Origin of the sequence: Ensifer sp. SSB1 (assembly GCF_016652895.1) — a bacterium.
In the GTDB taxonomy this organism is placed as follows: domain Bacteria; phylum Pseudomonadota; class Alphaproteobacteria; order Rhizobiales; family Rhizobiaceae; genus Ensifer.
This window is the reverse complement of sequence record NZ_JAEPRP010000005.1, coordinates 1-85,354: the sequence shown is the minus strand read 5'-3', so window position 1 is coordinate 85,354 and position 85,354 is coordinate 1. Positions and strand designations below refer to the sequence as shown.

84 protein-coding genes, 2 tRNA genes, 1 pseudogene and 1 riboswitch are annotated in these 85,354 nt (G+C 62.5%); of the genes and pseudogenes, 41 read left to right on the top strand and 46 right to left on the bottom strand.

All coding sequences use genetic code 11. The annotated features are described in order from the left end of the window. The 5 genes from secD to I8N66_RS02275 form a co-directional block, all read right to left on the bottom strand. On the bottom strand, window positions 1-2,102 hold a 2,102-nt coding region (secD, locus tag I8N66_RS02295; RefSeq protein WP_291149193.1), incomplete at its 3' end, for a protein translocase subunit SecD. A 112-nt stretch (window positions 2,103-2,214) separates the two neighbouring features. Then, window positions 2,215-2,622 carry a hypothetical protein gene (locus I8N66_RS02290; protein ID WP_291149190.1) on the bottom strand — a complete coding sequence of 136 codons (408 nt, stop codon included), beginning with the start codon at window positions 2,620-2,622 and terminating at the stop codon, window positions 2,215-2,217. Between the two features lie 228 nt (window positions 2,623-2,850). Beyond that, window positions 2,851-4,458, bottom strand: coding sequence for a 5-guanidino-2-oxopentanoate decarboxylase (locus tag I8N66_RS02285; RefSeq protein WP_291149187.1), 1,608 nt, complete (start codon window positions 4,456-4,458; stop codon window positions 2,851-2,853). Then, on the bottom strand, window positions 4,455-5,645 hold the full coding sequence (locus tag I8N66_RS02280; protein ID WP_291149184.1) for a pyridoxal phosphate-dependent aminotransferase: 1,191 nt from the start codon (window positions 5,643-5,645) through the stop codon (window positions 4,455-4,457). Before I8N66_RS02280 ends, I8N66_RS02285 begins: the two co-directional genes overlap by 4 nt. A 17-nt stretch (window positions 5,646-5,662) precedes the next feature. Next, complete coding sequence (locus tag I8N66_RS02275; protein ID WP_113536491.1) at window positions 5,663-6,286, bottom strand: TetR family transcriptional regulator C-terminal domain-containing protein; 624 nt, start codon at window positions 6,284-6,286, stop codon at window positions 5,663-5,665. A gap of 274 nt (window positions 6,287-6,560) precedes the next feature. Between I8N66_RS02275 and I8N66_RS02270 the strand changes: the two genes are divergently transcribed. From I8N66_RS02270 to I8N66_RS02235, 8 genes are all read left to right on the top strand, one after another. Next, window positions 6,561-7,334: an ABC transporter ATP-binding protein gene (locus I8N66_RS02270; protein WP_291149179.1), complete on the top strand. Its 774-nt coding sequence runs from the start codon at window positions 6,561-6,563 to the stop codon at window positions 7,332-7,334. A gap of 36 nt (window positions 7,335-7,370) precedes the next feature. Continuing rightward, window positions 7,371-8,153, top strand: coding sequence for a transporter substrate-binding domain-containing protein (locus tag I8N66_RS02265; protein WP_113536493.1), 783 nt, complete (start codon window positions 7,371-7,373; stop codon window positions 8,151-8,153). 98 nt (window positions 8,154-8,251) lie between these two features. Then, window positions 8,252-8,977, top strand: a complete 726-nt coding sequence (locus I8N66_RS02260) for an ABC transporter permease (protein WP_291149176.1) — start codon at window positions 8,252-8,254, stop codon at window positions 8,975-8,977. Beyond that, entirely contained in the window at window positions 8,974-9,798 is an 825-nt protein-coding gene (locus I8N66_RS02255; RefSeq protein ID WP_291149173.1) for an ABC transporter permease, read from the top strand. The genes I8N66_RS02260 and I8N66_RS02255 overlap by 4 nt, the downstream gene beginning before the upstream one ends. A 1-nt stretch (window position 9,799) precedes the next feature. Next, window positions 9,800-10,969, top strand: a complete 1,170-nt coding sequence (locus I8N66_RS02250; RefSeq protein WP_291149171.1) for a M20 aminoacylase family protein — start codon at window positions 9,800-9,802, stop codon at window positions 10,967-10,969. A gap of 274 nt (window positions 10,970-11,243) precedes the next feature. After that, window positions 11,244-12,671, top strand: a complete 1,428-nt coding sequence (locus tag I8N66_RS02245) for a cytochrome ubiquinol oxidase subunit I (RefSeq protein ID WP_291149169.1) — start codon at window positions 11,244-11,246, stop codon at window positions 12,669-12,671. Continuing rightward, window positions 12,661-13,665 carry a cytochrome d ubiquinol oxidase subunit II gene (gene cydB, locus I8N66_RS02240; protein ID WP_291149166.1) on the top strand — a complete coding sequence of 335 codons (1,005 nt, stop codon included), beginning with the start codon at window positions 12,661-12,663 and terminating at the stop codon, window positions 13,663-13,665. The genes I8N66_RS02245 and cydB overlap by 11 nt, the downstream gene beginning before the upstream one ends. Before the next feature lie 500 nt (window positions 13,666-14,165). Further along, window positions 14,166-14,474, top strand: a complete 309-nt coding sequence (locus tag I8N66_RS02235; protein WP_113536499.1) for a chorismate mutase family protein — start codon at window positions 14,166-14,168, stop codon at window positions 14,472-14,474. A gap of 27 nt (window positions 14,475-14,501) precedes the next feature. Here the strand turns inward: I8N66_RS02235 and I8N66_RS02230 are convergent, their stop codons facing one another. Beyond that, window positions 14,502-15,668: a pyridoxal phosphate-dependent aminotransferase gene (locus I8N66_RS02230; protein WP_291149164.1), complete on the bottom strand. Its 1,167-nt coding sequence runs from the start codon at window positions 15,666-15,668 to the stop codon at window positions 14,502-14,504. 209 nt (window positions 15,669-15,877) lie between these two features. Beyond that, entirely contained in the window at window positions 15,878-16,306 is a 429-nt protein-coding gene (gene mscL / locus I8N66_RS02225; protein WP_113536501.1) for a large conductance mechanosensitive channel protein MscL, read from the bottom strand. A 261-nt stretch (window positions 16,307-16,567) separates the two neighbouring features. Between mscL and I8N66_RS02220 the strand changes: the two genes are divergently transcribed. After that, a complete protein-coding gene (locus I8N66_RS02220) occupies window positions 16,568-20,071 on the top strand; it encodes a PAS domain-containing hybrid sensor histidine kinase/response regulator (RefSeq protein WP_113536502.1) in 3,504 nt (1,167 codons plus the stop codon). 59 nt (window positions 20,072-20,130) lie between these two features. Here I8N66_RS02220 and I8N66_RS02215 read toward each other — a convergent pair whose 3' ends face one another. Together I8N66_RS02215 and I8N66_RS02210 are read right to left on the bottom strand one after the other, a co-directional pair. After that, window positions 20,131-20,781 carry a response regulator transcription factor gene (locus tag I8N66_RS02215; protein ID WP_113536503.1) on the bottom strand — a complete coding sequence of 217 codons (651 nt, stop codon included), beginning with the start codon at window positions 20,779-20,781 and terminating at the stop codon, window positions 20,131-20,133. A gap of 81 nt (window positions 20,782-20,862) precedes the next feature. Next, window positions 20,863-21,282, bottom strand: a complete 420-nt coding sequence (locus I8N66_RS02210; protein ID WP_113536504.1) for a hypothetical protein — start codon at window positions 21,280-21,282, stop codon at window positions 20,863-20,865. Window positions 21,283-21,451: 169 nt separating this feature from the next. Between I8N66_RS02210 and I8N66_RS02205 the strand changes: the two genes are divergently transcribed. Together I8N66_RS02205 and I8N66_RS02200 are read left to right on the top strand one after the other, a co-directional pair. Beyond that, window positions 21,452-21,799 carry a DUF952 domain-containing protein gene (locus I8N66_RS02205; RefSeq protein WP_113536505.1) on the top strand — a complete coding sequence of 116 codons (348 nt, stop codon included), beginning with the start codon at window positions 21,452-21,454 and terminating at the stop codon, window positions 21,797-21,799. Beyond that, complete coding sequence (locus tag I8N66_RS02200) at window positions 21,796-22,881, top strand: quinone-dependent dihydroorotate dehydrogenase (RefSeq protein WP_291149155.1); 1,086 nt, start codon at window positions 21,796-21,798, stop codon at window positions 22,879-22,881. Before I8N66_RS02205 ends, I8N66_RS02200 begins: the two co-directional genes overlap by 4 nt. Here I8N66_RS02200 and I8N66_RS02195 read toward each other — a convergent pair. From I8N66_RS02195 to I8N66_RS02185, 3 genes are all read right to left on the bottom strand, one after another. Further along, window positions 22,857-24,212: an MATE family efflux transporter gene (locus I8N66_RS02195; RefSeq protein ID WP_291149152.1), complete on the bottom strand. Its 1,356-nt coding sequence runs from the start codon at window positions 24,210-24,212 to the stop codon at window positions 22,857-22,859. The two genes, I8N66_RS02200 and I8N66_RS02195, sit on opposite strands and share 25 nt — an antisense overlap. Before the next feature lie 300 nt (window positions 24,213-24,512). Continuing rightward, a complete protein-coding gene (locus tag I8N66_RS02190; protein ID WP_291149150.1) occupies window positions 24,513-25,016 on the bottom strand; it encodes a CAP domain-containing protein in 504 nt (167 codons plus the stop codon). A 2-nt stretch (window positions 25,017-25,018) separates the two neighbouring features. Further along, the gene (locus tag I8N66_RS02185) at window positions 25,019-25,285 is read right to left on the bottom strand and encodes a DUF6460 domain-containing protein (protein ID WP_113536508.1); all 267 of its coding nucleotides are present in this window, start codon (window positions 25,283-25,285) and stop codon (window positions 25,019-25,021) included. A gap of 162 nt (window positions 25,286-25,447) precedes the next feature. Here I8N66_RS02185 and I8N66_RS02180 point away from each other — a divergent pair, with 162 nt between their 5' ends. Together I8N66_RS02180 and I8N66_RS02175 are read left to right on the top strand one after the other, a co-directional pair. Continuing rightward, window positions 25,448-26,386, top strand: coding sequence for a methyltransferase (locus tag I8N66_RS02180; RefSeq protein ID WP_291149147.1), 939 nt, complete (start codon window positions 25,448-25,450; stop codon window positions 26,384-26,386). Window positions 26,387-26,492: 106 nt separating this feature from the next. Beyond that, window positions 26,493-27,128, top strand: coding sequence for a YitT family protein (locus tag I8N66_RS02175; protein WP_034797123.1), 636 nt, complete (start codon window positions 26,493-26,495; stop codon window positions 27,126-27,128). An 80-nt stretch (window positions 27,129-27,208) separates the two neighbouring features. On the opposite strand, the gene I8N66_RS02170 is transcribed toward I8N66_RS02175, so the two are convergent. Both I8N66_RS02170 and I8N66_RS02165 read right to left on the bottom strand, forming a co-directional pair. After that, window positions 27,209-27,673, bottom strand: coding sequence for a carboxymuconolactone decarboxylase family protein (locus tag I8N66_RS02170; RefSeq protein WP_291149144.1), 465 nt, complete (start codon window positions 27,671-27,673; stop codon window positions 27,209-27,211). Window positions 27,674-27,719: 46 nt separating this feature from the next. Then, the gene (locus I8N66_RS02165; RefSeq protein ID WP_291149141.1) at window positions 27,720-28,223 is read right to left on the bottom strand and encodes an Rrf2 family transcriptional regulator; all 504 of its coding nucleotides are present in this window, start codon (window positions 28,221-28,223) and stop codon (window positions 27,720-27,722) included. A 110-nt stretch (window positions 28,224-28,333) separates the two neighbouring features. On the opposite strand from I8N66_RS02165, the gene I8N66_RS02160 reads away from it, so the two are divergent. Both I8N66_RS02160 and pdeM read left to right on the top strand, forming a co-directional pair. Then, entirely contained in the window at window positions 28,334-30,880 is a 2,547-nt protein-coding gene (locus tag I8N66_RS02160; RefSeq protein WP_291149138.1) for a ligase-associated DNA damage response DEXH box helicase, read from the top strand. A 117-nt stretch (window positions 30,881-30,997) separates the two neighbouring features. Then, entirely contained in the window at window positions 30,998-31,723 is a 726-nt protein-coding gene (gene pdeM / locus I8N66_RS02155; protein WP_162768682.1) for a ligase-associated DNA damage response endonuclease PdeM, read from the top strand. 51 nt (window positions 31,724-31,774) lie between these two features. Here the strand turns inward: pdeM and I8N66_RS02150 are convergent, their stop codons facing one another. The 4 genes from I8N66_RS02150 to I8N66_RS02135 all read right to left on the bottom strand — a co-directional run bounded on the left by I8N66_RS02150 (window position 31,775) and on the right by I8N66_RS02135 (window position 38,122). Then, window positions 31,775-32,011, bottom strand: a complete 237-nt coding sequence (locus I8N66_RS02150; RefSeq protein WP_034797129.1) for an Lrp/AsnC ligand binding domain-containing protein — start codon at window positions 32,009-32,011, stop codon at window positions 31,775-31,777. A 211-nt stretch (window positions 32,012-32,222) separates the two neighbouring features. Continuing rightward, a complete protein-coding gene (locus I8N66_RS02145; RefSeq protein ID WP_113536514.1) occupies window positions 32,223-33,023 on the bottom strand; it encodes a TIGR02186 family protein in 801 nt (266 codons plus the stop codon). Next, a complete protein-coding gene (locus I8N66_RS02140) occupies window positions 33,023-33,949 on the bottom strand; it encodes a sulfite exporter TauE/SafE family protein (protein WP_113536515.1) in 927 nt (308 codons plus the stop codon). Before I8N66_RS02140 ends, I8N66_RS02145 begins: the two co-directional genes overlap by 1 nt. A gap of 339 nt (window positions 33,950-34,288) precedes the next feature. Then, window positions 34,289-38,122 (bottom strand): peptidoglycan-binding protein, encoded by a 3,834-nt coding sequence (locus I8N66_RS02135; protein ID WP_291149127.1) that lies wholly within the window; start codon window positions 38,120-38,122, stop codon window positions 34,289-34,291. 536 nt (window positions 38,123-38,658) lie between these two features. Between I8N66_RS02135 and I8N66_RS02130 the strand changes: the two genes are divergently transcribed. From I8N66_RS02130 to I8N66_RS02115, 4 genes are all read left to right on the top strand, one after another. Continuing rightward, entirely contained in the window at window positions 38,659-40,455 is a 1,797-nt protein-coding gene (locus I8N66_RS02130; protein ID WP_291149124.1) for an acyl-CoA dehydrogenase C-terminal domain-containing protein, read from the top strand. Window positions 40,456-40,526: 71 nt separating this feature from the next. Beyond that, on the top strand, window positions 40,527-41,735 hold the full coding sequence (locus tag I8N66_RS02125; RefSeq protein WP_113536518.1) for an acetyl-CoA C-acetyltransferase: 1,209 nt from the start codon (window positions 40,527-40,529) through the stop codon (window positions 41,733-41,735). 2 nt (window positions 41,736-41,737) lie between these two features. Next, window positions 41,738-42,151 carry a YbaY family lipoprotein gene (locus I8N66_RS02120; protein ID WP_113536519.1) on the top strand — a complete coding sequence of 138 codons (414 nt, stop codon included), beginning with the start codon at window positions 41,738-41,740 and terminating at the stop codon, window positions 42,149-42,151. Between the two features lie 11 nt (window positions 42,152-42,162). Beyond that, a complete protein-coding gene (locus I8N66_RS02115) occupies window positions 42,163-44,379 on the top strand; it encodes an FAD-dependent oxidoreductase (RefSeq protein ID WP_113536520.1) in 2,217 nt (738 codons plus the stop codon). 74 nt (window positions 44,380-44,453) lie between these two features. Here the strand turns inward: I8N66_RS02115 and I8N66_RS02110 are convergent, their stop codons facing one another. Further along, window positions 44,454-45,152: a hydrolase gene (locus tag I8N66_RS02110; protein WP_113536521.1), complete on the bottom strand. Its 699-nt coding sequence runs from the start codon at window positions 45,150-45,152 to the stop codon at window positions 44,454-44,456. Between the two features lie 100 nt (window positions 45,153-45,252). Between I8N66_RS02110 and I8N66_RS02105 the strand changes: the two genes are divergently transcribed. Beyond that, window positions 45,253-45,885, top strand: a complete 633-nt coding sequence (locus tag I8N66_RS02105; protein WP_291149115.1) for a TetR/AcrR family transcriptional regulator — start codon at window positions 45,253-45,255, stop codon at window positions 45,883-45,885. Between the two features lie 149 nt (window positions 45,886-46,034). Then, window positions 46,035-46,868 carry a methyltransferase domain-containing protein gene (locus I8N66_RS02100; protein WP_113536523.1) on the top strand — a complete coding sequence of 278 codons (834 nt, stop codon included), beginning with the start codon at window positions 46,035-46,037 and terminating at the stop codon, window positions 46,866-46,868. Between the two features lie 27 nt (window positions 46,869-46,895). Here I8N66_RS02100 and I8N66_RS02095 read toward each other — a convergent pair whose 3' ends face one another. After that, a complete protein-coding gene (locus I8N66_RS02095; protein ID WP_291149111.1) occupies window positions 46,896-47,780 on the bottom strand; it encodes a DMT family transporter in 885 nt (294 codons plus the stop codon). A 220-nt stretch (window positions 47,781-48,000) separates the two neighbouring features. Between I8N66_RS02095 and I8N66_RS02090 the strand changes: the two genes are divergently transcribed. Further along, entirely contained in the window at window positions 48,001-48,582 is a 582-nt protein-coding gene (locus I8N66_RS02090) for a threonine transporter RhtB (protein ID WP_291149107.1), read from the top strand. A 64-nt stretch (window positions 48,583-48,646) separates the two neighbouring features. On the opposite strand, the gene I8N66_RS02085 is transcribed toward I8N66_RS02090, so the two are convergent. After that, window positions 48,647-49,114, bottom strand: a complete 468-nt coding sequence (locus I8N66_RS02085) for an SRPBCC family protein (protein ID WP_291149105.1) — start codon at window positions 49,112-49,114, stop codon at window positions 48,647-48,649. A 135-nt stretch (window positions 49,115-49,249) separates the two neighbouring features. Between I8N66_RS02085 and I8N66_RS02080 the strand changes: the two genes are divergently transcribed. Then, window positions 49,250-49,759, top strand: a complete 510-nt coding sequence (locus I8N66_RS02080; protein ID WP_291149102.1) for a helix-turn-helix domain-containing protein — start codon at window positions 49,250-49,252, stop codon at window positions 49,757-49,759. Between the two features lie 25 nt (window positions 49,760-49,784). Here I8N66_RS02080 and I8N66_RS02075 read toward each other — a convergent pair whose 3' ends face one another. Then, on the bottom strand, window positions 49,785-50,861 hold the full coding sequence (locus tag I8N66_RS02075; protein WP_162768690.1) for a calcium:proton antiporter: 1,077 nt from the start codon (window positions 50,859-50,861) through the stop codon (window positions 49,785-49,787). A 195-nt stretch (window positions 50,862-51,056) separates the two neighbouring features. On the opposite strand from I8N66_RS02075, the gene I8N66_RS02070 reads away from it, so the two are divergent. The 3 genes from I8N66_RS02070 to I8N66_RS02060 all read left to right on the top strand — a co-directional run bounded on the left by I8N66_RS02070 (window position 51,057) and on the right by I8N66_RS02060 (window position 53,092). Beyond that, window positions 51,057-51,707 (top strand): helix-turn-helix transcriptional regulator, encoded by a 651-nt coding sequence (locus tag I8N66_RS02070; protein ID WP_113536528.1) that lies wholly within the window; start codon window positions 51,057-51,059, stop codon window positions 51,705-51,707. A 13-nt stretch (window positions 51,708-51,720) separates the two neighbouring features. Then, window positions 51,721-52,575, top strand: a complete 855-nt coding sequence (locus I8N66_RS02065; RefSeq protein ID WP_291149098.1) for a thermonuclease family protein — start codon at window positions 51,721-51,723, stop codon at window positions 52,573-52,575. A 106-nt stretch (window positions 52,576-52,681) separates the two neighbouring features. Continuing rightward, window positions 52,682-53,092 (top strand): tellurite resistance TerB family protein, encoded by a 411-nt coding sequence (locus I8N66_RS02060; protein ID WP_223726346.1) that lies wholly within the window; start codon window positions 52,682-52,684, stop codon window positions 53,090-53,092. 37 nt (window positions 53,093-53,129) lie between these two features. Here I8N66_RS02060 and I8N66_RS02055 read toward each other — a convergent pair whose 3' ends face one another. From I8N66_RS02055 to I8N66_RS02045, 3 genes are all read right to left on the bottom strand, one after another. Further along, on the bottom strand, window positions 53,130-53,963 hold the full coding sequence (locus I8N66_RS02055; protein WP_113536530.1) for a transporter substrate-binding domain-containing protein: 834 nt from the start codon (window positions 53,961-53,963) through the stop codon (window positions 53,130-53,132). A 141-nt stretch (window positions 53,964-54,104) separates the two neighbouring features. Then, window positions 54,105-54,179: transfer RNA gene (locus I8N66_RS02050), tRNA-Gly, on the bottom strand. 82 nt (window positions 54,180-54,261) lie between these two features. Further along, on the bottom strand, window positions 54,262-55,359 hold the full coding sequence (locus I8N66_RS02045; protein ID WP_291149093.1) for a 2'-deoxycytidine 5'-triphosphate deaminase: 1,098 nt from the start codon (window positions 55,357-55,359) through the stop codon (window positions 54,262-54,264). 74 nt (window positions 55,360-55,433) lie between these two features. Continuing rightward, a riboswitch (SAM riboswitch) is annotated at window positions 55,434-55,512 on the top strand. A gap of 46 nt (window positions 55,513-55,558) precedes the next feature. Here I8N66_RS02045 and I8N66_RS02040 point away from each other — a divergent pair. Further along, window positions 55,559-56,743 (top strand): O-succinylhomoserine sulfhydrylase, encoded by a 1,185-nt coding sequence (locus tag I8N66_RS02040; RefSeq protein ID WP_291149090.1) that lies wholly within the window; start codon window positions 55,559-55,561, stop codon window positions 56,741-56,743. A gap of 239 nt (window positions 56,744-56,982) precedes the next feature. Continuing rightward, on the top strand, window positions 56,983-57,375 hold the full coding sequence (gene apaG / locus I8N66_RS02035) for a Co2+/Mg2+ efflux protein ApaG (protein ID WP_057248107.1): 393 nt from the start codon (window positions 56,983-56,985) through the stop codon (window positions 57,373-57,375). A gap of 84 nt (window positions 57,376-57,459) precedes the next feature. Here the strand turns inward: apaG and I8N66_RS02030 are convergent, their stop codons facing one another. From I8N66_RS02030 to I8N66_RS02020, 3 genes are all read right to left on the bottom strand, one after another. After that, window positions 57,460-58,449: an Hsp33 family molecular chaperone gene (locus I8N66_RS02030; protein ID WP_113536533.1), complete on the bottom strand. Its 990-nt coding sequence runs from the start codon at window positions 58,447-58,449 to the stop codon at window positions 57,460-57,462. A 290-nt stretch (window positions 58,450-58,739) separates the two neighbouring features. Further along, entirely contained in the window at window positions 58,740-59,657 is a 918-nt protein-coding gene (argF, locus tag I8N66_RS02025) for an ornithine carbamoyltransferase (RefSeq protein ID WP_113536534.1), read from the bottom strand. Window positions 59,658-59,761: 104 nt separating this feature from the next. Further along, window positions 59,762-60,961: an aspartate aminotransferase family protein gene (locus I8N66_RS02020; RefSeq protein ID WP_291149083.1), complete on the bottom strand. Its 1,200-nt coding sequence runs from the start codon at window positions 60,959-60,961 to the stop codon at window positions 59,762-59,764. Window positions 60,962-61,381: 420 nt separating this feature from the next. Between I8N66_RS02020 and I8N66_RS02015 the strand changes: the two genes are divergently transcribed. Continuing rightward, complete coding sequence (locus I8N66_RS02015) at window positions 61,382-61,903, top strand: GcrA family cell cycle regulator (RefSeq protein ID WP_113536536.1); 522 nt, start codon at window positions 61,382-61,384, stop codon at window positions 61,901-61,903. A gap of 69 nt (window positions 61,904-61,972) precedes the next feature. Here the strand turns inward: I8N66_RS02015 and phoB are convergent, their stop codons facing one another. The 7 genes from phoB to phoR form a co-directional block, all read right to left on the bottom strand. Then, on the bottom strand, window positions 61,973-62,656 hold the full coding sequence (phoB, locus tag I8N66_RS02010) for a phosphate regulon transcriptional regulator PhoB (RefSeq protein WP_057248102.1): 684 nt from the start codon (window positions 62,654-62,656) through the stop codon (window positions 61,973-61,975). Window positions 62,657-62,908: 252 nt separating this feature from the next. Further along, complete coding sequence (gene phoU, locus I8N66_RS02005) at window positions 62,909-63,622, bottom strand: phosphate signaling complex protein PhoU (RefSeq protein ID WP_093231848.1); 714 nt, start codon at window positions 63,620-63,622, stop codon at window positions 62,909-62,911. A 50-nt stretch (window positions 63,623-63,672) separates the two neighbouring features. Continuing rightward, window positions 63,673-64,488 carry a phosphate ABC transporter ATP-binding protein PstB gene (pstB, locus tag I8N66_RS02000; RefSeq protein ID WP_113536537.1) on the bottom strand — a complete coding sequence of 272 codons (816 nt, stop codon included), beginning with the start codon at window positions 64,486-64,488 and terminating at the stop codon, window positions 63,673-63,675. 13 nt (window positions 64,489-64,501) lie between these two features. After that, on the bottom strand, window positions 64,502-65,824 hold the full coding sequence (gene pstA / locus I8N66_RS01995; protein ID WP_113536538.1) for a phosphate ABC transporter permease PstA: 1,323 nt from the start codon (window positions 65,822-65,824) through the stop codon (window positions 64,502-64,504). Continuing rightward, complete coding sequence (gene pstC, locus I8N66_RS01990) at window positions 65,821-67,305, bottom strand: phosphate ABC transporter permease subunit PstC (protein WP_291149076.1); 1,485 nt, start codon at window positions 67,303-67,305, stop codon at window positions 65,821-65,823. Before pstC ends, pstA begins: the two co-directional genes overlap by 4 nt. Before the next feature lie 93 nt (window positions 67,306-67,398). Continuing rightward, the gene (locus tag I8N66_RS01985) at window positions 67,399-68,433 is read right to left on the bottom strand and encodes a substrate-binding domain-containing protein (RefSeq protein WP_113536540.1); all 1,035 of its coding nucleotides are present in this window, start codon (window positions 68,431-68,433) and stop codon (window positions 67,399-67,401) included. A gap of 195 nt (window positions 68,434-68,628) precedes the next feature. Beyond that, entirely contained in the window at window positions 68,629-69,897 is a 1,269-nt protein-coding gene (phoR, locus tag I8N66_RS01980; RefSeq protein WP_223726338.1) for a phosphate regulon sensor histidine kinase PhoR, read from the bottom strand. Window positions 69,898-70,129: 232 nt separating this feature from the next. Between phoR and ppk2 the strand changes: the two genes are divergently transcribed. Continuing rightward, window positions 70,130-71,026 carry a polyphosphate kinase 2 gene (ppk2, locus tag I8N66_RS01975; protein WP_113536764.1) on the top strand — a complete coding sequence of 299 codons (897 nt, stop codon included), beginning with the start codon at window positions 70,130-70,132 and terminating at the stop codon, window positions 71,024-71,026. A 105-nt stretch (window positions 71,027-71,131) separates the two neighbouring features. Here ppk2 and I8N66_RS01970 read toward each other — a convergent pair whose 3' ends face one another. Then, window positions 71,132-72,343, bottom strand: coding sequence for a biotin transporter BioY (locus tag I8N66_RS01970; RefSeq protein ID WP_291149072.1), 1,212 nt, complete (start codon window positions 72,341-72,343; stop codon window positions 71,132-71,134). Window positions 72,344-72,678: 335 nt separating this feature from the next. On the opposite strand from I8N66_RS01970, the gene I8N66_RS01965 reads away from it, so the two are divergent. Then, complete coding sequence (locus I8N66_RS01965; RefSeq protein ID WP_291149069.1) at window positions 72,679-73,689, top strand: nitronate monooxygenase family protein; 1,011 nt, start codon at window positions 72,679-72,681, stop codon at window positions 73,687-73,689. A 76-nt stretch (window positions 73,690-73,765) separates the two neighbouring features. After that, a tRNA-Thr gene (locus I8N66_RS01960) sits at window positions 73,766-73,841 on the top strand. Between the two features lie 139 nt (window positions 73,842-73,980). Here I8N66_RS01960 and I8N66_RS01955 read toward each other — a convergent pair. Together I8N66_RS01955 and I8N66_RS01950 are read right to left on the bottom strand one after the other, a co-directional pair. Beyond that, window positions 73,981-74,232: a hypothetical protein gene (locus I8N66_RS01955; RefSeq protein WP_291149065.1), complete on the bottom strand. Its 252-nt coding sequence runs from the start codon at window positions 74,230-74,232 to the stop codon at window positions 73,981-73,983. After that, entirely contained in the window at window positions 74,229-74,639 is a 411-nt protein-coding gene (locus I8N66_RS01950; RefSeq protein WP_291149062.1) for a hypothetical protein, read from the bottom strand. Before I8N66_RS01950 ends, I8N66_RS01955 begins: the two co-directional genes overlap by 4 nt. 91 nt (window positions 74,640-74,730) lie before the next feature. Between I8N66_RS01950 and I8N66_RS01945 the strand changes: the two genes are divergently transcribed. The 6 genes from I8N66_RS01945 to I8N66_RS01920 all read left to right on the top strand — a co-directional run bounded on the left by I8N66_RS01945 (window position 74,731) and on the right by I8N66_RS01920 (window position 77,614). Further along, window positions 74,731-74,970, top strand: a complete 240-nt coding sequence (locus I8N66_RS01945; RefSeq protein ID WP_291149059.1) for a helix-turn-helix transcriptional regulator — start codon at window positions 74,731-74,733, stop codon at window positions 74,968-74,970. An 18-nt stretch (window positions 74,971-74,988) separates the two neighbouring features. Beyond that, complete coding sequence (locus I8N66_RS01940; RefSeq protein WP_291149056.1) at window positions 74,989-75,543, top strand: helix-turn-helix domain-containing protein; 555 nt, start codon at window positions 74,989-74,991, stop codon at window positions 75,541-75,543. A gap of 25 nt (window positions 75,544-75,568) precedes the next feature. Beyond that, entirely contained in the window at window positions 75,569-75,706 is a 138-nt protein-coding gene (locus I8N66_RS01935; RefSeq protein ID WP_291149054.1) for a hypothetical protein, read from the top strand. Window positions 75,707-76,110: 404 nt separating this feature from the next. Further along, a complete protein-coding gene (locus tag I8N66_RS01930) occupies window positions 76,111-77,079 on the top strand; it encodes a site-specific integrase (protein WP_291149051.1) in 969 nt (322 codons plus the stop codon). Window positions 77,080-77,133: 54 nt separating this feature from the next. Then, window positions 77,134-77,325: a hypothetical protein gene (locus tag I8N66_RS01925; RefSeq protein ID WP_058325628.1), complete on the top strand. Its 192-nt coding sequence runs from the start codon at window positions 77,134-77,136 to the stop codon at window positions 77,323-77,325. 4 nt (window positions 77,326-77,329) lie between these two features. Further along, window positions 77,330-77,614 (top strand): hypothetical protein, encoded by a 285-nt coding sequence (locus tag I8N66_RS01920; RefSeq protein ID WP_058325629.1) that lies wholly within the window; start codon window positions 77,330-77,332, stop codon window positions 77,612-77,614. Window positions 77,615-77,624: 10 nt separating this feature from the next. Here I8N66_RS01920 and ligD read toward each other — a convergent pair whose 3' ends face one another. Both ligD and I8N66_RS01910 read right to left on the bottom strand, forming a co-directional pair. Next, a complete protein-coding gene (ligD, locus tag I8N66_RS01915) occupies window positions 77,625-78,551 on the bottom strand; it encodes a non-homologous end-joining DNA ligase (protein WP_365886657.1) in 927 nt (308 codons plus the stop codon). A gap of 82 nt (window positions 78,552-78,633) precedes the next feature. Further along, the gene (locus I8N66_RS01910) at window positions 78,634-78,927 is read right to left on the bottom strand and encodes a hypothetical protein (RefSeq protein ID WP_291149041.1); all 294 of its coding nucleotides are present in this window, start codon (window positions 78,925-78,927) and stop codon (window positions 78,634-78,636) included. A gap of 561 nt (window positions 78,928-79,488) precedes the next feature. Here I8N66_RS01910 and I8N66_RS01900 point away from each other — a divergent pair. The 3 genes from I8N66_RS01900 (at window position 79,489) to I8N66_RS01890 (ending at window position 82,030) form a co-directional block, all read left to right on the top strand. Then, the gene (locus I8N66_RS01900) at window positions 79,489-79,812 is read left to right on the top strand and encodes a hypothetical protein (protein WP_291149038.1); all 324 of its coding nucleotides are present in this window, start codon (window positions 79,489-79,491) and stop codon (window positions 79,810-79,812) included. Between the two features lie 865 nt (window positions 79,813-80,677). Continuing rightward, window positions 80,678-80,950, top strand: coding sequence for a DUF5334 family protein (locus I8N66_RS01895; protein WP_291149035.1), 273 nt, complete (start codon window positions 80,678-80,680; stop codon window positions 80,948-80,950). A 450-nt stretch (window positions 80,951-81,400) separates the two neighbouring features. Continuing rightward, complete coding sequence (locus I8N66_RS01890) at window positions 81,401-82,030, top strand: NYN domain-containing protein (RefSeq protein WP_291149032.1); 630 nt, start codon at window positions 81,401-81,403, stop codon at window positions 82,028-82,030. 42 nt (window positions 82,031-82,072) lie between these two features. Here the strand turns inward: I8N66_RS01890 and I8N66_RS01885 are convergent, their stop codons facing one another. From I8N66_RS01885 to I8N66_RS01860, 6 genes and pseudogenes are all read right to left on the bottom strand, one after another. Next, entirely contained in the window at window positions 82,073-82,444 is a 372-nt protein-coding gene (locus I8N66_RS01885; protein ID WP_291149030.1) for a hypothetical protein, read from the bottom strand. A 101-nt stretch (window positions 82,445-82,545) separates the two neighbouring features. After that, window positions 82,546-82,719 carry a hypothetical protein gene (locus tag I8N66_RS01880; RefSeq protein ID WP_192372506.1) on the bottom strand — a complete coding sequence of 58 codons (174 nt, stop codon included), beginning with the start codon at window positions 82,717-82,719 and terminating at the stop codon, window positions 82,546-82,548. Next, window positions 82,719-83,030: a cell wall anchor protein gene (locus I8N66_RS01875; RefSeq protein WP_291149023.1), complete on the bottom strand. Its 312-nt coding sequence runs from the start codon at window positions 83,028-83,030 to the stop codon at window positions 82,719-82,721. Before I8N66_RS01875 ends, I8N66_RS01880 begins: the two co-directional genes overlap by 1 nt. A 28-nt stretch (window positions 83,031-83,058) precedes the next feature. Then, on the bottom strand, window positions 83,059-83,583 hold the full coding sequence (locus I8N66_RS01870; RefSeq protein ID WP_291149019.1) for an N-acetylmuramoyl-L-alanine amidase: 525 nt from the start codon (window positions 83,581-83,583) through the stop codon (window positions 83,059-83,061). A gap of 679 nt (window positions 83,584-84,262) precedes the next feature. Then, on the bottom strand, window positions 84,263-84,742 hold the full coding sequence (locus I8N66_RS01865) for a hypothetical protein (RefSeq protein ID WP_291149016.1): 480 nt from the start codon (window positions 84,740-84,742) through the stop codon (window positions 84,263-84,265). Next, window positions 84,742-85,354, bottom strand: a pseudogene (locus tag I8N66_RS01860) (hypothetical protein); the annotation flags it as partial. The pseudogene I8N66_RS01860 and the gene I8N66_RS01865, both read right to left, overlap by 1 nt.

Here is an 85,354-nt window from a genome sequence, read left to right as displayed (position 1 = left end):
ACGTTGGCGATCATGGCGCCAAGCGCGAATTGCCATTCGAAGCGGAACCAGATGTAGAGCAGGATCGCGACCATGGCGAGGCCGACCGCGAGGAAGCCCGAGCGGGCAAGCTCGGCGCTGACGGTGGGACCGACGACCTCGGTACGCTCGAAGGTCGCGTCAGGGATCGTCTGCACCACCGCGTCCTTGATGCGGTTCAATGCAGTGGTCTGTTCCTGCTCGCCGCCCGGCTGACGCTGGACACGGATCAGGACCGATTTGTCCTGGCCGAACTCCTGCAGTGCCACTTCGCCGATGTTGAGCGCCTCGAGATTGTGGCGCAGGTTCGGAAGGTCGAGCGTGTTCTTCGACGTAGTTTCCACCTGAATACCACCGACGAAGTCGATGCCGTAGTTGAGGCCAGGCGTGAAGAACAGGACCACCGAGCTTACCGACAGGAAGGCCGACATGCCGATGGCGATGTAGCGACCCTTCATGAAGGAGAAGGTCGGCAGACGCGGAACCCGGCCGAAGAGCGACGGGATTTCCAGCTTCTTCATCTTACGGCGAACGACGACCTCACGCATCATCAGGCGCACGACGGTGATCGAGGTGAACATCGAGATGATGATGCCGAGCATCATGGTGATGGCGAAGCCCTTCACCGGGCCGGAGCCGAAGGCGAACAGCAGGATGGTGCCCGAGAGCGTCGTCACGTTGCTATCGATGATGGTCGCGTAGGCTTTGTTGAAGCCGATATCGAGCGCTTTCATCGCGCCCGCTCCGCCTTCCGTCTCTTCGCGGATACGTGCGTTGATCAGGATGTTGGCGTCCACCGCCATGCCGATGCCGAGAATGATACCGGCGATACCGGGCAAGGTCAGCGTGGAGCCGAGCATCGCCAGGACGGCGATCGTCAGGATCGTGTGCAGGACCAGACCGACGTTGGCGATCATGCCCCAAGCGCCGTAAAGCACGACCATGAGGGTGACGACGAGGGCAAAGCCGGCAAGGCCGGTGTAGATGCCCATGCGGATCGAGTCTGAGCCGAGGTTCGGGCCGACCGAGCGCTCTTCGATGACGGTCAGCGGTGCCGGCAGGGCGCCGGAGCGCAGCAGCGCCGAAAGGACGGTCGCTTCCTGGGCGGTGAAGTTGCCGCTGATCTGGCCGCTGCCCCCGATGATCGGCTCGCGGATGACCGGCGCGGTCAGAACCTTGCCATCAAGCACGATCGCGAAGGGCCGGCCGACATTGGCCTGGGTGATTTCAGCAAACTGACGGGCACCGAGTGCGTCGAAGTTGAAGGAGACGATCGGCTCGTTGCTACGTTGATCGAAACCGGCCTTGGCATCTGCCAGGCGCTCGCCCGAGATGGCGACGCGGCTTTCGACGGCGTATTTGTTGGTGTCGTGTGCACCCGGCAGGATGTCGACGCCACGCGGCGCCGGCTGATTGGGATCCACGGTCTGGTCGACCATGTGGAAGCTCATCTGCGCGGTGGAGCCGAGAAGCTGGCGCAGCGCCGTCGGGTCTTCAAGACCCGGGAGCTGGACGAGAATGCGGTTGGAACCGACGCGCTGGATCAAGGGTTCGGCGACGCCGACCGTGTCGACGCGCTGACGGATGATTTCCAGGCTCTGCTCGACTGCTTTGGTCGTTCGGTCGTTCAGGCCGGCTTCGGTCATCGCGACCGTGATGGTGTCGCCGTCCTCGGTCACCTCGATGTCGGAAGCCGAGCCGCCGAAGCCGAGCGTGCCAACCGGAGCCGCCAGTTCCTTAAGCTTCGGCAGGACCTTGTCGCGGTCGGCCGCGTCCTCGATCTTGACCGTCACGGTATCGCCGGCGATGCGGGCCGACGACGCCGGAACGCGCTCGGCACGAAGCGCTCTGCGCGTATCGTCGAGCAGGGTTTCGAGGCGGGCCTTGCGCAGGCCGGCGGCATCGACTTCGAGGACGAGGTGCGAACCGCCCTTGAGGTCGAGGCCGAGCGTCACCGGCTTGACCGGCAGCCAGCGGCCGAACTGTTCACGCTGCGTTGGTGTCAGCACGTTGGGAAGCGCCGCGATACATCCGAAGATGATCACGACGACATAGACGAGAATCGCCCATTTCGATGTACGCATGTTGTGGTTCCAGAAGAGCCTGCACGGGCACAGGGCGCGCCGTCAGGACTTTGTTTCATCAAAGGCAGTGCTGCGGTCGAATCCGCCAGCCAGCCAGTATGTGCTCGATGGATCAGGCGCGCGGGGGCGCGCGAATATGGGGACCGTGGTTCGCAGTCCCACCGATCTGCTCTGCGACACGGCGCAGGAACCGACCGTCCGACGATTGGGGATATTCCAGCTCGGCCAGTACCGGCAGCAGAGCCGGCAAACCGTCGTCTGCTGCGGACTTGGCGTCCTTGCGTTCGGCCGTAAATCGGAGATCGGAAAGTGGTGTCGCCCGCGACATCTGTCGGGCTGCAGGGCGATCGCTCGAGCCGGTATCGGTGACGTTGCCGGCCTGGGCACCAGAGGACGAGCGAGACGGGATGCTCTGCCCAACCGAGATGACCTGCATAGCGAAGGAGGCACAGAACAGCCACAGCACGGCTAGAAGCCGGCCGGCCTGCATGTTCTTGCTGCCACCACCCAAGCGGTCCATCGAGGACGCAGTCCCTTTCCTTGGCGCCTACTGCATATTTCCTTGAATCCTATTCGATCCGAGGGAAAGCATAAGCAGCAATTCGAAGCGCAACAGCGCCTGCGACACGAAATTCAGCCCGAACCCCAACCGTACCGCAAGAACGTGGCCGGAATCGAGCATGCGCGCCTTTAACACCATTGCGGGCCGGAAAAGTCAAATCCGGCCCGTTGCACCACTCCCGCGCCGTCAGGCCGAAAGGCCCACCGTCCGCCTCTCGTGGATCTCGATGAGCGACGGCCCCTTGCGCCCTGCGGCTGCGGCCAACGCCTGCGCCAGATCGGCAATCGAGGTGAGCCGCTCGCCTTCCACCCCGTAGGCCTTGGCCGCCAGCAGGAAATCCGGCGCCGAAGGCTTGACCCCTTCCGGGGTGACGCCGGCGTCGACCATGTAGGACTCGATTTCCTGGTAGCCGTCGTTGTTCCAGACGAGGAAGATCACCTTCGCTTCGGCATCAACCGCGGATCCGATTTCGGCCAGCGAGAACTGGAAGCCGCCATCGCCGACAAGGCAAACCACTGGCCGCGACGGATCGGCGACCGCAGCGCCGACCGCCGCCGGCGGGGCATAACCGAGCGAGCCGTAGCCGGTCGCGGAATTGAACCAGCTGCGCTGGCGCGGCGCATCACAATAGAGGTTGCCGGCATAGACGGCCTGGGTCGAGTCACCGACGACGGTGCAGTCCGGCAACGTCCCGTAGAGCGTGTCGATGATCGCGATCTCGGCCCGCATCTTCGGCGTCAATTCCTTCTGCGCTGCCCGTCTCGCGGTTTCGGCACGCCCCACGCCGTCCTTGGCGGTGTGGCCGGGCAGGAAGGCGAGGATGCCTGCGGTTGCCGCCTTGGCGCCGGAAAGGATGGAAAGCGCCGCATGCGGTCCGCGCGCAAGCTGGGCGGCGTCGATGTCGGTGCGGATGAGGTTGCGCAAGGCCGGGAAGCCGCCATCGGCATACATGTCGTAGTCCGTCTGGCCCATCTCGGTGCCGAGCGCCAGGACGAGGTCAGCCTCCTTCAGGAGTGACCGTACCGCCTTCAGGCTGGGGCTTGCCGGAACGCGCAAGGGATTGCCGGCGAGCATGCCGCGGGCATTGACCGTGGTGACGACGGGGGCGCCGATCTTCTCGGCAAGCTCCTTCACTTCGGCCTCCGCCGTCAAGGCGCCACCACCGCAGATGATCACCGGTCGCGAGGCATCGGCGCAGAGGATGGCAGCGCGCTGCAGCGTCTCACTGTCGGAGCGCGGGCGTGTGGCGGTGGCGGGCCGTGCTGCCTGCGGCGCGATCTTCGCCGCCATGACGTCAGTCGGGATTTCGATATGCACCGGTCCCGGTCTACCGGAAACGAGCACCGAGAACGCCCGGTCGACGACGAACGGCAGGTCATCCGGATTGAGCAGGGTGTGCGAATAGAGCGCCAGCGTCTTCATCATGCCGTGCTGGTCGGGAAGCTCGTGCAGCAACCCGCGACCATGACCGAGCGAATCGCGGCGATTGACGCCGGAGATCACCAGCATCGGGATCGAATCCTGCCGGGCCTGCGCCATTGCCGTTATCGTGTTCGTCAGTCCCGGTCCGGTGATGACGAGGGCGACGCCCGGCTTGCCGCTGACGCGGGCATAGCCATCGGCCATGAAGCCCGCGCCCTGTTCATGGCGCGGGGTCACATGGCGAATTTTCGATGCCGCCAGTCCGCGATAGAGTTCGACCGTGTGCACGCCGGGAATGCCGAAAACAACCTCGACGCCATTGGCCTCGAGCAGATCGACGAGGACTTCTCCAACCGTCTTTTCCATAGTCATGCGCGGCGCTCCTTACGCAGGCTGGCCCGTTCGGCGAGCGCGGCGATGCGCCGGCAGGCCTCGTCGATGGCGCCATCGGGCACGGTCAGGCTGACGCGCAGATAATTCTGCGCCTGATCGCCAAAGGATGATCCGGGCATGACGGCAACCCCCTCTTCTTCGAGCAGTGCCCAGGCAAACGCGTCGCCATCGAGGCCGGTTCCGGAAACGTCGATCAAAATGAACATGCCGGCTTCCGGCGGAAAGACGTCGATGCCGGGTGCGGCGGCGAGGCCGGAGACGATCTGCGCGGCGCGGGACTTGTACGCTTCACGCATCCGGCGGGCTGTGTCGATGTCATGCGTCAGGGCGTAAGCCGTCATGTCGGCGATGAAGGGCTGGGTGCCGAAGAGCATCGTCTCCGAGACCGGCAGCAGCCGGTCGACAAACTCGCCCGGGCCGACCGCCCAGCCGCTGCGGAATCCCGGCGCCGCGTGAGACTTCGAGATGGACGAGACGACGATGGTGCGCTCGGCAAGATCGGGATTGTCGAAGGGCGAGGCAAACACCGCGTCGAAGACCAGCTCCTCATAGACCTCGTCACAGACGATCCAGAGATCGTGGCGGCGGGCAACTTCGCCGATCGCGGCAATCTCAGCGGCCGTCAGCACGGCACCGGTCGGATTGTGCGGCGTATTGAGCAGCAGCACCCGGCTCTCCGGCGTGATCGCCTTTTCGAGATCTTCGGCCTGCATGTGGAAGCCGGATTCCGGCTTCAGCGGCACCAGCACCGGATGGGCACCGGTAGAGCGGATCACACCTTCATAGGTCGCATAGAGCGGGTCGCCGACGAGCACCGCATCGCCGGCTTCCACCAGGCCCAGCATCACGGCAAAGAGGGCCGTCTGGGTGCCGGGGAAGCACAGGACGTTCGCCGCGGTAACGTCGGCACGACGTCGGCTGTATTTCTGCGCGAGCGCCGCCACGACCGCGGGTTCGCCGCGACCATTGGAATAGCGATAGCGCCCCGCATTCATCGCCCGCTGGCATTCATCAAGAAGCGCGCGATCCGGAGGGAGATCCGGCTCGCCGATCGTCAACTCGATGATGTCGGCGCCGCTCGCCTTCAGCTGGCGGGCACGAATATGCAGCGACCATTTTCCCGAACCAAGATCGGCAAGACGTTCGGTGATGGACGCGTAGCGCATGGTGCTTTCTCCCGTTTTCATTGTTTTGCAGTTCCGATCGACGTGCCGAGCAGCGCTTCGGCCGAGGACATGGCGATTGCGATCAGTTCGCCCTCGCGAAAGAGATCGCCGGCCAGGCATCCCTCGATCCAGAGGCCGTCGACCAGCCCGTTGATGGCGATGGCGAAGGCCCGGCAGGTTTCCGGATCCGCCGGTTTCCCCTTGGCGGCAAGAAAGTCGGCAAGCAGTTCCTGCAGCGTATTGCGGAAAGCGAGATAGCCTTCGCGATGGATCTCGGCGAGTACCGGATCGACCCGCACCTGGCTGATGAACGCCGCCCAGAGCGAGATGCTGCGGCTGTCGGCCACCGGCTCGGTGAGGTTGATGGCGATGAAATCTCGAAGCCGCGTTTCCGGATCGCCCTCCACCTTGCTCGCCTTGTCGGTCAAGGATGCGATCACGGCGCGATAGGCCTCGGCGACCATCTGGTCCTTCGATTCGAAATAGTGGCGCACCAGCCCCGCGGTCACGCCGGCGCGAATCGCGATCTGCCTTACCGTCGCGCCCTTGAGCCCGAACTCGGAGATGCAGTCGAGCGTCGCCTCGATCAGTTCTTGGCGGCGCTCGCCTTCCGGGGCACGGTGAAAACTGCGCCTGTTCATGCCGCGGTCCGCTTGAAAACGTGCCCTGGCGCGGTCGGCAATGGCATCGGCCGGGACGGGGGCATGGGCAGCTCCTTCGGGAAATCGAGACTCAGGGCGGGCGTCAAAAAATCGACGATGGCTGTTATTATACGCTTGAACAATAGCGACACAAGTGCCACGATGTCGGCCAACAAAGACCCGTGACAGGCCGAAGATGCCGCGCGGAAATCGACAGGGGAACTGTTCTCATGCCAACAGCAAATGCTCTGAGAGCCGCCGGAGTGGCGTGCCGATGACGGATACGGCCCAGGCAATCGCGGTCACTGACCTGCACAAGCGTTTCGGGCCATTGGAAGTGCTGAAGGGAGTTTCGCTGACGGCGAAGCAGGGCGACGTGATCGCCATCATCGGCGGCAGCGGCTCCGGTAAATCCACCTTTCTGCGCTGCATCAACCTCCTGGAACTTCCGTCGGCCGGCAGCGTCAGCGTGCACGGCGAAACGATCAAGATGAAATCCGACGGCCGCGGCGGCCTGGTGCCGGAGGACCGCAAACAGGTCCAGCGCATCCGCAGCCAGCTCGGCATGGTCTTCCAGAGCTTCAACCTCTGGCAGCATATGACCATCCTGGAAAACGTCATCGAGGCGCCGATCCACGTGCTCGGCAAGCCAAGGGCGGAAGCGGTTGCAACCGCCGAAACCCTGCTCCGGCGTGTCGGCCTTTACGAGAAGAGAGACGCCTACCCGGCCTTTCTTTCCGGTGGCCAGCAGCAGCGCGCGGCGATCGCCCGGGCGCTTGCGATCCAGCCTCTCGTCATGCTCTTCGACGAGCCGACATCGGCACTCGATCCCGAGCTTGTCGGCGAAGTGCTATCGGTCATCGGAGACCTCGCGCGCGAGAAGCGCACGATGATCCTGGTGACGCACGAGATGAAGTTCGCGCGCGACGTCGCCAACCACATCGTCTTTCTCCACAACGGCGTGATCGAGGAACAGGGCCCGCCAGAGGCCATTTTCGGCGCACCGAGATCGGAAAGGCTCAAGAAGTTCATCAGTTCCATTCACTGAATTCCTGAATGCTAAACAACCAAAAAGGGGAACAGCATGAAGAAGGCATTGAAAGTCCTGGCCGTTGCGGCGGCAATCGCCGTCAGCGGCGGCGTGGCCGCCTCGGCGGAAGCGCTTAAGGTCGGCGTTGCCGCCGAACCCTATCCGCCGTTCACGGCACCCGATGCCAGCGGCAAGTGGGAAGGCTGGGAAGTCGAGTTCATGAACGCGATGTGCGCCGAGGCGAAACTCGAATGCGTGCTGACGCCTGTCGCGTGGGACGGCATCATCCCGGCGCTGACCTCGAAGAAGATCGACATGATCATCAGCTCGATGTCGATCACCGACGAGCGGCTGAAGACGATCGATTTCTCGGACAAGTACTACAATACTCCGACCGGCATCATCGGCACCAAGGGCGTCGACATCAAGCCGACGCCGGAAGGCTTGAACGGCAAGACGCTGGGCGTCCAGGTCTCGACGGTCCATCAGGCCTATGCCGCCAAGCACTTCGCGTCGGCAGGCGTCGAGGTCAAGGAATACCAGACGCAGGACGAGGCCAACAACGACCTCGCCGCCGGTCGCCTCGATGCGGTTCAGGCGGACGCGATCGCGCTCAAGACCTTCCTCGCGACCGACCAGGGCAAGGAATGCTGCGATTACAAGGGTGATGTCGCCGAAGACGTCGCCGTGATCGGCCCGGGTGTCGGCGTCGGCCTGCGCAAGGGCGAAACCGAACTCAAGGACAAGGTCAACGCCGCCATCAAGGCGATCCGTGACAACGGCACCTACGACACGTTCTCGAAGAAGTACTTCGACTTCGACATCTACGGCAAGTAAGGCGCGATCGGCCGGCGTTCGACCCGTTGCAGCGTCGCATGTCTGAAGGACACGCAACGCTGTAGCGACCGCCGGCCGGCGCCATCGGAGCTCGACGTATGGCTGCGGATTCCCTCATCAATTGGGGCCTGCTTTCGCTTACGGCGCCCGGCTGGGGCGGCGTGTTGCTGCAAGGCTTCTTCAATTCCATTCAGATCGCCGTCGGCGGTTTCACGCTGGGGCTCGCCCTCGGTGTCGGCGGCGCCTTCGGCAAGCTCTATGGCGGCCCGGTGCTGCGCGACCTGCTCGAATGTTACACCACGGTCGTACGCGCGGTGCCGGAACTGGTGCTGATCCTGCTGCTCTATTACGCCGGCACCGATCTTCTCAACCAGCTGCTTGCGCTCTTTTCGATCGGCCCGGTCGATATCAGCGGCCTGATGGCCGGCATCTTCGTCATCGGCGTCGTTCAGGGCGCCTATTCGACCGAGGTGCTGCGCGGTGCGATCAAGGCGGTTCCTGCCGGGCAAATTGAGGCCGCGCGTGCCTACGGCATGTCGCCGACCAAGGTCTTGAGGCGCATCACCCTGCCGGCGATGCTGCCCTATGCCATCCCCGGCCTTTCCAATCTCTGGCTGATCGCGACCAAGGATACGGCGCTGCTCGCCGTCGTCGGCTTCAGCGAGCTGACGCTGGTCACGCGCCAGGCGGCCGGAACGACCAAGGCCTATCTCCTGTTCTTCCTTGCCGCCGGCGCGCTCTATCTGATGCTGACGCTCGTCTCCAATATCTTCATCGGCATGCTCGAACGCCATGCCCGACGAGGGTTGGCGGTGCAGCGATGACCGACGAAACCACACACGCGGTTGCCTTCACGCCCGAGGACCTGCCGACGGCCAAGAGCTTCTTCCAGCCCCATCGCATCGTGATGATGCTGGTCTTCGCAGCCTTTGTCGTCTCCATCGCCGTCTTCATGCGCTGGGATTGGCTGCCGCGCTACTTGCCGCGGCTTGGCTGGGGCATTCTCGTCAGCCTCCTGATGCTGTTCAGCACATCGATCCTCGGCTTCCTTTTCGCGGTGCCGATCGGCCTAGTGCAGGTGACCGGCCCCTGGTTCCTGAAGCTCCCTGCCAAGGTCTTCTGCACCGTCATCCGCGGCACGCCGCTGCTCTTGCAGCTCTGGCTGCTCTACTACGGGCTCGGTTCGCTGTTCCCGCAGTTCCCGGCCATCCGACAGTCCTTCCTCTGGCCCTATCTGCGCGAGGCCTGGCCCTATGGCATGGCGGCGCTGACTATCTCGTTCGCCGCCTATGAGGGTGAGGTCATGCGCGGTGCCTTTGCCGGGGTTCCGCATGGAGAGCTGGAAGCGGCCAAGGCCTATGGCATGGGCCGCTGGACGATGTTCCGCCGAATCTGGCTGCCACGCGCCATCCACCGCGCGCTACCGACGCTCAACGGAGAAACCGTGCTGCAGCTGAAATCGACGCCGCTCGTTGCCACCGTGACCGTCGTCGACGTCTATGCGGTGATCTCCAAGGTGCGGCAGGAAACGTTCCTTACCTACGAGCCGCTGCTTTTGCTGGCGCTCATCTATATGTGCCTCACCGGCATTCTGGTGGTGGCCTTCCGCAAGTTCGAAAATCGCATCCCAACCCGCGGTGCCTGACATGAAGCTCTCCTCCTCCATCACCAACGCCATGCCCGAACTCGTCGCCATCCGCCGCGATCTGCATGCCCATCCGGAACTGGGGCTGGAGGAGAAGCGCACCTCTGCCTTCATCGCCAAACATCTCGAAAGTCTCGGCTACGAGGTAACGACGGGCCTTGCGCAAACCGGCGTCGTCGGCACGCTCCGGAACGGCACGAGCACGCGCTCGATCGGTATCCGCGCCGATATCGACGCGCTGCCGATTCTGGAGGAGACCGGGCTCGACTATGCCAGCAAGACCGCAGGGCTGATGCATGCCTGCGGTCATGATGGCCACACGACGATGCTGCTGGGTGCGGCCCGCGCGCTCGCTGAACGACGCAATTTCGATGGCACGATCCACCTGATCTTCCAGCCGGCCGAGGAGAATTTCGGCGGCGCCAAGATCATGATGGACGAGGGCCTGTTTCAAAAATTCCCCTGCGACGCCGTCTTCGCGCTTCACAACGAACCGGGCCGGCCCTTTGGCCAGTTCGCACTTCGCGAAGGGCCGATCATGGCCGCCGTCGATGAGGCGCGCATCACCGTACACGGCCGTGGCGGACACGGCGCCGAGCCGCAAGAAACGGCTGACCCGATCGTCTGCGGCGCCTCGATCATCATGGCGCTGCAGTCAATCGTTTCGCGCAACATTCACCCGATGGATCCCTCCGTCGTCACCGTCGGCGCCTTCCATGCGGGCTCGGCCAGCAACATCATTCCCGAGCGCGCCGAGATCGTCGTCGGCATCCGCTCCTTCGACCCCGCCGTGCGCGACGAACTCGAACGCCGCATCCGCATGATCGCCGAAGCGCAGGCCACGAGTTTCGGCATGCGCGCAACGGTCGACTACCAGCGCAGCTACGACGCGACGATCAACCACAAGGCCGAGACGGATCTCGTTCGCGACCTCGCAGTACGCTTTGCCGGAGCCGACAAGGTGGTCGATCTTGCCCGTCCGTTCATGGGCAGCGAGGATTTCGCCTATATGCTGCAGGAGAGGCCGGGGAGTTACTTCTTCCTGGGCTCGAAGGTCAGCGACGACGACAAGCCGCTGCACCATCCCGGCTACAACTTCAACGACGACCTGTTGCCGATCGGCGCCGCCTTCTGGACCGATCTCGCGGAAGCCTATCTCGCGCGCCGCTGAGGCGCGCTCGCCCTACCGTTCCGCCAATATGCCGCAGCGCAACATTGCCGCAGTGTGACAACCTGGCGGACGCGCTGTCATTGACGTTTGGCAAATTTGGCGCAGATTCAAGCGCATGCTGAGACGCCGGCACAAACACTGAAGTCTGTCCTGGCAAACGCCCAAAGAGGTTCCCTGATCGACGATCGGTCACGGACAACAAGATGCAGCAGCCAGAGCGATACGGCCCGCGTCAACGACGCCGCGCGTCCGTATGTCTGAAAGGATTGCGCCCGTGTTTGAAAGTTTCGATGCGACCCTGCTCGCTCGCTTCCAGTTCGCCTTCACCGTCTCCTTCCACATCATCTTCCCCGCCTTTTCCATCGGTCTTGCGAGCTACCTTGCGGTGCTGGAGGGGTTGTGGCTCCTGAAGAAGGATGCGGTCTATCTTGAGCTCTTCCACTTCTGGAAGACGATCTTCGCCGTCGCCTTCGGCATGGGCGTCGTCTCCGGCATCGTCATGTCCTATCAGTTCGGGACCAACTGGAGCGTCTTTTCCGACAAAGCCGGGCCAATCATCGGGCCGCTGATGGGATATGAGGTATTGACGGCCTTCTTCCTCGAAGCCGGCTTCCTCGGCGTCATGCTTTTCGGGCTCAATCGTGTCGGGCCGAAGCTGCATTTCTTCGCGACGCTCATGGTCGCCGTCGGCACACTGATTTCCGCCACCTGGATCCTTTCGGCCAATTCCTGGATGCAGACGCCGGCTGGCTTTGCCATGAACGAAGCGGGCCAGTTCGTTCCCGTCGACTGGTGGAAGATCGTCTTCAACCCGTCCTTCCCCTACCGCCTCGTGCACATGGTGCTTGCCGCGTATTTGACGACCGCATTCGTCGTCGGTGCCTGCGGCGCCTGGCACCTCATCCGCAAGACGGCGCCGCGGCGCGCGCGCAAGATGTTCTCTATGGCCATGTGGATGGCGGCGATCGTCGCGCCGATCCAGATCTTTGCCGGCGACATGCACGGCCTCAACACGCTGGAGCACCAGCCGGCCAAGGTGATGGCGATGGAAGGCCATTACCAGAGCCACCCGGACGGCGCGCCGCTCATCCTTTTCGGCAACCCGAACTCGCCGGAAAAGCGCATCGACTATGCGATCGAAGTGCCGAAGCTCTCCAGCCTCATCCTGAAGCATGATCTCAACGCCCCGCTCGCCGGTCTCGACACGATCCCGGAAGAGCTACATCCGCCGGTCGGCGTCGTCTTCTGGTCGTTCCGGGTGATGGTCGGCCTCGGCTTCGCCATGCTCGGCATCGGCCTCTGGTCGCTCTGGTGTCGCTACCGCGGCACGCTGGACAGCAATGTCTGGCTGCACCGCGCAGCGATCGCCATGGGGCCTGCCGGTTTCGTCGCCGTGCTCGCCGGCTGGGTCACCACCGAGGTCGGGCGCCAGCCCTACACGGTGTACGGGCACCTGCTGACGGCGAATTCAGTGGCGCCAATCGCAGCACCGGCCGTCGCCGCCTCGCTGATCGCCTTCATCATCGTCTATTTCTTCGTCTTCGGCGCCGGCACTTTCTACATCCTCCGGCTCATGGCACGCCTGCCGAAGGACACCCTGCCGGATCTCGACGAAGGACCATTGCGCAGCTCCGGCATCATGCCCGGCCCTGCCATTCACAGCACGCACGCCAACACCCAGGGAGGTCACCATGGACTTTGATCTGCCGCTCATCTGGGCGGGTATCATCGCCTTTGCGGTGCTCGCCTATGTCATTCTCGATGGCTTCGACCTCGGCGTCGGCATCCTCTTTCCATTCTTCCCTGAGAAGCACGACCGAGACGTGATGATGAATTCCGTCGCCCCGGTCTGGGACGGCAACGAGACCTGGCTGGTGCTCGGCGGCGGTGGCCTGATGGCCGTGTTCCCGCTGGCTTACGCGACGATCCTGCCGGCACTTTACGCCCCCATCATCGCCATGGTCCTCGGCCTGATCTTCCGCGGCGTCGCCTTCGAATACCGCTGGCGCACGCGCCGGGCCGAGTATCTCTGGAACTGGGCCTTCTCCGGCGGCTCGATGCTCGCCGCGTTTGCGCAAGGGATCACGCTCGGGGCGCTGGTCCAGGGCATTCCGGTTGAGAATCGTGCCTATGTCGGCGGCTGGTGGGACTGGCTGACGCCGTTCTCGATCATGACCGGTATTGCCGTCGTCGTCGGCTATGCGCTGCTCGGCGCCACCTGGCTGGTCATGAAGACCCACGGCAACCTTGCGGACCAGGCGCGCGGCCTTGCGCTCAGGTGCTCCTTCGGCACCATCGCTGCCATGGGCATCGTCAGTCTCTGGACCCCGTTCCTGGAGCCGCAATATCTGGATCGGTGGTTCGGCTTTCCGACAGCGATCTTCAGCGTCATCGTGCCGGCCCTCGTTCTCGGCTGCCTCTATGCGCTGATCACGGGTATCCGCAACCGGCTCGACAGCCGGCCCTTCATCGCGGCCCTCGGCCTCTTCGTGCTCGGCTATGCCGGCATCGGCATCAGCTTCTATCCCTATATGGTGCCGCCATCGCTGACGATCTGGGATGCGGCAGCACCGGAGGAAAGCCTGTCCTTCCTGCTCGCCGGCGCGCTGGTTCTGGTGCCGATCATCCTTGCCTACACCGCCTATGCCTATTGGGTGTTCCGCGGCAAGGTCGATCCCGAGGAGGGCTACCATTGACCAGCGAGACGGGTACCGGCCGCAAGCTTCTCTGGTTCGTCGGCCTCTGGTGTGCGGGGGTAGCGACCGTCACCCTCGTCGGCCTTGCGATCAAGCTGACGATCGGAACATGACCGATTCACATAAATTCCGCGCGGGAAGCGCAAGCCCGCGAAGTTTTTCCACTCTAAAAAGCCTCGCTCAAGCTTGGCCGGCTAACTTCTCTCAACACGTCAGCAGGCGATCGCCGCAGACGGAGACAGGACCGCACCCTCCTCCCCTGCAAAGCGATCGCCTGCTGAGGTGACCACCCCGCGCTCAGTCGCCTGCGCATCTTTCCGCCCTCCTTTCGGAGTGGTGATGCCGCAAAGTGCGACCCTGTTGCCCCTTCTCAGAAAGCTCGCCGTTTGTTAGCAGTGCGCCGCAAGGGCGCCCCGCTTGCTGAGAGCCGAGGGACGCTCGAACGCCCTGGATCTGCGCGCGGCCGAAACGGCCAGGCCCCAGGCAATCGGACGAGACAGATGCAGAAGACCCCCGCGCAATGCGAAACCATGGCCGATGTGCGTGCCGAAATCGACCGGCTCGATGAGGCACTGATGACGCTGTTTGCCGAACGCTGGGGCTACATCGACCGGGCAGCCGAGATCAAGGCACCGCTGAAGCTGAAGGCGGATATCCCGGCGCGGGTCATGGAAGTGCGCGAGAACGCCCGCAAGAACGCCGCGAACTTCAATCTCGACCCCGATTTCTACGAGGATATCTGGGCGCGGCTGATTGGCCATGCGATTGCCCATGAGCAGAAAGTTCTGGGCGAGACCGGCGACGAATAGTCGCCTCCTCGGTCATGCGTCCCGGCATCAGCCGCCAAGAATATAGCGCTGCAGGCGGTCCGCCGCTTTCTTCACGTGGGCCGGATCGCGCAGGAAACAGGCGCGCATGAACAGCGAACCGCCGTCGCCGAAGGCGGTGCCCGGTGCCAGGCCGACACCAGTCTTGTCGACGATATCGATCGCCGCCGCACGCGAATCCGTAACACCATCGATCTTCAGGAACGCATAGAGCGCGCCGTCGGGCTTCAGCGTTTCCACCCGGTTGGTGGCAATCAGCGCATCGCAGAAGACGTCACGGTTTTTCGTCGCCTTGGCGACATTCGCGTCCAGGAAGGCATCGCCCTCGTCGAGCGCAACGACGGCGCCGCGCTGCATGAACTGGGCAACACCCGACGTCGAATATTGCACCAGGTTTTCCAGCACCTGCCCCATCTCCGGAGGAGCGACGATCCAGCCGACACGCCAGCCGGTCATCGACCAGTTCTTCGAGAAGGAATTGACGAAGAGGATCCGGTCGCCTTCCTCCATGACGTCGAGGAAGGACGGCGCGCGGGCGCCGACATAGGAGTAGAGCGCATAGATCTCGTCGGCGATGATCCAGAGACCATGCTTGCGCGCCAGCGCCAGGATCGCCGCCAGCTCCTCCCGCGTCGCGGTCCACCCGGTCGGGTTCGACGGCGTGTTGATGAACAGCGCCCTGGTCTTCGGACCGACCGCCGCTGCCAGTCGATCGAGATCGAGCTGCCATTTGCCGTGTTCGAAGCGCAGTTCGACGGAAACCGGACGGACGCCGGAGAGATCGGCGGCAGCGGCAAAGTTCGGCCAGGCCGGCGTCAACAGCACCATCTCGTCTCCCGGCGAAGCGATCGCCTCGATCGAGAGCTTGATCGCCTGCATGCCGGAGCCGACGACATAGAAATGCTCGGGCGAAAGGGATTTCTGGAAGCGCCGCTGATAGTAGCGAGAAAGCGCTTCGCGCAGCGGCGGGATGCCGCGCTGCCAGGTATAGAAAGTCTCGCCAGCCGTGAGCGCCTCGCGCGCCGCATCGCTGATGAAAGCGGGCGTCGGCAGGTCGCCTTCGCCGACCCAGAGCGGAATCAGCCCATCGCGCCCGCGGGCATAGTTCACCACTTCGACGATGCCGCTTTCGGGCGCCGCAAGTGCACGGGGACTGATGCTGCTCAGAATGGTCATCGGCGGGCTCCGGAGGCACGACGGTCCCGGGTCGGATCGCCCAAGATTATCGTGAAAGATACCAATGGACTGGAGCGGAGATGGCCTGCCCCAGGTTGCCCGTCGCTTCTAGCCGCTTTCGTCTGAGCGATCACGCGACTTTATCTGACCGGTTTATCGATTTCTGTGATGTTTTGAGGCCCCGGCGAGCCGGGGCCTCGAAGAAAGAGTTAGGCGCGCTGCTTCAGCAGATCGCGGATTTCGGAGAGCAGCAGGATGTCTTCCGGCGGCGGAGCGGCCGGCGCCTCGTCCTTCTTCTTCTCCATCGACGCGCGCATGCGGTTCACAGCCTTGATCATCAGGAAAATGATCCAGGCGAGGATCAGGAAGTTGATGAGCACGGTGATGAAGTTGCCGTAGGCAAAAACGGCGCCCTGCGCGCGAGCGGCGGCGAGAGACGTCGCGGTCACATTGGCGGAGAGCGGGACGAAGTAGTTGGAGAAATCGAAACCGCCGCCAGTGAGCGCACCAACAATCGGCATCACGAGGTCTTCGACGACCGACGTCACGATCTTGTTGAAGGCAGCGCCGATGATGACACCGACCGCGAGATCCATCACGTTCCCGCGGGCAATAAACTCCTTGAACTCATTCAGCATACGTCTCTCCGTTCTATCCCCGTTGAAAACGACCGCCGGCGCTGTCCCGCGCTGCAACCGTTTACGGAAACTAAACCAAAGCGGGCAGCGAGAAAACCATTCTTTGCCTTTGGTCAAATCGCGCCTGCGAAAAGAAGGAACGAAACCCCTCCGCGTCCGAAAGCGCATTTTCTCTTGCAGCGCCTTGGACTTAAGACTCATGCGCGGGGCAATTCTCAACCTGACGGACTTGTCCTATGCTTCGCGTCGGAGGAGTGAGGCATGCTTTCGGGTTCGGTCATCTTTGCCTCGGCCTTCGCCTATCTGCTGCTGCTGTTTGCAGTCGCGAGCTATGGCGACCGGCGGGCCAGGAGGAAAAGCGCTGCGCTGAAAGGCAGACCGCTCGTCTATGCCCTCAGCCTTGCGATCTATTGCACGTCCTGGACCTATTTCGGCGGCATCGGGCTTGCGGCCGAGCGCGGGCTCGAATTCACCGGTATCTATATCGGGCCGATCCTGATGTTCACGCTGGGTATGCCGCTGATCCGCAAGATCATCCGCCTCGCCAAGACAGAGAAACTGACCTCCGTCGCCGACTTCATCGCCGCGCGCTACGGCAAGAACCCGGCCGTGGCAGCAATCGTCGCGCTGATCTCGCTGGTCGGCGCCATCCCCTATATCGCGCTGCAACTCAAGGCGATTTCGAGTTCTGTCGCGGCGATGATCAACACCAGCGACTACGGCATCGGCGCCGGGCAGAGCTTCATCGACCTGCCGCTGCTCGTGACCTTGTTTCTCGCCTGCTTCGCCATCGTTTTCGGCACGCGCCACACCGACGCGACGGAGCACCAGGACGGGCTGATCCTGGCGATCGCAATGGAGTCGCTGGTCAAGCTCGTGGCACTCGTCACTGCCGGCTTCTACATCGTCTTCGTCATTTTCAACGGCCCGGCGCATCTCTGGTCACTGGCCACCGAAAGCCCGGCGGTACAATCGGCACTGTCCTACGAGACCCCGACGGCGCGATGGATCCTGCTGATCGTCACCTCGGCCTTCGCGGTGATCATGCTACCGCGCCAATTTCACGTCACCGTCGTCGAAAACCGCACGGACGGAGAACTTCGGACCGCCGGCATTCTCTTCCCGCTTTATCTGGTCGCCATCAATCTCTTTGTGCTGCCGATCGCGATTGCCGGCATCCTCACCTTCTCGGGCTCGGGGGACGCGGACCTTTACCTCTTGACCCTGCCACTCGCCAACGGCCTGCCGCTCCTGACGCTGATTACCTTCATTGGCGGTTTCTCGGCAGCGACGGCCATGGTGATCGTCGCGTCGGTGGCGCTGTCGATCATGATTTCCAACGACATCGTCATGCCGGTGTTCCTGCGCCGCAATCTCAGCCAGCGCGGGGGCTTGCAGGAAAACCTTGCGGGGACGCTTCTCAACATCCGCCGCTCGGCGATCTTCGTCGTGCTGCTGCTCGGCTACGGCTATTACCGCTCCGCCGATATCAGCGCCGGGCTTGCATCGCTGGGGCTACTGTCTTTCGTCGCCATCTCCCAGATGGCGCCGGCCATGCTCGGAGGCCTCGTCTGGCGCCAGGCGAATGCGCGCGGCGCGATCACCGGCATGGTCTCGGGCTTCTTCGTCTGGGCCTATCTCCTGTTCCTGCCGAGCCTCGGCGGACCGGACAATTCTCAGGTCGCGGCAACGGTCCTAAGCTTCCTACTGCCATTTACAGACCTGTTCTCGGGTCCCGGCGCCGACCCGCTGGTCAATGCCACGACGCTGAGCCTGCTCGTCAACTGTAGCGCCTATGTGCTGGCGTCACTGACGCGAACGCCGAAGCCGATCGAGCGCTTCCAGGCCGGCATCTTCATCACCCGGCGGTCGCGCACCGAGGGCACCTTCCGCGGTCGCAAGACCAAGGTCACGGTACGCGATCTCAAGGCGACGATCGGCCGCTACATGGGCACCGAGCGCATGCAGCGCTCGTTCCACACCTATGAGCGCCAATCCGGCCGCTGGCTGGACGACAACGCGCCGGCCGACATGGCGGTCGTGCATTTTTCCGAGCAGTTGCTCGGCAGCGCCATTGGCTCATCCTCGGCGCGTCTCGTGCTTTCGCTCGTCCTGCAGCGCGGCGACGACACGTCGTCGGACACGGCCTGGCTGCTCGACCAGGCAAGCGAGGCGCTGCAGTACAATCAGGATATGCTGCAGACGGCACTCTCGCAGATGGACCAGGGCATCGCCGTCTTCGACAATGCCAACAACCTGATCATCTGGAACCGGCGCTTCCGCCAGCTTCTCGACTTGCCTGAAGCCGCCGGCCAGGTGGGCTTCCCGCTGGCCGATATCGTCTCGATCCTCACCAAGCGCGGCGATATCCGCAAGGATCAGGAAAAGGGGCTGATCGCCAACTTCCTGACACTCGACAAACCCTTCCTGCTCGAACTTAGCAATGGCGAGCGCATCATCGAAGTGCGTACCAACGCCATGCCCGACAAGGGCATCGTCACCACCTATACCGACATCACCCAGCGCGTTGCCGCCGACATGGCGCTGAAACAGGCGAACGAGACTTTGGAACTGCGCGTCGAGGAGCGTACTGGCGAGCTGACCCGCGTGAACCGAGAGCTCGCCGAAGCACGGGCTGCCGCGGAAGAGGCCAATATCGGCAAGACGCGGTTCTTCGCAGCGGCCGGCCACGACATCCTGCAGCCGCTCAATGCCGCCCGGCTCTACTCCTCCTCGCTGGTCGAGCGGCTCGGCGATTCCGATGATAGCACACTGGTCGAGAACATCGATTCCTCGCTGGAATCGGTCGAAGCCATTCTCGGCGCCGTGCTCGACATCTCACGCCTCGACACCGGCGCTATGAAGCCGCGGCTGCAATCCGTGCCGCTCAACGACCTGCTCCGCCGCATCGAGACCGATTTCGCGCCGATCGCCCGCGCGAAGGATCTCGAACTGGTGGTCATGCCGACATCGCTCACGGTGCGCAGCGATCCGAACCTGCTTCGACGCGTGGTCCAGAACCTCGTTTCCAACGCGATCAAATATACGCTCGCCGGCAAGGTGCTGGTCGGCGTGCGCAGGCATGGTGCGATGGCGACGATCGAGGTGCTCGATTCCGGCATCGGTATTCCATCCTCAAAATTCCGGACGGTGTTCAAGGAGTTCGCCCGGCTCGACGAGGGCGCGCGCACGGCTTCCGGCCTCGGCTTAGGCCTTTCGATCGTCGATCGCATCTCGCGCGTGCTCAACCATCCGGTCAGCCTGCAATCGACACCGGGCAAGGGCACCGGCTTCAAGGTGACATTGCCGCTGGACATTAGCGCCGGCGAACGGGTCGCCGTCCGCCCGGTCGTTCCCAGCAAGGCAAGCGAGGCGCTCAACGGCTTGCGTGTGCTGTGCATCGACAATGAGCCGCGCATCCTCGAGGGCATGAAGGTGCTGCTGTCCGGCTGGGGTTGCGTCGTCAGTACGGCTGAATCGGTTGCCGCCTGCGCCGAGATGGCCGCACAGCCGGCCGAAAGGCCGCACGCTGTTATTGCCGACTACCACCTAGACGATGGAACGGGCATCGAGGCAATCGCGAAGATCCGGCTCTCCGCGGGTGAGGCGATCCCGGCCTTGCTGGTGACGGCGGATCGCACTCCGGAAGTGCGCGCCGCCGCCGAGCGCGACGGCGTCTCGATCCAGAACAAGCCGGTGCGACCGGCAGCGATGCGGGCGTGGCTGACGCAACTTTCGACGGCTGCACGAACGGCTGCTGAGTGAGCGGCGTCGGCGGTGCGCCGGCGATAGAAGAATATGGCTGTAGCGCTGGGTCAACCGCCTCAGGCCGCGGCGACGGTGCCTATCTTGGAAAGCTGGATGACCGCCTGAGTGCGGCTGTCGACATTGAGCTTCAACAGGATCGCCGAGACATGCGCCTTGATGGTTGCCTCGGAGACGCCGAGCTCATAGGCGATCTGCTTGTTGAGCAGGCCTTCGCCCAGCATGCTGAGAACACGCGACTGCTGCGGCGTCAGCGTCTGCAGCCGCTGCAGCAGATCGGCGACTTCCGGTTCGTATTCCTGGGTCTGGTCATAGCCCGCCGGCACGAAGACCTCGCCGGCCATCACCTTCTCGATCCCCTCGCGGATTTCCTCGATACCGGCCGACTTCGACAGGAAGCCGGAGGCGCCAAGGTCGAGCGCGCGGTGAATCGTTGCCGGATCGTCATGGGCGGAAACCACCATGACCGGCAGGCTCGGAAATTCGGCGCGAAGCGCAATCAGGCCGGATAGGCCGCTGACGCCGGGCATGGTCAGGTCCAGCAGCAGGAGATCGGCATCCGGATAATCGGCAGCGGCCTTGCGGGCGGCGGCAAAATCGCCCGCCTCGACGATGGCGGGCGCGCCGTCCATGCCGCTGAGGGCCTGGCGCATTGCGCCCCGAAACAGCGGATGATCGTCCGCGATGATGATGGTCATGTCCGGCGTCATGTCGCTCCCTCCCAAGAGCCCGGCCTGCGACCTGCACGCCTCCACGCGCCGATCCGCATTCCGCATGGCCGATCCGGCGTCTCAGGTCTTCTGCGGCTCCGTCGCGGGGTCGCTGCCTTCGAGATCCTTCACGATATCCATGAACTTACGCATCATTCTTTCCATGATGCCCATTGTCCGGTCAATCTCTTCGTCGGTCGGAAGGTCCCGTTTCGCGACGCTATCACCGGATTTGACGGCCTTTTCCAAGGTCTCCACCCGTTTGGTCAAGAGGTCGATCTCCAGCTCGAGCGCGGAGCGTTCGTCCGCTGCCATGCGGCAGACGAGTTCGCCGTTCCTTTCCTGGCAGAGTGACACTTCGCCGGTTTGCGTGTCGAGCCGGGCGATGCCCGTCTCGGATTTCTGCATGCTATAGCGGCCGGGCGCCGGATCCTGCGCCGAGGCGATGCCGGCGAATGCCAGGCCGGCACCAATCAGAAGTGCGACAGTTGCTTTTCTCATGACGTCCTCTCCGTTGCGGTCCTTGCCAGATGACGTCCGGCACATGAACGGGATGAGCGAAATCGATCTTCACCACCGATTATGCGCGAATCGACGTCCTTCTGCGATGGACAATCGCCGATATTTGCGGCAAGGCCACGACAGAAGATTACGGGGACAGACGGGCACAATGGGTTCCATCATCTACAAGATCGTTCCGGCCTCGCTGTGGCAGGAAGCCAGGCGCAGCGGGCGCTTCGACGGTGCACCCGTCGATCTCGCCGACGGTTACGTCCATTTTTCGACCGGCGAGCAGGTCGTCGAGACGGCGGCGCGCTATTTCGAAGGACAGGAAGACCTGCTGCTGGTCGCCGTCGATGGCGACGCGCTCGGCGAGGAACTGGTCTACGAACCCTCGCGCGGTGGTGCCCTCTTCCCGCATCTCTACGCCCCCCTCTTCCTCTCCGCCGTGGTCTGGGAAAAACCCCTGCCGCTTGGCGCCGATGGCTCGCATACGTTCCCGGAACTTGACGCATGAACCCGCTTACCAATCTTGCCCGTCGTGGCCTCTTCCTGTTCGATCCGGAGGCCGCACACGGCCTGTCGATCAAGGCGCTGAAGACCGGGCTCGTGCCCAGCTGTCCCGCCAAGGCCGACAAGCGGCTTTCCCAGACGGTCGCGGGCATCGAGTTTCCGAACCCGATCGGCATGGCCGCAGGCTACGACAAAAATGCCGAGGTGCCGGAAGCGCTGCTGAAGGTCGGTTTCGGGTTCACCGAGATCGGCACGGTCACGCCGAAGCCGCAGTCCGGCAACGACAAACCGCGCATTTTCCGGCTGGTCGAGGACGAGGCCGTCATCAACCGGCTGGGCTTCAACAATGAGGGCCATGGCGCGGCACTGGCGCGGCTCAAGGCCTGCTCGCGCAATGCGCTGATCGGCGTCAATATCGGCGCCAACAAGGACAGTGCCGACCGCATTGCCGACTATGTGAACGGCATTCATGCCTTCTACTCGGTCGCCCGCTATTTCACCGCCAACGTCTCTTCGCCCAACACGCCCGGCCTGCGCGACCTGCAGGCGCGTGAGAGCCTCGCCGCCCTGCTATCGGCCGTGCTCTCGGCTCGCGACGAGGAAGCCCGCAGCAGCAACCGCTACGTTCCGGTATTCCTGAAGATCGCACCCGATCTGACGGAAGAGGGCATGGATGACATCGCAGCCGAAGTGCTCGCCCACAATCTCGATGGTCTGATCGTCTCCAACACGACGCTTTCGCGCGAAGGCCTGAAGGATCAGACCCAGGCGAAGGAAGCCGGCGGCCTCTCCGGCAAGCCGCTCTTCGAGAAGTCGACGGCGGTGCTTGCCCGCATGCGCAAGCGCGTCGGACCGAACCTGCCGATCATCGGCGTCGGCGGCGTCGGTTCGGCCGAGACCGCAGCGGAGAAGATCCGCGCCGGCGCCGATCTGGTCCAGCTCTATTCCTGCATGGTCTATGAGGGCCCCGCGCTGCCCGGCCGTATTGTGCGTGGTCTTTCCGATCTCTGCGACCGTGAACGGCTCAACTCGATCCGCGACATCCGCGACAGCCGCATCGACTATTGGGCCGGCCGGAAGGTCTGACGCGCTTTCGCTGGAATTCTCGAAAGCAGAAAGACGCCGCGCATCAGCAGGAAAAGGTTGAGGCCGGCCCAGAGCCCGTGATTGCCGAAGACGGGTACGAGCACGGCCAGGGCCGCCGCGTAGCCGACAAAGGCCGCTACCATCATGTTGCGCATCTCGCGCGACCAGGTGGCGCCGATGAAGACGCCGTCCATCAGGAAGGCGAGTGCGCCCGTGGTCGCGGTTACCGCCGCCCAGGGCAGATACTCGTATGCGGCCGCGCGGACATCGGGCGCCGTCGTCAGCAGATTGACGAGCCTGTCGCCGAGGAGCACGAGGGCGATCGTGGTGACCAGAGCGAGTCCCAGCGACCAGGCGCCCGTGAGGCGTAGCGCCCGATCGAAGGCCGGGCGGTAGCGGGCGCCGATCGAGCGGCCGATCAGTTGTTCGGCAGCATTGGCGAGACCGTCGAGGTAGTAGCCGGCAACCAGGAAGATCGTCATCAGCACCGCGTTTGCCGCTAGCGTCACCGGTCCGAAGGCCGTGCCGATGCGCGTCATCAGCGTGAAAGCGGCCAGCAGCACGAAGGAGCGGATCATGATGTCGCGGTTGAGCCCGAAGAGCGGCTTCAGCCGTTCGCGATCGCAGATCAGCGCCCAGCTCGGCGCGTCCATGCGATCGAAGCGCCCATAAACGATGGCAAAGCCGGCAAGCGCACCGACAATCTCGCCGATGACGGTCGCGAGCGCGACACCCGTCACACCCCAGCCGAGAACGAGACCGAGCAGGATCGAGAGCACAATGTTGATGCCGTTGATCAGTGTCTGCAACGCCAGACCGATGATACCTTCGCCGCGGCCAAGCACGAAACCGAGGATGGCGTAGTTCGCAAGAGCGGCAGGCGCGGAAATGATGCGACAGAGAAAATAGGTCCGGGTGACGGCCGCCACCTCGGGCTCCGGTCCCATCAGCCAGAGGCCGCCGGACAGCAGAAGCGGCGACACGAGCAGGCTGACCGCACCGCAAATGAGCGCGATGATCAGCGATCGCCAGAACACCGCCTGCTGCTCACGGCGGTCACCGCGGCCATAGGCCTGGGCAACCAACCCCGTCGTCGCTGCCCGCAGGAAATTGAAGGTGGTGAAGATCAGGTCGAACAGGATGGCGCCGATCGCAAGGCCTGCCAGCAGCGTCGCCTGCCCCATGCGTCCGACGACAGCCGTATTGACCAGCCCGAGCAGCGGCGTCGTCAGAAAGCCGAGCGTCATCGGCAGCGCAATTGCCAGGATCAGCCGATGGGTGACGTGAAAGGGGCCGGCAGGATCGCTCGGCGAGACGGGAGAGGCGGTCATCGAACGGTCCGGGCGTGATAGGTGAGAGTTGACCGTTTTAGGGAATGAGCATGGGGGGATGCAAGGTGGCAATTGCCGCTGCCGACCGCGAATACATGCGCGGGTCAGCGTATGTGAAGGCCCCTCTCCTCGGATCTAACCGGAGGACTAGCCGTCTCCCCGCAGATGGAGAGAGGGGACGTCGCGACGGACCGAGCAAGCGCCACAGGTCTCCTGCTCCCCATCCCTCTGGGGAGTAGGGCCCGGCAGGGGGATGAGGGGCAAAGCTCAAGAGAGCGGTCGCGGAGTGGTGAGGCCCGCTTAGCCCGAAAGCACCATGGCCCAGAAGGGTCGGTTGCCGGAGGCGGCGTTCTGGGCGACCGCAACGCCGAGGCCGCGATAGTTGCCGAGCATGTTTTCGAGATGCTTGGGCGACTTGAACCAGGCGTCATAGGCGCGTTCTGCGTCGTCCTGGCCCATGGCAATGTTCTCGGCGGCCGGCAGGGTCACGCCCTGGCCCTTCATCCGGTCGTAGAAACTGTCGTTCCAGCCGATCAGATGCTGCATCTTACCAACCTTGGCCATGCGCGCCGCCTGGCTCATTGCAGCGGCCGAAGCCGCGCGGTCGGCCACGAGCTCTGTCAGCCCCTTGCCCTTGCGCAGCTTGTTGACGTAGCCGAGGCTCGCCGCAGTCTGGTCGCTGCCGGTGCCGCTTTCAGGCGTCAGCACCTTGGAGGTCGTGCAGCCGGCAAGCGCGCCGAGCGATAGGATGGCGGTGGCGCGCAGAAGGCCGCGGCGTTCGATGAGAAGAAACCGGTCCTGCATCATCAGCGCCGATAGCTCAGCACGCGAAGGATAACGAAGGCCGGAACGACGATCACGGCACCGAGCAGCAGGTAGTCCCCTACCCGGCCGAGTGCGGCAAAGCCGGTGTACCAGAGGTCGAGCAGGAAGTTTCGGACAGCGAAGTAGATATCGGTCGGATACCAACCGAACATCCTCATCACGAAGCCGACGAGGATCGACACCACGACGAGCTTGACCAGCACGCGCAGCGGCGAGTCACCCAAGAATCTGTCCATTCCGTCCGACATCCTCGAACTTCTCCTGTTTGTCTTCACATAAGCCGCGATCGGCGGCGTCGCAAGTCGGCCAGCCCCTGCATGGCGCCCAAGCTCTCTGTTTGGGCCAGATTCCGCTTGTGTTTTGCCGCATCCGGCGTCAGAAGCGCTGATCGCAACCAACATCTCACATTGATGACGCTCAACCAGCTCTCCTCCGGCGACCTGATCGCCGACCGCCGCGCCGACTACGCAAAAATGCTTGCCGAGGGCGGCGAGCACTCAAGCGCGGCCGAACTCATGGAACAGGCGCTGGAACAGGCACCCAACTGGGCAGCCGGCTGGTTTCGGCTGGCGGACTATGAGGAAAAATCGGGCCGGAAAGAGGCGGCGATCGAAGCGCTGCGGAAAACGCTGGCGCTCAGCCCTCAGGACATCTTCGGCGCCGGCCTGAAACTGGCTCTGCTTGGCGCTGCGGCCATGCCCGAACAGCCGCCGAGCCTCTATGTCGAGCGCCTCTTTGACGACTATGCCGACCGCTTCGACAAGGCGCTGGTGGAAAAGCTCGGCTATACCGTGCCGCAAAAGCTCGCGGCTCTGATCCAAAGCCATACCGGAGGCCTCATCTTCGAGCATGTGACGGATCTCGGCTGCGGCACCGGCCTCTTCGGCAAACGCATCCGGGATCAGGCACAGTTTCTCGAAGGTTTCGACATCTCCATCAATATGCTCGCCAAGGCCGAGGCGAAATCCACCTACGATCGGCTGGCACGCGCCGACCTCTCGCTCTCGCCGGAAATATCCGGCATCTTCGGCAATTTCGCCCCCGCCCGGGCCGATCTCGTCAGCGCCGCCGACGTTCTCATGTATCTCGGCAATCTCGACAGTGTCTTCGACATTACCCTCCGACTGCTTGACGCAGGCGGCCACTTCGCCTTCTCGGTCGAGGATGCGGGCGATGGCGTGGATTTCCTCCTACGCCCCTCGCTGCGCTATGCCCACAGCGAAACCTATATCCGCGGGCTCTGCGCGACGCATGGTCTGGAGTTCAAGGCCATCGAGCGCACCGTCATCCGTATGGATGCCGGCCAACCGGTTTTCGGCATCCTGTTCCTGGCGCGCAAGCCTGCATAAAACGCAAGGCAGAGTCGCAAAAATAGGTCAGCATAACTGACATATTTTTCTTGATTGTTGTTGTGCGTTGCAGCATTGCTGCGGCCATCGCAATCGAGGATTTGCCATGGCTCAGATCAGCAGCGTTTTCGGTCTCTGGAACACCAGCCCGACCCGGCACTCAGCCGTCGAGGACCTGCAGGGCATCTTCACCGGCAGCCTGATTGCCGCGCTCGGCCTCTATTTCCTCGCAAGCGCGGGTCTGCTCACCGGCAGCACCGCGGGCGTCGCCTTCCTGCTGCACTACGCCTTCGGAATCAATTTCGGCCTCGCCTTCTTCCTGCTCAACCTGCCGTTCTTCTACCTGTCGCTGAAGCGGCTGGGCCCGGCCTTCACGGTCAAGACCTTCATCGCCATCGGCGTGACCTCGTTCCTGACAGACATCCAGTCGCGCCTCTTCCAGATCGGCACGATCCAACCGGCCTGGGCCGCCCTGCTCGGCGGCCTGCTGCTCGGCTACGGCCTGCTGGCACTCTATCGCCACCGCGCCAGTCTCGGCGGCGTCGGCATTCTCGGCATCTACCTGCAGGAGCGTTTCGGCATTCGCGCCGGTCTGGTGCAGCTTGCGATCGACATGGTCGTGCTCGTCTTTGCCTTCGGCGTGACCTCACCCACAGTCGTCGCTTGGTCGGTGCTCGGCGCGGTCGTCCTCAACCTGTTCGTGGCCATCAACCACCGCGCCGATCGGTACATCGCCCTCTAGATCGGTTTCCCGCTTGGAAGGCCTGTTGCAAGAGGCAATTCCGGGAGAGCGCCTCATGCTTTTCCCGGAACAGCTGTGACTCAGGCAGCCTTTGACGGCACGTCGACCGGATGCTGGGAGCGGAAGCCGACGGCGATCCGGTTCCAGGTGTTGATCACCCCAATCGCGACCGTGAGCTTGGTGATCTCGGCCTCGGTGAAATGCTCCTTCAGCGGCTCGAAATCTTCGTCCGGCGCACGGGTCTGGGCGATGTTGGTCAGCGATTCCGTCCATGCAAGCACAGCGCGCTCGCGCGCGTCGTAGATCGGCGATTCACGCCAGGTGCAGATCAGGTGGATCCACTGCTCGCTGAGGCCGCTATGGCGCGCCTCCTTCACATGCATGTCGACGCAATAGGCGCAGCCGTTGATCTGCGAGGCGCGAAGCTTGATCAGGTGGATCAGGCGGGGCTCCAGGCCGGAGTCCTTGACGACGTATTTGTCCAGCGCGGCAACGGCCTTATAGGCATCCGGGGCGGCTTCGACGAAATTGAAACGCGGTTGCATGCACTTTTCCTTGGGTTGACGTGATTTATGGGGTTGGCGGACGATCTCAAACGCCGGCGGCTGACCGGCGTTCGTTGATCTCAAGGAACGCATTGGTTCTTGCGGCAATGCTGCCGTCATCCTTGGCATAGAGCTCTTCCATGATGCTGGCGATGGTCACGCGCCTGAGCTCGGCGCGATAGGCCTGCTCGGCCCTCAGCATCGCGGCATTGATGGTGCAGGGCGTCGTCGGCTTGCACGTGTATGGATTGGGACCGCGCAGGCGGATCTCGTTGCAGCGGAACGCCGGCTCCGGGCCCTCGACCGCAAGCACGATGTCGAGCAGGCTTATCTTCTCCGGCTTGTGGGCAAGGCGATAACCGCCCTTCGGGCCCGGCACCGCCTCCAACAACCCTGCCCCCGACATTGCCTGCAGATGCTTCAGGAGATAGCTGGTGGAGACGCCATGGAACTCGGCAAGGGCAGCAGCCGACAGCGTGCTGCCCGGCTGCAGACAGCTCAGCATCGTCACACTGTGAATGGCCTGCTCGACCCCATCACCAAGTTTCATTGGCACCTCAATAATCATAGATATATTTTATCCATGATTCTCAAAAAGAGTCAACGGGACCGCCTGACACCCTCCTGACAGGCTTCTCTTTTGACAGATTTGATCTACCTTTGTTCTCCGTGAACAGGATCGATTCCCCGGAACCGCAAGGCGACGCCCTGACCTTGCCCGCCCCCTTTCTGCGCTGGTTCGGCGAGAAGGGCTGGCGGCCGCGCGCTCACCAGCTCGAGTTGCTGGCGCGCGCCGAGACGGGAGAAAGCACACTGCTGATCGCGCCGACGGGCGCCGGCAAGACGCTTGCCGGCTTCCTGCCTTCGCTGGTCGATCTCACCCGACGCGGCAAGATCCCGCCCGGTTCGGCCTTCGTCGGCATCCACACGCTCTACATTTCGCCTTTGAAAGCTCTCGCTGTCGACATCGAGCGCAATCTGATGAAGCCGGTCGGCGAAATGGGCCTGCCGGTGCGCGTCGAAAACCGAACGGGCGACACGCCGACCGCCAAGCGCCAACGGCAGAAGCTCAATCCGCCCGACATTCTCTTGACAACGCCTGAACAGCTGGCGCTGCTGCTTGCCAACGGCGAGGCCACGCGTTTCTTCAAAGACCTGCGCTACGTCGTCTTCGACGAGTTGCACTCGCTCGTCACCTCCAAGCGCGGTCATCTCCTCTCGCTCGGCCTGGCGCGGTTACGCCGGCTGGCGCCGCGGCTGCAGACGATCGGGCTTTCGGCGACGGTCTCGGATCCGATGGACCTGCAGCGGTGGCTGGCGCCACAGGAACCGGACGCGAACAACCACGCCGGGCTTGTGCTCGTCGAAGGCGGCGCCAAACCGCAGATCTCCATCCTCAAGACGGAAGAGCATGTGCCTTGGGCCGGGCACTCGGCGCGCTACGCCATCGCCGATGTCTACGCCGCCATCAAGGAGCACGGCACCACCCTGCTCTTCGTCAACACCCGTAGCCAGGCCGAACTGCTCTTCCAGGAACTCTGGACGATCAACGACGACAATCTGCCGATCGCGCTGCACCACGGCTCGCTCGACGTCGCCCAGCGCCGCAAGGTCGAGGCGGCAATGGCGGAGAACCGCCTGCGGGCCGTGGTCGCCACTTCGACGCTCGATCTCGGCATCGACTGGGGCGATGTCGATCTCGTCGTGCATGTCGGCGCGCCGAAGGGGGCGAGCCGCCTTGCCCAGCGCATCGGCCGTGCCAACCACCGCATGGACGAACCCTCGAAGGCGATCCTGGTGCCGGCCAATCGCTTCGAGGTGATGGAATGCCAGGCGGCGCTCGACGCCAACTATATCGGTGCGCAGGATACGCCGCCCGTCGGCAAGGGTGCGCTCGACGTGCTCGCCCAGCACGTGCTCGGCATGGCCTGCGCCGCACCCTTCGACCCGCTGTCACTTTACGACGAGATCACCACGGCCTCGCCCTACAAGACCCTTGCCTGGGAGACCTTCGAGCGGGTGGTCGATTTCGTGGCGACCGGCGGCTATGCGCTGAAGACCTATGAGCGCTACGCCCGCATCCGCAAAACCAAGGACGGGCTCTATCGTGTCTCCAATCCGCTGGTGGCGCAGCAATACCGGCTGAACGTCGGCACGATCGTCGAGTCGCCGATGCTGAACGTGCGCATGGTCAAGCGCAACCAGCGCGGTGCGCTCGGTCGCGGCGGTATGCCGCTCGGCAAGGTCGAGGAATACTTCCTCGAAATGCTGTCCCAAGGCGATACCTTCATGTTCTCCGGCAAGGTGCTGCGCTTCGAAGGAATCCGTGAGAACGAATGTCTTGTCAGCCAGGCCTTCACCTTTGATCCCAAGGTGCCGAGCTATGCTGGCGGCAAGTTCCCGCTCTCGACCTATCTGGCCGCGCAGGTGCGCAAGATGCTCGCCGATCCGGCGCGGCGCGCGGCGCTTCCGGACCAGGTGCGCGACTGGCTGTCGCTGCAGAAGGATGTCTCGATGCTGCCGCGCGAGGACGAACTTCTGATTGAGACCTTTCCGCGCGGCAGCCGCCACTACATGGTCGCCTATGCCTTCGAGGGGCGGCTGGCGCACCAGACGCTCGGCATGCTGCTTACCCGCCGGCTCGACCGCGCCGGATTGAAGCCGCTCGGCTTTGTCGCAACGGATTACTCCCTGGCGGTCTGGGCCCTCGACGACCTCGGCGCCACCTTCGAACTCAGTCGCGGCGCCCTCGCCGACCTCTTCGACGAGGATATGCTCGGCGATGATCTCGAGGCCTGGCTGAACGAATCCTTCCTCCTGAAGCGCACCTTCCGCAATTGCGCCGTGATCGCCGGGCTGATCGACCAGAGGCACCCCGGCAAGGAAAAGACCGGCCGCCAGGTCACGGTCTCGGCGGACCTCATTTACGACGTATTGCACGCGCACGAGCCGGACCACCTGCTGCTCGAGGCGACCCGCAACGATGCGGCAACAGGGCTTTTGGACATCGCTCGCCTCGGGGATATGCTGAAGCGAATCAAGGGACACATCACCCATCGACGGCTCGACCACATCTCGCCGCTGGCCGTGCCGGTCATGCTGGAGATCGGCAAGGAGATGGTCCAGGGCGAGGCGCAGGACTTCCTGCTTTCGGAGGCCGCCGACGACCTGATCCACGAAGCGATGGGCGGTTTGGATGCGGATTGATAGGAAAATGGCTTTGAGAATGAGCAGTCTGTGGCGTCGGGCGGGTTACTCCCCTCTGGACGGTCTGCCGCGTCCGGCGGGTAACCCCCTCCGTACACAGCGCGCGAGACCATAACCATGCACCGCCTCGCCCACGCACTATCGGCACAAACGACTGCCCCGCTCCTCCACGCCCAGACAATCATCAACGGCGTCGTTGCGATCTGCGATCCGCTCGGCAGCCTCTATCTGCCGGAGACAAGCACGCTCGTCGTCTCCGACCTGCATCTGGAAAAAGGTTCTGCCTTTGCCCGGCGCGGCATGCTGCTGCCGCCCTATGATACGCTGGCGACGCTGCGCGTGCTCGAAGCCGCGATCGCCCGTCACAATCCGAAACTCGTCATCAGCCTCGGCGACAACTTCCACGATCGCGTCGGCTCGGCGGTGATGCCGGATACGTTCCGCCACATGATCGCGGCGATGGCGCTCGGGCGGGAATGGGTCTGGATCAACGGCAACCACGACCCGGACGGCGCCTTTGGGCTGCCGGGCGCCTCGATGGACGAGCTTAGCCATGCCGGTCTCGTTTTCCGGCACGAGCCGAAGCGCGGCGAAGTCGTGGGCGAGATCGCCGGCCATCTGCATCCGGCAGCAACGGTGGTGAGACGAGAAAGGGCCGTGCGCCGCGCCTGCTTTGCGACGGACGGCACGCGCATGCTGATGCCGGCCTTTGGTGTGACCACCGGCGGGCTCGACCTCAGGCATCGGGCGATGACCGGGCTGTTCGACCGCAGCAAGCTGGTCGCCCACATGCTCGGGCGCGACCGGATCTATTCGGTCCGGTTTGCCAATCTCATCGCCTGACGAGAGCGGGGAACCCGGCGCGGCTCTCCCGTGCAGGGGCTCCGCCTGTGATCAGAACGCGTTGAACGTCAGGGTGGTCAGCGAGCGCGAGATGCCCGGCACCGTGGCAATGTTGTCATTGATGAACTTGCCGATGTCCTGGCCTTCTTCGATGTAGACCTTGATGATCAGGTCGTAATCGCCGCTCGTCGAGTACATTTCCGATACGATCTCCTTGCGGTAGATCTCGTCGGCGACCTCGTAGGTCTTGCCGGGAGCGCACTGCAACTGGACAAAAATCGGTTTCATCGAGCTTCCTCTGTCTGTGTCGCGTCGCTTGCCGTCATCCGGGGGATTGGCGCAAGCAGCATCGCCTTCTCGAACTCACCACGCCCTTTGGCGCGGCGCATTCAGATCAACATGTTCGGGACGCCGGGTACTTTACCCCTAAAGCATCCTGCTGCTCTTTCTTTAAACGCGTGCCGGGCAAAAGCAAACGCAAGGCGAGCTTCTGCCCAAACTATTCCTTGCGGAAGATCACGCTGGCGCCCCAGCCGGTGATGACTGCGAGCAGGACGGCGACGAGGCCGTAGAAAAGCGGCTGCTGATGCGCGGCCTGGGTAATGAACTGCTCCAGGCCCGTTTTGACGACACGCAGCGGCAGCGCCTTCGCGGCGACGAAGACGCCGTCGCGGAAGAGATAGGCACGCACCACGTGGACCCCGTTCGGTACGTTCGCCGGCAGGCGCACCGAGGCCTTGAACAGGCTCGCACTGATGAACTGCACCCCACCCGGATCGCGCTCGTAGACGCCGCTCGTTTCGCGGATGCGACGGAAAGCATCGCGGAACTCGCCGAGATTGCTGCCGTCGCCGACGAAACCGAGCGGCACCAGCCGCATGTGATCGACACCGATGCCCATATTGCCCATCTCGCCGGGCGGCGCGATCGTTTCGATATCGCGCGTGCTCGACAGCGAATAGGATTCCGGCACCAGCTCGAAGGTCATGGAACTGGTGTTCACCCAGATGCCGAAGACGCGCTCCTTCTTGCGCACCGTCGCGTTGTCTTTCGGGCCTTCGAGGGACACGATGATGTTGTACCGGCCTTGGGCCAATAACCCGGAATCAAAACCGTCCACTGCGCCGAAGATCGTCAGATCCGCGCCGCGAAAATCCGAGGTAATGGCGATCTCGTCGGTGGAGATGCCGATCTCCAGCTTCTCTGTGAGATCGGCGTTTTCTTCCTGCAGGGCGGCACCGGCCGGCGCAGCCAGGGCAAGGACGAAAAGAGCGAGTGCTGTGCGGGCAAAACGGATCATCAGAAACCGAACCCCGCGGATACGACCGAATAGACGTCCTTCGGCGGGATGACGAGCTCGATCGCCAGACGGATGCCGACGGCGAGAACGAGGAGCGCCAGCAGCGCGCGCAATTGTTCGCCGCGCAGCTTCTGACCGACGCGCACGCCATACTGAGCACCGATGACGCCGGCGATCATCAGGACGAAGGCGAGCACGATGTCGACAGTATAGTTGGTCGATGCCTGGACGATGACCGTATAGGCCGAGACGAATATGATCTGGAACAGCGACGTACCGACGACGACGTTCGTCGGGATGCGCAGGAGATAGATCATCGCCGGCACCATGATGAAGCCGCCGCCGACACCCATGACCGAGGTCAGGATACCGATGCAGAACCCGAGAGCGATCACCGGAATGACGCTCAGATAGATCTTCGACTTCTTGAAGCGCATCTTCAGCGGCAGGCCATGCACCCAGTTGTGCTGTCCGGGACGGCGCAAGGTCGTCTGCTGGTTCTTGGCCGCCTTGCGCATGGCGGTGATGCTTTCCCAAAGCATCAGGCCGCCGACGGTGCCGAGCAGCACGACATAGAGCAGCGAAATCACCAGATCGAGCTGACCGAGGCGGCGCAGCAGCGAGAATAGCCAGACGCCGACCGTCGCGCCGGCAAGACCCCCGCATAGAAGCACCGTGCCGAGCTTGATATCGATGGTGCCGCGCCGGAAATGCGTGATCGCGCCCGAGATCGACGAGGCCACCACCTGGTTGGCGCCGGTCGCCACCGCCACGACAGGCGGAATATTGTAGAAGATCAGGAGCGGTGTGATCAGGAAGCCGCCGCCGACGCCGAACATGCCGGACAGAAAGCCGACGGCTGCGCCCATACCGAGAATGATGAGTATGTTCACCGACAACTCTGCGATGGGCAGATAGATCGTCACGCCGGGTCCTCGATATGCCAACGGCCCGCAATGCGGGCAAACCGGTTAGTGTGGCAAGCAATTCACCACGAATGAGGGATTATTCGAAAGGCCGGCACCTCTCCCGAGGGCGAGGCGGCTTTCGTCATGCACTCCTGCAGCGTTGCGCTTCCGCCAGGACGTGCCAAGGCCACAGTCGGACCTTGATTGCTGCATCAATTCTTCCTTAGCCTGATTCCGATTAAGGAATTATGCAGCAGGCCTGACATTTCAACCTTTTCAGCCACATGGCAGACGGCTTCGCCACCCGCAACCCGTGTCGCCCGGCTCTGCGGCTTTATTACGGCGCACGTCCAAAGGTCAGGAATTGCGCTTCAGCAATTCCTTGACCAGCTGCTCGGTAATTTCGCCCGTCGGCTCCTGGCCGACCGACTTCTGGAAGGCCTTGATGGCCGCCACGGTCTTCTTGCCCATCTGGCCATCCGGCTTGCCGGCGTCAAAGCCGTTGTTGTTCAGGATCGCCTGGATGTTGCGGACCGCCTTGGTCATGTCGACGCTGGCGGTCTTGTTGGCCGGGCCGACCCAGGCATCCGGAACGTCCACCGTGTTCATCTTGGCGTCGACCGGCTGCGCTTTCCAGGCATCCGCCTTCGCCTTGGCGCTCTCGAGCTGCTCGGGCTTCATCGCCTTGGCAACTTCGTCGCGCTTGGCGGCGGCATCCACATCACCTTCGCGGGCGGCGGCCGAGAACCACTTGTAGGATTCGGTGAGATCCTGCGGTACGCCGTTGCCACGCGCATAGAGGACGGCAAGGTTGAACTGGCTATCGCGAATGCCGAGTTCGGCCGCCTTCGCAAACCACTTCGTTGCCTCGGCAAAATCCGGGGCGCCGTCGCGGCCACTCGCCAGCATGACAGCAAGATTGTGCATGGCGCTGGCGTTGCCCTGGCCGGCGGAAGCGAGATAGAGCGCTTTCGCCTTGGCGGCGTCGCGTGTCACGCCCGTGCCCTTCTCGTACATGCTCGCAAGGCGGTACTGCGCCGGAACGACGCCGGCATCGGCCGCGCGCTGATACCACTTGGCAGCTTCCGCCATGTTTTCCGAAACCCCACGTCCCTCGGTATAGCGAGCGCCGATCTCGTAATAGGCAAGCGGATCGCCCCCCTTGGCGGCCGTCACCAGGGCGGCTGGACCGAAACCTTCAGGCAGGACGACGTCGCCCGGTGCGGCGACCGGCGCCAGCGCCGGTGTCGCCGCGCTCTCGGCGGATGAACTGACAAGGGCAGCACCGCTGGCAGGCGCATTGCCGGCCGGCGTCGGCTGGAACTCGGAAACCGGCGAAGCAGCTTTCGTCTCCGCCACCGGCGCGAGCATCGGTGCCTTTTCCTCGACCGGCGTCCCGATGCTGGTCGTGGGCACGGTCGTCGCCGGGACCGAGATCGAAGCTTCGGATATTTTCGCTGGTGCTCCGGCGGAATCGAGAGGTGCCGCGACCGGGGTCTCGGATGCCGTAAGCGACGTTTCAGCCGGGGACACGGCCGCGCTCTGCGGCAACAGGCCGTCGACGATCTTGTTTTCGCGCGATTCCGGCACCGCCTGATGCTCGATGATCGCGGCCGGCTCCACCGGTGCGCTCTCATGCTTCTTCAGCATGTTGGTGACGAGCGGATAGGACATGATCGCCAGCAGGACCGCGCCGACTGCCATCAGGATCGGCCGGCGGTGACGGGCAAAAGCGCCGCCGATGCCAGAGGTCTTTCCGCCCTGACCGGCCTTGTTCAGGGTGTCGGCCTCTTCGACGGCGAGCTGGGCGGCGCGGCGGGCGGCGGCGATGAAATCCGACTTGTCGCCGTCGGCAGGTTGCACACCCGCCTTGCTCATCTGGCCGGCGCGAACGCGCTCCAGGATCTTCTTGACGTCGGGTACGCCGGAACCCGGCTCCAGCAGCTGGTTGGCTTCCTCGGGCGCAAGCATTTCGGACGGATCGATCGACGGGGTCGGCTCGACGATCTGCCGAGCCTGTTCCGGCGCCGGCTCGGACCGCTTGCCGGAGAAGCGCCGGGTCAAACCTGCAAGCAGGCCGGTGCGGGCCGCAGCGGCCGGTTCGCGCACGTCTTCGACTTCAACGGTCGAGACCTCTTGCTCGTCGGCAAAAGCCGTTGTCGGCTCGGCGACCTGCGCGACCACCACCTGATCTTCAGCCTGCAGGGCGCGGACGTTGCGCTGCAGGTCCTCGTAGCGGTCATCGAGGTCGTTGCCGCCGAATGGATCGTTGAATTCCGGTTGCGCGGCCCTCGGCATCATCGCCGGTTCGCGCATTACCGGCGCTTCGGCTCGCACCGCCATCGTCGGCTCGCGATTTTCGATGCGCTCCAGCTTGTCGGCGATATGCACCAGCGTTTCGTGCAAAGCCTCGAACGTGCGCGCGGTCCGCTCCTCGCTGGAGCGGCTCAGGTCCTCAAGCGTGCGAAGGTCCTCGGCAAGCGCCGAGATTGCGGCGAGATCTCCGCCGGAACCGCGCGGAGAACCATTCTTGGCATAGGCTTCCATCACCGCTTCGGCCGCCTGGCGAGCGGCCTCGACGATGTATTCGTCGCTGGTCGAGAGGTAGTCCTCGAGTGCGCTCATGCGGTTCTCGAAATCGACGGGCATGGCGTTCGCGGCAACATCCGCGCGCGGCTGGCTGACCAGCGTCGACAGATTGGCGATCTGCGCTTCGAGGTTCTGCAGGGCGGCACGATCGTCGAACGGCGCGGCGTGGGTCTCTTCGAGACGCTGTGCGATGCCGACAAGGCGATCTTCCAGCCGATCGAAACGCGGGTCGGAGGCGGGCTGAGCCCCATGCGCGTCAAGTTCGTCGATCCGGCGCGCCAGATAGTCGAGCCGCTCGGCCAGCGCATCGTTGACGCTGCCCTGGTCCAGGGCCTCGATCTTGCGCGAAATGTCCGACAGGTAGTCGTTGAGATCCGACTGCGCGGTCCTGTTGCTGCGCTCCATCAGCAGCGAAAGCTGGTCGAGCCGCTCCTCGAGACGGGCGGCCGCCTTCTCGCCGGCGAGATCCTCGACCCGGCTCGTCAAAGCCTCCAGGCGTGCGCCAAGCCCGGAATCGTTCGGGCGCGACAGGCTGTCGATCTGACGGGAAAGGTCGCCGAGCCGATTTTCCAGGCGATTGACGAAGCCGCCATCGAGTGCGGTCGTCGTGCGGCTGTTGGCAGCGATGGCGCGGCTGATTTCGTCGAGCCGGCTGTCGATATCCGCAAACTGCGAAACGAGACGACGATCGTCGGGCTGGATCTGCCGGCCGAGCATTTCGATCGCCTGCGCGACAGCGATCAGCTTGTCTTCCAGCACGTCGACGGCGGAGCTGTTGTTCAGCGAGCCGATCTGCGACTTGATCTCGTCCAGCCGATAGGCAAGTGCCACCAGCTCGTCGTCACGGTTCTGATCAAACGCGATCAGCCGATCCTCGACGCCGTTCCAGCGGTTTTCCATGCGGCGCATGCTGTCTTCACGCGCCAGGCCGTCGATCATCGCCCGCAGTTCGTCGAAGTCTCCGCGTAGCGCATCGGCCTGCGCGGGAGACGCCTGGCGGCCAAGCTGCTGGATGCTGTCGGCGAGGCGCTGCATGTCGCCACGCACATCTTCGGCAAAGCTGTGATCCTGTGCCTGGTCCTTGATGCCGCGAATTTCGGAGCGCAACGAATTCATCTCGCGCGTCAGCCCGTCGGTGATGTCGCGTTTCAGGTCCTGGCGCAAACCGACGAGGGCTTCCGCGATATCGTTGACGGCTGAGGACGGGCGCTGCGGCTGACTATGGAGCGGCTGGGGGCGCGGCTCTTCTGCGAAGCGCGCAGAGACCGGCCGCTCAGAAGCGATGCGTTCCGGGGCGTAGCGTTCCGGCTCGCGCTGCGACAGCCGATCGCGAAGCGGCGGACGCTCGCGCGAAGCGCTGAGGCTGCGCTGACGCTGCATGATCTCGGCGACGGCGTCACGGGGCGCTATGGGTTCTCTGGCCGGTTCGCGGGCGGGAACGCGCTCGGGCGGCCTTGGGGCCGCGTCGCGGGCAGCGCCGTTCATCAGGCCCTCGATGCGAGCCTCCAAACCTTCGATGGTGCGGTTCAATGCGTCGAGCGACGGCCGCTCGCTATAGGACTGGCTGCCTGCGCGCTGAGGATTTGATCGCGATCCATTCATGGTGTTCTTCGCCCCTGTCGTCGGCCATCTCGAAAGTCGTCACGGAAGAAAACAGCTTTCTTCACCCCTGTGGCGCTTCCGACGCGGGCAAAACTACAACGATGCGACGCCAGGACAGGTTGCAGTTTTGACCATCTCAACACCCACCTTTCACGAAACGTGGTAAACAAGCGGTTAACCTGCGGATGGTTTTTTAACGATTTGGCAGGATCGTGCCGCAAGCGCCGAGTTTACGGCGTTCCTTTCCACTTCCCCGGGAATCAGCGACGAAACTTCACAACCCGCAATTTTTGACGTTTACGCAAACGTCAAAATTTTGTAGCATCCTGCCAACGATGCGAGACCCCCTAGAGCATCCTGCTTTCACGTAGAATCACCGAAAGCAGAAAGATGTTCTAGAATCATAGTTCTAGGGCGTCCCTTGTGCGGTCATCCGAACGCACGGCGCTCTTAGAGGAGGGCGGCGCATCCGGCATCCTGCAACCGGGCGTCGACAACGAGACACGACAGCCCGAAGCACCAAAGGCGAGGAAAGAATGCCCATCTACAAGGCTCCAGTCGACGACACCCTCTTCATCCTGAACGACGTGCTCGGCATCGAACGCTACAACAATCTTCAAGGTTTCGGCGATGCGACGCCTGACATGATCGAGGCGATCGTCGGCGAAGCGGCCAAGCTCGCCGAGGAGGTTCTTTTCCCGGTCAATCTCTCCGGTGACCAGGAAGGCTGCAAGCGCCGCGACGACGCCTCGGTCAGCGTACCGAAGGGGTTCAAGGAAGCCTTCGATCTCTACCGCGAAGGAGGCTGGCTCGGCCTCGCCGTTCCCGAGGAATTCGGCGGCCAGGGCCTGCCCTATACGCTGCACACCGCAGTCGGCGAATATATGTCGTCCGCCAACATGGCGCTGACCATGTATCCGGGCCTCACCCAGGGCGCGATCGCCGCGATCCTCGTTCACGGCACGGACGAGCAGAAGCAGGCCTACCTGCCGAAGATGGTCGCCGGCACCTGGACCGGCACGATGAACCTCACCGAGCCGCATTGCGGCACCGACCTCGGCCTGCTGCGCACCAAGGCGGTGCCCGCCGGCAACGGCGCCTACAAGATCTCAGGCCAGAAGATCTTCATCTCCGCCGGCGAACACGACATGTCCGACAACATCATCCATCTGGTGCTCGCCCGCATCGAGGGCGCGCCCGAGGGCGTGAAGGGCATCTCGCTGTTCATCGTGCCGAAGTTCAAGCTCAATGCCGACGGCGAACCCGGCGAACGCAACGGCGTTTCCTGCGGTGCGATCGAACACAAGATGGGCATCCACGGCAACTCCACCTGCGTCATGAACTATGACGAGGCCGAGGGCTATCTCATCGGAACGGAGAACAAGGGCCTCAACGCCATGTTCGTGATGATGAACGAGGCCCGCCTCGGCGTCGGCCTGCAGGGCCTGTCGATTGCCGAAGTCGCCTACCAGAACGCCGCCAATTATGCCCGCGACCGTATCCAGGGCCGCTCGCTCTCCGGCCCGAAGGCGCCGGACAAGAAGGCCGACCCGATCATCGTGCATCCGGACGTCCGCCGCACGCTGTTGACGATCAAGGCCTTCAACGAAGCCGGCCGTGCCTTTACGCTCTGGACGGCACTGAAGTCCGACATCGCGCACCGCTCCGACAACGAAGCCGACCGCCAGACGGCCGACGACATCCTCGGCCTGATGACGCCGATCCTGAAGGGCGTCTTGACCGACAAGGGCTTCGACCATGCCGTCATGGCGCAGCAGATGTTTGGCGGCCACGGCTATATCGAAGAACACGGCATGAGCCAGTATGTCCGCGACGCCCGTATCGCGATGATCTACGAAGGTGCCAACGGCATCCAGGCGCTCGACCTCGTCGGTCGCAAGCTCGGCCTCAACGGCGGCCGCGCCGTCATGGCCCTGTTCAAGGAGATCGGCGATTTCTGTGAGGAAAACCGCAGCAACGAGAAGCTCTCCGCCTATACGAAGGCGCTGAAGAAGGGCCTCAACGACCTGCAGGCTTCCACCATGTGGTTCATGCAGAACGCCATGGCCAAGCCCGACAATGCCGGCGCCGGCTCGACGGACTACATGCACCTCTTCGGCCTCGTCGTTCTCGGCTACATGTGGGCGAAAATTGCCAAGACCGCCGAGGAAAAACTTGCCTCTGGCGAAACGGCGCGCGCAGACTATCTGAAGAACAAGCTGATCACCGCGACCTTCTTCATGGAAAGGATCCTGCCGGAAACGGCGCTGCGCAAGGCCCGCATCGAAACTGGCGCCGACACGCTGATGGCGCTCGACGCGGCCGCTTTCTAATCTCGTCGCGGAAGCGATCTAACATGTTTGACGGGCAGCACCTGGCGGTGCTGCCGAAAGGGAGATGAGACATGACGAAAGTCTTCGTTTACGACCACGTGCGCACGCCGCGCGGCCGTGGCAAGAAGGATGGATCGCTGCACGAAGTGCCGTCCGTTCGCCTCGCCGCCAAGATGCTGGAAGCGGTGCGTGACCGCAACGACCTCGACACCTCGACCGTGGACGACATCATCATGGGGTGCGTCGATCCTGTGATGGACGCAGGCGCCGTGATCCCGAAGGCTGCCGCCTTCGAAGCCGGTTATTCGACGCGCGCGCCTGGCATGCAGATCTCGCGTTTCTGCGCCTCCGGCCTCGACGCCATCAACTTCGGCGCGGCCAAGATCGCCCAAGGCGCCGACGATATCGTCATTGCCGGAGGCGTCGAGAGCATGTCGCGCGTCGGCCTAGGCATGTCCGGCGGTGCCTGGTTCATGGACCCCTCGGTCAATCTGCCGGCCTTCTTCATGCCGCAGGGCGTTTCGGCCGATCTGATCGCCACCAAATATGGCTTCAGCCGCGAAGACGTCGACGCCTATGCGGTGGAGAGCCAGAAGCGTGCGGCCCACTCCTGGGAGAAGGGCTACTTCAAGAAGTCCGTCGTTCCGGTCAAAGACCAGAACGGCCTGACGATCCTCGACCGTGACGAACACATGCGCCCGGGCACCGACATGCAGGCACTCGCCTCGCTCAACCCGTCTTTCCAGATGCCGGGCGAGATGGGCGGCTTCGAATCCGTCGGCATCCAGGCGCATCCGGAAGTCGAGAAGATCAACTACGTGCACCACGCCGGCAACTCCTCCGGCATCGTCGACGGCGCCGCTGCCGTGCTGCTCGGCTCCAAGGCCGGCGGCGAGAGCATGGGCCTGAAGCCGCGCGCCCGCATCCGCGCCTTTGCCAATATCGGCTCCGATCCGGCGCTGATGCTGACCGGTCCGGTCGACGTTACCGAAAAGCTCCTGAAGCGCGCCGACATGAAGCTGTCGGACATCGACCTCTTCGAGCTCAACGAGGCGTTTGCGGCCGTCGTGCTGCGCTACATGCAGGCCTTCGACATCCCGCACGACAAGATCAACGTCAACGGCGGCGCGATCGCCATGGGCCATCCGCTCGGCGCGACCGGCGCGATGATCCTCGGCACCGTGCTCGACGAGCTGGAACGCCGCGATCTCAACACTGCGCTCGTCACCCTCTGCATCGGCGCCGGCATGGGCACGGCCACGATCATCGAAAGGGTCTGACGATGGACGTGATGCGCCGCACGCTTCTCGGACTGATGGGCCTGGGGCTGCTTGCAGCCGCCGGCTGCGTCTCCGACGAGGAAGAAGGCGGCGACAGCTTCACGCTCACCGGCGCGATCACCAATGTCGCCAGCGGTCCGGTTCCGGCCGGAACCGTCACGATCAGGCTCGAAGAACAGGGCGTGGCTGACGCCGCCGCCAAGCTGATTGCCGAAACTTCGGTCGTCAGCGACGGCAAGGCCAACCGCGTGCCTTTCGTGCTGCAGGTGCCGAAGCCGGCAGTCGACAAGGCCGTCGATGCGGGCTTCACCATCCGCGTCCAGCGCGACGGGCGGCTGATCGCCACCAACACCAGCAAACAACGTTACAGCGGCGGATCCAACGTCTCGCTGCAGATCGAACCCATTCTCTACTGAGGGGGAGAACCATGACGAAATACACCAATTTCAAGATCGAGACCGACGCCGACGGCATCGCACTCGTCACCTGGGACATGCCTGAGAAGTCGATGAACGTCTTCACCCAGGAGGTAATGGAAGAACTCAACGCCATCGTCGATGCGACCACCGCCGATGCAGTGATCAAGGGCGTCGTCTTCACGTCCGGCAAGTCGAGCTTCTCCGGCGGCGCCGACCTATCGATGATCAAGTCGATGTTCACCTTCCAGCAGGAAGAAAAGAAGAAGGATCCGGATAACGCCTCCCAGAAGCTCTTCGATCTGGTCGGCCGCATGACCGGTCTCTTCCGCAAACTCGAGACCTCGGGCAAGCCCTGGGTCTCGGCGATCAACGGCACCTGCATGGGCGGTGCCTTCGAGCTTTCGCTCGCCTGCCACGGCCGCGTCGCCTCTAATTCGAAGTCGGTGAAGATCGCGCTGCCGGAAGTCAAGGTCGGCATCTTCCCGGGCGCCGGCGGCACCCAGCGTGTGCCGCGCCTCACCAACGCGCAGGACGCGCTGCAGATGATGACGACCGGCTCGTCGCTGACGGCAGCCCGCGCCAAGGCGCTGGGCCTCGTGCACGAGGTCGTCGATGCCGACAAGCTGATCGAGGCTGCCAAGGCGATGATCAAGAACGGCCTGAAGCCGGTACAGCCCTGGGACGAAAAGGGCTACAAGGTTCCGGGCGGCGGCATCTGGACGCCGGCCTCGGCCCAGCTGTGGCCGGCCGCTTCGGGCATCCTGCGCCGCGAGACCTACGGCAACTATCCGGGCGCTATCGCCATCCTGAAATGCATCTATGAAGGTCTGCAGGTGCCGTTCGATACGGCGCTCAAGATCGAGCAGCGCTACTTCACCGAGATCCTTCAGACGACCGAAGCCTTCTCGATGATCCGCTCGCTGTTCGTCTCGATGCAGGAACTCGGCAAGGGCGCCCGCCGCCCGGCCGGCGTTCCGAAGTCCGAGTTCAAGCATGTCGGCATCGTCGGTGCCGGCTTCATGGGTGCCTCGATCGCCTATGTGACGGCGGCTGCCGGCATCCCGGTCACGCTGATCGACCGCGACATGGAAGCGGCGACGAAGGGCAAGACGCACTCGGAAGGCCTGGTCAAGGATTCGATCGGCAAGGGTCGCCTGACCAAGGAAGAGGGCGAAGCGCTGCTTGCCCGCATCACGCCTTCGGCCGACTACAACGATCTGAAGACCGCCGGCCTCGTCGTCGAAGCGGTATTCGAGGATCGCCAGGTCAAGAAGGACGTGATCGAGAAGGTGGAAGCGGTGATTGGCGAGGACGCGATCTTTGCCTCCAACACCTCGACGCTGCCGATCACCGGTCTAGCCAAGAACTCCAAGCGCCCGGCCCAGTTCATCGGCGTCCACTTCTTCTCGCCGGTCGAGAAGATGATGCTGACGGAAGTGATCCTCGGCAAGGAAAGCGGCGACAGGGCGCTCGCCGTGGCACTCGATTATGTTGCGGCGATCAAGAAGACGCCGATCGTCGTCAACGACACGCGCGGCTTCTACGTCAACCGCTGCGTCTTCCGCTACATCCACGAAGCCTATGACATGCTGATCGAAGGCGTGCCGCCGGCCATGATCGAAAACGCCGCCAAGATGGCCGGCATGCCGGTCGGCCCGCTGTCGCTCAACGACGAAGTGGCGATCGACCTCAGCCAGAAGATCCTGAAGGCCACCGTCGCCGACCTCGGCGAAAAGGCCGTCGATCCCAAGCACCTGGCGCTGATCAACAAGATGGTCGACGATCTCGACCGTCGCGGCCGCAAGAACGGCAAGGGCTTCTACGAGTACCCGGCCAAGCCCGCCAAAAAGTATCTGTGGCCGGAGTTGAAGACGCTCTATCCGCAGAAGAATGCCGACAAAATCGACGTCGAAGTCCTGAAGCAGCGCTTGCTGGCGACGATCGCGCTCGAGGCCGCACGCACCGTGGAAGAAGGCATCGTCACCGATCCGCGTGAAGCCGACGTCGGCTCGATCCTCGGCTTCGGCTTTGCACCCTATACCGGCGGCACGCTCTCCTACATCGACGGCATGGGCGTAAAGGCCTTCGTCAAGATGTGCGAGAAGCTCGCCAAGGACTATGGCGACCACTTCAAGCCGACGGCGCTCTTGAAGGAAATGGCCGAACGCGGCGAGACCTTCTACGGCCGCTTCGACCCCTATGGCGAGAAGAAGCAGGCCGCTTAAATCCCGCTCAACGCATTGGAAACAGGCCCCCTGCGGGCCTGTTTTCGTTTGGCCACTCATCAGCCCATGGTTCGCTACCACAAGGCGGGTACATCCTCCCGGTTGGCCGGATCGCCCCAATAGAGCGACGGCAGGACCTTCGCAAGATAGCCGAATTCCGTGTAGCAATGCTGCAGCAGCCCGAGGCCCACGGCGTCGGGCACCGCATGATCTGCCCCAGCATCCAGCCCGAGGATGAAGCGACTGCGCAGCACCGCGCCCTGGCTGGTGTCGCGCGCCACGTGCACCATCTGGCCGTCGCAAGGGTCGCCGTTCTCGTCGAGACGCGCACCTTCGCCGAAGCCGATGCGGGCATAGATGGCGGCGGTAGCGTGGCCGGCCAGCAAAGCCCGCTCGAAGTTGCCTTTACCGAAAATTTCGTCAGGGTCATGAAACCTGATGACCGCCGGCACCGGCGGAATGTCGCCGAGGCTTTCGACGGCACGGATCGTCGCGCCGATATAGCGCTCGCCCTTCACCCGGCCCTCGTCCCAGCCGTTATGCGCCACATGGTCGAGCGGGTGCCACCACGAGAGATGCTCGGTCGTCTCGAAATGCTTGAACCACCAATCGAGCATGCGCCCCTTGCAGCCGGGAAGTTCTGTTCTGACGGCGACCACGAGCGCGCCCGTGTCGAGCCTGACGATGCCGGTCTCGATCCGCATCGGCCGCGGGTCGAGCAAGTCGTTGATGTATCGGATATCGGCGCGCGCCTGGTCGGTGCTGGCGAACATTATTTTATCCTCTTCCAAGGTTGACGATTTAGGAAACGTTGAACGTTTCCTAAATCTCGTTTATGCCTCGAAGTGGAGTTTGTCAAAGGGAAGAGTATCCTTGCCGCCCCCCGTATCCGAGGCACAGAAGCAGCGCGGTCGACCGGCGCGACCGGAGTCCGAGCAGGCGAGGGCCATCATTGATGCCGCTACTCGACTGATGCTGTCGCGCGGCTATGCGGCGATGACGATGGAAGCCGTGGCCAAGGAAGCGGGCGTGGCGAAAAAGACGGTGTACCGTTTCGCCAGCGATCGGGACGCGCTGTTTGGACTGATTGTCCGCAATTGGACGGACAGTTTCCTGCCGGCCTTCGCCAGCGAGGCGGCAAGCAGAGAGGATGTCGGCGACGTCCTCGCCTCGATACTCTCGACGATCGCAGCACGCGTGCTTTCGGCCGAAGCAGTCGGACTTTTCCGGTTGATCGTCGGCGGTATCCCGGCGCGGGAGCAAATCCTCCCGATCTACGACCGCAACGGCATCGAGCGCTCGCGCGAACTGCTTGCCGACTGGCTCGTCCGCCACAAGGCGCGCGGCCTTGTCACGATCGATGATCCTGCGGCCGCGAGCGACCTTATCCTCTCGATGGTGATCGCAGAGCCGTTGCGGCAGATCGCCATCGGGCTCACGCCTCCCCTCCCCGACACGGATCTTGCGCCGCGCATCCGGGCAGCCATCGGCCTCCTGTGCCTATGATGCCTGGCGACGCGAAGGCGGCGTCCGCATCCGCGCGGAGACAACCGAGTGACGCTACACTGACCTCTGACATATACTAGAGGGGACGCCTTCTGGTTGACGGCCTCCCGGTGCAGGCGCATCCTTGGCGGGATCAGAGGGGACACGCCATGAGCGAGCCTGATCTCTATCTGCTTGGGCGCGCCGGGCCCGAGGAAGAACGCCTGAAACGGCAGATTGCAAATCTCGCCCCGGACTCCGACCAGCAGCTCGGAAAAGTCGGCATCCGGGCGGGCGAGCGCGTGATCGATCTCGGCTGCGGCCCCGGCGGCGTGCTGCATCTCCTCGGCAAACGCGTCGGACCGACCGGCTCTGTGCTCGGCATCGAACGCGATCCGTATTTCGTCGCGCTTGCCCGCCGCTTCGTCGAAAGCCACGCGCTTCCCCAGGTGGAGGTGCGCGAGGGTGACGCCTATGCCACCGGCCTGCCGCGCCGGTCGTTCGACGGGGCCCACATGCGGCTGGTGCTTGTCAACCTGCCGCGGCCGGAGCTGATCGTGCTCGAAATGGTGTCGCTGGTAAAACCGGGCGGCTGGATCGCCAGCTTCGAAGCCGATTTCCTGGGGCATGTTTGCGACCCGCCGCTTGCGGCCTGGGACCGGCTGCTTGCCGCCTATGTCGCCTATTCCGCAGCAAGGGGCATCGATCTGCATGTCGGCCGACGCGTGCATCGGCTGTTCCGGAAAGCCGGCATTGAGGCGATTTCAGTCGATGCGGTCGAGCATGTCTATCCGCCCGGTCACGACCGCCGCCCGATCCTCAAAGATTTCATCAACAACGTTCGCGACGGGCTCGTCGGCGAAGGCTTCATCGGCCAGGCCGAACTCGATGCCGACATGGAGGCGCTGGACCGGCACCTTGCCGACCCGCACGTGCTCGTCACCTCACATCTGTTCTTCCGGCTGACCGGCCGCGTCCCCGAAACGTTCGTTGTCACGGGTTGAAGCGCTCCGCAGCCGCGTTATCCGCCTTCAGGCGGCTGCACTCGCGCGCCGGTGCGCCAGGCGCTCGCCGACGATGATCAGCAGGCCGGCCGCAAAGATCAGGCCGGCGCCGGCGAAGACGTTAGAGGCCGGGACATCGCCCCAGATCAGGAAGCCGAGGCCGAAGGCCCAGACGAGCGAAGTATATTCGAAGGGTGCAATCACCGAGATCGGCGCGCGGCGCATGCCTTCGAACAGAGCGTACTGGGCAATGCCCGCGATGACGCCGGTGCCGGCCATCAAGGCGACATGGAAGACCGCCGGAGGCGTCCAGAAGAAGCCAACCGCCAGGCCGGTCATGGCGATGAAGAAGACATTGGAGATCGTCATCTGCACCAGGGTCGTTTCCTGGAGCGCGGTCTTGCGCAACATCACCGTGCCGATCGCCCAGAAGACGGCTGCGGTGAGCGCCAGGAATACCGGCATCGACAGCTTCATGCCGGTCCCGAGCGGATCGCAGGCAATCAGCACGCCGACGAAGCCGATGAAGACGGCGAACCAGCGGATCGGCGGCACGTCTTCCTTGAGGATCGGCACCGCGAGCAGCGTCACGATGATCGGCGCGGCGTAGTAGAGCGTCGTCATCTCGGCGAGACCGAGGTCGCGCGCCGCGTTGAAATAGGAAAGCCAGGCGGCGAGCAGCAGGAGGTTGCGCACGAAGAGCGGCTTGATCACCGGGGACGAGACGGCGCTGCGCACCAGCTTGCCACGGCCGATGACGAGGCAAAGCACGAGGATGGTGATGCTTCGGGTAAACAGGATCTGCCAGACCGAATAGCCGACGACGAGCCATTTGACCGACGCATCCTGCAGCGAGAACAGGAAATAGGAAAACGTCGTCATGACGATGCCTGACAATACGGTCTTGTTCATGGGAAAGCCTCGATCGCGCCGGCGGAAGAGAAGCGGCAGCGTCCCGTCTGATAGCGCGGCCGCGACACACGCGGAAGAGGCATTCCGGCGGGCGCCTGTGGCGATTTCTTGCGGGTCGCTTCCGGCACGATCGGATGCCCGCTTGATGGAGATCAAGAGCGGGCGCTTGCGCCGCTGCTAGAAGGCAGCGATAACGGCCACGAAACCCGGGTTCAACGACATGCAGCCGCTCGCCTTCGCCCTTGCCGCCCTGATCCTGCTCGCAACGCCGGGGCCAACAAACACGCTGCTCTGGCTGTCCGGCGCCTCTGTCGGATTCTGTCGTTCCCTGCCCCTGCTCACCGGCGAACTCGGCGGCTATCTCGCCGTCATCGTTCCGGCGGTTGCGCTGCTCGCGCCATTCCTCGCCGCCCATCCGCAGCTTGGCCTGGCGCTGAGGCTCATCGCGGCCTGCTGGGTGCTTTACCTCGCCTATGCGCTCTGGACCACCGATGCCGAGCGCAGCGAAGGCGTTGTCATCTCCGCCGCCCAAGTCTTCGTCACGACGCTGCTCAACCCGAAAGCGCTGATCGTCGCCCTGGTGCTGCTGCCGCAGACCGGACTGGCGGCCGTCTGGCCCTGGATCGCCGGGTTTGCGCTGCTGGTCGTTGCCGTCGGATCAAGCTGGATCGGCGCCGGCGCCATGCTGGTGCAGATGTCGAAAGGCCTGTCGACATCGCATCTGCCGCGTCGGATTGCCGCCGTCTGCCTCACACTGTTTTCGATGGGAATTGCCGGCAGCGCCATCGCCGCCATGCATTGAAATCCCCGGAGATCGGCACCGTCCCGCGGGGGTTCACGGACCTTTTGAGCGAGGCTGCCGCGCGTCAGGCGGAGACAGCCGCCTCGCCAAGTTCCTTGGCCAGCGCCCCGAACAACTGTTCCCAGCCATCGCGGCGGTATTCGAGCTTGTCCAGCCCATCGAGAAACGCAACCTGTTCGGTAAAAACCAGGCACGTGCCGCTGCCCTCCGGCCGGATATCGACCGTGGCTAGGGAAGCGGAAATCCTCCTGTCGTTCTGCGCCATCGTGTAGGCAAAGACGATCCGGCGGTTTTCCACGATATCGAGATAAACGGTGTCGTCGTAATAGGTCGTCTCTTCGTCCTGAACGAAACGCCCGCTTTCCCGACCGCCGACGCGGAAGTCGTGCGTGATTTGAGCCCCGGCGTCGACATTGACGAACCAGCGCTCCTTCGCCGCCGGCTCGGAGAAGGCCCTGAACACCTGTTCCGGCGTCGCCTTGAAGCTGCGCTCGATGGTGAAGCTCGTATGTTCCACGGATCTGTCAGTCATGTGCTTGTCTCCTCTGGACCGGAAAACCGGTGGCAATTGCAAAACTGATTTCTTTTAAAAACTGCTATAATTTTGAAAGCAGTTGCACGTTAGCTTCACTGATGCGATAATGCAAGCGGTTTTGAAGAGGTGCCAATGAAGGACGACATTCGCTCGGGTTGCCCGATCAATCTTTCGCTCGAGGTGTTCGGCGACAAATGGAGCCTGCTGATCATTCGCGACATGATCTTCGGCGGTAAAAGGCATTTCCGGGAATTGCTGCGCTCCCAGGAGGGCATCTCGTCCAACATCCTGGCCGACCGGCTGAAGATGCTGCTCGAACAGGGCATGCTGACCAAGGCCGACGACCCCACGCACAAGCAGAAGGCGATCTACAGCCTGACGGAGATGACGATCGCGCTGGTGCCGATCATGGCCCAGCTCGGCGCCTGGGGACGGCGCTACCTGCCGGTCAGCGAAGAGCTCAGCATCCGCGCCGAGCTGATGGAACAAGGCGGGCCTGAGCTCTGGGACCGCTTCATGGACGAGCTGCGGCACGATCATCTCGGCGCGCTGCTCGATGGTCCGCCGCGGGTGCGCGCCACGCTACAGGCTGCCTATGAAGAAGTAGTGGCAAGAAAGGCGGGAGAGAAGGCGACGGCCTGACACACGCCAAGCGTTCGCCACCCGTTCAAAGCCCGATCACCGACAGCATGACGAAGGTGGCGAACAACACGAAATGGGTCATGCCTTCGATGGCATTGGTCTGGCCGTCGTTGAGGTTGATCGCCGCGACGATCAAGGTGATCGTCACCATCACCGTCTGCACCGGCGACATGGCCATTGCGAAAGGCTGGCCGGTATAAAGTGCGATCGCCTCCATCACCGGCACGGTCAGGATGACCGTCGAAAGCGAGGCGCCGAGCGCGATATTGACCACGGCCTGCATGCGGTTGGCGAGAGCTGCGCGCATGGCGGTCATGATCTCCGGCGAGGCGGAAATCGCGGCAACCACGACGGCCGTGACCGCCGGCGGAGCACCGCTCCCCTTCAGGCCCGATGTCAGCAGCGACGACATCACTTCCGCCAGCACACCGATCAGCACGATGCCGAGGATCAGGATCACGATCGACGGCAATACCGGCTGGTCCGAACTGCCCTGTCTCGCGCTCCCCTCGCCCTTCGCCTTCGGATAGCTGTAGCTGAAGAAATAGCTGTGCACCCCCACCTGCATGCGCAGGAACAGGGCGTAGAGCGTGATCATCGCGCCGATGGTGAAGACCGAGTAGAGATGCCATTTCGCCGCCGGTACGAATTCCGGCACGATCATCGAAATCCCCATCGCCGTCAGGATCATCACACTGTAGGTGCGGGCGGAATCGTCGTTATAGGGCTGCTCGCCGTGTTTCAGGCCACCGAGCAGGGCAGCCAGTCCCAGAATGCCGTTAATGTCGAGCATGACGGCCGCATAGATCGTGTCGCGCACGAGCGTCGGCGAGGTCTCGCTCGTCATCATGATCGCCAGCACGACGACCTCGACCAGTACCGCCGAGAGCGTCAGGATCATGGTGCCGTAGGGATCGCCGACCTTGGATGCCAGCACTTCGGCATGGTGCGACACCCGCAGCGACGCCAGCACGATCGCGACCACCAGACCGCCAGCACCGAGGAGCGTCGCGAGCCGTCCCATCTCCAGAAGCTGATGCTCCAGCGCGATCCCGGCAACCGCGGCAGCAACGGCAACGAACAGCAGACGCTCCGATGTCATGCGCGCCAACAAAACGTTCCCTCCGGTGAAAGCCTGCTCTGTCCGTCAGGCGAACTATAGGGCCCGTCGTCCCCAATGCAAATGATGGGAAAAGGACTATTTTCCTTCGGATTCTTTACCGGTCCCCCGCGTTTCGGTAGTGTTGCGTTGAACAAACCCAGCAAGCGGCCGCCCTGTTCGGCCCGGACCTTTCGCATGTTGTCTCACGGCACGATCTGGCACGCCATCGATGCATTGGCCGAGCGCAATCAGCTCTCGCCTTCTGGTCTCGCCCGCCGCGCCGGGCTCGACCCCACCTCCTTCAACAAATCCAAGCGCCACTCCGCCGACGGGCGGGAACGCTGGCCTTCAACGGAATCGATCGCCAAGGTGCTGGAGGCGACCGGCGCCACCATGGATCAGTTCACCAGCCTGTTGAGCCCGGATGGCGCTCAACCCGTCCCGGCGGCTGCAAGCGCGGCAATCCCGCTGATCGGTTTCGCCCAGGCGGGGGCGGGCGGCTTCTTCGATGACGGCGGCTTTCCGGCTGGCCAGGGCTGGGACGTCATCGACTTTCCAACGACGGTCGAACGGCGGCCCGGCATCTACGCGCTCGAGGTCCAGGGCGACAGCATGCTGCCGCTGTATCGTGACGGTGACACGCTCATCGTCGACCCCGGTGCGCAGGTTCGGCGCGGCGACCGCGTCGTCGTAAAGACGCGCGAAGGCGAGGTCATGGCGAAGGTCCTGACCCGCCAGACCCCGCGCACGATCGAACTCCTCTCTCTCAACCCGGAGCACCCGAACCGGAGCTTCGAGATCAGCCAGATCGAATGGATCGCCCGGATCATCTGGGCCAGCCAATAGGACGTTCTTCCTGATGCGGCAGCATTTATACACTCTCGCCGGCGGCATCGCCGCGATCGCGCTTTTCACCGGCATCCTCTATGCAGGAGCAGCCGCCATTCGCGACCGTGAGAGCGCGGCAACGCCGGACCTCGTGCTCGAAACGCCCGACATGACGGAATTCGAGACGGCACCGGATCAAGGCGAGACGGGCGAAGACGTGCCGCTCGATCCCGACACGTCCTCTGGCGGCGCCCCGGAACCCGGTGCGGCCACGACCGGCGAGCAACCGCAAAACCCCGCGACGGAAAACGCCGGGCGCGCCATCGAGCCACAACAGTTCGGTTTGCCGGATACGGTGACCAGCACGCCGCTCGAACGGGTGGAGCCGCGCGCACCGCTGTCGGAACAGGACAAGCAGGCGAAGTCGGCGGCCGAGCCGACCATCCTCTACCGCCCGGTGGCGGTCGCCGCCGGCGTGATCCAGTTCGACAAGCTGACGCTGCAGATCGGCGGCATCGAGCCCGAGCAGGCGGACAGGACCTGCGAAACCGGCGGCAAGAGCTGGCCCTGCGGCATCGTCGCGCGGACGGCCTTCCGGAACTTCCTGCGCGCCCGTGCGGTCAGCTGCGACATGCCGGAAGGGAGCGCAGGTTCTTCGGCCACTGCCTCTTGCTCGCTCGGCGGGCAGGATCTCGCTGCCTGGCTCGTCGACAATGGCTGGGCGACGCCGTTGCCCGGCTCGCCCCTCGAGACGCGGGCCGACGCCGCGCGCCAGGCAAAGCTCGGTTTCTACGGTGAGGATCCGCGCGATCTCAGCCACACGCCGATGACGCTTGACGATCCAACGTTCGGCACCGGCATGGACGACCCGCAGCCGGACTTGTAAACAGCCACGACAATTCCCAGCTCTCAACCGTCTGGATCATCTCACTCTTTCGGTGAAACATGGAGATGATCCAGCTCCTTGAAACGACGCATTTCCGGAAAGCCCCATGCCGCCAAGCCTGAGCCACCACGAAGCCCTCGTCTATGTCATGGTGATGATGTCGGCAGTCGACCGCGAAATGAGCGACGACGAATTCGCCCGCATCGGCCGGCTGGTGCAGTTCCTGCCCGTCTTCGAGGGGTTCGATGAGGACCAGCTCGTGCTCATCGGCCACGAATGCTCGGCCCAGCTCGCGGCTCCCGAAGGGCTGGACATCGCCTTGGAAATCGTGCGCGAGGCGCTTCCGGAAAAATACCACGAGACGGCCTATGCGCTCGCGGTCGAAATCGCCGCGGCGGACCAACGTATCCGCAACGAGGAGATCCGCCTGCTGCAGTTGCTGCGCGATCGCCTGGGTCTCGACAAGCTCACCTGCGCGGCTATCGAGCGCGGGGCGCTTGCCCGCTTCCGTCGATAGCCTATCCCACCCTGGCCTAACCCAGGGTGCATTGCCCTCAGTAGATGCCGTTCGGGAAATAGCGCAGGTAGATTTCCTCGAGCCGACCGCTGCGCGACAGCGCCAGCAGAGCGTGGTCGATGGCCTGGGTCAGGGCCGGTTCGGATTTGCGGTTCATGATCGTCAGGCCTTCGCCGAGAAAGCGCTGCGAGAAATAGGCGCCGTCGACAAGCGAGCAGCACCCGCCGGCGGTCGTGCCTGAGACCCAGAAGGAAAGCTGCAATCCGTCGGAAAAGACCGCCGGCACTTCACCCTTCTGCAGCGCCGTCAGCATGGCGTCGCGATCCGGGAAAACCTTGGCCTCGATCTTCGGGAAGAACGCCTTGAACATGGCCTCATGCGTCGTCCCCGCCACGACCCCGACCGCTTTCTTCCTGAGATCCTTCGGACCCGCCACGGCACCGGCTGCCTTGGCGTTGATGGCGAACCGGGCGGGCAGCCGCATGAAGGCGCGCGAGAAGCCGAAGCGCTGGCGCAGCTCAGGGCCGACGGCGATGCCGGCGGCGACCGCTTCGCCCTGCCCCTGTTCCAGCGCCGGCAGGAGTTCCGCATAGGTCACGGCCTGGATCTGGCATTTGGCTTCGATGTCGAGCTCGCGGCAGATCTCGCGCACCAGATCGACGTGAAAGCCGGAGAGCTTGCCGGACTGGTCGATGAAATTGAACGGTGGAAAGTCCACCGTCGTCAGGAAACGCAGACGCGCCAGACCCGTGAGATCGGGCTTGGCGATGCGTTCGCGCGCATCGAACAGGATCGGCAGATCCTTCGGCTGCGCCGCCAACGGCGTTGCGATCAAGGACGCGCAGAGAGCGAACAGGGAAAGAAATCTCATGGGCAGCGGGCCGGCATGTCTCATGTGGCAGGGGCGGCCCTTAGAACCGCGGGATGATTCATCGAGCGGTAAAGTAACCGTCCGCAAGGCAACTGGCCATAGGCCTCGCGCGAACGCGGCAAGAGAGGCTTCAGGAAGAATTGGAGCGGGTGATCGGGATCGAACCGACGACATCAAGCTTGGGAAGCTGGCGTTCTACCACTGAACTACACCCGCGATGCCTGCGAAATTTCCCGAACCGAGACGATCTGTCAAGGACCCTTGCGCGGTATCGCACGAGGGTCCCACGCAAAATCTCCTACTCGGCGCGGAAATGCTTCGAAAGCTTGAGGCCTTGCGCCTGGTAGTTTGAGCCGACGCCGAGACCATAGAGGCCCTCGGGCCGTTCCAGCATGTGTTCATAGACGAGGCGGCCGACGATCTGCCCGTGCTCGAGGATGAACGGCACCTCATGGCTGCGCACCTCCAACACCGCGCGGCTGCCGGTGCCGCCGGCCGAGGCATGGCCGAAGCCCGGATCGAAGAAGCCCGCATAGTGCACGCGGAACTCACCCACCAACGGATCGAACGGCGTCATCTCGGCGGCATAGAGCGGCGGGACATGCACTGCCTCGCGCGAGACAAGAATGTAGAACTCGTCCGGATCGAGGATCAGTTCGTCGCGTCCACGGCTATAGAGCGGCTCCCAGAAGTCGAAGATCGCGTGCTGCGCCTTCTTGTCGACGTCGATGACCGCGGTATGGTGCTTGCCGCGGTAGCCGATCAGGCCGTCCGGGCCAGTGCCCTTGAGGTCGATCGACAGCGCAATGCCGCCACCGCTGACATTCGGGCGCTCACTCGCCACGAGAACGTCGCTCTCGTGCAGCGCCACCAGCGCTTGCTCCGACAGCAGCGATTGGCCCACGCGGAAGCGGATCTGAGACAGGCGCGAGCCACGGCGAACGACGATCGGGAAGGTGCGCGGGCTGATTTCGAGATAGAGCGGGCCGCTGTAGCCGGCTGGGATCTTGTCGAATTCCTGGGCGCGATCGGTGATGACGCGGGTGAAGATGTCGAGACGGCCGGTCGAGCTCTTCGGATTGGCCGAAGCCGACATGTCCGAAGGCAGCGCCAGGCTTTCCATCAACGGCACGATGTAGACGCAACCGGTCTCCAGCACTGCGCCATCGGTGAGATCAACCACGTGCAGCTTCAGGCGGTCGAGCTTGTCCGCGACCAAGTGTGACGGGCCCGGCATGAAGCTCGCGCGGACGCGGAAGGCCTTGGCGCCAAGACGCAGGTCGAGGCTCGCCGGCTGGATCTGATCGGCGTCCAACGGCCTCTCGCTCTTCAGGCGCCCCGTTTCGAACAGCGCGGCAATCGCGCGGTCGGCCAAAATCCCAGTGTCGCGGCCCATTGCAGTCCTCTTTTCAGTTGCGAGACAAAACCAAACTCCGGGAATTGACGCAAGCGCACCCTAGCAGTATTGAAGCTTTATCCCGTGGTGATTTGGCCGGTCGGCTTGCAGCCACGTTAAACAAGTAGCTAAAAAGGCCGGGTGTCAAAACCGGCCCGTTTACGCGGCCGGTTTTTTTGTTTTTGAAGGTGATCGTCCCATGAGCAAGAACTGGCGCCCGGCAACCCAACTCGTCCACGGCGGAACCACCCGCTCCCAGCATGGCGAAACGTCCGAGGCAATCTTCCTCACCCAGGGCTTTGTCTACGAGACGTCGGAAGCTGCGGAAGCCCGTTTCAAGGGCGAGACCGAAGGCTTTATCTACGCCCGCTACGGCAGCCCCACCAACGACATGTTCGAAAAGCGCATGTGCATGCTGGAAGGCGCTGAAGACGCGCGCGCCACGGCATCGGGCATGGCCGCCGTCACCGCCGCCATCCTCTGCCAGCTGAGGGCCGGCGATCACATCGTCGCTGCCCGCGCCCTCTTCGGTTCCTGCCGCTGGGTGGTCGAGACGCTGGCACCGAAATACGGCATCGAATGCACGCTGGTCGACGGTCGTGATCTCAAGAACTGGGAAAAGGCGATCCAGAAGAACACCAAGGTCTTCTTCCTAGAAAGCCCGACGAACCCGACCCTCGAAGTCATCGACATCGCCGGCGTCGCGAAGCTCGCCAACCAGATCGGCGCCAAGGTCGTCGTCGACAACGTCTTTGCAACGCCGCTGTTCCAGAAGCCGCTGGAACTCGGCGCCCATATCGTCGTCTATTCCGCGACCAAGCACATCGACGGCCAGGGCCGGTGCCTGGGCGGCGTCGTGCTTTCCGACAAGGAATGGATCAACGAGAACCTGCACGACTACTTCCGTCACACCGGCCCGGCTATGTCGCCGTTCAATGCCTGGACCCTGCTGAAGGGCATCGAGACCCTACCGCTGCGCGTGCGCCAGCAGACGGAAACGGCCCGCCGGATCGCGGACTTCCTGGCGGAACAGCCGCAGGTCGCCAAGGTCATCTATCCCGGCCGCAAGGATCACCCGCAGACCGACATCATCGCCAAGCAGATGACCGGCGGCTCCACGCTCGTCGCGTTTGAACTGAAGGGCGGCAAGGATGCAGCCTTCGCGCTGCAGAACGCGCTCGAGATCGTGCGCATCTCCAACAATCTCGGCGACAGCAAGAGCCTGATCACTCATCCGGCGACGACGACGCACAAGAACCTGACGGACGAGGCCCGCGAAGAACTCGGCATTTCGGCCGGCACGGTGCGCTTCTCGGCCGGCATCGAGGACAGCGAGGACGTGGTGGAGGATTTCGCCCGCGCGCTCAGGGCTGTCAAAGCCTGAGGCAACGAAAGATACGGCCGCCGCGACAGGACGGCGGCCGTCGATCCCCCGCGGCGCTCATGCTGCTGCAGCGCTGCCATCCCAGGTGGCGTCACCTGCGGGATCGAGAGGGCCCAAACAGCCGATCGGGATTCTCGCAAGCCATTGCCCAGGAATGGGTATGCACAATCTTGCCGTTATTCTTGACGAAACCATCTTGCTGTAGAATACCCTGAAAGACCTGAAGCAAGGTGTTGCCCATGTATCGCGCTTTGACCCGCGACATAGAAGTTACGGTGGAGCCGTACTATCTCGAAGAGCAGTCGGATCCCGATGACGGCCGCTATGTCTGGGGCTATCGCATCGTCATCTCGAACCATTCGGACGCAGCCGTCCGGTTGATGACCCGCTACTGGCATATCACCGATGAGAATGGACAGGTCGACGAGGTCAGCGGCCCCGGCGTGATCGGCGAACAGCCGCTGCTCAATCCCGGCGACACCTATGAATATTCGTCGGGCTGCCCGCTGGATACGCCGTCGGGCGTGATGTTCGGCCACTACAGCATGGAAGCGGAAGGCGGAGAGACCTTCAACGTGGCCATTCCCGCCTTCTCGCTCGATTCACCCGGGCTCGTGCGCACCCTGAACTAATTCCAGGATTAAGTGTGAGGCGCTTGTCCGTCCGGAATTGCGCCCCTCAAATAGCGACCCCGGCCAAATGACCGGAGGCGCCCGCTACTGCGGACGCACTTCGCTTGCTTCGAAACGGTAGGTGGTGGAGCAGAACTCGCAAGTCACCTTCACAACACCATCCTCGAGGGTGCTTTCGAGATCGTCCGCTTCCAGATTGGCGAGCACGGAACGAAGCTTCTCGCGCGAGCAGCTGCAACGGTCAAAGACCGCCTGCGGCTCATAGACGCGAACGCCGCGTTCGTGGAACAGCCGGTAGAGCAGCCGTTCGGTTCCGACCATCGGGTCCGTCAGCTCGTCGGCATCGATCGTTTCGACCATCACCTTGGCTTCCGCCCAGAGATCGTCATCCTCGAAGACGTTTTCGCCATCATCGCCGTCGCCGCCGGACAGGTCGGGCTGGCGCATGCGCTCAGGCGCTTCCGGCAGGAACTGGGCGACCATGCCGCCGGCACGCCAACGGTGGCGCGGCTTGCCGTTTTCGTCACGGTCGAGCAGTTCAGCAACACCGAGCCGGACCTTCGTCGGAATCTGCTCCGACTGGCGGAAATAAACGCCGGCGATTTCTTCCAGCGTGGCGCCGTCCAGCGCGACGATGCCCTGGTAGCGCTGAGTGTGAGCGCCCTGGTCTATGGTAAAGGCGAGCACGCCCTTTCCGAGCAGCTCATGCGAGCGGGTGCGACCATCCTTCTCGGCAACGGCCAGCGCGTCGGCATCATAGCGGGCATAGGCACGCACACGGTCGGGCGTCGAGAAATCCGCAACCACCAGATCGACTGGACCGTCGCCTTTTGTCTGGACGATCAGCTTGCCTTCAAACTTCAGCGACGTGCCGAGCAGAACCGTGAGAACGACGGTCTCGGCAACAAGCCGCGCGACCGGCAGCGGATAATTGTGGCGCTCCAAAATAGCGTCGAGCATCGGGCCGAGCTGTACGGCACGGCCACGCACATCGAGGCCTTCCACCTGGAAAGGCACGACGTGATCGTCACCGGCGAAGTCGAACTCACCAAGCCCTGGCGTCATGTCAGTCATGTCTTGCTCCTTGCATCAGCCAACTGCGTTGCGCCAGGGACATTCCTATCCCTCGGCGCAACGTGCCCGCTGTCTCAATTGATCCCGCGATGAACGGATTGTCCACCGGGCATGTGCCGTTCGCCATTGCGCCGCACACCACCCATGGCAGTCAGCGCTTCACTGTTGCCAGGAGCGCCCCGCTTGCCGCCTAGATCGTGTCGAGCAGCCGCAATGTCAATAGCCGCCCACGCGCCTAGCAAAGCGCTGCCCCATCGGCCGGCCGCGCAGCGCTCATCCCTGCGAGCCGCTTAGACGAGGCCCATGCACCAGGCGATGATCGACTTCTGCGCATGCAGACGGTTTTCGGCCTCATCGAAGACCACAGACTGCGGGCCATCGATCACCTCGTCGGTTACCTCTTCGCCGCGGTGCGCCGGAAGGCAGTGCATGAACAGCGCATCGGAGGCCGCACGCTTCATCAGCTCCTCGTTGACCTGATAGGGCTGGAAGACGTTGTGACCGCGGGCGCGGTGTTCCTGGTTCATCGACACCCAGGTGTCGGTAACGACGCAGTTGGCATTGGCGACAGCCTGCTCGGCATCATGACACAGCAGGATCTCGCCGCCGTTGTTACGAGCCCAGTTCAGGATCTTGTCCTGCGGCTCGGAACCGAGCGGCACAGCCATGTTCATGCGATAGCCGAAACGGGCGGAGCCTTCGATCAGCGAGTGCAGCACATTGTTGCCGTCACCGGTCCAGGCGATCGTCTTGCCCTTCACCGATCCGCGATGCTCTTCGAAGGTCATGATATCGGCCATGATCTGGCAAGGATGCGTATCGTCGGTCAGGCCGTTGATAACAGGCACTGTCGCATGCTCGGCGAGCTCCAGAAGACGACGATGGTCGGTGGTGCGGATCATGATCGCGTCGACATAGCGCGACAGGACCTTGGCGGTGTCGCCGATCGTCTCGGCGCGGCCGAGCTGCATTTCGGTGCCCGAAAGAAACAGGGTCTCGCCGCCCAGCTGGCGCATGCCAACGTCAAAGGAGACGCGTGTACGGGTCGACGGCTTTTCGAAGATCATCGCCAGCATCTTGCCGGCGAGCGGCTTCTCGGCGGTTCCTGCCTTGGTCGCCGCCTTTCGGACGCGGGCATCGTCAATGATCGTCCGGAGATCGGCGGCCGTCATGGCCGAAAGATCGAGAAAATGTCTGGTGCCTGCCATCGTACTCGGTTCCTGTCTGAAAAATCGATCCCTGGTGCGCCACGCATTCCGCGTGAACGCACGAAGATCATTCTAACACCCTGTGTCGGCGTCGGTCCTATCCGTTAAGCGGCAGCGTTGCCGCCGGCCTTGCGCACTGCCTCGGCAGCGCGCTCGATGCGTGCGAGACCCTCGCGCGCTTCCTCCGCCGTCACCGTCAGCGGCGGCAGCAGGCGCAATACGTTGTCGCCGGCCGGTACGGCCAGGAGCTTCTCGGCGCGGATTTCCTTCAGGAGATCGGCCGAGGGACCCTTCACCTTGATGCCCAGCATCAGGCCATCGCCGCGGATGTCCTCAATGACATCCGGGAAGCGGTCCTTCAGCGAGGCAAGGCCCTGGCGGAACACGAGCGCGACATCCCGCACATGGCCGAGGAAACCGTCCGCGAGGATGACGTCGAGCACGGCGTTGCCGACGGCCATGGCCAACGGGTTGCCGCCATAGGTGGAGCCATGCGTGCCAGCCACCATGCCGGCAGCCGCTTCTTCCGTCGCAAGGCAAGCGCCGAGCGGGAAACCGCCGCCGATGCCCTTGGCCACGGCCATGATATCCGGGCGGATACCCGACCATTCATGGGCGAACAGCTTGCCGGTACGGCCGACGCCGGTCTGAACCTCGTCAAGGATCAGGAGCAGGCCGAACTCGTCGCAGAGCGCGCGCAATTCCTGCATGAACTCCTTGGTCGCCGGACGGATGCCGCCCTCGCCCTGGATCGGTTCGATCAGGATCGCAGCGGTCTCCTCGGTGATCGCATTCTTGACGGCTGCGATGTCACCAAACGGAACCTGGTAGAACCCCGGCGCCTTCGGCCCGAAACCTTCGATGTATTTCTGTTGGCCGCCGGCGGCGATCGTCGCGATCGTGCGGCCGTGGAAGGCACCCTCGAAGGTGATGACGTGAAACTTCTCGGGCTGCCCCTTGGCGAAGTGATAGCGCCGCGCCGTCTTGATCGCGCATTCCAGCGCTTCCGCACCGGAATTGGTGAAGAAGACCCGATCGGCAAAGGTGACGGCCGCCAGGCGACGCCCAAGGCTTTCCTGGCCAGGAACCTCGTACAGGTTGGAAAGGTGCCAGACCTTCTCGGCCTGCGCCTTCAGTGCCTCGACGAGGTGCGGATGCGCATGACCAAGCGAGTTCACGGCAACGCCGGCAGCGAAGTCGAGGTAGCGCGAGCCATCTTCGGCAATCAGCCAGACGCCCTCTCCTCGCTCGAAACGCAACGGCGCGCGCATGTAGGTGTCATAAAGCGGCGTGGTTGCAGTCATGCGAGGCTCTCCTTACTCCAGTCGACATCGATCCCGCGGCTTCGTGCGGCCCGATAAAAACCAAAAATGCCGCCTTGCGGCGGCGCAGGCACTATTCCCATTTCGCACTGCAATGTCAACAAAACCAAGCCTTGCAGCGCGATGACAAGGCCCGTTTCCCTGCGGCGAAAAAATCAGTCGGAAGGGCTTGCAAAAATGCAACGCTGATCGAGCAAGTTGGGGAAAACTACGAATTCGATTCGGCTCGATTCCCCGGACTCTTGCCACGGAGTCCGACGGTCAGTACGTTAACATTCAATTACTAGACGCATGCGGCGGACCTAGTCACCAAAAGAGTTATCGCGTTTGCAACCTCGGGGTTCAGCCGGGGTGCGGTGAGGGATTCTGCCATCCCCAACGCTGAGAACGGAGAGTGCAGAGATGAACTGGACTGACGAGCGGGTGGAGAAACTGAAGAAGCTTTGGTCCGAGGGCCTGAGCGCTAGCCAGATCGCGGCACAGCTCGGCGGTGTCAGCCGTAACGCTGTCATCGGCAAGGTTCATCGCCTGAGCCTCCCGGGACGCGCCAAGGCTGGCGGCAGCACCACCGCTGCGGCCCGTCCGAAGCGGCCGACCTCGGCCCCGCGCGCACCGAACTACGCCGCGCGCGTTGCGACCCGCACCGTTGCCCGTCCGTCCGGCGCCACGGTTCTCAAGGAAGAGATCGAAGTCGATCTCGTGGCCGAGCAGGATTTCAGCATCAGCACCGACGTGGTCGTGCCGATGTCGCGCCGCCTCGAGCTGACCCAGCTCACCGAGCGCACCTGCAAGTGGCCGATCGGCGACCCGCTGAAGGAAGAGTTTCACTTCTGCGGCAATGACTCGCCGGAGTCGTCGCCCTATTGCAGCTTCCATGCACGGCTTGCTTACCAGCCCTCGGCCGAGCGTCGACGGATGCGCTAAGGCGCCGCGCGGGAACAAAAGGAAAAGGGGCCGATCGGCCCCTTTTTTATTGGCTTCAATTTGCCATTCTCAGCTTTCGAGCGAGTATCCGGCGCCGCGGACCGTGCGAATGACGTCGGGCATGGTCGAGAAGTTCAACGCCTTGCGCAGGCGGCCGACATGGACGTCGACGGTACGCTCATCGACATAGATGTCATGGCCCCAGACGCCGTCCAGGAGCTGCGAGCGCGAGAAGACGCGGCCCGGAGAGGACATCAGGAACTCCAGCAGGCGGAACTCCGTCGGCCCCAGGCGAACTTCGCGGCTACGGCGATGAACGCGATGGGTTTCCCGGTCGAGCTCGATATCGCCGCAGCGCAGCAACGTCGAGAGCACTTCAGGCTTCGCCCGGCGCAGCATCGCCTTGACGCGAGCCATCAGCTCCGGCGTCGAGAACGGCTTGACCACATAGTCGTCTGCCCCGGTCGCCAGACCACGAACGCGCTCGCTCTCTTCGCCGCGCGCCGTCAGCATGATGATCGGCAGTCGCTCCGTTTCCGGGCGTTGGCGCAGCCGACGGCACAGCTCGATGCCGGAGACGCCAGGCAGCATCCAGTCGAGGATGAGGAGATCGGGCAGACGTTCCTGAAGCCGGATCTCTGCCTCGTCACCCCTGAGGATCGTATCGACGTCGAAGCCTTCCGCTTCCAGATTGTAACGCAGCAGGACGCTCAGCGCCTCTTCGTCCTCGACCACGGCGATTTTTGGCAACATCAGGTAACCACTCCTTACCGTGAGCGCCGTGCGGGTCCAGTGGACCGACCGGCGCTCAGACACTCTAAATCTGGAGCACAACCGCCGTTTTCAAAGGCGGTGCGAAAGCCGCGTGCTTCAGATACAGGAATTCGGGGCCGCGACCGAAGCCGCGACCGGATGATATTCATGGGGCATGCATTGCGAACGCGCGTTCGGCGCTAGAAGGGATGGGGAAGTGTATATGTAACTCCCCTCGCATCCCGCTCTAACCTAGTCGTTGACCGAGCCCAACGTCGACGTGTTGTCATCCTTCGGACGCTCGCCTTCCGGCTGGGCACCCGTAGCCATGTAGTAGATCGTCTCGGCGATGTTGGTCGCGTGGTCACCGATACGCTCGATGTTCTTGGCGCAGAACAGAAGATGTGTGCAGGGCGTGATGTTGCGCGGATCTTCCATCATGTAGGTCAGCAATTCGCGGAACAGCGAGGTGTAGATCGCATCGATCTCCTCGTCGCGCTCACGGATGCTGTTGGCCTTTTCCGGCGAGCGCGAGGCATACACGTCGAGCACTTCCTTGAGCTGCACCAGCGCGAGCTCGGCGAGGTGCTCGAGACCGCGGGCGAGCTTGCGCGGGATGCCGGAACCGGCAACCGCGATCACGCGCTTGGCGGTGTTCTTGCCGAGGTCGCCGACACGCTCCAGATCGGAGGCGATGCGGATCGACCCCATGATCTCGCGAAGGTCGGCGGCGACCGGCTGGCGCTTGGCGATCGTGACGATCGCCTTCTCGCCGATCTGGCGCTCGGCATCGTCGAGGACGGTGTCGTCCGAGATCACCTTCTGCGCGAGAGCCAGGTCGGAATTGACCAGGGCGCGAACGGATTCGGCGACCATCTGCTCTGCGAGACCGCCCATCTCCGAGATGCGGCGCGTCAGGTACTTCAGTTCTTCGTCATAGGCGGACATGATATGCATGGACATGATCGTCGATCCTTACAGGCGCTTTCCAGTTACTGTTGCAGCCTTATGCGGCCTCAGCCGAAGCGGCCCATGATGTAATCCTGGGTGCGCTGGTCATCCGGATTGGTGAACATCTTGTCGGTGTCGTTCTCCTCGACGAGATTGCCGAGGTGGAACATGGCGGTGCGCTGCGAAACGCGGGCGGCCTGCTGCATCGAGTGGGTCACGATGACGATCGTGAAGTTCGTGCGCAGTTCGTGAATGAGTTCTTCGACCTTGGCGGTCGCGATCGGGTCAAGCGCCGAGCAGGGCTCGTCCATCAGGATGACTTCGGGGCTGACGGCGACGGCACGGGCGATGCAGAGGCGCTGCTGCTGACCACCGGAAAGCCCGGTGCCGGGCTCCTGCAGGCGGTCCTTGACCTCGTTCCACAGACCGGCCTTCTGCAGGCTAGTCTCGACGATCTCGTCGAAATCCGCCTTGGTGCGGGCAAGTCCATGGATACGCGGACCGTAGGCCACGTTGTCGTAGATCGACTTCGGGAACGGGTTCGGCTTCTGGAAGACCATGCCGACGCGAGCGCGCAGTTCAACGACGTCGATGGTCGGATCGTAGATGTCGTCCTCATCGAGCGTGATCCTGCCGGTGACGCGGCAGTTCTCGATGGTGTCGTTCATGCGGTTCAGCGTGCGCAGGAAGGTCGACTTGCCGCAACCGGACGGGCCGATCAGCGCCGTCACCGTGTTTTCCCGGATGTTGAGGTTGACGTCGAAAAGCGCGCGCTTCTCGCCGTAATAGACCGACACATCCTTGCCGATCATCTTGTAGGGCACAGTGTTCATTTTCTGATCCAAGGCCTTCTCGACGGCTGCTTCTGACATGATGTTCATAGTAATTACCTCACTACCAACGGCGCTCAAAGCGACGTCGCAACAGAATGGCGCCAAGGTTCATGACGACGAGGAAGATGAGAAGGATGATGATCGCGCCAGAGGTGCGCTCGACGAAGGCGCGTTCCGCCTCGTTGGCCCACATGTAGATCTGCACCGGCAGCGCGGTCGACGGTTCCATCGGCGAACCGGGGAAATCGACCACGAAGGCGACCATGCCGATCAGGAGCAGCGGCGCGGTTTCGCCAAGCGCATGGGCGAGACCGATGATGGTGCCGGTCAGAATGCCCGGCATTGCCAGCGGCAGCACGTGGTGGAAGATGGTCTGCATCTTCGAGGCACCGAGGCCGAGTGCCGCCGAGCGGATCGACGGGGGAACCGCCTTCAAGGCCGCGCGGGTGGCGATGATGATCGTCGGCAGGGTCATCAGCGTCAGCACGAAACCGCCGACGACAGCTGCCGAGCGCGGCATGCCGGCAAAGTTGATGAAGACGGCGAGGCCCAGCAGACCGTAGACGATCGACGGAACTGCCGCGAGGTTGTTGATGTTAACCTCGATCAGGTCGGTAAGCCGGTTCTTCGGCGCGAACTCTTCGAGATAGATCGAGGCGGCGACGCCGATCGGCAGCGACAGCACGAGCACGATCAGCATCATGTAGAACGAGCCGAGGGCAGCAACGCCGACGCCTGCCGCTTCAGGACGGCTGGAGGCGCCGAAGGTGAAGATGCCGGTGTTGAAGCTCTTCTTCAGGATGCCGGCGCTTGCAAGCTCGTTCATCCAGGTGACCTGCTGGTCCTTGACCTTGCGCTTGCTCTCGTCGACCTTGAGGTCGATCTGACCCTTGTTGGCGGAGTCGATATTGGCTTCAGCCAGGAGCGTGACCGGAACGGTCTTGCCGATGATGGATGGATCAGCCACGACCATATCGCGCAGCAGCGTACGGGAGCTCGCAGAGACCATGTCGGTCGCCTGCTTGACGAGCGGACGCTTGGTCGCGTCGATGCCGAGCTGCTTGACGAGCGCGTCGCGCACCAGCAGCGGATAGTTGGCAGTCATCAGAACCTTGCTGTCGGTCGTGCGTTCGCCGTTGGGGTCGATGACCTTTTCCGTGAACTCGATCGGCAGCGTGATCGTCGTCTGCTGGAACGCGGTGTAGCCGTTGGAAATGACGGTCCACAGCAGCAGCGCCAGGAAAAAGAGGCCGGTGCTGATTGCGGCGATGCCGTAGGCACGGAACCGGCGTTCGGCGGCATAGCGACGCTTGATGCCGATATCGCGCTTTGCCGAGGCGGGACGGGCGGAGATCCGGACGGTCGGGGAAGCGATGTCGGTCATTCGTACTGTTCCCGGTATTTGCGCACGATGTAGAGCGCGTAAATGTTGAGGCCGAGCGTGATGACGAAGAGCGTGATGCCCAGCGCGAAGGCCACCAGCGTCTGCGGCGAGGTGAACTCGAGGTCGCCTGTCAGCTGGTTGACGATCTTCACGGTCACCGTCGTCATCGGTTCAAACGGATTGATCTGCATGCGGGCCGCCACACCGGCCGCCAGCACCACGATCATCGTTTCGCCGACGGCGCGCGAGGCGGTCAGAAGCAGCGCGCCGACAATGCCCGGGAGGGCGGCTGGAAGGATGACCTTCTTGACCGTTTCCGAACGGGTGGCGCCAAGGCCGAGCGAGCCGTCACGCAGGGCACGCGGCACCTGGGTGATGATGTCGTCCGACAGAGACGACACGAAGGGGATCAGCATGATGCCCATGACGATGCCGGCCGTCAGCACGCTCTGTGCCTGGATGAAGTTCTGGTAGTTGCCGGTCATCAGGCCGTTCATCTGGGCGGATATATCGCGAAGGAACGGGCCAACCGTCACCAGCGCAAAGAAACCGTAGACGATGGTCGGAATGCCGGCGAGCACTTCGAGCAGCGGCTTTGCGGTGGAGCGCAGGCGCGGGCTTGCATATTCCGCCATGTAGATCGCCGCAAAGAGGCCGATCGGCACGGCGAAGAGCATGGCGACGAAGGCGATGTAGAGCGTGCCGGCGAGAAGCGGGATCAGGCCGAACTGACCGGAGGCCCCTCCACTGCCGGCAGCAGCGAAGCGCGGATCCCAGACCGTGCCGAAGAAGAACTCGAACGGCGAGACCATGGTGAAGAAACGGCCGGCTTCCGACAGCATCGACGCGACGATACCGACCGTCGTCAGGATGGCAATGGACGAGGCAACGATCAGCGAGCCGAGAATGACCCGCTCAACCTGGTTGCGCGCCCGGAAGCGGGTGGCGACGTTGCGAATGGCATAGATGCCGCCGGCAATCGCGATCAACAGAACGACCGCGGTCATCAGCCAGCGGTTGGCCGCGGTCAGCGCATTGAAGTGCTGGGCGACGGTGACCATGTAGGGCTCGCCTTCGCCGGCAAGGGCGACACCCTTGGATGCGAGCGTCGAGCGAAGATTGGCGGTACCGCCTTGGAGCGCCGCAAGTTCCTCGCCGCTCAAGCGCAGCAAGCCGCCGGCGACGGATTTGACCTGACCAAGCGCGAGCTGGACGGCCGCTGCGCCCTGGCTCTGGACGGTATCCGGCAGGGCCGCCCGCGTGCTTCCGTCGATATAGACGGGAGCAGCAATCAGCCACGCGCCGAGGACGAGCGCCGCCGGCAGCATCGCCCAGATGGCGACGTAGCTGCCGTGATAGCCCGGCAAGGAATGAAGGTTGGAGAGCTTGCCACCGGAGAGCGCAAGCGAACGCGCACGACCGGCAAAATAAGCAATGAAACCAATAACAACAATTAACAAAAGAAGGAGCGAAGTACTCATCGGCACGTCTCCCCGGCATCGCCCGTCATGGCCGCCGGCAAATCGAATGGAGGCATGCCCCGGCGCGAAAAACCGCGCCGGGGCTTGTCATTATCAGAGCATGTTGCCGGCTTCGAAAGCCTTGCGGATTTCTTCGCGCTCAGCGTCCGGAGCAGCAACCAGGCCGTATTCGGCGAGCGGGCTGTCCGGGCCGATCATCTGGTCGTTGATGAAGAACTCAACATATTCCTTGAGGCCCGGGATAACGCCGAGATGTGCCTTCTTGACGTAGAAGAACAGCGGGCGGGAAACCGGATATTCACCGGAAGCGATCGTTTCGGTCGACGGCACGATGCCGTTGACGGTTGCAACCTTCAGCTTGTCGGCGTTGTTTTCATAGAAGGACAGGCCGAAGACGCCGATGCCGTTCTTGTTGGCGGCGATACGGGCGAGCGTTTCGGTGTAGTCGCCGTCGATGTCGACAGCCAGACCGTCCTTGCGAACTGCGACGCACTTGCTGTGCTGCTGCTTTTCATCGGCAACGGCAGCCTTGATGACGTCAACGGCGCCAGCTTCCTTGCAGCCTGCAGCCAGGATCTTCTCTTCGAAGACTTCGCGGGTGCCGTGCTTTTCGCCCGGAATGAAGGCCGCGATTTCTACGTCCGGAAGCGCGGAGTTGACTTCCGACCACTTCTTGTAGGGGTTGGCAACGATCTTGCCGTCGACGACGACTTCGGAAGCCAGGGCCTTGTAGAGATCGACAGGCTTCAGGGCGAGGTCGGCATTGGCGGCGTCGGTCGCGAAGACGATGCCGTCATAGCCGATCTTGACTTCCTGGATCTCGGTGACGCCAGCGGCCTTGCAGGCCTCGACTTCACTGTCCTTGATCTTGCGCGAGGAGTTGGCGATGTCGATGGTATCCGGGCCGACGCCCTTGCAGAATTCCTTCAGGCCGGCAGAGGAACCGCCAGATTCAACGACCGGGGTCTTGAAGTCGGGGAAGGTCTCGCCGAACGTCTCGGCGACGATCTTTGCGTAGGGAAGAACGGTCGAGGAGCCAGCTACCTGGACCTGATCGCGAGCGGCGGCTGCGCCGGCAAAAGCGACAGACGCGACCAGCGCCGCGACAGTGAATTTAAGAGCTTTCATAAAAGTTCTCCCAGAATGGGCTTGTGTTGGTGTGCGCCAAGCGTTGCAGCGCTCTTCGCCGTCTTATCGGCTGCCCCTAGTTAGCTGCCGATAGCCACACCTTTTATGTCAGTTTGACGAAACATTTATGACAACTCATGTCATTGAAAATGCTAAGGGAAAATGAACGGTCCCGGCTTTTCCCGCGCCAATATGTCAGAACCGGACCGTAAAGGTCGTACCTTTGCCGATCTCTGAATGGATCAGCAGCCGGGCACGGTGCCGGGTGAGGATGTGCTTGACGATGGCAAGGCCCAATCCGGTGCCCTTCTTCGAACGGCTGGCCTCGACGTTGACCCGATAAAACCGCTCGGTAATGCGCGGCACGTGCTCGGCTGGGATGCCCGGTCCGTAGTCCTTCACGATCACTTCGGCCTGGGAGCCCTCTTCACCGCCGCGCAAGATGATGTCGACCTTCTTGCCCTCCTGACCGTACTTGCATGCGTTCTCGATCAGGTTCTCGAATACCTCGGTGAGCTCGTCGCGATCGCCCTGCACGATGACGGGCTTGTCCGGCACCACCAGAGATACGGTGACGTCGAGGTCCTTCGCCAGCGGCAGAAGGCTGTCGCGCACATGACCAAGCAAGGGTGCGAGATCCACCGGATCTTCGGGCGCGATGTGCGAGCGCAATTCCAGCCGCGAGAGCGACAGGAGGTCATCAACAAGGCGGCTCATGCGGGTCGCCTGCTCGTGCATGATGCCGAAGAATTTCTCCTGCGCCTTCAGGTCGTTGCGCGCGGGACCCTGGAGGGTCTCGATAAAGCCGCGCAGCGATGCCAGCGGCGTGCGCAATTCGTGGCTGGCATTGGCGACGAAGTCGGAACGCATGCGGTCGATGCGGCGCGCCTGCGAGATGTCGCGAAAGGTGATGAGGAAAATGCGGCGCGTCCGTCCCTCCCCGCCGATCTCGGCCGGTGCGACGCGCACGACGTAGACGGCATCGGACGGCAGGCGCTCGGTGTGCTCGATCTGGTTGGCCTTGCCGGTCGCCATAGTCTCGCGAACCATGTCGAGAACCCCCGGCGAGCGCACCCGGGCGGCCAGGTATGTGTTCGGCGGAATGGTGCCGAAGGCCTTCTCCGCGGCGATGTTCTGGAAAACCACCGTCTCGTCGGCGGCGACCACCAGCACCGGCATATCGAGCGCATTCAGCGCCGGCATGAGCGGATCGCTGGTCGGGCCGTCGACGGCCACGGACTTCGCCGGGCTCAAGATCACGGAGGCCGGCGCGCTGCGGTTGAGCAGCGCAGCGACCAGAACGATCCAGAAGGGAAGCACGATGAGGAAGTGGATACCGGCAAAGGTCGCCAGGATCGCCAAAAGCACGGTGAGGCCCAGAAGCCAGCGCTCTGCTTTCAGCCGCGGCACCAGGTCCCGCCAGAACGCTTTCGAACCGTCCACCTCGACATCCTCGTGAATCACTTTGTCTTCCTCCCGAACCAAAATGATCGAGGAATAGCGATCCTTCATGACATGATTTTCACGACCGGCTTGAATCCGCAACGCAATTGTGGCCTCCTCCAAGGAAATCGAGCCCTGAGCACCGCGTCTTTTCAACGCTGCCTGGGCCTGCAGAAGTTTGAAAACGCGCATGATCCTGCCGATGATCGAAGCCGGTTTTCGGGCCCGTGCGCCAAGCCGAAAGGGCGAGTACATGGCGTTAGCGGAGAGGACGGAAAAGCCTGAAAGCCGCGCAGTGGAACTGCACATCGGCGGCAAGAGCCGCATTTTCGACATCGACAATCCCGAGTTGCCGAAGTGGATCGACGACGAAGCGTTTTCGTCCGATGACTTTCCCTACAAGAAGAAGCTCGACGACGACGAATATCTCGAGACACTGGAGAAGCTTCAGATCGAGCTCGTCAAGGTTCAGCTCTGGCAGCAGAAGACCGGAAAACGCATCATCGCGCTATTCGAGGGCCGCGACGCAGCCGGCAAAGGCGGTGCGATCCAAGCGACCATGGGCAACCTGAACCCCCGCTGGGCGCGCATCGTGGCACTGACGAAGCCGACAGAGACCGAGCGCGGGCAATGGTATTTTCAGCGTTATGTCGCGACCATGCCGACGGCTGGGGAATTCGTGCTTTACGACCGCTCCTGGTACAATCGCGCCGGCGTCGAGCCAATCATGGGCTTCTGCACGCCCGAGGAGCACAAGCAGTTCCTGAAGCAGGCGCCGCGCTTCGAGAAGATGATCGTGCACGAGGGCATTCAGTTCTTCAAATTCTGGATCAATATCGGCCGAGAGATGCAGCTCAAGCGCTTCCACGATCGCTGCCACGATCCGCTGAAGATCTGGAAGCTCTCGCCGATGGACATCGCCGCCCTCAACAAATGGGACGACTACACGGCCAAGCGCGACGAGATGCTGAAGGCAACGCACACGGACCATGCGCCCTGGACCGTCGTGCGCGGCAACGACAAGCGGCGCGCGCGCCTCAATCTCATCCGCCACATCCTCTCCACGCTCGATTATGACGGCAAGGACAAGGGCGCGATCGGTGAGATTGACGACAAGATCATCGGGTCCGGCCCTGGTTTCCTGAAATAACGCCAAGGCGATAGCGGCGGAGAGCGACGGCCCGGACGAGCCGCCGCTATGGCCGCCCGGCTGGCGCTCGGATGTTTAGGAACGCCGAGGCGGTCGAGCGGGGCCTTATTGGCCCGGAAGGACGCGGATGGCGTAGAGGTTGAGGCTCTTGCCCTCGCCGCTGATATCGCTGTTGATCACGATCCGGCCGGCGGAGTTCGGCGCGAGACTGCGATCGAAGCTGATCTTGAACAGCATGTCGAGCCGCTCGTCGTGGACGGTGAAGCGATGACGGCCGCATTCGCCGAGCGAAGAGAAATTGCACTCGACAGCAAACTCGGTCGTCTTGCCGGGCTGCGCCTGCACCGTCAGCGCCATGGTCGAGGTTTTGCCGGACAGCTGCGCCAGGACCGTCGCCGGGATCTCGATGGTGATGTCGCCTTCCGTTTCGGCGACCGAAGACGTCAGCTGGATGCGCTTGCCACCGTCGTCGTCCACGGGCTCGGCCTTGGCGCGCGCGCCGGCTGCGATGGCAGACGTGTTTGCGGGCGCGAAAACTTCCACCCAGTCACCGGTGAAGCCCTGCTGGGCGCCGAGCGTTTGCAGTCCGGCGGCACCGTCGAAATCTTCAGAAGCCACCGATGCCGGCGGGTTGGCGACATTGGTGTCGCGTTCGGCCGCGGATTTCAGGAGATCATTGGTCTGCACCCACCAGGCAGCGGCACCGGCCGCGGCGACCAGGGTGACGACGACCATGGTGAAAGACAGGAAACGGCTGCGCTTGCGGCGGCGCTTGCGATCCGTATCCCCGCGAACCTCGGGCGCGGCGGCAGCTGCCTCTGCGCCCCGTGCCGCCGTTTCCGCGGCCGCACGGGTCGAGACCACCGGACCGTCACGATCGGCACGAAGGCCACCGAGACCGCCATCATTGCCTGCGGAACGGGACGCATCGGCGGCGAAACCCGGCTCGCGGCGGTCTGCCGCCGGCGACTGCGGCTGGGCCTGAGGCCTGGACTGCGGTTGGGATTGCGGCTCGACACGCCCCTGCTCCGGGTCACGAGCGCGGGCGGCGGCGTCGACACTGGCGACAGGAGGCGTGACGGGGGGCGCGGGCTGTCGCGCCTTCAGGGCCGCTCGCTCCTCGGTTTCGATTGCATGGATTACCCCCTCCAGCCGATGGCGCTGCTGGGCGATGACGTTGACGTCTTCAATTCCCTGCTTCTGCAGCCCGGCTTCCAGTGCCTGGCGGGCCGACTGGTAGATGCGCGCCCGTGTTTCCGCACTGGCGCGGTCGGAGCGCTCAAGTGCATTTCTGATCGCAGTCTCAAGTCCGCTCACATCAAGTCCTCTGTGTAGGCAGGGCTTTGGGCCTGCCGGCGCGCTCTAGCCGCTACTCCCTCGATCTGTCTCCAAGGGCCTAACGGTTAAATCTGGAGGCACGCCGTTGGTTTTGTTAACAATTGCGTAACTGCTGCTTTCGGAATCTGCAAGTCCGGCGGTCCAGTCGACCGGCCAAGCCCGGGGAAAACGCGACAACTTCGCCGGCATCATGCAGGATAAGCCCGCGTCGCCGGCGCGAAAACCACCTCTTTGCAAGCGATGAACTTGCTGCTATCTATTTTGACGTTTACGCAAACGTCAAAATTTGATGCGCACGAGGGATGGAGAAACCGATGCCGCTTCCGCCAATTCTTTCCGGAACGACGAGACTGCCTGTCGTCGGCGCGCCTTTGTTCATCATCTCCAATCCGCAATTGACAATCGCCCAGTGCAAGGCCGGCGTGATCGGAGCCTTCCCGGCGCTGAACGCGCGCCCGCAATCGCAGCTCGACGAATGGCTCGCCGAGATCACCGAGACGCTCGCCGATCACGATGCCAGGAACCCCGGCCGGCGCGCCGCTCCCTTCGCGGTGAACCAGATCGTGCACAAGTCCAACGCGCGCCTCGAGCAGGACCTGATGCTCTGCATCAAATACAAGGTTCCGGTCGTCATTTCCTCGCTCGGCGCCGTGCCCGAGGTCAATGCCGCGATCCATTCCTATGGCGGTATCGTGCTGCATGACGTCATCAACAACCGCCACGCCAATTCGGCGATCCGCAAGGGCGCCGATGGCCTGATCGCGGTTGCCGCCGGCGCCGGCGGCCATGCCGGCACGCTCTCCCCCTTCGCCCTCATCCAGGAAATCCGTTCCTGGTTCGACGGGCCGCTGCTGCTTTCCGGCGCCATCGCCACCGGCGGCGCCATTTTGGCCGCCCAGGCTATGGGCGCCGACATGGCCTATATCGGCTCGCCGTTCATCGCGACCGAGGAGGCGCGCGCCAGTGACGCCTACAAGCAGATGATCGTCGACAGCAATGCCGGCGACATCGTCTACTCCAACTATTTCACCGGCATTCACGGCAACTACCTGAAGCCCTCGATCGCTGCGGCCGGCATGGATCCGGACAATCTGCCCGAGGCCGACCCGTCAAAGATGGACTTCGGCGCGGCAACCGAAGGCGCCAAAGCCTGGAAGGATATCTGGGGCTGCGGCCAGGGCATCGGCGCAGTCAAGGAAGTGACCTCCGTCGCCCGTCTGGTCGACCGGCTCGAGCGCGAATACGACGCGGCCCGCGCCCGCCTCGGCCTGAACGCCATGCCCATCGCGGCAACCAACAAGGAATTTTCAAGTTCTCGAAACTGATGGCTTGAAATCTTGGCGCTTTGCGTTTATCAGCGCCTCACATTCGTTCCGCGGACGTCCGCGGAACTGCCTCCGGGCCGCTTTAGCTCAGTCGGTAGAGCACATCATTCGTAATGATGGGGTCACGTGTTCGAGTCACGTAAGCGGCACCATTCTTCTCAAGCACTTAGCAGACAGATCAACCCGATTTTCCGACACAAGCCCGCATCGGGGTAACGTTCCGGGTAACAGAAACGAAAAAGCCCGCTCGATTGGATCCAGCGGGCCTAACGCGACGGGTTGCTAATTTTTTCAGACGGGGTCGCCGCAAATCAGCACGAAACTATGCTCGTGTTCGATGACCGAACGCCAGCTCCGGCCAGGATTGGCCCTGCGCATGGTGGCTGCAAGCTGCTCCGCGAGGTAGCTCGCGACCTCCTGCGCGTCGGCTGTTTCGATCCAACCTTTTAAATCGAATGCGACCTCTTTCGACTGCGCAGCCACCGGGGGCGCGACGAGAGCGGCCATCCCGCCAAGTACGTATCTCCTATTGACCAAAGTCATTGAACGCCCTCCTTTTGGCTCACACCCACGCTCCCGAACTGCTTCAAGGCACTTGCTTTCGCCTCAGCCAGCCGCCAATGCGCAATGACTTCCTCGCGGGTCTCATCTCGAAATTCAGCCGGCGCGTTGTCGTATGACCGGAGAATTTCCTCCAAAGTGGTTTCCTGAAGTCTCCGATAGCTGCCCCTGCCAGTGGGGACGACCGGGTTCTGCACCCGCCCGAGACCATCCAGAATAATCCCACACGAGTATTCCATCTTCTTCGATGGATAGATCACAGCATGGCAATCAAGTCCGTAGTCGTTGAGCGCATGAGATAGTTCGGCCGCGAGGCGGTTTATGCGCGCCAGCGGCAACTCGTCTTTAGGCAAGCCTTCGGCGGCTGCCTGAACTGTTGTGTTCGGCATAGCGAAATCCTTTCTTGCATTAACCTTATGTAAATTCTATAACCTTATTGAACGCATCAGGTCAACATAATTTATTCAAGGTTGGTGTATTTTGTTAATATCTCCCGCACAGTGCAGAGCGGCCCGGGCCCTGATCGGTTGGTCTCAAGGCCAATTGGCCGAAGCAGCGAAAGTAGCCCCAGCGACAATCGCGACCTGGGAAAGAGGAAAGAGGACACCCTACGATCGGACGCTTCTAGACATCCAGGCAGCGCTGCAGGCTGCGGGAGTAGTGTTCGTTGCAGATGGGGAGACATCCACTGGCGGCGAAGGCGTTCGCATCGTCAAGTAATTGCGAGGAGAGGAAAATATGTCCGACAGCCCTTTGATCAAATTCGTAAGGGCACTCGCACGCCACAAGGCTAGGCAAGATGCGGCGTCCGGGATCATCGACGAATCGATCGAGCGCTATGCCACTGATCCGTCGGAGCAAAATGCAAAGTCGGTCTTGGCTTCTATGGGGCAGGCTTTAGAGAGTTTGTTCCAGCGTGCACCAACACCCGCGGCGAGACTAGAATCACCCCTCGGCCCACCCACCTCAGCAGAGAATATGCCTACGAAGGAGCTCCCTCGCGTACTCACCCCATCAATGCTCGCTGAAGAGTGGGCGTGTTCTGAGCAGCATGTGCGCAACCTGATTAAAAATGGAAAGCTGCCCCATTTCAAACTCGGTGGTAAGCTGGTCCGTATCCGCCGCGAAGATGTTGAAGCATTCGAACGAAATGTTTCGACGGCCGCGGACCAAGAGGCCGGTGCAGAAAAAGGGAAAGTTCCAGAACGTCCGGTTGCCGTACCGAAGCGAGAGAGGGCCGCACGACTGGACAGGCCTGGCTTGGCTCCGGTGCGAGGTCCTCGAAAACGGTAGTTATCGAACCGATGAGGTTTCGGCGATGGACAGTAACGACATTGGCGACGATGAACTGATTTCGCTCTCTCGGGCGGCGAAGCTCTTCTTTCGTGGTGAACTCACCAAATCATCGCTGCGCACCGAAGCTCGCAAGCAACCTCGAAATCATCAGGATCGCTAACAAGGATTTCGTGACTCGCAATGGCATTCGGAGAATGATCGAAAAATGCCGGCTGCCCGCGCCCAACGTGGGTAAGATTGAAGCGCCAGCGCCGATGAAAGGTATGACTGCCCAAGAGGCTCTCCGCTTAAAGCTTACTGCCCAACTGAGAGGCACACCGGCAAAGCGGCCGTCTAAAACCTAGATTGCTTCACTGGGCCAATACGGACCCGAATAATGTCGAGCGATTTGAAAAGTGCGATAACACCCGCCGCCGCGATTGCGCAGCTTCAGGCTGCCGGGGTGCACGTGTCGGAGCGAACTCTGCGGGCAAAAGCGAGGGCACTGGGTGCTTGTCGGATTATAGGGAACGTCATGTTCCTGCTTCCCGAAGATATCGAGGCAATTTTGGAGGCCAGTCGCCCATGTCCCTCGTCATCTACCGCCGCGGCAACATCTGGCACTACCGGGGCACAATTGCCCACAGAAGGCTACGAGGCTCTACTCACACGGCTGACAAAGAAACAGCAGAGAGGGTCGTCGCTCAAAAGCAGGTGAGCGAGTGGAGACGCGAACTGTACGGGCCCGAGTCCGTCCTGACATTTCCGCAAGCGGTCTCGCTCTATCTAGATGCCCAGAAGTCCGACCGATTCCTCATTAAACTTGTGAACTACTGGAAGGATAGCCTGGTTCGTTCGATCAACTCAGGAAAAGTCAGGCAGGCTGCTGTCGCTCTCTATCCTGACGGCTCAGCTGCCACGAGAAACCGACATGTCATCGTTCCGACGCAGGCCGTGATCAATCATGCCGCTGACATGGATCTGTGCCGGCATCTCAAGGTGAAGCGCTTCCCGGCGGAGACGAAAGCCAAGGAACCGGCAACTTGGGAATGGGTGCAGAAGTTTATGGCGCACGCGAACCCGCATCTCGGGGCGCTGTGTTGCTTCATGTTTCTGACCGGAGCCCGGATATCGGAAGCCGTGAACGTTCGTTGGAGAGACTTGGACTTGTCTACGGGGAAGGCGCTTATCCGGCAGAGCAAGGTCAGATCAGAGCGCAAGGCTCACATGCCGGCGGTTCTCGTCGAGGCGGTAGCCAACATCCGGAGCAACAGAGAACCGAGTTCTAAGGTGTTCAAGTATTCATCGCTGAACAGCGCCAGGTCGCCATGGCGCGGAGCCGTCCAGCGCGCCGGAATCAAGCCCCTGACCTATCACGCCTGTCGGCATGGGTTCGCTACGTCGATGCTTCACAAAGGGGTAGATCCGATCACCGTTGCCAAGCTTGGAGGCTGGAAATCTGCCCAGCATGTCTTTGCCACCTATGGGCACGCCATGACAGACGAAACTCTGGCGGATCGGATTGTCGAAACCGCCGATCCCTCTCAAGTCTGATGGTTGACGCCGGCCGATGGCCCGATACGGTTCGTCGCCGAGGAGGACGCTACAATGCTTGAATGGCAGAACATGTCCGAAGAGGAGGCCATCGAGGCCGCAATCAACGAGCACGGAAAGGATGCGACCACTTCCGTCGCCTACTGCGCGCTTGAAGCGAACACAGGTATGGAGAGCCCGGAGTACACATTCTGGTTCGACCTCTTCTTGAAGCTCAAAAAGAGAGAGCACGTGGGATGGGCGTGATCAGATGTCGCTGACCACAGCTTTCATCTCCGAACTCGTCTGGGCCGCAAACCAGGTTGATCACCTGACCGCCTTCGAAAAGCGCCGGCTGCTTGAGCGTGCCGTTGCCACCATCCGTGAGATGCGCGAGCAAGTCGGAATGGCCGCGAGCAAGACCGAACCCGATCCTGTGATCGATCTTCAGACGACCGCGGCGGGGATCGAAATGCTGACTGGCGACGATGTCCGAGCGGCGCTCCTTGATGCGGCGAACATGATCCGTACGTTACGAATTATCCTGGACGACTGAAGCTCAGAGATTAGGTTCCTACCACACAAACCTTCGTCTTCCCATTCAACGGAAGCACGCCCTTGAAGGATGGGTGCCGCAGTTTCCCGTCTTGCGTCCACGCTCGGTATTCCACTGCGGCGACCAGCAGAGGCTTCGAATAGAAGGCACCTTTTCGCTTCAGGTCGACCGCCGGTCGGTCTGCCGGTATGGCGTCAAGCAGCTGGCGTAGCGTCACCGATTCCTGATAGCTCCATCCCGTACCGCATCCGCCGACGTAGACGAGGCCGTCGCCCTTCTTGGCCGCCAGCAGCAGGCGGCCGATTGCGCCTGGCATGGTCGACGGCTCATAGCCGACGATCACAAAGGTATCCCGCCGGGCGCATTTGATCTTGAGCCATTCCGGTCGACGGCCAGAGTGATAGGGCTTATCTCGCCGCTTCGCGATGATGCCTTCTAGTCCAAGTTCGCAGGCGGCACGGAAGAATTCCGCCCCATCCGCATCGACCTCTTCGGAAAGAAGGATCGCGCCGTCGCGGCCGGCTAGAAGCTGCTTGAGAAACTGCCGGCGCTCGGCCTGCGGCTGTCGGCGCAGGTCGCGACCGTCGAGGTAAAGAAGATCGAAAGCCATAAGGAGGATTTCGCCGGGGCCATGTAAGCCCGGCCGGCGCCCGAGGGCGCGCTGCAGCAAGCCGAAGTCCGATCGGCCCTTATCGTCGAGCACGACAGCCTCGCCGTCGAGGATCGCGGTATTGACGCCGAGCTGCGGCGCCTCTGCTGCAATGGAGGGGAACCGATTGGTCCAGTCGTGACCATTGCGCGTCAGGATCCGCACCCGGCCGAGCTCAATATGCAATTCAGCCCTATAGCCGCCCCACTTCACTTCGTATGACCAAGCCGGCCCAGGTGGTGGCTTGTCGACAAGGGTCGCAACGCAAGGACCGACCCAGCTCGGCATCGGATCTGCCGGCGGCGCGGGAGGCTGTAATTTCTTCGCTGTTTTAGCCATGGCGCATTAACGCACGAAACAGCGAAATGTCTCAACCGCTCTTCATACGCGCGACGCACCAATCCCAGTACGTCTCCACCATCTCAGTCGCCTCGCGCGCGGTATCGCAATAGCCCTGGTTCGGTCCCGGCGGAAAGCCTTTGAAGGCCCGAGGGACCGACCCGGCCCAATGCCAGCGGCCAGCCGTAGGGCCGGTCATCTCTTTCCGGATCCGGCCTATGTAGCCGACGTCGTCGAAGCCGAGCCAATCGAAGTCGGTCGGTGCGTCGTTGGCATCCAATTCGGTGCGGCGCCATTGGTAGCGGGGCTGGTAGGGGTCTGTCATGGGTCATACCGCTCCCGCCCGGCCGCTTTGCAGATCTTTCGCCAAACTCTTCCGCCAAGTAGGGGTATCCGGAGCAGTTCGGCCGATGGCACATTCTTCAAATCTTCAGCCGTCTCATATCCGAAGATTTTGAGCTCCTGAAGGAGCCATGGGTGCAAGTTCAAGTCTTCGAGCTTCGTCATGCCCGCATAAGAACAGACCCTGTCGCAGGGCGCAATTGTCGGATTCGACATGGTGCGACCCGCACTCGAAGACCGTTTTCCTTGGCCCCAAGGTGCCGGCGAGCCTGGCCCCGGACCTAAGTCCGGCATCCTCGGGCAAAGGTCTTAGCCGCGTTGCTGGATCCGAATTCACCCGCCATGGTAGTTGCGCACCAATGAACACCGGACAGCCCTCCGTCATTGGCGCCAAGTGACCCCAGAGCGCGACCCCAGCCCCAAGCGACCCAGCGCTCTGGGGCCTGCCCTCAAGGGCGAGGTTCCACAAACAGCCGAGCGCGCGGCAGTTCATCTGAGGTTCAGGCTTGAGGGACCAAGCTGAGAACGAGAGAGGATGCGTCAAATGAATAAACTATTCCCCACCCTCGGAGCCGTAGTCCTAGCGGCATCCTTCGCACTACCGCTAAACGCCGCTCCGATCTTCGTGCCGAAACCCGAACAAGTGCAGGCCGGCGATGTCGAGCAGGTAAAAAACCGGAAACATCGTCATGAGCACGCGGATCGCCACTGGAAACGGCGATACGCCCACCGTCCCTGCGATTACTACGGCCGGTGCTACCCCCGCTATTCCCGGTATTACGGCTATCGTGATCATTACCGATACGGCTATCGAGACTATTACCGCTACGAACGGCGGCAAGGCGTGACAGTATACTTCGGTTACTAGCCGGCAGCACCCTGTTTGAGCAGCGCACTTTCCTTGGCTCCGCGAGACAGCGGGGCCATTTCTTTATCCGGCCCTGTCCCGAAATCTATCTAGGTGTCTCCGACAGTAGCGGCTTCTCGGCGTGGTGCTTCCGAAAGCACGCGGCACTAGTTCGTCGCATTCGAAAATGGCAGCAACGCTAATTTAGCATTTCAGACTCGACTCTTCATTAAGTTGTGCCATGATCCCCGAGGGAATTGGGGGTAATACAATTGAAATCTGTTATATTTTCGCGGCTTAGGCTGGCCGTGGCGATGGCGTTTGCCTTATCGAGCTGCACGACGACGCAGGCAGAATTTCGCAAAGATCCCGCTCGGGTGACGAAGTCCGCGCTCTGTCGGACCTTCATAACCAACACCGACCTGGCCTTCACACAGGAACTGACTGGCGAGCTGGCGCGTCGCCGCATCGACCCCATCGAATGCATGAATATGGTGCAGCAGGAGAATCAAGCTGCAGCCGCCGTTGTCGCTGTTGCATTGGTCGGAACCGCCATTGCCGTCTGCGCGAACAACAACTGCGGTAGCGGCTACTATCCTACCTACCCCGGGAATTGCCAATACGAGTGGCAAACGGATGCCCGAGGCAACCGTTGTGGTAGACGCAGCGCATCATCAAAGCCTGGGGGGTGGTAATGCGATTTGGGAAGTTTCCGATCCTCGCGCGGTATGCATTGGCCACAGCGCTGGCTCTCATTTCTACCACTTTCGCCTCCGCACACGGCGGGGGATGTCGAAAAAGCTCACCGCCTGGACAGTGCTGCCACATGGACAAAAAAGCTGGCTCTGTCCACTGCCACTGAGATCAAGACCCAAGAGAGGACTAAATGAACCGTATGATTTTGTTCGCCGTGACCGTCGTGCTTTCCGGTCCGGCTTACGGCTGGGACGGAACCGACACAGAAACGGGCGCGTCGATCGAGATCGGAAAGGGCAATTTAGTTCGGGAAGGACGGGATATTGAGATCTACGACTCCGAGACCGGCGACTATCGCGATGTGACGATCGAGAACATTGATCGGTACGGGTCAGACGTGGAGATCGAAGTTTACGACAGCGAAAGCGGGGAGTACCGCACTTTCGAGATGGAGGACAACTGATTGTCTGGCATCTGCAAAACAAAAGAATGCCTGATTGGGAGGCTCCTGTTGACTACGATGTTGCTGACTGTTTCGGTCCTTACGACCGGTTGCGACAATTGGCCGTGCAAAAAAGGTAAGCCGTGCGGCCACGCCTGCATTTCAAAGCAAGACACTTGCCACAAAGGTTGATCTGAACCTCTGGTCTCAGTGCCTCGTGGCCTCCGGCTTAACCTCTATGTATCGGCCGATCGATGATCTCGACGGATAGGCCGAAACCGAAGGAGCATTCTTCAATAATGTGCTATAATCGCAGCTAACCCCTCAGAGGGTAATTGACTGTTAATGGGTACGGCACTATCTCTCGACTCAAGTTGGATTTTCCGACAACGAGATAAACGGTGAGACAGCCCATCCGATAAGTGCTGCTATAGCGGTGCTTGGATGGGCTGGATCCGTTTAAGGGGGGCCATGTATCTCGCGCGGTATGCCATCTTGCTGGATGGCGGGTTCGTTACCCGGAAGCTCAAAGAGTCGCTGGGAAAACCAGCTACCGCTGATGACATTATGGCATTATGCGACGAAATTCGCGCGAATCCCAATCTCAAAAACTATGAGCTCTTGCGCATATACTACTATGACGCTCCACCGTCAGGCGAAACAATAAAACAGCCGGTCAGCGGTGAAGAGTTTCAGCTCGCGTCAACCGAGCGCTACCGCCACGCACAAAGCCTGTACGACCAGCTCGAACTGAAGGACGGGGTTGCGATTAGGATGGGGGAGACTCGTCTGACACCCCACCAGTGGAAAATGAAGCCGCGCTCGGCGCGACAATTGATCAAAGAACCGCGGCAAATCGAAGACCGAGATTTCGACCTTGATATCGGCCAGAAGGGCGTCGACATCCGGATTGGACTGGATATGGCTAGGCTCGCACTACGGGATACAGTCCGTGCTGTAGCAGTAGTCACAGGCGATAGTGATTTTGTGCCTGCGTTCAAATTTGTCCGCCGTGAGGGCGTTAAAGTCATGCTGTGCACGCTTGGGCATAAAGGCGCTCGCCGCGAACTCAAGGCGCACGCTGATTTCGTCCTCTCCTAGGAATGTTCGCATTGGAAGCGAGTGGTGCTTTCGCGCAAGGCATCATCTCTGAAGTTGTCCGCCTTCCCTCTGGCTCGCCTCAATCCGCTGTAGGATCTCACGAGTAACACGCATATCAGCTGCCAGGCTGTTTAGCGTGTTCTCCACCGCGCGCATCGAGGTCGCGGCCTCGGCGGCCTGCTTCTCGACGGCGACCAGGCGCAGCTCGTGATTGTCGATCTGCCGAATGGTGGTTTCGATCTTCGTCACCCGATCCTCAAGCTTCCCGAGGCTGGCCGCGTGGGCATCCTGGTTCGCCGTCATGCGCTCCCATGTCATGCCCCAGGCAACCAGACCGGTGCCAAAGCCGACGAGGAGCGCGATGGTGTTTAAGTTCCACTCCCATTTCCAGACTGGTGCTCGAACGCTGGCCATCTCATCATTCCCGTTGCTCACTCTCTGCCCCTCGTTGCCTGCAATGCAATCGTGCTGAAATGGGAGCCGGCCCCCGAGGATGAGAGCCGGCCCGATGATGCTTACTGCTGGTTCTTCGGCGCCAGATAGGTCAGGACCGCCGGCAGACCGATGGTGAGCGCATAGAGCGCGAGATAGCCGTACCAGGGCGTGCCCTCCGGCATGAACGGGACGCCGGCGCTGCCAGCAAGTGCGCCACCGACGCCGGCGCCAAGAGCTTTCGATATGCTACCCATTACTGTGCTTCCTTCAGTGCGAGAGAGATAGTCGCGTAGGCCGTTGCCGCGACGACGAGAGCATTGGCCGCGGTGACGCTGCCAGGATCTGCGCAGATGACGCGCACGCCGTTGTAGGCTGCGGCTTCCTTGGCGATGGTCGAAGCCTTGATGTTGCCTGAGGCCGAGGCCGCGATGAACGCGGCGTGCGCCGTTTCGAGCAGAGCGCAGGTCTTCGGGAGACTGGTCTTGATCGCGGTGTCGATCGAGCCGGTGGTGGTGCAAGCGGACAGCACAATGGCCGCCGCCGATACGATGATCAGCGAACGCATGTGATTTCCTTCGATGTTGGGAGGTTGGTTAGAGGCGTGCTTTGACTTCGGCGCGCATCTTGTCGCCGCATGCTTTGGCGCCGATGACATCCGGCGCGAACGGAAGCCGGGTGAAATCCCACTTGCCGGCCTGTTTGATGCCCAGGTTCGGCTGAACCTCGGCGTGGGAAAGGATTGTCTTCGAGGTGACCGGGATTTTGTAGAACTCGGCCAGGTGCGCGATGACGTCCATGGCGCGGTGCCACTGGGTTTCCGTCATCGGGAACTTGCCGGCATGAAAAGGGCTTTCGATCGCCCCAGCCATGCAGGCGAGCGACACGCCGATCGAGCCGGTGTTGCAGCTGCGGGTATGAGCCGCATAGTCATCATCGGCCGTGTTCACGTTGTCGGATACTGTGTGGTCGCCGCGGACGACGTTGCCCGATCCCTCGACGATGAAGTGATAGTGCTCCTTGTCGAGCTCCGAAGCTCGATAGGCGCCGGCACTCCAATGCGCGATGATACGCGACATTTTCACCGGCTGGAGCCATTCCAGCGGTAGGCGGTAGTTCATAGCAATGTCCCTATTGGTTAGGTGGCACGGATCGAAAGGCGCCGGATGAACTCCGGGCCATGACACTTTTGTTTGCTGAAGGATGAAGCGTTACGGATGCCGGCGAAGAAAAAGAGCCCCTGCCGTTTATAGACAGGGGCTCCTTCATCCTGTGGCGAGCCTCCTGGCGACGGCCGCAGCTTAGGAGACCCTTTTTTAGGATACGCTTGGAGCAATTCGAAACAAGCGACCGAATGGGCGAGGCCCTAAGGGATTAGTCGGCAAACCCGAAAATGAGTTCGAGGGCGACGGGTAGAATTCCCGCGCGATGTGCAAAGCCACCATCTTCAGCGGTGGCTCTCGTTCACTTTGCCCTTCGAGGCATCGCGAACCTGAGCACAAAGAGAGCCCCTGCCGTCCACGGGCAGAGGCTCAATCGTGTCATGCCTGGCCGTCCCGGCAACATCCGCAGGGCTACTCCGCGGTGGGCGGCCCGACTTGGTAGATGTCCTCTTCTTAGCTCCGGTCAATTACCCTTGGGGGCTATGCGCGGGTTACGCCCATCGCCGTACATTTGGTCGTCAATCGAAAAAGGCCCCGGACTCTCCTCGTAGGAATCCAGGGCCTTCCCGTCTGAGCGTTCGAATTCACAGACGCGCCATCTATGGCTGTATTGCCAGTGGTTTCAAGCCTGCCAGCGTTAGAGATTGGCCGCCGCGAGCCACATTCCATCAATCTGCTGCTCAGTGAGCCCCAGAGCGGCGCCAACAGTCGCGATCAGCGGGTGTGTGCGATTGAAGGTGGTCGCGTATTCCCATTCGATCTGGGCCTTGTCCTTGTCGGGACCGGCCGGCATGCCGCCGATGGTGGCTGTGACGGTGGATGGGGGAATGCCTGCGTTGAGCAGCCCCAGGCGGAACTGTCTCGCGGTAAGAGGATGCATCGAGGCGCGCAGCTCCTCCGCAGTCGGCGTCTCGTATGGTGCGATAGGTCCATATGCGCCAGACGTCGCGTTATCCCAGAATTCGGTCTCGTGCACGTATTCCCTGGCAACATGGACGCTCACTCCGAACGGGTGCGGCACATCAAACTCGGCGAATTTGACCTCCGCGGTCAGCGTCTCATGCGCCGCGTCGGTCCAGCGAAGATTGGAGACGGATTCTATCGTCAGATTGGTCATCAGGAAATCCTCAGCGCTAGGGAAGCGTTGGTGTTGGAGATGACGCCCATGGCGCGCCATGTCCCGGTATCGATGCCGAGCACCGCACTATTCGCCGTGTTCGACCAATAGAGATCCGTACCGGCGACGGTTGAGCCTGGGTTGACCGATCCGGCTGTCTTCTTCAGCGCGAATGCATAGGTGCCTATCGTGCCTTGCACGTTGCCAGCGTAGAGGCTGCCTATCTGCGCCGCGGTGGGTTGGTCCCCATCACGCCAGACGGTCGAGTCGACGGAAAGCGTGAGGTCTGCCGACAGCCCACCGCCGCCGGTCAGCCCGGTACCGGTCGCGACCGATCGTGAAGTTTGGACCAAGCCAGAGAGAGCGACGCCGCCAACAGTGCTAGCGTTCGCAGAATTACCCGTGATGTTGATAGGCCAGGTGCTGGCATAGTTCGTGCTGTCTACCTGCAGGCCAAGAGCACCACTCAGCCAGCCGATGTAGATCTTGTTGGTGCCTTGCCCGGTGCCACCGCCCTGCTGAACTGGCGTGTAGCCAAGGCGGCCGACGATGTTGGTGTAGTAGGAGCCCTCTTGGCCGTCCAAGAGATCCGCATCGAGACCCGAGCCAGCC

Coding starts and splice junctions, on each gene's coding strand:
- I8N66_RS02220 (WP_113536502.1), top strand. CDS start 16,568: ATGCTTTCGGGTTCGGTCATCTTTGCCTCGGCCTTCGCCTATCTGCTG.
- I8N66_RS02115 (WP_113536520.1), top strand. CDS start 42,163: ATGACGAAATACACCAATTTCAAGATCGAGACCGACGCCGACGGCATC.
- apaG (WP_057248107.1), top strand. CDS start 56,983: ATGTATCGCGCTTTGACCCGCGACATAGAAGTTACGGTGGAGCCGTAC.
- I8N66_RS02250 (WP_291149171.1), top strand. CDS start 9,800: ATGAAGCTCTCCTCCTCCATCACCAACGCCATGCCCGAACTCGTCGCC.
- mscL (WP_113536501.1), bottom strand. CDS start 16,306: ATGCTGAATGAGTTCAAGGAGTTTATTGCCCGCGGGAACGTGATGGAT.
- I8N66_RS02110 (WP_113536521.1), bottom strand. CDS start 45,152: ATGTTCGCCAGCACCGACCAGGCGCGCGCCGATATCCGATACATCAAC.
- I8N66_RS02255 (WP_291149173.1), top strand. CDS start 8,974: ATGACCGACGAAACCACACACGCGGTTGCCTTCACGCCCGAGGACCTG.
- I8N66_RS02205 (WP_113536505.1), top strand. CDS start 21,452: ATGGGTTCCATCATCTACAAGATCGTTCCGGCCTCGCTGTGGCAGGAA.
- I8N66_RS02080 (WP_291149102.1), top strand. CDS start 49,250: ATGAAGGACGACATTCGCTCGGGTTGCCCGATCAATCTTTCGCTCGAG.
- I8N66_RS02265 (WP_113536493.1), top strand. CDS start 7,371: ATGAAGAAGGCATTGAAAGTCCTGGCCGTTGCGGCGGCAATCGCCGTC.
- I8N66_RS01865 (WP_291149016.1), bottom strand. CDS start 84,742: ATGACCAATCTGACGATAGAATCCGTCTCCAATCTTCGCTGGACCGAC.
- I8N66_RS02190 (WP_291149150.1), bottom strand. CDS start 25,016: ATGCAGGACCGGTTTCTTCTCATCGAACGCCGCGGCCTTCTGCGCGCC.
- I8N66_RS01985 (WP_113536540.1), bottom strand. CDS start 68,433: ATGAAAGCTCTTAAATTCACTGTCGCGGCGCTGGTCGCGTCTGTCGCT.
- I8N66_RS02185 (WP_113536508.1), bottom strand. CDS start 25,285: ATGTCGGACGGAATGGACAGATTCTTGGGTGACTCGCCGCTGCGCGTG.
- I8N66_RS01890 (WP_291149032.1), top strand. CDS start 81,401: ATGTATCTCGCGCGGTATGCCATCTTGCTGGATGGCGGGTTCGTTACC.
- I8N66_RS02100 (WP_113536523.1), top strand. CDS start 46,035: ATGAGCGAGCCTGATCTCTATCTGCTTGGGCGCGCCGGGCCCGAGGAA.
- I8N66_RS02070 (WP_113536528.1), top strand. CDS start 51,057: ATGTTGTCTCACGGCACGATCTGGCACGCCATCGATGCATTGGCCGAG.
- I8N66_RS01895 (WP_291149035.1), top strand. CDS start 80,678: ATGAACCGTATGATTTTGTTCGCCGTGACCGTCGTGCTTTCCGGTCCG.
- I8N66_RS01910 (WP_291149041.1), bottom strand. CDS start 78,927: ATGACAGACCCCTACCAGCCCCGCTACCAATGGCGCCGCACCGAATTG.
- I8N66_RS02085 (WP_291149105.1), bottom strand. CDS start 49,114: ATGACTGACAGATCCGTGGAACATACGAGCTTCACCATCGAGCGCAGC.
- ligD (WP_365886657.1), bottom strand. CDS start 78,551: ATGCCGAGCTGGGTCGGTCCTTGCGTTGCGACCCTTGTCGACAAGCCA.
- I8N66_RS01870 (WP_291149019.1), bottom strand. CDS start 83,583: ATGAACTACCGCCTACCGCTGGAATGGCTCCAGCCGGTGAAAATGTCG.
- I8N66_RS02055 (WP_113536530.1), bottom strand. CDS start 53,963: ATGAGATTTCTTTCCCTGTTCGCTCTCTGCGCGTCCTTGATCGCAACG.
- cydB (WP_291149166.1), top strand. CDS start 12,661: ATGGACTTTGATCTGCCGCTCATCTGGGCGGGTATCATCGCCTTTGCG.
- ppk2 (WP_113536764.1), top strand. CDS start 70,130: ATGGCGTTAGCGGAGAGGACGGAAAAGCCTGAAAGCCGCGCAGTGGAA.
- I8N66_RS02090 (WP_291149107.1), top strand. CDS start 48,001: ATGCAGCCGCTCGCCTTCGCCCTTGCCGCCCTGATCCTGCTCGCAACG.
- I8N66_RS01950 (WP_291149062.1), bottom strand. CDS start 74,639: ATGCCGAACACAACAGTTCAGGCAGCCGCCGAAGGCTTGCCTAAAGAC.
- I8N66_RS02120 (WP_113536519.1), top strand. CDS start 41,738: ATGGACGTGATGCGCCGCACGCTTCTCGGACTGATGGGCCTGGGGCTG.
- I8N66_RS02125 (WP_113536518.1), top strand. CDS start 40,527: ATGACGAAAGTCTTCGTTTACGACCACGTGCGCACGCCGCGCGGCCGT.
- pdeM (WP_162768682.1), top strand. CDS start 30,998: ATGCACCGCCTCGCCCACGCACTATCGGCACAAACGACTGCCCCGCTC.
- I8N66_RS02280 (WP_291149184.1), bottom strand. CDS start 5,645: ATGCGCTACGCGTCCATCACCGAACGTCTTGCCGATCTTGGTTCGGGA.
- I8N66_RS01965 (WP_291149069.1), top strand. CDS start 72,679: ATGCCGCTTCCGCCAATTCTTTCCGGAACGACGAGACTGCCTGTCGTC.
- I8N66_RS02165 (WP_291149141.1), bottom strand. CDS start 28,223: ATGAAACTTGGTGATGGGGTCGAGCAGGCCATTCACAGTGTGACGATG.
- I8N66_RS02065 (WP_291149098.1), top strand. CDS start 51,721: ATGCGGCAGCATTTATACACTCTCGCCGGCGGCATCGCCGCGATCGCG.
- I8N66_RS02135 (WP_291149127.1), bottom strand. CDS start 38,122: ATGAATGGATCGCGATCAAATCCTCAGCGCGCAGGCAGCCAGTCCTAT.
- I8N66_RS01930 (WP_291149051.1), top strand. CDS start 76,111: ATGTCCCTCGTCATCTACCGCCGCGGCAACATCTGGCACTACCGGGGC.
- I8N66_RS02230 (WP_291149164.1), bottom strand. CDS start 15,668: ATGACCATTCTGAGCAGCATCAGTCCCCGTGCACTTGCGGCGCCCGAA.
- I8N66_RS02175 (WP_034797123.1), top strand. CDS start 26,493: ATGGCTCAGATCAGCAGCGTTTTCGGTCTCTGGAACACCAGCCCGACC.
- argF (WP_113536534.1), bottom strand. CDS start 59,657: ATGGCAGGCACCAGACATTTTCTCGATCTTTCGGCCATGACGGCCGCC.
- I8N66_RS02275 (WP_113536491.1), bottom strand. CDS start 6,286: ATGAACAGGCGCAGTTTTCACCGTGCCCCGGAAGGCGAGCGCCGCCAA.
- I8N66_RS02195 (WP_291149152.1), bottom strand. CDS start 24,212: ATGACCGCCTCTCCCGTCTCGCCGAGCGATCCTGCCGGCCCCTTTCAC.
- I8N66_RS02170 (WP_291149144.1), bottom strand. CDS start 27,673: ATGCAACCGCGTTTCAATTTCGTCGAAGCCGCCCCGGATGCCTATAAG.
- I8N66_RS02215 (WP_113536503.1), bottom strand. CDS start 20,781: ATGACGCCGGACATGACCATCATCATCGCGGACGATCATCCGCTGTTT.
- I8N66_RS02030 (WP_113536533.1), bottom strand. CDS start 58,449: ATGACTGACATGACGCCAGGGCTTGGTGAGTTCGACTTCGCCGGTGAC.
- I8N66_RS02290 (WP_291149190.1), bottom strand. CDS start 2,622: ATGGACCGCTTGGGTGGTGGCAGCAAGAACATGCAGGCCGGCCGGCTT.
- I8N66_RS01920 (WP_058325629.1), top strand. CDS start 77,330: ATGTCGCTGACCACAGCTTTCATCTCCGAACTCGTCTGGGCCGCAAAC.
- I8N66_RS02210 (WP_113536504.1), bottom strand. CDS start 21,282: ATGAGAAAAGCAACTGTCGCACTTCTGATTGGTGCCGGCCTGGCATTC.
- I8N66_RS02095 (WP_291149111.1), bottom strand. CDS start 47,780: ATGAACAAGACCGTATTGTCAGGCATCGTCATGACGACGTTTTCCTAT.
- I8N66_RS02075 (WP_162768690.1), bottom strand. CDS start 50,861: ATGACATCGGAGCGTCTGCTGTTCGTTGCCGTTGCTGCCGCGGTTGCC.
- I8N66_RS01955 (WP_291149065.1), bottom strand. CDS start 74,232: ATGACTTTGGTCAATAGGAGATACGTACTTGGCGGGATGGCCGCTCTC.
- I8N66_RS02045 (WP_291149093.1), bottom strand. CDS start 55,359: ATGGGCCGCGACACTGGGATTTTGGCCGACCGCGCGATTGCCGCGCTG.
- I8N66_RS02145 (WP_113536514.1), bottom strand. CDS start 33,023: ATGATCCGTTTTGCCCGCACAGCACTCGCTCTTTTCGTCCTTGCCCTG.
- pstB (WP_113536537.1), bottom strand. CDS start 64,488: ATGAACATCATGTCAGAAGCAGCCGTCGAGAAGGCCTTGGATCAGAAA.
- I8N66_RS01880 (WP_192372506.1), bottom strand. CDS start 82,719: ATGGGTAGCATATCGAAAGCTCTTGGCGCCGGCGTCGGTGGCGCACTT.
- I8N66_RS02270 (WP_291149179.1), top strand. CDS start 6,561: ATGACGGATACGGCCCAGGCAATCGCGGTCACTGACCTGCACAAGCGT.
- I8N66_RS02150 (WP_034797129.1), bottom strand. CDS start 32,011: ATGAAACCGATTTTTGTCCAGTTGCAGTGCGCTCCCGGCAAGACCTAC.
- I8N66_RS01925 (WP_058325628.1), top strand. CDS start 77,134: ATGCTTGAATGGCAGAACATGTCCGAAGAGGAGGCCATCGAGGCCGCA.
- I8N66_RS02060 (WP_223726346.1), top strand. CDS start 52,682: ATGCCGCCAAGCCTGAGCCACCACGAAGCCCTCGTCTATGTCATGGTG.
- pstC (WP_291149076.1), bottom strand. CDS start 67,305: ATGAGTACTTCGCTCCTTCTTTTGTTAATTGTTGTTATTGGTTTCATT.
- I8N66_RS02235 (WP_113536499.1), top strand. CDS start 14,166: ATGCAGAAGACCCCCGCGCAATGCGAAACCATGGCCGATGTGCGTGCC.
- I8N66_RS02020 (WP_291149083.1), bottom strand. CDS start 60,961: ATGACTGCAACCACGCCGCTTTATGACACCTACATGCGCGCGCCGTTG.
- phoB (WP_057248102.1), bottom strand. CDS start 62,656: ATGTTGCCAAAAATCGCCGTGGTCGAGGACGAAGAGGCGCTGAGCGTC.
- I8N66_RS02285 (WP_291149187.1), bottom strand. CDS start 4,458: ATGACTATGGAAAAGACGGTTGGAGAAGTCCTCGTCGATCTGCTCGAG.
- I8N66_RS02015 (WP_113536536.1), top strand. CDS start 61,382: ATGAACTGGACTGACGAGCGGGTGGAGAAACTGAAGAAGCTTTGGTCC.
- I8N66_RS02260 (WP_291149176.1), top strand. CDS start 8,252: ATGGCTGCGGATTCCCTCATCAATTGGGGCCTGCTTTCGCTTACGGCG.
- I8N66_RS02130 (WP_291149124.1), top strand. CDS start 38,659: ATGCCCATCTACAAGGCTCCAGTCGACGACACCCTCTTCATCCTGAAC.
- I8N66_RS02040 (WP_291149090.1), top strand. CDS start 55,559: ATGAGCAAGAACTGGCGCCCGGCAACCCAACTCGTCCACGGCGGAACC.
- I8N66_RS02180 (WP_291149147.1), top strand. CDS start 25,448: ATGACGCTCAACCAGCTCTCCTCCGGCGACCTGATCGCCGACCGCCGC.
- I8N66_RS02200 (WP_291149155.1), top strand. CDS start 21,796: ATGAACCCGCTTACCAATCTTGCCCGTCGTGGCCTCTTCCTGTTCGAT.
- I8N66_RS01940 (WP_291149056.1), top strand. CDS start 74,989: ATGTCCGACAGCCCTTTGATCAAATTCGTAAGGGCACTCGCACGCCAC.
- I8N66_RS01875 (WP_291149023.1), bottom strand. CDS start 83,030: ATGCGTTCGCTGATCATCGTATCGGCGGCGGCCATTGTGCTGTCCGCT.
- I8N66_RS01885 (WP_291149030.1), bottom strand. CDS start 82,444: ATGGCCAGCGTTCGAGCACCAGTCTGGAAATGGGAGTGGAACTTAAAC.
- I8N66_RS01900 (WP_291149038.1), top strand. CDS start 79,489: ATGAATAAACTATTCCCCACCCTCGGAGCCGTAGTCCTAGCGGCATCC.
- pstA (WP_113536538.1), bottom strand. CDS start 65,824: ATGACCGACATCGCTTCCCCGACCGTCCGGATCTCCGCCCGTCCCGCC.
- I8N66_RS01935 (WP_291149054.1), top strand. CDS start 75,569: ATGGACAGTAACGACATTGGCGACGATGAACTGATTTCGCTCTCTCGG.